Consider the following 105,915-nt stretch of genomic DNA (forward strand, 5'->3'; position numbering starts at 1 on the left):
GCGGCCCGGGTCGGGGTAGACCGACTCGTCGTGGTTGGCGCCGGGGATCGCCACGATCACACCCTCGCCCTGGTGGATGTGCGCCCCGCCCAGCTCGACGTCGGCCACCGCGGCCCGCACCTGGTTGTCCTGCGAGATGGACCAGTAGCGCAGCAGTTCCTCGACCGCCGGTCTGAACAGGGCCGGGTCGGCGTGGAGTTCGGCCCGCAGGGCCGGATCGCGCAGCACGCTGAGGACGCTCAGGCTGATCTGGTGGGCCGAGGTCTCGTGCCCGGCGACCAGGAAGAACCGGGCCATGGCGACGAGCTCCTGGTGGCTCAGCTCGCCGGTCGCCACATAGCGGGTGACCAGCCGGCTGATCAGGTCGTCCTGCGGGTCGGCGGTGCGCTGCACGGCCAGCTCGTCCAGGAACCGGGTCATCTCCAGGAACGCGCCGTACGTCTCCTCGGGCGTCGCGTCCTGGGAGAGGATGACCCGGCTCTGCTCGGTGAACGTCGCCTCGTCCTCCTCCGGGACGCCGAGCATGCGGGCGATCACCAGCGACGGCAGCCGGACGGCGAAGTTCTCCACCAGGTCGACCGGGTTCGGGCCCTGCTCCAGCTCGTCCAGCAGCCGCCCGACGAGGAGTTCGACCTCGGGGCGCAGGGCGCGGGTGCGGCGGGCGGTGAACTCGGTCATCGCCATCCGGCGCAGCCGGCCGTGCTCGGGGTCGTCCATGCGGTTGAACGACATCACGCCGGGCTCCGGCGGCAGCTGGATCCGGATCGGGAAGCCCGGCTGCTGGTCGTCGGCGCTGAAGCGGTTGTCGTTGAGCACCTGGCGGACGTCCGCGTGCCGGGTGACCAGCCAGGCTTCGCCGCCGCGTATGCGCACGCGCACCGGTGGCTCCTTGCGCAGGCCCTCGTATGCGTCCGGTGGCCCGTACGGGCAGGAACGCGCCATCGGCCACTCGGGAAGCTGCTGCTCGCATTCGGACATGGGAATTCCCTCCGTTGGCTGGTTTCCAGGGGGTGTCCAGCGTTGGAGACATCCTGATGAGCAGTCCTGACAGGAATCTGATGGATTACTGACGCGTTTTCAGCCAGTAAATGACTGGTTTCCGATTGGCAAAAAGGGAAGGTTGCATTCTGAACAACCGTAGGTGAGAGCCTTCCCGGAACACGGAAAACGGGGGCCGGCGAGAACTCGCCGACCCCCGTCGGAGGACTGTTTTCCGCCGTCGGTCAGGCGGCCTCGGGCGCGCTTGCGGCATCCGCCTGCCGGGCCCGCGGCAGCAGCTGCACCAGAGCCGCCACCAGGACGCAGAACCCGGCCTGCACCAGCAGGCTGGTACCGAAGGCGTGGGCGTAGGAGTGGGCGTCGATCCGGTGCCCGGCCACGCCGAAGAAGACCACGCCGATCACCGCGATGCCGATGGCGTTGCCCATCTCCTGGGCGGTGGAGAAGACACCGGACGCGGCGGCCGCGTGGTGCGGGGCCACGCCCTCCAGGACCAGCGAGGTGAGCGGGGCGACGACGAAGCCCATGCCGAACCCGCCGAGCACCATGGCAGGGATGCACCAGGCCACGGAACCGCTGCTGTCCAGGTGCCACACGGTCTCGGCCAGCGCCAGGTCACCCGCCGCCAGGAGCAGGGCGCCCAGGGCCAGCACCTGCTTGCCCAGCTTGGCCGCGGCTTTCGGCGCCTGCACCGAGCCGACGAAGAAGCCGAGGCCGAGCGGGATGAACAGCAGCCCGGACCGCAGCGCGGACTGGCCGCGGCCCTCCTGCAGATACAGCGCGAGGACCAGGAAGAACGAGGCCATCGCGGCGAAGAACACCAGCAGGGAGACCACACCCACACCGAACGCACGGTCCTCGAAGAGGGTCGGGTCGACCAGCGGCGACCTGCCGCGGGCCGCCTTGCGGCGCTGGGTGTACCAGAAGACGGCCAGCAGCGGTACGGCGGCCACCAGGCACTCCCAGGTCCAGGTGGGCCAGCCCTGCTCGCGGCCCTCGACCAGCGGCAGCACGACGGCGGTGAGCCCGGCGGTCACCAGGACCACACCGGTCAGGTCGAGGCCCGTGTGGCCCTCGGCGCGGGACTCCGGCACCAGCTTCGGGGTCAGCAGCAGCACGACGGCGCCGATCGGCACGTTGATCAGGAAGATGGTCCGCCAGTCCCAGCCGAACACGTCCGCCTTGATCAGCAGGCCGCCGATCAGCTGTCCGAAGACGGCCGAGGCGCCGAGCGTCAGGCCGTAGGCGTTGAACGCGGCGACCCGGGCCTTGCCCGTGTACGTCGTGGTCAGGATGCCGAGGACCTGCGGGATGACCAGCGCGGCCGCGGCGCCCTGCACCGCGCGCGCCGCGATCAGCTCGCCCATGTTCGGCGCGATGCCGCAGGCCAGTGAGGCCAGCGTGAACAGGGCCAGGCCGATGGAGAAGATCCGCCGGCGGCCGTAGAGGTCGCCGAGCCGGCCGCCGGTGATCAGCATGGCCGACAGACCGATGTTGAACGTGGCGGCGACCAGCTGGATCTCGGCCGCGGTGGCGTGCATCCCCTGTTGCAGCGAGGGGATGGCCACGTTGACGATGAAGAAGTCGAGGTTGGTGATGAACAGGCCGGCCAGCACGACCAGAAGCGCGCCCCATGCGGGTGCTCCGGCGGCCTCCTCGATGTCCGGTGGCGGTGCAGCCGAGGCCGCGCTGCCGGTCAGTTCCGCTTCGGTGGTCATGGACGACCCTCCCTAGGTCGTTTTGTGCTGGTTGAATGCGGGCCACGGGGGTCCGCGACGCACTGCGGGGCGCGGGACAGCACCCGGAACACAGTCATCGGGTCACTGTCCCGCGCCCCGCTGACGCGGCGCTGACGCGGCCTTCGGGCTCAGGTCCCGCTCTGGTCCGCGGCCCTGGCCACGGTCCGCTGCAGCCGGTGCGCGAAGTGCGCGGTGACGGCCTGGGCGTGCGTGTCGATGTAGAAGTGACCACCCTCGTACTCGTTGTGGCCGAGGTAGCCGGGGGTGCGCCCGGCCCAGTGGGTCATGGCGTCCGGGGCCTCCTGCAGCGGATCGCTGCGACCGCCGTAGGAGGCGAGCGGGCAGGTGACGCCGGCGCCGTCGTCCTCGTAGTCGCCGGCGACCCTGAGGTCGGCGCGCAGTGCGGGCACGACGAGCGCGAGCATCTCGGGGTTGTCGTAGATCTCGGCCGGGAACGAGCCCAACTTCTTGATCCACTCGACCAGTTCGGGCTCCGGCATCCTGCTCTGCTCCTCCGTCGGCTGGAAGAAGCCCACCGGCGACCAGCCGGACATGCCGACCATCACCGGAGCCGGCCCGCCCTCCGCCTCCATCTTGATGGCGAGACGGAACGCCAGCTGTGCGCCGAGGCAGTGGCCGAAGAAGGCGAACGGCCGGTCGTCCAGGTCGCCCAGGACGGCCTCGTGCAGGGCGTCGAGCAGCGGCCAGAAGTTCTCGTAGGTCTGCTCCTCCCGGCGGTTGTGGCGGCCGGGCAGGGTCACCGCCTGGGCCGCGATGTCCGGGGGCAGCAGGCTCTCCCAGTCGCGGTAGATGATGGCGCCGCTGCCCGCGTGGGGCAGCAGGAACAGCCGGATGGAGGCGTCGGGCGAGGGGTCCACGGGGTGGAACCAGTGCCCCTCGGTGGACATCTGGCTGCCGACGGTGCCGATGGCGGTGGTCACGACTGCGTACTCCCAACGGTGGTGGACGGGCCGAGGGCGCGTACCGCGGGCAGCAGCACCTCGGCGATCTCCTTCAACTGCGGCTCGGGGTCCAGGGATCCGATCCGTACGACCAGGTGCCGGGCGCCGGCGCGGACGTAGTCGCCGAGCCACTCGGCGCACTTCTCGGCGCTGCCCCAGGCGTAGGCCTGGATGCTCCGCATCTGCTCCAGGGAGCGGCCGTAGTAGTGGCTGATGTAGTGCTCCAGTTCGGCCTTGGCCGCGCTCTCACTGGCGTTGACCGTGACGGTGGCATACAGCGCGGGGACGACCGCGTCGGCTCCCCGCCCGGCCTCCTCGGCCAGTTCGGCGATACGACGGCGGGCGCGTGCGTAGGCGTCGACGTCCGGGAGGAAGGGCAGCCAGCCGTCGTAGCGCGTGGCCACGCGGGCCAGGACCTTGGGGGTGTCGCTGCCGGCCAGCCAGAGCGGCGGGCCGCCGGGGATCGCGGGCGAGGGGAGCCGGTCCAGGTTCTCCGCCTGCCAGAACTTGCCCTGGAAGTCGCCGGGTTCGCCCTCCTCGCCCGACCGCCACGCCGTCCGCCACAGGGCGGTGATCTCGTCCAGGCGGCCGACGCGGCCCTGGAAGGACGCGCCGACGGAGGCGAACTCCTCCTCGGTCTCGGGCATCGGGAAGCCCGAACCGAGGCCGAGGATCAGCCGGTCGGCGGCGACATGGCTGAGGCTCGCGATCATGTTGGCGCCGATGAGGGGGTGGCGCAGGGCCGGGGTGAGGGCCGCGGTGCCGACCGCGATGCGCGTTGTCGCTGCCGCTGCGGCCGAGAGTACGACGAGGGGGTCCAGGCGGGGGCGCGCGGTGAGGGAGTCGCCGGCCCACAGGGAGTCGAAGCCGGCCGCTTCCGCGGTTTTGGCGAAGTCGAGCAAGGGTGCTGCAGCGTAGGTGCCGTTGATGGCTTGCTCTCGCGTGGGGAGGAGGATGCCGATCTGGAGAGGGGGCCGGCCGTCGTCTGCGGGCTGCGGGCCGGTGGGGGCTGGTCGCGCAGTTCCCCGCGCCCCTTGGGAGTTGCTCTCCCCGGAGTTGGAAGGCATGCGTCGTTTTCCTTTCTCGGCTGTCGGTGTCGTCAGACGACCGTTGCCTTCAGTGCGTCCCTGGTCGGCGCCGCCAGTTGCTCCCTCACCGCGCGGCGCAGGATCTTGCCCGACGGGTTGCGCGGGAGGGACTCGGCGAAGTGGTACGTGCCCGGGATCTTGTAGTCGGCGATGCGGCCCCGCAGCGACAGCAGGAGTTCCCGGGGTGTGGCGGTCGCGCCGGGCCGGAGGACCACCACCGCGTGCACGCTCTCGCCCCAGCGGTCGTCGGGGAGGCCGACGACGGCCGTGTCGGCGACGGCCGGGTGCGCGGCGAGCGCCTTCTCGACCTCGGCCGGGTAGATGTTCTGCCCGGCGACGATGATCGTGTCGTTGATGCGGTCGCACAGGTGGACATAGCCGTCCTCGTCGAGGTAGCCGGCGTCGCCCATGTGCAGCCACTCCCCCACCAGGGTGCGGGCGGTGGCCTCGGGCAGGTTCCAGTAGCCGAGCATCCGGGAGGGTGCGCGGACGCAGATCTGGCCGATGGCGCCGGCGGGCAGGGTCTCGCCGTCGGGGCCGATCACCTTGACCTCGTTGCCGGGGCAGGGCCTGCCGACCGAGGTGAGGACCGTGCTGCCGGGGTGGTGCGCCTCGGGCGGGAGACAGACCGCGACGCTGCCGGTCTCGGTGCTGGCGTAGATCTGCGCGAACTCGCAGCGGTAGGTCTCCAGGCACTGCTTGAGCAGCGTCTCGGACATGGGGGCGGCGCCGTAGGCGATCTTGCGCAGGGAGGCGAACGCCTCGGGGCCCGCGCCGCGTTCGGCCGCCATCGCCTGGAGCATGGCCGGGGCCGCGAAGGTGGTGGTGACCCCGTGGCTGCGGATGAGGCGTACCGCCTGCTGCGGGTCGAACTGCGGCATGATCACGTTGGTGCCGCCGGCGTTGAACGTGTGCAGGAACCAGCCGATGCCGGCCACGCCGAAGCCCGGCAGGGAGATCAGGGCGACGTCCTCGGGCAGCCAGTCGATCCAGTCGACGCCCCGCTCGCGGCTCGCGTGCGGCAGCGTGAAGAAGCTGCGGTGGGCGAGGACCGCGCCCTTGGGCAGGCCGGTGGTGCCGCTGGTGTAGATCTGGATGACCGCGTCGTCCGGGCCGGTGCCGGGCGCGAGGTCGGTGTCGGGCTGATCGGCGGCCCAGGCGAGCAGGCCCGCGCCGCGGGCGGGTTCGCCGTCGGCGTCGGTGCCGTCGACCCGGATCACCCTGCGCAGCCCGCGCAGTTGGTGGCGGACGGTGGCGACGGTGTCCCAGAACTCGTCGTCGACGAAGATCAGGGCGGCGCCGGAGTCACGCAGGATGTGGTCGACCTCGTGCGGGGTGAGCCGCCAGTTGACCGGCACCAGGACCGCGCCGGCCTTGGCACAGGCGATCATCACCAGGTAGTAGTTGGCCGACTCGCGGCCCAGGTAGGCGACCCGGTCACCGCGCCTGACCCCGCTGGTGTGCAGGGCGTGCGCGGCACGGTTGCTGTCGCGGTGGAGCTTCTCGTAGGTGGTGACGCGGCCCTCGCAGATGATCGCCGGGTGGTCCGGGCGGCTTCCGGCGTGGGCCCGGGAGGAGTGGTGGAGCGTCCAGCGCTCCCTCGGTATGTCAGTCATGGTGGGTTCCCGTCCCTGGGGGGCGTCCCCTGTCGAGGACGCCCCCCAGCTCTGTCACGCTGCCGGTACCGGACCGAGCTGACCGTCGACGAACTGGGCCAGCGCACGGACCGTGGGGTGGTCCTGGGTGAGGGAGGCCGGCAGGGGCAGTCGGAACGTCTGCTCCAGTGCGGCCTTGACCTGCTGGGCCATCAGGGAGTCCAGGCCCAGCGACACGAACTCGGTGGACACGTCCAGCTCGTCGCCCTCCTCGAGGTGCAGGACGGCGCCGACCTTCTCTCGGACCACGCCGGTGACGGCGGCCAGGCGTTCGGCTCCGGGGAGCGCGGCCAGTGCCGTGAGGTCGAGGCCGGTGCCGTCGTCCTCGGGGGCCTGCCGGGCGAGCCGGTCGTAGAACAGGTCGCCCGTGACGCTGCCCGCCACATAGCGGTCCCAGTCGAACTCGCCGACGATCCGCTGAGTGCGCGGCCGTCCCCACAGCCGGGCCAGGGTGTCCAGGGCCCGGGTCGGGGAGAAGAAGCGGACGCCGCTGCGCTCGATCTCCTGGCTGAGGTGCTCCTCCAGGCGGGCCGACATGCCGACCCGGGCCCAGGCGCCCCAGTTGACCGAGAGCCCGGGCACCCCGCGGCGGCTGCGCCACTCGGCGAGTGCGTCGAGCCCGGCGCTGGCGGCGGCGTAGTGGCCCTGGGTCGCGCCGCCGAGGACGGAGGCGATGGAGGAGTAGGTGACGAAGAACTCCAGCTCGGGGAAGGACTCCTCGGCCGCCTCGTGCAGCAGCCAGCCGCCGTACGCCTTCGCCGCGAGCTGGGCGTCGATCGACTCCCAGGTCAGCTCGGAGATCAGCTTCTTGTCGTAGGAGCCGGCCGCGTGCACGATCCCGCCGAGCGGGTACGGGCCCGCCGCGAGGTGCCGCACCAGGCGCTGGACGTCCTCCGAGCGGGAGATGTCGGCGCGTACGACGTCGATCTCGGCGTCGGCGGCCAGGTCCGCGAGGACCGGTGAGGCCTCCTCGGTGGCCCGGCCGCTGCGGCTGACCAGGGTCAGGTGCCCGGCACCGAGCGCGACCAGCTTGCGCGCGGTGACCAGGCCGAGGCCGCCGAGACCACCGGTGACCAGGTAGGTGCGGTCGGCGCGGAGCCCGGCCGGGCCCTCGTCGACGGGGTCGCTCTGCTCCTCGCCCGGGTCCTCGGGGAGCGTGACCCAGGTGCGTCCGGCGGGGTCGGACAGGGCGGTGCGCAGGGCCTCGCCGGTCTCGTCCAGCCGGAAGCGGGGCGCGGTGTCGTCGGAGCCGGTGGCGTGGACGACGGCCACCGCGGGCACGGTGAGCGTGGAGCGGAAGGTGCCGTCGTGCCGGACGAGGACCTCGTCGCCGGCCGCGAAGCCGGTGCCGTCGGCGGCGGCGAGGACCGTGCCACGGGCCAACTGGCCGAGCAGCGGCGGCGGTTCCTCCACGCCGGCCTCCTCCTCGGCGCGTTCGGCGCGTCCGGTGTCCAGGGCGGTGCGGGCGTCCTCGGCGGTCAGGCCGACGGCGTGCACGCGGACCTGGACCTCCTCGGCCCCGGGCGCCCGCTCGGTGACCGAGGCCGGCGCCAGGTCGGACAGGTCGCCGGAGTCGGGGGCGCGCAGTTCGAAGCCTCCGGTCCAGGTGAGGGTCGAGTCACCGGCGAGCAGCCGGCGCACATAGCGGCGGCCGGGACGGTGGGCGACCTGGTACTCGCCGGGCGGCTCGCTGCGCCACTCGTCCGCGAGCGGGGTGAGGCCGCTGCCCGGGGCGAGGTCCACCAGGGTCGTCCGGTACTGCGGGTACTCGGTCAGCAGCACCCGCCCGAAGCCCCACAGGGTGGCGGCGCCGAGGTGCCCGCCGTCGCCGGCCGGGTCACCGGGCAGCCACTGGGCGCCCTCGGTGACCAGCCACAGCCGGGGCGGCCGCGTGGCACCGGAGGCGTCCAACGCGCCGATGAGCGTCAGGAGTTCGCGGTAGTTGTCCTCGCACTCCACGCGCAGCCGGCCGTCGGACATCGGCGCCGGGCGCTGCCGCCAGATCCGGCAGACGTCGGTGACGGTGGGGTCCTCCAGGGCGGCCTTGAGGTCGGTGAGGTCGGGCAGCCAGGTGACCTTCAGACCGGGCTCGGCGGCGAGTTCGGCCGCCCGGACCGAGGACGGGTCGAGCAGGACGACGTGCCGGGCGGGTGCGTGCTCCTTGGCCGGCAGCGCCCGGCGCACCCAGTCGGGGCGGTGCAGGAACTGACGGCGGCCACCGCGGCCCTCGGGCCGGGCCATGCGGACACCGAGCAGTTCGGCGACCGGATCACCGTTCTCCAGCAGCAGCACGTCGGCCAGGCGCCGGTCCTGCTCGCCGCGGACCCGGGCGAGGACGCGCAGGTTCTCGCCGCGCGGCTTGCGGAAGTGCCGCACGGAGGCGATCTCGCGCGGTACGAACACCGGGCCCTCGGGGTCGAGTACGACCAGGGCCTGCACCGCGGCCTCCAGCAGTTCTGCCGGGACGTGCTCGACGGCGCTGGCGTCGCGGCCGGTCAGCTCGCCGGTGACCAGGCCGTCGCCGTGCCGGGCGGCGCGCAGCAGCAGCCGCATCCGGGGTCCCTGCGGGCGGCCGACGGAGGCGAGGTCGGTGTAGATGTCCTCGTCGTCGATCTGCTGTCCGGCCGGGGCCAGCGTGGCGTCCAGCTCGGCCAGCTCCGAGACGGGGACCAGGGGTTCGCGTTCGGCGGCGACCACGGCGGTGGCGTGCAGGTTCTCCTCGCCGCCGACGACCGTGAACACCTCGACCTCGGCGCCGCCGCCCGGGCGCGGCCGCCAGCGGGTGGTCAGCGCGGTCACCGTCTCGGCGGGCAGCTCCAGCGGGGCGAGCAGCCTGAGGTCCCGGACGGCGGAGCGGGCGTGGCCCTGGACCGCGTCCTGCACGGCGAGCAGCAGGTCGACGTAGGCGCCGGCGGGCAGGACGGTACGGCCGCCGTCGGCGAGGTCGGCGAGCGCGCCGAGTTCCTCGGTGGTGAACTCCGCGTTGAACTCCCGGACTCCGCTGGCGAACCGCTCCTCGACGCCGAGCAGCAGGTGCCGGGCGGTGCCGTTCGCGGCCGCCCTGCGGGGTGTGGCGGTGGGCAGCCAGTAGCGCTTGCGCTGGAAGGCGTACGTCGGCAGGTCCACGCGGGCGGGCACGGGGTGACCGGCGTGGTAGTCGGTCCAGGAGACCCCGAGGCCTGCCGCGTAGTAGTCGGCGAGTGCGGTGAGGGTGGTCGAGGTGGTGGTGTCGCGGCGGCGCAGGCTGGCCAGCCACAGGTGGTCCTCGACAGTGACCCCGCGCCGGGCGAGCGCGGTGAGCCCGGCCTGCGGGCCGACCTCGATCAGGGCGTGCCGGCCGCGCTTGGCGACGGCCCGGATGCCGTCGAGGAAGCGGACCGGTTCGCCGATGTGCCGCACCCAGTAGTCGGGGTCGCCGATCTCGCGGAGCCGGGCGAGGCGTCCGGTGACGTTCGAGATGATGCTGATCTTCGGCTCGTGGAAGGTGATGCCGTCGAGGGCCGCGCGGAAGTCGTCGTAGACCTCGGCCATCAGCGGGGAGTGGAAGGCGTGCGAGACCTTGAGGCGGTCGACGCGGACGCCCCTGTCCTCCAGGATTCCCACCACCTCGTCCAGCGCGGCGGTGGCCCCGGAGATCACCGTCTGGTCGGGGGCGTTGACCCCGGCCAGTGCCAGGTCGGCGCGACCCTCCAGCAGGGGGGCGACCTCCTCGACGGGGGCGGCGACGGCGGCCATGCCGCCCTCGGTGCGCACGGCCTGCATCAGCCGGGCCCGGGCGGCGACCAGGGTGACCGCGTCCGCCAGGCTGAACAGGCCGGCCACGGCGGCGGCGACGACCTCGCCGATGCTGTGCCCGATGAGCACGTTCGGGCGCACGCCCCAGGCCATCCACTGCTGGGCGAGGGCGTACTCCAGGGTGAACAGGGCGGGCTGGGTGTACTCGGTGCGGTCGATCGCCTCGGGATCGGGTGCGGTGCCGAGCAGCAGCTCGCGCACCGAGCGGCCGAGGTGTTCGGCGAACAGCCGGTCGCACGCGTCGACCTGGGCGCGGAAGACGGGCAGGGCCGCGTAGAGGGCGGCGCCCATGCCGGCGTACTGGGAGCCCTGGCCGGTGAACATGAACGCGGTCTTGCGGATGCCGGAGGGCCCCTCGTGCTCGGCCTCGGCGGCCCGGTCCAGGAGCCGGGCGAGCGCGGCGCTGTCGGCGACGGGCGCGGCGATGCGGAAGGGGTGGTGGGTGCGGGTGGTGTTGGCGCTGTGGCAGAGTGCCGCCAGGGGCTGCTCGTCCACCAACCTGCGGTATTCGGCAGCGAGTTCACGCAGCGCGCCGGCGTTCTTCGCGGACAGGGTGAACACCGGTGCGGCCCCGCCCTCGGAGGGCTGCCGGGCCGGCTCGGGGGCCTGCTCGAGCACGACCGCGCCGATGGTCCCGGCGAAGCCGAAGCTGTTGACGACCGCGCGCCGGACCTCGGCCTCCCAGGGCTCGCAGGCCGTCGGGACCCGGACCGGGTAGAGGTCCCAGGGGATGCGCCCGGAGGGGGTGTTGAGGTTGATGTGCGGGTAGATCGTGCCCGCGCGCAGCTGGAGGACGGTCTTGATGACGCCGACGATGCCGGAGGCGGGCTCCATGTGACCGAAGTTGGTCTTCACCGAACCGACCAGCACCGGCCGGTCCTTGGTGTGGGAGTCGACGAACACGTCGCCGATGGCGCCGAACTCGATGGGGTCGCCGAGCGGGGTGCCGGTGCCGTGCGCCTCGACGTACTGGATGTCCTCGGGTGCGAGGTGGGCGGCGGCCAGCGCGCTGCGGATCACCTTCTCCTGGGCGGGGCCGTTGGGCACGGTGAGACCGGCGCTGTCGCCGTCCTGGCCGACGGCGGTGCCGCGCACCAGGGCGAGGATCCGGTCGCCGTCGCGCTCGGCGTCGGCGAGCCGCTTGATGACGACGATGCCGCAGCCCTCGGCGCGGGCGTAGCCGTCGGCGGCCTCGTCGAAGGTCTTGCACTGCCCGTCCGGGGAGAGCATCTGCGCGTTGGAGAACATCACCGGGATGCGCGGGTGGTGCAGGGCGTTGACGCCGCCGCACAGCGCGATGTCGGCCTCGCCGGCGCGCAGTGCCTGCACCGCGAGGTGCAGCGCGACCAGCGAGGAGGAGCAGGCGGTGTCGACGCTCATGCTCGGGCCGCGCCAGCCGAGGAAGTAGGAGAGGCGGCCGGACAGCGGGAACATGGTGATGCCGGACGCCAGATGGCCGTCCAGCTCCTCGTAGGGCAGCGAGTCCAGTTCGAGTGCGTAGTCGATGGAGCTGGCGCCGATGTACACGCCGCCGTTGCCGCGGCGCAGCGGCGCCGGGTCGATGCCCGCGTGCTCCAGGGCCTGCCAGGCGGTCTCCAGCAGCAGCCGCTGCTGGGGGTCCATGTACCGGGCTTCCTTCGGGGAGATGTTGAAGAAGCCGGCGTCGAACAGGTCGATGCGGTCCAGGAACCCGCCGGCCGAGGCGCGGATCTTGCCCTTGTCGTCCGGGCCCTCGGGCGTGAACGCGTCGACGTCCCAGCGGTCCCGGGGGATCGGGCCGATCCCGCTGCGGCCCTCCCGCAGGAAGGCGTCGAACTCGCCGGGCGAGCCGCTGCCGCCGGGGAACCGCAGACCGATTCCGACGATCGCGACCGGCTCGGGCGCCTGCTCTGATTCCTTACGCGGCATGGAGCTACTCCTCAAGCTTCCTGGATGGCCTGGGTCAGGTGGTCCACGAGATGGGCGATCGTCGGCTCGTTGAAGAGCACGTTGACGTTGATCGACAGGTCCAGGAGCTGCTCCAGGCTCTGCCGTATCTCGGTCAGCCGCAGCGAGGTGAGGCCGAGATCGAAATAGCTGACGTCGAGGGGGAGATCCTCGGAATCGTCCATGAGAAGCACTGCCTTGAATTTCACCAGGACGATTGACTCGATTTCTTCGGCGAGTTCACTGCGCGGCAGGTCCCGCAACCGCTGGATCGTGCTGTCGACAGGTGGCATGCCGTCATGCAAGCAAGGCCGGCTGACACCCCGCTGACAGCCCCGAGAGCGCTCCCGTGGCTTGATCGGCGCGGTCAGTCACGTGTCAGCGCGGGGTCAGATTCCGCTGTCAGGCTCGCATTGCTTCAAGAAATCCACACGCCATATCCGAAAGGCTGAAGATGCTTCGCGAAGCCGCGCAGGAGGAGAGTGCTGAGGCACCTTCCGGATTGAAGAGTTACGACCTCTACATCGCGGGCAAGGACGTCGCCGGGGACGGGTGGGTATACACCGTCAGCGGGCGCTCCCTGCTGGAAGACGTGTTCACCAGCGTGACCCTGAAGCGCTCGCTCGAACAGGACCCCGAATCCGACGCGGCCAAGCACCCCTATGTCGTCGGGCGCTGCGCGATCGCGGACGACTCCGCCATCGATCTGGCCACCCAGGCGGCCGCCGCGGCCGCCCCCGACTGGGCGGCCGTACCGCTGGAGCGGCGGATGCAGCTGGGCACCCGCTTCCGCGAGGAACTGATCAAGCACCAGGACGAGTTCCTGCGCATGCTGGTCGCCGAGTCCCACCCCGTGAAGCTCGCCCGCTGGGAACTGAGCTGCCTGCTGCAGATCTACGCCCCGGGCTCCCTGCGCTGGTACCTGAAGCAGATGCGGGTCGAGAAGGAGTACAACGGCCGCAAGCTGATCCTGCACCGCCAGCCGGACGGCGTGGTCGCCTTCAACCCGCCGCAGAACGCCCCGCTGCCGAGCACCGCCCTGTGCGTGCTGGCCCTCATGGCCGGCAACGCCGTGGTGGTGCGGGCGCCCCGCAGCATCGCGCTGTCCACCATGTGGCTGCTGCGCGACATCGTCGCCCCGCTGCTGGAGGAGATCGACGCACCGGCGGGTGTGCTCAACGCGGTGTGCTCCAACCCGAAGCAGACGATGGACCGCTGGATCGCCGACCCGCTGATCAATGACATCTTCTACATCGGCGGCAGCCAGGAGGGACTGCGCTTCGAGCAGCAGTGCGTGGCGCACGGCAAGAAGCCGATCCTCGAACTCGCCGGCAACGACGGCATCGTGGTGTGGAAGGACGCCGACGTGAAGTGGGCCGCCGAGGCCATCACCGAGTCGTTCTACGGCTCCGGGCAGATCTGCATGGTGCCCAACTACGTGCTGGTCCACCCCGAGATCGCCGAGGCGCTGATCGCGGAGGTCAAGGAGCAGGTCAAGGGCATCAGGCCGGGCCTGCCCGAGGAGGAGGACGTGCTGCTGTCGCCGGTGCGGCGCAGCGAGCGCTTCTTCCGGCTGCTGCGGCAGGCGATGGACAACGGCGCCGAGCTGGTCACCGGCGGCAACCGCACCGAGGTCGACGGCACGGTGTCCGAGACGGGTGTCTTCCTGCAGCCGACGGTGGTGCGGGTGGACGGTCTGGACCGGGCCCGGACCTACGACGTGGTCCGTGAGGAGACGTTCTTCCCGCTGATCCCGATCGTGGTCGCCGAACGCGACAACGACGACGCCCTGCTGGAGGCGTTCCTGCAGTTCGTCAACAGCAACGACTACGGGCTGCGCAACTCCCTGTGGTCGCGCTCGGACCACGTCATCGAGACCTTCGTGCGCCGCGTGGTCAACGGCGGCCTGCTCAAGGTCAACGACTCCCACATCGGCTTCCTGCCGTACCTGCCGAGCCACGGCGGCACCGGCCGCACCGGCGGCGCCTTCGGCGAGGCCAACTACCCGATGCTCAAGACCTCCCACATCCAGGGAGTCAGCATCGCCCGCGACGTGAGCCCGTACGACGCGGTCTTCGGCGCCTGACCACACCCAGTCCTGCGGAGGTTTCCCGTGCGTTCCCTCGATGCTGCCCGGACCGTCTGCGAGCGGTTCCACCCCGGACTGCTCAAGGAGCTGGAGCAGATCCCGTATGCCGAGCGGGAGCGGCCCGGCAGCCCGGTGATCGACCTGTTCCGAATCCACGGCGGGGTGGGTCTGCTGATACCCGAGGCCTACGGCGGCCACGGCGCCGCCCCGCTCGAGGCGCTGCGGGTCCAGCTCGCCCTCGGCGCGCTCTCCCCGTCGCTGGTCGCGGCCGTGTCCATGCACCACTTCACCGCCGCCATGCTGTACTCGCTGGCGGTCAAGTCGGGCCGGCTCACCACCGCGCAGACCGAGCTGCTGCGCCGGATCGTGCCGGACCAGCAGGTGCTGGCCTCCGGCTGGGCCGAGGGCCGCACCGCGCAGAACATCCTGAAGCCAGCCGTGACCGCGCGTCCGGTCGAGGGCGGGTTCCTGCTGTCCGGCTCGAAGAAGCCGTGCAGTCTCTCCCATTCGATGAGCCTGCTCACCGCATCCATCGCCATCCACGGCGAAGAGGGCGGCGAGCCGGAGCTGGCGCTCGCGCTGGTGCCGTCGGACGCGCCCGGCATGTCCGTGCACCCGTTCTGGGGCAATGACCTGCTGGCCGGCGCGGAGAGCGACGAGGTGCGCCTGGAGGACGTGTTCGTCCCGGCCGAGATGGTCGTCCGGGCCGGCGCCGACGACCCCACCCGACTCGACGACCTGCAGTCGGCCGGATTCGTCTGGTTCGAGATGCTGATCTCCGCCGGGTACGCGGGCTCCGCCGCCGCGCTGGTGGAGCAGGTGCTGGAGCGGCAGCGGGGCAGCTCGGAGGAGCGGGCCGCGCTCGCCGTCGACATGGAGGCGGCCCTGGCCCTGCTGGAGGGCGTGGCCCGGGGCACCGGCGCGGAGCCCGGCGACGAGGAGTCGGTGGCCCGCGTGCTGGTCGCCCGGTACGCGGTGCAGAACGCGCTGCCGGACATCGTGGCCCGTGCGCTGGAGCTGCTCGGCGGGCTGGACTTCATCAGCAGCCCCGCCAGTGCGCAGGCCGCTGCCGCTACTCGGGCGCTGGCCTTTCATCCGCCGTCTCGCATCGCCGCCGCGGAGCCGCTGCTCGCCTATTTCGGCGGGGGGCCGCTGGTTCTGGCGTAGAGCTCGGTCGGCAGAGCCGAGTGGGCGACTGCGGGTCTGTCGTGGCTGGTCGCGCAGTTCCCCGCGCCCCTTTGGGGCACTGCACCCCACCGGCGTCATGACACACCCACCCTTTGGAGTGAGCGACACGTGACCGTCATTCAGGAATCGCCCGGAGCGCCGGCGGCATCGGCCGTCGTCGACGAGGCGGAGATTCTCAACCTGTACCGGGCCCACCTCAGCAAGGGCCGGGCCACGCTCGCCGAGTTGTTCGGCAGTCACATGGAGGTGGCGTCGGAGGGCGCCTGGCTCACCACCAGCGACGGTGAGCGCTTCCTGAACGCGGGCGGGTACGGCGTGTTCATCATGGGCGCCCGGCACCCGATCGTCATGGAGGAGGTGGAGCGCCAGCTGCGCACCCACCCCACGGCGACCCGCATCCTGCTGGAGCCGACGGTGGCCCGCGCCGCCGAGGCCCTGGTCTCGGTGCTGCCGCCCGGACTCGACCGCGTGCACTTCGCGCTGTCCGGCGCGGAGGCGGTGGAGACCGGTCTGAAGCTGGCCCGCGCGAACGGCTTCAAGCGCACCATCTCAATGCGCGGCGGCTACCACGGCAAGACGCTGGGCGCCCTGTCGGCGACCGCGAAGGACGTCTACCAGGCGCCGTTCCGCCCGCTCGTGCCCGACTTCCAGCACCTGCCGTTCGGCGACGCCGACGGCCTGGAGGCGGAACTGCGCGCGCACCCGGGCGAGGTCTGCGTGATCCTGGAGCCGGTGCAGGGCGAGGGCGGGGTCATCCTCCCGCCGAAGGGCTACCTCAAGCGGGTCGAGGAGCTGGTCCGCGAGTACGAGGGCTTCCTCATCCTCGACGAGGTGCAGTCCGGCTTCGGACGGCTCGGCGAGTGGTGGGGCGCCGACATCGAGGGCGTCGTCCCGGACGTCCTGCTCACCGGCAAGGCGCTCGGCGGCGGCGTGATGCCGGTGTCGGCGGCCGTCGCCACCCGCAAGGCGTTCCGCCCCTTCGACAAGGACCCCTACGTCCACACGGCCACCTTCTCCGGGCAGCCGGTGCTGATGGCCGCGGTGCAGGGCGCGATCCGGGCCGTCAAGGAGGAGCGCCTGGTCACCCGGGCCATGGACCTCGGTGCCCGGCTGCTGCCGCGGATCGCCGAGGTCGCCCACCGCAACATCCCCGAGCTGGTGGTGGACGTGCGCGGCCGGGGTCTGCTCATCGGCGTGGAGCTCGTGGAGGCCGGTCTGGCCGGCGAGCTGCTGATCGAGCTGTTCAACCACGGCGTGGTCGCCAACCACTCCATGAACGGCAGCTCGGTGGTGCGGTTCACGCCGCCCGCCGTGCTGGGCGACACCGACGTGGACTACCTCGTCAACTCCTTCGACCTGGCCACCCGCGACCTCATCCGGGGCGCGGCCAAGATGCCGGAAGGCGGTAACTGATCGTGCGGCACGTCGAACTCGATGCCCTGATACCCGCGGAGCAGGCCGAAACGGTCCTGCACGCCGTACGGCGCTGGGAGAAGTACCCGGACCTCGCGCCCCACGTCAACGCGACCACGGTGCATGCCTCCTACCCCGACCCGAAGGCCTCCTCCAGCTGGGAGCTGCACTTCCGCAGCGGCCTGCTGCGCTGGACCGAGGACGACACCGTGCTGCCGGAGAGCGGGGAGATCCGCTTCGAGCAGTCCGACGGCGACTTCGACTCCTTCTCGGGTACCTGGTCGATGCAGCAGAACGGCGCCGACGTCGCCGTCCGCTTCGACGCCGACTTCGACTTCGGCATCCCGAGCCTGGAGGGCATCCTCGACCCGATCGCCGAGCGGGTCATCAAGGAGACCGTCGCCTGGGCGCTGACCGGGCTGTACCCGGCCGTGCGGATCCAGGGCGGCATCCAGCTCACCGAGCCCGCCGCGGTCGGCGCCCAGTAGAACGCCGAGGAGCTGACCATGGACCAGGCGAACCCCTTCGAGACACCACGCACGTACTCGCTGCACCGTGCCGAGTACCTGGTGGGCCTCGCCGTCACCACCGGCCTGATCGTCTACCACTTCGGCGACATCCGCTGGCTGCCGGCGCTCGGGCTGTTCCTCTACATCGACCTGATCGGCTACATCCCCGGCGCCATCGCATTCAAGAAGAGCGGCGGCCGGCCGATCCACAAGGCGTACTACGTCCTCTACAACGTCATGCACAGCCTCATCACGCAGGGCGCGGTGGCCGCGCTGTGGTGCTGGCTGGTGAAGCCCGAGTGGGCGCTGCTGGTGCTGCCGTTCCATCTGTTCGGCGACCGCGGTCTGTTCGGCAACTTCATGAAGTCCTTCGCGCTGCCCTTCGAGCCGGTGCGCCAGGAGGGCTATCTGCGACTGCTGGACGACCTGGGCCTGCCCCACCCCAAGCCGGTCGGGCACGCCATGGACCCGGTGCCGGTCGGGCACGTCCCGGCGCGGACGGTCGTACGGGAGACGGAGGCCGTGCGATGACCACCGCGACCGGCCTACGGCGGACGGTGCGGCAGGACCCGGCCGAGCGCCGCCGGGCCCTGTACCACCTGGCGTCCCCGGTGTCGGTGCTGACCACCGGGCCCGAGGACCGGATGCACGGCACCACCGCGAGCACGGTCACCCTGGTCTCGCGCTCCCCCCTGCTGGTCGGTGTGGCACTGCGGGCGGGCTCGTCCTTCGCCCGGCTGGCCGCCGCCGAGGGCCGGTTCGCGATCAACGTGCTCGGCGGCGACCAGGCCGACGTGGCCCGGCGGTTCGCCGACAGCGGCCGGCCGGACGGCGACGAGGCCTTCGCGGGCCTGGCCTGGACGACGGACCGGTACGCGCACGCCCCGCTGATCGCGGGCGCGCTCGCCCACTACGTCTGCCGGTTCCACTCCGCCCACGAGGCGGGCGACAGCGAGCTGCTGCTCGGGTACGTCGTGCGCGCCACCGCCGACAACGGGCGGCTCCCTCTGTTCAGTTACGCCGGCGGGCTGTTCGCCGGCTCCCTGCGTCCGGCTAAGGAGGCCGCCGCATCATGACCGCACCCGTAGCACCCGAGGCCGACTGGGAAAAGGCACCCGGTCTGCTGGACGGAGCGAAGGAACTCACCCTCGGACCCGAGGAGTGCGACCTCGCCTACTGGATCACCTCGGTGGCCCAGGGCACGCTGCGCGACCGCGGGGTGACCGGCCACCACGAGAACGCGATCACCCCTGACTTCCTCAAGGCGCCCGGCCCGTTACGTGAGGCGCTGGTCCTGGAGTTCGGCTTCCGGGCCCTGGCGGAGGAGCTGGCCACCCGGCTGCTCGGTCACTACGTCTCCGTCGCGCCAGGCATCCCGCAGATGGAGTTCTACGCCACCCAGCTGATCGACGAGGCACGGCACGCCCGGGTCTTCCGCCAGCACCTGGTGGAGCTGGGCATCCCGGCGACCACCCTGCTCAAGGACATCGACGAGATGGCCCGGGACTACCGCAAGCGGGTCCTGGACCCGGTGGTGGACTTCACCCTGGACATCGTCCGCGACCAGGCCGACTTCCCCGGCGGGGTCGCCGTGTTCGCCATCATCATCGAGGGCGTCCTGGCCCCGGCGGCCGAGCTGAGCGAGCGCAAGTGGACCCCGCTGTCCCCGGCGACCGGCGAGATCTCGCGCGGCACCGCGATCGACGAGATCCGCCACCTCACCGTGGCCAGCACCATCCTGCGCGACCACGTGATCGAGCACCCGGAGTACAAGCCGCGGCTGCTGGAGATCCTGCGCGCGGGCGTGAAGCTGTGGGACGAGATCCCGGACCGGGAGTTCGTCATCCACCGCGAGGAACTGTTCCAGGAAGGCATGTTCCAGCACGCCGACAAGATCGGGGACTACGAGATCTGGCCGGGCGTCCGGCTGCTCGACACCACCGCCGAACAGCGCTACGACATGGCCGAGCAGTGGACCGACGAGATGGCCGAGGTCCGCATGGACTACATGGGCCTGCCTGTCGGCGTCCTCGCCTCGGAGGCCGGCGCATGAGCACCGGGCGGGCCGCGGTCGTCACCGGAATCGGGGCGTACGTCCCGCCCAACGTGGTGACCAACGACGACCTGGCCGCCCGCCTCGACACCTCCGACGCCTGGATCCGGTCCCGGACCGGGATCGCCGAGCGGAACTTCATCTCCCCCGGCACCTCCACCGGCGATCTGGCGGTGGAGGCCGGTCTGAGGGCGCTGAAGTCCGCGGGCGACGAGGAGGTGGGGGCGGTGGTGCTGGCCACCACCACCCCGGACCAGCCCTGCCCGGCCACCGCACCGCAGGTGGCCGCGCGGCTGGGGCTCGGGCAGGTGCCCGCCTTCGATGTGGCGGCCGTCTGCTCCGGGTTCCTGTACGGCCTGGCCTCGGCGGCGGGGCTCATCACGGCCGGGATCGCGGACCGGGTGCTGCTGATCGCGGCGGACGCCTTCACCACGATCATCAACCCCGAGGACCGCACCACCGCGGTGATCTTCGCGGACGGTGCGGGAGCGGTGGTGCTGCGCGCGGGCTCGGCCGGTGAACCCGGTGCGATCGGCCCGCTGGTGCTCGGCAGCGACGGCGAGCTGAGCCATCTGATCGAGGTCCCGGCGGGCGGTTCCCGGCAGCGGTCCACCGGCCGGCCGGCCGCCCCCGAGGACCACTACTTCCAGATGCTCGGCCGGGACACCTACCGGCACGCGGTGGAGCACATGACCGCCGCGTCCACGGAGGCGGCCGAGCGGACCGGCTGGCGGCTCGACGACGTCGACCGGTTCGTGGCGCACCAGGCCAACGCCCGGATCCTGGAGGCCGTTTCGGACCGGCTCGGCATCCCCGCCGAGCGGCAGCTGAGCAACATCGCGCGGGTCGGCAACACCGGCGCCGCCTCGATTCCGCTGCTGCTCGCCGAGGCCACCGCCGAGGGCCGGCTCGCCGCGGGCCACCGGGTGCTGCTCACCGCGTTCGGCGGGGGTCTGTCCTGGGGTGCCACGACCGTCATCTGGCCGGAGCTGCAAACAATCTGACCGATCGTCAGTCACTCATATCGATTCAGCGGTACGCGGGGCGCGTACACCTTCGAAAGGAACCGACATGCTGGAGCAGCTCAAGGAAATCCTGTCCAACAAGCTCAAGGTGTCGCCCGAGTCAATCACTCCGGAGGCCACCCGGGAGGACATCGAGCTGGACTCGCTGGCCGTGGTGGAGCTGTCGCTGCTGCTGAAGTCCGAGCTCGACCTGGACATCAGCGACGACGACCTCCTGGAGGCCGAGACCGTGGGCGACATGGTCCGGCTCATGGAGGAGCGGAGCGCGAAGGTCTGATGGCCGGGATGGACATCGCCGTCACCGGGCTCGGCCTGGTCACCCCGGGCGGTATCGGGGTCGGGCCGAGCTGGGCGGCGGTCTGCGACGGCAGGCCGGCCGCCGCCCTCGATCCAGTGCTGGCGGACAACCCTGTACAGATCTCCTGCCGGGTGCCGGACTTCGACCCCGAGACACTGCTGAGTGCGCGGCGGGCCCACCGCCTCGACAGGTTCGTCCAGTTCGCGCTGGTCGCCGCGCATGAGGCGGTGGCCGACGCGGGCCTCGACCCGCAGACCTGGGACGGCGCGCGCGTGGGCGTCGTGCTGGGCTGCGCGGACGGCGGTCCGAGCACGGTCGAGGACCAGCACCATGTGCTGCGCGAGCACGGCGCGGCCCGGGTGTCGCCGCTCCTGCTGCCCATGCAGCTGCCGAACATGCTGGCCGGTCAGACGGCCATCGAGTTCGGGGCGACCGGACCCAATCTGGTGGTGGCCACCGCCTGCGCCTCGGGCGCGACCGCCATCGGGACCGCCCGCGACCTGCTGGCGCTCGGCCGGTGCGACATCGTGCTGGCGGGCGGCAGCGAGGCCATGATCACCCCCCTGGTCATGGCCGGGTTCGCGCAGATGGGCGCGCTCTCCAAGCGGCACGACGATCCGGCGGCCGCATCGCGCCCGTTCGACGTGGACCGCGACGGCTTCGTCGCCGGTGAGGGCGCGGGGATCCTCGTGATGGAGCGTGTCGCGGACGCCCACGCCCGCGGTGCGCACATCCACGGACGGATCATCGGGTACGGCGCGACCGCCGACGCGCACCACATGACGTCGCCGCATCCCGACGGTGTGGGGATCGAGGCGGCGGTGCGGGCGGCTCTCGCCGACGCGGGTGCCGATCCGGACGACGTCCAGCACGTCAACGCGCACGGTACGTCGACGCCGCTCAACGATCTGTCCGAGGCCCGGATGATCCAGCGGACCCTGCGCGGGGATCCGTTGGTCACCTCCACGAAGGGAGTCACCGGTCATCTGCTGGGTGCCGCCGGCGCGGTCGAGGCCGCGTTCGCTGTGCTCAGCGTGGAGCACGAGTTGATTCCGCCGACCGCCAACCTGGTCATGCCCGATCCCCGGATCGAGGTCAAGTTGGCCCAGACCGCAACCGAGATGCCGATCGACCTGGCGTTGAGCAATTCGCTGGGGTTCGGTGGGCAGAACATTGCGCTCGCCATCGCACCTGCCTAGTTCGTCGTTCGGCGGGTGCGGGCCGATCGCGGCTGGTCGCGCCCGCGCGGCGGAGCCGCATACCGACACGGCCCCGCGCCCTTTCGGGCGCTTCCACAGCCGCCCGCGGAGAACCACTGCGGGCGGCTGTCCCCTTTTCTCCTTCCGTCCCTCTCCCCTGCTCTGGAGTTCACCATGTCCACCAGCGGTTCCCCACCCCGGTCCGGCCGGCTCAGTACCGGACACATCCTGTTTCTGATCGTCGCCGCCGCGGCCCCGCTCTCCGCCATGGTCGGCACCGTCCCCCTCGCCTTCGCCTTCGGTGACGGGGCCGGTGTACCGGCCGCCTTCCTGTTCGCCGGGGTCACCCTGCTGTGCTTCTCGGTCGGGTACGCGGTCAGCGCGCGCCGTACCGGAGGCTCGGGCGGGTTCTACGCCTCTGTCGCCGACGGGCTCGGCCGGCCACCGGCGGTCGCCGCCGGGTATGTGGCTCTGCTGTCGTACAACTGCGCGACCATCGGGCTGGCGGGTGCGCTCGGGTACTTCACGCACCTGGTGTTCGCCGCCCACGGGATGGCGGTGTCCTGGGAGTGGTGCGCGGCCGTCGGGCTGGTGCTGACGGCCGTGCTCGGCTACCGGGAGATCGCGCTCAGCGCCCGGGTGCTGGCCCTGCTGATGCTCGGCGAGATCGGCGTGCTGGCCGCCCTCGACGTGGCGATCCTGGCCCGGCACGGCCTGCACGCGCTGCCCGCCGCCTCGTTCTCCCCGCACGTGGCGGCCGGGCACGGCGCCGGTGTCTCGCTGATGTTCGCGTTCGTCTCCTTCATCGGCTTCGAGTCGGCCGCCCTGTACGGCAAGGAGGCGAAGGACCCGCGGCGCAGCGTGCCCCGGGCCACCTACGCGGCCGTCGTCCTGATCGCCGGTTTCTACGCCCTCACCAGCTGGCTGGCGGTCGGCGCGGTCGGCAGCGACAAGGTGCGCGAGGTCGCGGGCAAGCAGATGGGCGACCTGTTCTTCGTCCTCGGCGACGACTTCCTCGGCAGGGCGGGCAGCACCGGGCTCCAGATCCTGCTCTGCACCAGCCTGTTCGCGGCGACACTGGCCCTGCACAGCGCCGCCAACCGCTACGCCCAGGTGCTCGCCGAGGACGGTCTGCTGCCGCACGGCCTGGCCGCCGAGCACCCGCGCCACCGCTCCCCGCACCGGGCCAGCCTCGCGCAGAGCGCGCTGACCACGCTGGTCGTGGCCGGCTTCGCCGTCGCCGGTCTCGACCCGTACGCCGACCTGACCACCAGCATGCTCGGCCTCGGCACCCTGGGCATCGTCGCCCTGCAGGCGCTGGCCGCGCTGTCCGTGCTCGGGCTGCGGCTGCGGGGCGGCGGCGGGCACTGGTGGCGGGAGCTGCTCGCCCCGCTGCTGGGCTTCGCCGGCCTCGCGGCCTCGGTGTGGCTGGTGGTCGGCAACTTCGACATGCTCACCGGCTCCCCTTCCAAGGTCATCGCCGCACTGCCCTGGCTGCTGCCGCTGGTCGCCCTGGGCGGCCTGCTGTACGCGGCGCGCCTGCGCTCCGCCCACCCGACCCGCTACCGCCTCCTCGGCACCCGGCACACCGCGACCACCGTTCCGGAGCAGTCCCCCGCCGCCTCCCCCGCCCTGTCAGGAGACCGCCGTGCATGATCCCCACGAACTGATCGAGGCCGGTCCGGACGCCGTACGGCGCCTGGCCCGCCGCCGCCACGCGCTCGACCTGGACGCCCTGAGCACAGCGCTGCACGCCCGCTCGGCCACGCAGGCCGAGGTGACCCGGCTGCGCACCGACCTGAACCGCACCGCCAAGGCCCGCCGCTCCGGCCCGCCCACGGAGGCGGAGAAGGAGGCCGCCCGGGCGCTGCGCGCCGAGGTGCAGCAGGCGGAGGGCGCCGCCCGCACGGCCGCCGGCGAGCTGACCGAGCTGCTGCTGGGCATCCCCAACCTCCCGCTGGACACGGTCCCGGACGGCGACTCGGAGAAGGAGGCCGTGGAGATACGGCGCGGCGGTCCGGCCCCGCGTCCCTCGGCCGGCGCCCGGCACCACGCGGAGATCGGCGAGGCCCTCGGCATCCTCGACTCCCCCGCGGCGGCCAGGCTCTCCGGCGCCCGCTTCAGCGTCTCGCACGGCGCCGGAGCCCGTCTCGAGAGGGCCCTCGGCGACTTCTTCCTCGACCTGCACACCCGCGAGCACGGCTACACCGAGCAGTCGGTGCCGTTCCTGGTCAGCCGCGACACGATGACCGGCACCGGGCAGCTGCCCAAGTTCGAGGAGGACCTGTTCCGCACCCAGGTCGGCGACCGCGAGCTGTTCCTGATCCCGACCGCCGAGGTCCCGCTGACCAACCTCGTGGCCGGACAGCTCCTGGACGCCCGGGCGCTGCCGTACGCGTTCACCGCCCGCACCCCCTGCTTCCGCGCCGAAGCCGGGGCGTACGGCCGTGACACCCGGGGCGTCCTGCGTCTGCACCAGTTCGAGAAGGTGGAGCTGGTGCGCGTCTGTGCCCCGGAGGAGGCCCAGGAGCAGCTGGAGCTGATGGTCTCCCAGGCCGAGGAGTGCCTGCGCCGCCTCGAACTCTCCTTCCGTACGGTTCTGCTGCCCGCGGGCGACATGGGCTTCTCGGCCCGGATGACGTACGACATCGAGGTATGGCTGCCGGGCGGCGGCTCCTACCGGGAGATCTCCTCGGTCTCCGACTGCGGCACCTTCCAGGCCCGCCGCGCCGACATCCGGGTCAAGCGGGCCGACGGCCGCAAGAGCCCGGCGGCCACCCTGAACGGCTCGGCGCTCCCGATCGGCCGCACGGTCGCCGCGCTGCTGGAGCAGGGCGTCCAGGAGGACGGGTCGGTGGTCCTGCCCGAGGCGCTGGTCCCGTACACCGGCTTCCGGCGCATCCTGCCGGGCGGTGAGACCGAGTAACGCGCGCCAAAGGGGCGGGAGTTGAGGTTCGAACCTCAACTCCCGCCCCTTTTTGCGCGGTTCACGCGCCCATCATGTGCACCCCGCCGTCCACGTGGACGACCTCGCCCGTGGTGCGCGGGAAGAAGTCCGACAGCAGGGCCACGACCGCGCGGGCGGCCGGGTCCGGGTCGGTGAGGTCCCAGCCGGCCGGGGCCCGTTCGGTCTCCCAGACGTCGGCCAGCTGCGAGAAGCCGGGGATGGACTTGGCTGCCATGGAGCGCAGCGGGCCGGCCGCGACGAGGTTGCTGCGTACGCCGCGGGGGCCGAGGTCGCGGGCCAGGTACCGGCTGGTGGACTCCAGGGCGGCCTTGGCCACGCCCATCCAGTCGTAGTGCGGCCAGGCGACCGTCGCGTCGAAGGTGAGGCCCACGATCGAGCCGCCGCGCCGTTCCAGCAGCGGCAGGCAGGCCGTGGTGAGGGACTTCAGGGAGTACGCCGACACGTGCACGGCCGTCGACACGTCGTCCCAGGTGCCGTCCAGGAAGGAGAAGGCGCCCTGGGGGCCGTAGGCGATGGAGTGGACGACGCCGTCGAGGGAGTCGACGTGCTCGCCGATGCGGTCGGCGAGGGTGTCCAGGTGCCCCTGGTCGGTGACGTCCAGCTCGATGACCGGGGCGGGCTTGGGCAGGCGGGAGGCGAAGCGCTCGATGAGGGTCAGCCGGCCGAAGCCGGTCAGCAGGACCTCGGCGCCCTCCTCCTGGGCGATCCGGGCCACGTGGAAGGCGATGGACGCGTCCGTGACCACCCCGGTCACCAGGATCCGCTTGCCGGCGAGGATGCCGCTCATGCCACCGACACCCCCTTCGGCAGGGCGCTGACCAGCGGGGAGTCATGGTCCTGGGGGCCGAGGGCGCTGCCGCCGCCGGGCTCGCCGAGGCCCTCGAAGAAGGCGGCGTTGGAGGCCGCGTGGTCGTCGCCCCACTCCGCGGGCAGGTCGTCCTGGAAGTAGATGGCGTCGACCGGGCACACCGGTTCGCAGGCCCCGCAGTCCACGCATTCGTCCGGATGGATGTACAGGGCGCGCTGCCCCTCGTAGATGCAGTCCACGGGGCATTCGTCGATGCAGGAGCGGTCCTTGACGTCGACGCAGGGCAGTCCGATGACGTAGGCCATGCTCAACTCCTTCTGATGGTCGATGAGTTCACCGGACCGGGCGGCCGGTGGTGCGCTCGCCGAGGGTCAGTACGGTGCCGGCGAGCACGGCCATGGCGGCGGCGATGACGCCGAACAGGGCACCCGGGCCGTGCGCCTCCAGGACCGGCAGCAGCGCGAACGGCAGTGCGGCGGCGCTGAGTTTGGACAGCGAGTAGGCGGCTCCGGAGGCGGTGGCCCGGATCGCGGTGGGGTACTGCTCGGACAGGTACACGTGCGAGACGCTGGAGAAGACGTTGCTGCACAGGGTGTAGGCGAAACCGCAGGTGACGATCAGCGCGGCCGAGCCGGCGTAGGCGAAGCCGAGTCCGGCGAGGACCATCGCGCCCGCCGACAGCGCGATCAGGGTGCGCCGCTCGACGCGGTCCACGACGGGCAGGGCGAGCGCGGAGCCCACCGGGTAGCCGAGGAAGGACAGCGCCGTGAAGCCGAGGCCGGCGACGACGCCGTAGCCCTTGGCGGCGACGATCTGCGGGGCGAGCGTGCCGAAGCCGTAGTAGCCGACGACCGACAGCACACAGAACAGCCAGAGGACGAGGGTGCGGCGGAGCATGTCGGGGCGCAGGACGTCGCGCAGCCGGGAGTGGTCCACGGCCTCCTCGGGCTCCGGCCCGGGCGTCTCCAGCGGCAGTCCGCGGCCCGCCGCCTCCGCCTCCATGCGGGCGACCAGCCGCTCGGCCTCAGCGGTCCGGCCGGTCGCGGCCAGCCAGCGCGGGGACTCGATGAGCTGCCGGCGCAGCACCCACACCGCGGCGGAGCCCAGCGCGCCGAGCACGAACAGCCAGCGCCAGCCGGCCACGCCCAGCGGGGTCAGCGGCACCAGCCACAGCGCGGCGAAGCCCACCGCGGGCACTCCGCAGAAGGCGAGGGTGTAGGCCCAGGCGATGAACCGGCCGCGCTTCTTCGCGGGCAGCACGTCGGCCAGGTAGCAGTCGGACAGGGCCTGTTCGGCGCCGATACCGATCCCCGCGAGGAAACGGGTGACGATCAGCCACGTGGCGTTCGGGGAGAAGGCGCCGAGCAGCGAGAACACCGAGTAGATGGCGAGGTTGACGAGGAAGGCGCGGCGCCGGCCGAACCGGTCGGCGATCCTGCCGAGCGTCAGGGAACCGATGAACTGGCCCACGAACACCGAAGCCAGGACGAGTTTGAGCGAGGTGGCGCCGAAGCCGAAGTCGCCCTGCAGCACCTTGCCGATGGTGCCCGACAGGTTGTTCTCGAAGGTGTCGAAGAACAGGCCGACGCCGATGACCGCGGTGAGTCTGCGGTGCAGGGGGGTGATCGGCATACGGTCCAGGCGGACCCCGATCGGGGCGGGAGCGGTGACTCCGCCCGCCGCGGCGGTGGTCTGGGACATGGGGCTGGCTCCTTCGGGGACTCCTTGCGAACGCCCCCGTCGCTCCTGGGAAGGAACCGCCCGGGCCACCGGCGGGCCCGGGCGTGCGGCCCGGGGGCCGGGATGTGGGGGTGTGGGGGAAGTGGCGGTGTGAACAAGCGGGACGGGGGATGTCAGGCCGCTTCTTCCATGGCCCGGCGCCGCAGCTGCTCCTCCACGTCACCGCGCCGCACGGGCGCGCTGACCTCGTGCAGGTAGGCGGCGACCTCACGGTACGAGGCCCAGAACCCGACCTCGTGGTACGGCACCCCGCGCTCGGCGCAGTACTCCATGGTCAGCTCCCGGGCGCGGCCGAGGTTCTTCTGCGGCATGGCCGGGAACAGGTGGTGCTCGACCTGGTAGTTGAGGCCGCCGTAGAGGAAGTCGACCAGCTTGTTGGGACGGATGTTGCGGGAGGTGAGGACCTGGCGCTCCAGCCAGTCCAGGGTCTCCTCCTCGCCGTCGCGGACGTCCATGCCCTTGTGGTTCGGGGCGAAGATCATCCCGAAGTAGACGCCGAGGGCGGCGTGCTGGACCAGGATGAAGGCGACCGCGAGGCCCGGGGACAGGACGGTGAAGACGAGGCCGAGGTAGACGGCGGCGCGCAGCACGATCAGGAAGGTCTCCAGGGCGGGCCGCTTGGTCTTGCCCTGGACGATCGACAGGACCGCGGTCCTCAGCATCTTGAAGCCCTCGAGCACCAGCAGCACGAAGAACAGCACGCTCTGGTAGCGCACGACGAACTTCTGGGTGCCCTTGCGGCTCGGGTACTGCTTGATGTCGAAGATGGCGGTGCGCCGGCCGATGTCGGGATCCATGTCGAGGTGGTTGGGGTTGCTGTGGTGCCGGTTGTGGTGGTTGACCCACCAGCCGTAGCTGACCCCGTTGACCAGGTTGGCGTGGACGTAGCCGACCGCGGAGGCGGCCTTCTTGCTGCGGAACATCGCCTTGTGGCCGGCGTCGTGCCACATGAACGCCGACTGGCCGCCGCACAGGCCCATCCACAGGGCCGTGACCAGCTGCCACCAGGAGTCGCCCAGCTCGAAGAAGGCGGCGAACCCGATCAGCAGCAGGGTGGTGTTGAGGGCCAGCTTGCCCACGTAGTAGCGGGGGTCGAGGTCGAGGAGGCCCTCGGCCTTGACCCGTTTGAGCAGCTCGGCGAAGGTCGCCGAGGCACCGGTGCGCTGCCCTGCACCGGCGCCTCCACCGGCCGCGATTGCCCCGGCTTCTTGTATGTGCGGACGCTGCATGCGTAGCTCTCCTTGGGAGAAGTGCCCGGATCGGGCGGCGGCGCCGCTGCCCCGCGGACCTGCGGGCGCCGCGAGTCGACAAGGCTCCCGCGTGCGGTCACCGTCGCGGGCGGGGGTGCCCGCCCGACGGACCCGGGCGACGGGGGCACAGTGCGGTGCTCCCGGGCCCGGACCGCCGGGCGAACGTGTGTCCAGCGTTCCGTGGAGCGCTGATGTGGCACTGATGTCCCTCTGATCGGACGTGCCGTGCCGGGCTCAGGCAGCCGCCCCGGTGTTCAGCCGCTCGTCCAGGGCGCGGACGACCGCGTCGGCGGCCTCGGCGACCTCCAGGTCGTCGGGCGCCCCGATGACGGCCATCAGCTGCTCGACCATGGCGTGCTGGAGTTCCTCGGTGGACTGGCTCATGTCGTGGTCTCCTTCGGGTGAGGGAAGGTCAGAAGGCGTTGCAGGCACGGAAGATGTGTGCGAAGCCGGGCAGCGAGGCCTGCGGCCCGTCGAAGGCGACGTACTCGGGAATCAGCACGTCGGGGGCCCACTTCTGCTTGTACGACAGCTGCGTCTGCGCCGGGTACAGCGCCGCGCCCTCGGCCCACAGGGCGTGCATCAGCCACTGGAACGCGGGGCTGTGGCCGTCGAGTTCGTGGCTCGCGTCCAGGCCGGTGAACGGCGTGAACCCGAAGTGCAGCCACTCGACGCCCTCGGCCCGGAACACCTCGATGGCGTGCGCGTTGATGGCCTCCATCAGACCCGGGGAGCCCTCGGGGACACGGCGGCTGAGGTCGTGCATCCAGCCGGCCCGGCTGCCGTAGACCGGCGAGTACGAGATGTAGGCGACCGGGGCGCCGTCGATGGTGCCGGTGAACAGCCGCCGGTGCGCCTGGGCCGGGCCGCCGATCTGGCCGACGAGGAACTCCAGTTGCTGGGCGCCGCCCTTGGAGCCGAGCCAGGCCTGGTCGATGGCCGTGATGGCGTCCTGCACGCCGGCCGCGTCGACCTCCTGGATCTGCAGGCCGTTGCGGTGGGCGCGGGAGATCTTGTTGCGCAGCTGCATGAACTTGGTGCCGCGCAGGGTGAACTCGGGGAGGCTCACCGCCCAGGAGGCGCCGACCTGGTTGACGGTGAAGCCGAGCGCGGCGTAGCGCTCGGCGTCGGCGCGCTGGAGCTGGACGCCGACGAGGCTGAGGCCCTCGTCGCGGACGTGCTTGCGGAAGGCCTCCAGGAGGGTGCCGTAGTCCTGCTCGGCGGCGAAGGGGCCGCCGAACTGTACGGCGTGGCGGCCGGTGCGGCGGTAGACGACGACACCGTCCGCGTCCGGGACGGTGAAGACACTGTTTCCGCTGTTGAGCGTCAGGAACGAACTCGGGTTCTCGCTTGCCGTGTGGGCGCGTATCGCCGCGAGAATCTGGGCGTCCGTGCTGGTTTCGGTGGTGGTCGCGGTCATTCCCGTACCCCTTTCGGGAGCGTTTTCCATCGAAGGGAGTACAGCACCGAGAGGATGCCCGGGAAAAGGGCCACAAGGAATTCATTACCGGCGTCAGAAGCGTGTCAGCATTCCGTCAGCGAGTGGTGCCACTGTGGCTCCAGACCGGAATTCCGTAAGCGGTGACCACGAATTCACCAGTCGACGCACGGAACGAACTTTTCCCACCCGGTGCTGCGCCGATGGCGGCTCGGCACCGGTCCCCCAGGACCGCCGGCCGCCCCCCGTCCCGGCGGAGCAACCGCCCCGGCGGGCCGTCCAGGAAGCAGACGCCCGCCGGGGCGCGGCGCGTTCGGTCGCCCTGTCTCTCACCGCAGCACGACCCCGTAAAGAAACACCTTCGCCAGGAATTTTCACCAAGGGGGAAGACATGCTGAGGTTCTCCATTCTCGGGGCACTGCAGATACTCACCGCATTCGGCCCGGCGGACATCTCCGGCGATCTGCAGCGCACCCTCGTGCAGACGCTGCTGGTCAGCGAGGGCCAGCCGGTGTCCGGGGAGAGCCTGGCCGAGGAGATGTGGGGGGACGCCGTCCCCGACAACCAGGCCAACGCCCTGCAGGCCCATGTCAGCCGGTTGCGCCGCAGGCTCCGTGATCTGGAGCCGGACCGGCCGGCCTCCCGGGTGACGATGCACCCGTCCGGCTACCGGCTCGGCATCGGGGAGGGCGAGCTGGACGCGGCCGAGTTCATCAGGGCGGTGCGGCTGGCCGAGTCCGCCGCACCGGACGACGCGGCCCGCACCGCACGGCTGCTGGGTGACGCGCTCGGGATGTGGCGCGGCCCCGTCTTCGGCGGGTTCGCCGGCGGGACGCTGTGCCAGCTGGCCGGTGCGCGGTACGAGGAGTACCGGATGCGGGCCATGGAGCTGCGCTTCGACGCCGAGCTGCGGCTGGGCAGGCATGCCGCCGTGCTCGCGGAGCTGACCGAGGCACACACCAACCACCCCTTGCGGGAACGCTTCTGCGAGCAGCTGATGATCGCCCTCTACGGCTCGGGACGGCAGGCCGACGCCCTGGACGTCTTCCGCCGGATGCGCCGCCACCTCGACGACGAACTCGGCATCCAGCCGTCCCCCGCCCTGCGCCGGGTGGAGAGCGCGATCCTCTCCCACGACCCCGCGCTGACCGGCGATCTGCGGCTGCAGCCGGCTTGAGGACCGGCCGGCTCGAGGGAGGTGCGAGTCGGACCGCGTAAGCAGTCCGTCAGTCACCGGTCAGTCCGCCTTGGCACGCTCGACGGGCAAGTGGAATCAGACCCCCTACCTTCGGAGGCCCCATGACCACGAGCCAGACCCCGGCACACGCGGCGACGCATACGCCGACCCGTGTCGCCGCGGCGCGCCCGTTACGGACGTTCCTCGCGCTGGACGCGGCCGTGACCGCCGCCAACGGCCTGATCTACCTTCTCGCCGCGGGCCCGGTGGGCGATCTGCTCGGTCTCGACGCCGGGTTCCTGCGGGGCATCGGCGTGTTCCTCACGGTGTACGGCGGCCTCGTGGCGTTGCTGGCGAGCCGTCCGGTGCCGAGCACGGCCGCCACCAAGGCGGTCATCGAGGCCAACGCGCTGTGGGCGGTGGCGTCCGTCGCCACCGCGGTGTTCGGCTGGTTCGGCCCGAACACCGTCGGCACGGTGTGGACCGTGCTGCAGGCAGCGGTCGTGGGGGCGTTCGCCGCGCTCCAGTCGAGCGGGCTGCGCCGGCTCGGTAACTGACGTTCCGTCACTTCAGGGAAGCAGGGGGAGACATGAGGTCCCACGTCGAGGAACTGGCCGGCATACGCGAGAGCGTCCTCGCCGGCCCCGGTGAGAAGGCGACCGCCGCCCAGAAGGCCAAGGGCAAGCTCACCGTGCGCGAACGGATCGGCCTGCTCCTCGACGAGGGCTCCTTCCAGGAGGTCGAACCGCTGCGCCGGCACCGGGCGACCGGTTTCGGCCTGGAGGCGAAGAAGCCGTACACCGACGGTGTCGTCACCGGCTGGGGCACGGTCGAGGGCCGTACCGTCTTCGTGTACGCCCATGACTTCCGGATCTTCGGCGGTGCGCTGGGCGAGGCCCATGCCGCCAAGATCCACAAGATCATGGACATGGCCCTCGCGGCGGGCGCGCCCCTGGTCTCCCTGAACGACGGTGCGGGCGCCCGCATCCAGGAGGGCGTCACCGCCCTCGCGGGCTACGGCGGCATCTTCCGGCGCAACACGGCGGCGTCCGGGGTCATCCCGCAGATCAGCGTGATGCTCGGCCCGTGCGCCGGAGGTGCCGCCTACAGCCCCGCGCTCACCGACTTCGTGTTCATGGTCCGCGAGACGTCCCAGATGTTCATCACGGGACCGGACGTGGTCAAGGCGGTCACCGGCGAGGAGATCACCCAGAACGGCCTCGGCGGTGCCGACGTGCACGCCGAGACGAGCGGTGTCTGCCACTTCGCGTACGACGACGAGGAGACCTGCCTGGAGGAGGTCCGCTACCTGCTGTCCCTCCTCCCCCGCAACAACCGCGAGAACCCGCCCGCCGTGCCGTGCGACGACCCGGCCGACCGCCGCTGCGAGACGCTGACCGACCTGGTGCCGGTCGACGGCAACCGGCCGTACGACATGGCCGCGGTCATCGAGGAGATCGTCGACGACGGCGAGTACCTGGAGGTCCACCAGCGCTGGGCGCGGAACATCATCTGCGCGCTGGCCCGGCTGGACGGCCAGGTCGTCGGGATCGTCGCCAACCAGCCGCAGAGCCTGGCCGGCGTCCTGGACATCGAGGCGTCCGAGAAGGCGGCCCGCTTCGTGCAGATGTGCGACGCGTTCAGCATCCCGATCGTCACCCTGCTCGACGTGCCGGGCTTCCTGCCGGGCGTCGGCCAGGAGCACGGCGGCATCATCCGGCACGGAGCGAAGCTGCTGTACGCCTACTGCGACGCGACCGTGCCCCGCATCTCCCTGATCCTGCGCAAGGCCTACGGCGGCGCCTACATCGTCATGGACTCCCAGTCGATCGGCGCCGACCTCACCTACGCCTGGCCCACCAACGAGATCGCCGTGATGGGCGCGGAGGGTGCCGCGAACGTCATCTTCCGCCGCCAGATCGCCGAGGCCGACGACCCCGAGGCCAAGCGTGCCGAGCTGGTCAAGGAGTACAAGGCCGAGCTGATGCACCCGTACTACGCGGCCGAGCGCGGCCTGGTGGACGACGTGATCGACCCGGCCGACACCCGCCGCGTCCTCATCGGCGCGCTGGCGATGCTGCGCACCAAGCACGCCGAGCGCCCCGCCCGCAAGCACGGCAATCCCCCTCAGTGACGGAGGTCCCCATGTCCGTGTCCCTCACAGCCCCCATCCGCGTCGAGAAGGGCGAGGCCACCCAGGAGGAGCTGGCCGCCCTCGCGGTGCTGCTGCTCAGCCGGACCGCCCTGGCCGGCTCCGGCGCCGAGGCCTCCTCCCCGGGCACCACGTCCTGGCGCCCGCACGCCTTCCACGCCCCCCACAGCTGGCAGCGTTCCTGACGACCGCCGCCACGCCGAGCGGCCCGGCACCCGTCAGGCGGGTGTGCCGGGCCGCTCGGCGTGGGCGTCACTCCTGGACGAGGGTGACGTCCTGCTCCTGGACCGCGTGGAAGACCGGCAGCGGCACAATGCCCGAGGGCCGCAGCTCCATGACGGTGGCCTCCACCTCGGCCGCGCCGGGGACGAGCGAGCCGGCCGAGACCTTGCCCGAGTTCTGCCAGGGGTGCTCGGCGCCGTCGCACACGGCGCCACTGCCGCCGATGCCGGGCCGGAGCCGGGAGTCGCCCTGGCTGACCGAGGAACTGACGAAGACCGGGCCGGTGCTGCCGGTGCAGCGATAGGTGCCGGAGAGGGTGACGGTGCCGTCGGCGGCGATCCGGCCGGTGGGGGCGACGGTGACACTCTCGCCCGCGTCGGCGGCGGCCGGGCCGACGGCGCCGCACAGCAGCGCGGCTGCGCCGAGGGCGGCGGCCAGAGCGGGGCGTACGGGCATGGGATACCTCCCGGTTCCGTGGGGTGGGGGCTTCCACTGGTACCGGGCGGCCGCGCCGCCGGGCGTGATCGTCACCCCATCGGTGGCGCGTCATGGAAGCGTCCGGGAGTTGTCCGCATGTTGTCACGCTTCACTGCGGCCGGTTCCGGTGCGTTCACGGCGGGAGCATGGTCTGTGCATGGCGGGTGACGGCCGACCCGGCCCGCCCCCTCACATCCGATGTGGAGGTGCGCCATGTGCTCCTGTGAAATCTCGTGCGCCGCGTCCGGCCCCGGCACCCCGCACACCGTGTCCGCCCACCCGGAACAGGGCTGGGCCCTGCTCTGCGACGGCTCGATCCGCTTCGACGACAGCGGGGAGCTGCTCCCGGACGGCAGCGTGGTCCCGCCCCGCCGGGTCCCCGCCGACCGGCTCGCCGTGGCGGCCTGACCGGCTACGGCAGCACCGCGAACCCGTCCAGCTCCACCAGCGCCTGCTCGTCCCACAGCCGTACGACCTCCACGACCGCCATGGCCGGATAGTCCCGGCCCGCCAACCGGTGCCAGATGCGGCCCAGTTGGCGGGCGTGGGTGCGGTAGGCGGCGACGTCGGTGGCGTAGACGGTGACCCGGGCGAGGTCGGCGGGGGTGCCGCCGGACGCGTCGAGGGCGGTGAGGAGGTTGGTGAGCGCCTTCTCGAACTGCTCGGGGAGCGTGGCTCCGGTGACCTTGCCGTCGCCGTCGAGGGCGGTCTGGCCGGCCAGGAACACCACGCGGGAGCCGGCGGCGACGACGGCGTGCGAGAAGCCCGCGGGCGGGGAAAGCTCGGGCGGGTTGATGCGCTCGATCGTCACGGACGGCCCTCCCGGGTGGCGGTGGTGTACAACTCCTTGGCGATGATGCCCCGTTGGACCTCGCTCGCGCCCTCGTAGATCCGTGGGGCGCGCACCTCGCGGTAGAGGTGTTCGAGCAGATGGCCCCGCTCCAGCGCCCGCGCTCCGTGCAGTTGGACGGCCGCGTCGACGACGTACTGCGCGGTCTCGGTGGCCAGCAGCTTCGCCATCGCGGCCCGCTTGGGCACGTCCGGGGCGGTCTCGTCGTACGCCGTCGCCGCCGCGTACACCATCAGCCGGGCCGCGTCCGTGCGCAGGGCCATCTCGGCGACCTGGTGGGCGACGGACTGAAGGTCCATCAGCTTGCCGCCGAAGGCGTCCCGCCGGGCGGTGTGGGCGAGCGTCGCGTCGAGCGCAGCCTGGGCCATGCCGACGGCGAAGGCGCCGACGCTCGGCCGGAACAGGTTGAGGGTGCCCATCGCGACCCGGAAACCGCGGTCGACCTCCCCGAGCACATCGTCCTCGGTCACCGGGACGGCGTCGAAGTCGAGGCTGCCGATGGGGTGCGGGGAGAGCATCCGAAGGACGGAGCCGGTCAGGCCGGGCCGGTCGGCGGGGACGAGGAAAGCGGTGACGCCACGGGCGCCGGCATCGGGGGTGGTCCGCGCGAAGACCGTGTAGAAGTCGGCCTCGGGGGCGTTGGAGATCCAGCACTTGCGTCCGGTCAGCCGCCAGCGCCCGGCCCCGTCCGGATCCGCCCGCAGCGCCAGCGCCGCCGCGTCCGACCCGGCCCCCGGCTCGCTGAGCGCGAACGCGGCCACCGCGGTGCCCTCGGTCACGCGGGGCAGCCAGCGCTCCCGCTGGGCGGGGGTGCCGTGGGCGTGGACGGGGTGGGCGCCCAGGCCCTGCAGGGCGAGGGCTGTCTCGGCCTCCGTGCAGGCGTAGGCCAGGGACTCGCGCATCAGACAGAGTTCGAGGGCGCCGGAGGCGAAGAGCCGGGCCAGCAGGCCCAGCCGGCCGAGTTCCGCGACCAGTGGCCGGTCGACCCGGCCCGGCTCGGCCTTCTCGGCGAGCGGGCGCAGCCGTTCGGCGGCCAGGGTGCGCAGCTCTGCACACCAGGCGAGCTGTTCCGGTCCGAGCGAGAATGCAGGCATCGCCGGTCCCCTCTCCCGTGCTGTCACCCGACCGTATCGCGCTCCATTGACTGTCGTCACCAACACGATACGCTCCTTGTGCGAGGCCACCACGAGCCCACCAGGCAAGGGGGCGCCATGCATCTCTCGGCCCACGTCGACACCTTCGCCCGCGACCACCTCCCGCCGCCGGACGAGTGGCCCGACCTGTGTTTCGAGCTGCCGGAGCTGAGCTACCCCGAACGGCTGAACTGCGCCGTCGAGCTGCTCGAACACGCCGACCCGGCCCGCCCGGTCTTCCACACCCCGGCCGGCCCCAGCTGGACCTACGGCGACCTGCGCGCCCGGGTCGACCGCATCGCCCACGTCCTCACCGGCGAGCTCGGCGTCGTACCGGGCAACCGGGTCCTGCTGCGCGGCCCCACCACCCCCTGGCTGGCCGCCTGCTGGCTGGCCGTGCTCAAGGCGGGCGCCGTCGCGGTCACCGTCCTGGCCCAGCAGCGCGCGCACGAGCTGGCCACGGTGTGCGAGATCGCCGAGGTCCGGCACGCGCTGTGCGACATCCGGGCCCTGGACGACCTGGCGAAGGCCGAGGTACCGGGCCTGCGCATCACCGCGTACGGCGGTGACGCGGCCGACGACCTGCTGCACCGCCCGGCGCCCGGCACCCCCTACCCGGCGGTCGACACCGCCTCCGACGACGTGGCCCTGATCGCGTTCACCTCAGGCACCACGGGTCGCCCGAAAGGGTGCATGCACTTCCACCGGGATGTGCTGGCCATAGCCGACACCTTCTCCAGACATGTGCTGCGCCCCCACGCGGACGATGTCTTCACCGGCAGTCCCCCGCTCGGCTTCACCTTCGGCCTGGGCGGACTGGTGATCTTCCCGATGCGGGCCGGCGCCAGCTCCCTGCTCCTCGAGCAGGCGGGCCCCCGCCAGCTGCTGCCCGCGATCACCGAGCACCGGGTCTCGGTCCTGTTCACCGCGCCGACCGCCTACCGGGCGATGCTCGACGACCTGGCCGGGTACGACACCTCGTCCCTGCGGCGCTGTGTGTCGGCCGGCGAGAACCTGCCGGCGGCCACCTGGCGCGCCTGGCAGGAGCGCACCGGGCTGCGCATCATCAACGGCATCGGCGCCACCGAGCTGCTGCACATCTTCATCTCCGCGGCCGACGAGCGGATCCGGCCCGGCACGACGGGCGTCCCGGTGCCGGGCTGGCAGGCACGCGTCCAGGACGCCGACGGGAAGCCGGTGCCCGACGGCGAGCCGGGCCTGCTCGCGGTCCGTGGCCCGGTCGGCTGCCGCTACCTCTCCGACCCGCGGCAGCGGGAGTACGTACGCGGCGGCTGGAACGTCACCGGCGACACCTACGTCCGCGGGAGCGACGGCTACTTCAGCTACGTGGCCCGCGCCGACGACATGATCATCTCCGCCGGGTACAACATCGCCGGACCGGAGGTGGAGGACGCACTGCTGCGCCATCCGGACGTGGTCGAGACGGCGGTCGTCGGCCGCCCCGACGAGGCGCGCGGCCAGGTGGTCGTCGCCTTCACGGTGCTGCGGGACGGCGTGCGGCCGGACCCGGAGGCCCTCCGCACCTTCCTCAAGTCCGAACTGGCGCCCTACAAATGCCCGCGCGAGTTCGTCTTCCTCGACGCGCTGCCCCGCACGGCCACCGGCAAGCTGCAGCGGTTCCGGCTACGCACCGAAGGTGACCGGCACTGATGCCGAAGACTTAAAATGATCAACGTGTCCGAGCAGCACGCCCCCAGGTCCCTCATCGTCACGCTCTACGGCGCGTACGGCCGCTTCATGCCAGGCCCCCTGCCCGTCGCCGAGCTGATCCGGCTCCTGGCCGCGGTCGGGGTGGACGCCCCCTCCGTGCGCTCCTCGGTGTCCCGGCTCAAGCGCCGCGGTCTGCTGGTGCCGGCCCGCACGGAGGCCGGCACGGCGGGGTACGAGCTGTCCGCGGAGGCGCGCCAACTGCTGGAGGACGGCGACCGCCGCATCTACGCGACCGCGCCCCCCGAGGACGAGGGCTGGGTCCTGGCGGTCTTCTCCGTCCCCGAGTCGGAGCGGCAGAAGCGGCACGTCCTGCGCTCGCGGCTGGCCGGCCTGGGCTTCGGCACGGCGGCCCCCGGGGTGTGGATCGCCCCCGCCCGCCTGTACGAGGAGACGCGGCACACCCTGCGCCGGCTCCGCCTCGACCCGTACGTCGACTTCTTCCGCGGCGAGCACCTCGGCTTCGCGCCCACCCCCGAGGCCGTCACCCGCTGGTGGGACCTCGCGGCGATCGCCAAGGAACACGAGCGCTTCCTGGACGCCCACGCCCCCGTCCTGCGCGCCTGGGAGCACCGCACGGACACCCCGCCCGAGGCGGCTTACCACGACTACCTCCTGGCCCTCGACTCCTGGCGCCACCTCCCCTACACCGACCCCGGCCTCCCCACCCACCTCCTCCCGACCGACTGGCCGGGCGTCCGCTCCGCGGAGGTGTTCCGGGGGTTGCACGAGCGGCTGCGGGACGCCGGGGCGGAGTTCGTGAGGGCGGGGTGAACGGCCGGCGGTTCGGAGGAAGTGACCGGTGGCTCAGAACCGGCGCAGCCGCATCGCGATGCCGTGCCCGACCGCGAGGTAGATCACCGCGGGCAGACCGTAGTCGAGCAGGACCCGGAGGCTCTCCGTGTCCATGGTGAAGATGTCCTGCGACCACCAGGCCAGCGAGTCGGCCACGTCCTCGACGAACCCCACGAAGACGTTCGCGTGATTGGCCTCCAGCAGGTACAGCAGGATCCACAGTCCCAGGAACGCCGCAGCGACGTCGGCGATCGTGTGGATGACCAGCGCGGTGCGCCGGGTGCCCGAACCGTCCGGGCGGCGCTGCCGGGCGGGCGCGGCGGGCTGCATCGCGGGTCCCGGGTACGGCGGGCCCTGGTCCGGAGAGGGGCCGTAGCCGTATCCGGGTGGCTCGGGCAACGGCCTGGTGTCAGTCATCTCAGTCTCGATCCCTGTGATTCTTCCGAATGACTCGAAAGAACCTAGGCAGCCGTCGATAACAGGCCGGTTCAGGAACCGTGCGAATCGCGTGGAAGGCGTGTGACCGTACTGAGCGACAGGCGCGGCTTGGGGGCGTCCGTGCGGCCGGTCTGGGGACGGCGGCTGCCCGCCCGGTAGGGCGCGGGCCAGGCGACGCCGGGACCCTCGTAGCCCTGCTCGGCGGCCGCGTGCAGGGTCCAGTGCGGGTCGTACAGGTGCGGCCGGGCCAGCGCGCACAGGTCCGTACGCCCGGCCAGGATCAGGGAGTTCACGTCGTCCCAGGAGGAGATCGCGCCGACCGCGATCACCGGGACACCGGCCTCGTGCCGGATGCGGTCGGCGAACGGCGTCTGGTACGACCGCCCGTACTCCGGGCGCTCCTCGGCCACCACCTGCCCCGTCGACACGTCGATCGCGTCGGCGCCGCGCGCGGCGAAGGCCCGGGCGATCTCGACCGCGTCCTCGTCGGTGGTACCGCCGTCGGCCCAGTCCGTGGCCGAGATGCGGACGGTCAGAGGCTTCTCTTCCGGCCACACCGCGCGTACGGCGTCGAACACCTCCAGCGGGAACCTCAGGCGCTTCTCCAGCGAGCCGCCGTAGCCGTCGGTGCGCCGGTTGGTGAGCGGGGAGAGGAAGCCGGAGAGCAGGTAGCCGTGCGCGCAGTGCAGTTCGAGCAGGTCGAAGCCGGCGCGGGCGGCCCGCCAGGCGGATGCGGCGAACTGCTCGCGGATGTCGGTGAGCTGCGCCCGGGAGAGCTCGCGCGGGGTCTGGCTGCCCGGCTTGTACGGCAGCGGGGAGGCGGCCGTCAGCGGCCAGTTTCCGTCGGGCAGCGGCTCGTCCATGCCCTCCCACATCAGCTTCGTCGAGCCCTTGCGGCCGGAGTGCCCGAGCTGCACCCCGATCGCCGTTCCCGGTGCCTGGGCGTGCACGAAGTCGGTGATCCGCTTCCAGGCCTCCGCCTGGCGGCCGGTGTAGAGGCCGGTGCAGCCCGGGGTGATCCGGCCCTCCTCGCTGACGCACACCATCTCGGTCATCACCAGACCGGCCCCGCCGAGGGCACGGGCGCCGAGGTGGACCAGGTGGAAGTCGCCGGGGACGCCGTCGACCGCGGAGTACATGTCCATCGGGGACACGACGACCCGGTTGCGCAGGGTCAGACCGCGCAGCCGGAACGGGGTGAACATCGGGGGTGTGCCGGACGGGCACCCGAACTCGCGCTCGACGGACTCGGTGAAGCGGGCGTCGCGCAGCCGCAGGTTGTCGTGGGTGACGCGGCGGCTGCGGGTGAGGAGGTTGAAGGCGAACTGGCGGGGCGGCTGGTCGAGATGGCGCCGCACGTCCTCGAACCACTCCAGGCTCGCCCGGGCGGCGCGCTGGGTGGAGGCGACGACGGGCTTGCGCTCCTCCTCGTAGGCCGCGAGCGCCCGTGGCACGTCGGGCTGTTCCTCCAGGCAGGCCGCGAGGGCCAGCGCGTCCTCCACCGCGAGCTTGGTGCCGGAGCCGATGGAGAAGTGGGCGGTGTGGGCCGCGTCCCCGAGGAGGACGACGTTGCCGTGCGACCAGCGGTCGTTGACCACCGTGCGGAAGGTGGTCCAGGCGGAGTTGTTGGAGCGCAGCGGCCTGCCGCCGAGCGCGTCGGCGAAGATCTTGGCGCAGCGCTCGACGGACTCCTGCGGGGTGGCCTCGTCGAATCCCCCCGCCCGCCAGACCTCCTCGCGCATCTCGACGATCACGGTGGAGGCGCCGGCCGCGTAGGGGTAGCCGTGCAGCTGCATCACGCCGTGCTCGGTCTCGGCGATCTCGAAGCGGAAGGCGTCGAAGGGGAAGTCCGCGGCGAGCCAGATGTAACGGCAGTGGTGTTCGGTCACCCGGGGGCGGAACGCATGGGCGTAGGTCTGGCGGGTGGTGCTGTTGACTCCGTCGGCTGCGACGAGGAGGTCGTGGGTCGCCGAGAGCTGGTCGGGGCCGGGGGCCTCGGTGCGGAAGCGGATGTCCACGCCGAGGGTGCGGCAGCGGTCGTGCAGGATTTCGAGGAGGCGTTTCCTGCCCAGTGCCGCGAAGCCGTGTCCTCCGGAGGTCTGGCGGGTGCCTCGGTGGACGATGTCGATGTCGTCCCAGCGGGTGAAGCTGCTCTGCAGGGCCGTGTAGACCACCGGGTCGGCGTGTTCGATGCCGCCCAGGGTTTCGTCGGAGAGGACCACGCCGAAGCCGAAGGTCTCGTCGGGGGCGTTGCGTTCCCAGACGGTGATTTCCCTCGCCGGGTCCAGCCGTTTCAGCAGCGCAGCTGCGTACAAGCCACCGGGGCCGCCGCCGATGATCGCCACGCGCAGAGGGTGGCTGGTCGTCGTCGGCGAGTGCAGGTCGTGTGTGGTTGCTCGCGCAGTTCCCCGCTCCCCTTCGTTCCTGGCGTCGGCTTCCATGGCTACCGTCCCTGCCACTTCGGCGGGCGCTTTTCCGTGAACGACGCGTGGAATTCCGCGTAGTCCTCGCCGGTCATCAGGAGGGCCTGGGTCGAGGCGTCCAGTTCGATCGATGCCGCCAGCGGCATGTCCAGCTCGGCGGTGAGCAGGGCCTTCGTCTGGGCGTGGGCCAGGGCGGGGCCGTCGGCGAGGCGGCGGGCCAGCGTGTGGGCCGCCTCGTCCGTGGCGCCCTCCTCGGTCAGTTCGCTGATCAGGCCGATCCGCTCCGCCTCGGGGGCGCGTACGGGCTCGCCCAGCATCAGCAGGCGGGTCGCGTGGCCGAGGCCGACGACGCGGGGCAGCAGGTAGGCCGCGCCCATGTCGCCGCCGGAGAGGCCGACGCGGGTGAAGAGGAAGGCGAAGCGGGCCGAGGGGTCCGCGATGCGGAAGTCGGCGGCGAGGGCCAGGACCGCGCCCGCGCCGGCGGCCACGCCGTGCACGGCGGCGATCACCGGGAACGGGCATTCGCGGATCGCCCGGACCACCTGCCCGGTCATCCGGTTGAAGTCGAGCAGCTGGGCGGTGTCCATGGAGAGGGTGGCGCCGATGATCTCGTCGACGTCGCCGCCGGAGCAGAAGCCACGCCCCTCGCCGGCCAGGACGAGGGCACGGACCGACCGCTCCCGGCTCAGCTCGGCGAGCAGATCACGCAGGTCGGCGTAGGCGCCGAAGGTGAGGGCGTTGAGCTTGTCGGGGCGGGCGAGGGTGACGGTGGCGACCCCGTCGGTCAGCTGGAGCCGCAGATGCTCCCAGTCCGAGGTGCGGGCGGCGGAGCCGGTGAAAGGACTCATGACGTGCGGCCTCCTAGGGGGGCGGTGCCTCACGCGGCGCTACCCGACGAAGTTAACACGTCTTTGTGACTGTCGTCACGAGGGCGCGACAGCGTGACCCTGGGACGGCCCGGTCCCGTCACGCGCGTCACCGATCGTCCACAGCGTCGTAACAGTGGGCACAGCCGGGCGAGGCAGGGCGTTCAGCGGGGTAAGCCGCCCGGTACCGGGGCCGATGGTCCCGAGCGGTGCCCGACGACGGTCTCTGTGGCCGGGCCCGTACCATTCCTACGGTTGAAAGCAGGACAGCCTGCTCCATGAACGGACTCGCCTTGTACGAACGCCCCACCGAACCGGCTTCCTGGCGCATCGCGCTGCCGCACACCGCAGCCGCGGTGCCCGTGGCGCGTGCCCTGGTCCGTACGGCCCTCACCGAGGTGGAGCACGCGGCCGATCCCGACACCGCCGAGCTGCTCACGGCCGAACTGGTCGCCAACGCGGTGGAGCACACCGACGGGCGCGGCCCGATAGAGCTGGTCGTCGAGCTGCTGCCGAGCGGCTGTCAGGTCGAGGTGCACGACCCCGACCCGGCGCCGCCCGGGCATCTCACGCGTCCGGTGATCGAGGAGCCCGACCCCTGGCAGGAGGGAGGGCGCGGTCTGCTGCTGATCCGCGCCCTCAGTTCGTCCTGCGGTCACCGCCCGACCCCGTCGGGCAAGGCGGTGTGGTTCAGACTGCCTGTAGTTCCGGGTCAGCGGCGTCCGGCGTGACCTCGTCGGCCGGCCGGGCCAGCGTGGAGTGCCGGCGCCCGTAGGCGACGTAGACGAGCAGCCCGACCGCGAGGAACACCGCGAACTGGATCCAGGTCTGCCAGCCGGTCTCGTACATCAGGTACAGGCAGAAGCCGACGCCGAGCAGCGGGCCGACGGGGTAGAGCGGCACCCGGAAGCTGCGGGCGAGGCCCGGCTCGCGGCGGCGCAGGGCGATCACGGCGATGTTGACGACGGCCATGATGGCGAGCGTGCCGATGGTGCACAGGTTCATCACGGCGTCGAGCGAGGCGAAGGCCGCCGGGACCGCGAAGACGATCGCGACGATCAGGGTGCCGGCCACCGGGGTGGAGGTGCGCGGCGACACCTTCTCGAAGACCCGCGGGATCAGGCCGTCCCGGGACATCGACATCAGGATGCGGGTCTGGCCGTACATCACGGCGAGGACGACGGAGGCGATGGCGACGACCGCGCCGAAGGCGACGACACCGCCGCCGACGGTGGAGCCGGTGACCTGGTTGACGACGTAGGACAGCGCGGCGGGGCGGCCGGCGACCTGGTCGCCGCCGATGGCGCCGATCGCGGCGAGTGCGACCGCGCAGTAGAGCAGGGTGACCAGGCCCATGCAGACCAGGATCGCGATCGGGATGTCCCGGCGGGGGTTCTTCGCCTCCTCGCCGGCCGTGGTGATCGCGTCGAAGCCGATGTAGGAGAAGAAGGCGGCGGTGGTGCCCGCGCCGATGCCGCCGAGGCCGGCCGGGGAGAACGGGGTGAGGTTGCCGTCCTTGAAGGCGCTGTAGCCGATGGCGCAGAAGGCCAGGAGGATGACGAGCTTCACGGCTGCCATGGCGGCGGTGGCCCGGGCGCTCTCGCGCACCCCGCGGACCAGGAGCATCGAAGCCATGGCTATGACGATCACGGCGGGGAGGTTCACGATGCCGCCGTCGCCCGGACCGGCCGACAGGGCGGCGGGCAGCTGCCAGCCGGTGAGGCTGTGCAGCAGTTCGTTGACGTACTGGCTCCAGCCGACGGCGACCGCCGAGATGGAGATGCCGTACTCCAGCAGCAGGCACCAGCCGACCAGGAAGGCGGTGGACTCGCCGAGGCCCGCGTACGCGAAGGAGTACGAGGAGCCGGAGACCGGGATGGCGCCGCCCAGCTCGGCGAAGGAGAGCGCCGTGAAGATGCAGGTGACCGCGGCGAGGACGAAGGAGACGACCACGGCGGGGCCGGCCTGGGCGACGGAGTCGGAGAGACCGACGAAGATGCCGGTGCCGACGATGGCGCCGACGCCGAAGCAGATGAGCTGGAAGAGGCCCATCGTGCGCTGGAGGCCGTGGCCTTCACGGTCGGCGCCGGATTCGGCTATGAGCGCGCCGGGGGACTTGATGCGGGGAGCGGGCATGCGGGTGGAGCTCGTTTCTGGTGGTGCGGGCGCGATCACAGGTCGACCGCTGCGGCGGCCGCGGCAGGGGTGGTGCCGGGCCGCCGGTCAGGATAAGGCCTGGTGAGGTGGGTCAGGCAAGGCTGTGTGACGCGCCGGCCAGGGTGGCCACGAGGACCGCCTTGATCGTGTGCATCCGGTTCTCCGCCTCGTCGAAGACGACGGAGTGCTCGGACTCGAACACCTCGTCGGTGACCTCCAGCTCGGTCAGTCCGTGCCGTTCGTGGATCTCACGGCCGACTGCCGTGCCGAGGTCGTGGAAGGCCGGCAGGCAGTGCAGGAACTTCACCTGGTCGTTGCCGGTGGCGCGGAGCACGTCCATGGTCACGGCGTACGGGCCGAGCAACGCGATGCGCTCGTCCCAGACCTCCTTGGGCTCGCCCATGGACACCCAGACGTCGGTGGCGATGAAGTCGGTGCCGCGCACGCCGTCCTTCACGTCGTCGGTGAGGGTGATCCGGGCGCCGGAGGCGGCGGCGAGCTGCCGGGCCACCTGGACGATCGTCTCGTCCGGCCACAGCAGCTTGGGCGCGACGATGCGGACGTCCATGCCGAGCAGGGCGCCGGTGACCAGGTAGGAGTTGCCCATGTTGTACCGTGCGTCGCCGAGGTAGGCGAAGGCGATCTCGGCCAGCGGCTTGTCGCTGTGCTCGGTCATCGTGAGCACGTCGGCGAGCATCTGGGTGGGGTGCCACTCGTCGGTGAGGCCGTTGTAGACGGGGACCTCGGCGTAGGTGGCCAGCTCCTCGAGCACGCCCTGTCCGTGTCCGCGGTACTCGATGGCGTCGAACATCCGGCCGAGGACGCGGGCGGTGTCCTTCACGGACTCCTTGTGCCCGATCTGCGAGCCGGACGGGTCGAGGTAGGTGGTGTGGGCGCCCTGGTCCGCGGCGGCGACCTCGAACGCGCAGCGGGTGCGCGTCGAGGTCTTCTCGAAGATCAGTGCGATGTTCCTGCCGCGCAGATACTGCGTCTCGGCCCCCGCCTTCTTGGCGGCCTTCAGCTCGGCGGCCAGCTCGACCAGACCACGGAACTCCTCCTCGGTGAAGTCCAGTTCCTTGAGGAAGTGGCGGCCGGCGAGGGCGGTCGGGACTGTCGCCATGGGGGCGCTCCAGGGATACGGGTGCACGGACTTTTGGAATTCTATACGACCGTCAGCATTTATATACAGCCCACTTCGTCACACCGGCCCGGTCACACCGCCTCGCGCTCGACGGGACAGCTCATACAGCGCGGGCCGCCCCTGCCCCGCCCCAGCTCGCTGCCCGGGATCTCGATCACCTCGATGCCCTGCTTGCGCAGATGGGTGTTCGTGGTGACGTTGCGCTCGTAGGCGACGACGACACCGGGCTCGACGGCGAGCACGTTGCAGCCGTCGTCCCACTGCTCGCGCTCGGCCGCGTGGACGTCCTGGGTGGCGGTCAGGACGCGGATCTCGCTGAGCCCGAGGGCGGCGGCGATCGCGCGGTGCATGTGCTCCGGCGGATGGTCGGTGACCTTGAGCTCCTTGTCGGCGGCGCCCGGCTCGATGGTGTAGGAGCGGAGCATGCCGAGGCCCGCGTACTGGGTGAAGACATCGCCGTCGACCATGGTCATCACGGTGTCGAGGTGCATCAGGGCGCGCTTCTTGGGCATGTCGAGCGCGACGATCGTCCGCGCGGACCCCGCGGCGAACAGCTTGTGCGCGAGCATCTCGACGGCCTGCGGGGTGGTGCGCTCGCTCATGCCGATGAGGACCGCGCCGTTGCCGATGACCAGGACGTCACCGCCCTCGATGGTGGACGGGTAGTCGGCCTGCCCCTCGGACCAGATGTGGAACAGCTCGTCCCGGAAGAGCGGGTGGTGCCGGTAGATCGCCTCGAAGTGCACGGTCTCGCGCTGCCGCGCCGGCCAGCGCATGGCGTTGATGGAGACGCCGTCGTAGATCCAGGCGGAGGTGTCACGGGTGAAGAGGTGGTTGGGCAGGGGTCTGAGCAGGAAGTCGTCGAGGTCCATGACATGGAACCGCACGGAGGTCGGCTCCTCGTGCGCCGCCAGGAACTCCCGCTTGGTCATCCCGCCGACGAGGGCCTCGGTCAGCTCGCGCGCGGGCAGGGTCTCGAAGGCCGCCCGGAGGTGGTCGGTGGCCAGCGGGCCGTACTCCTTCTCGTCGAAGACCCGGTCGAGGACGAGCGTCCGCGCGGCCGGCACCTCCAGGACCTCAGCGAGCAGGTCACCGAAGAGATGGACGGCGACCCCGCGGTCGCGCAGGACGTCGGCGAACCCGTCGTGCTCGGCGCGCGCCCGGCGCACCCACAGCACGTCGTCGAACAGCAGGGCGTCCTTGTTGCTGGGGGTGAGCCTTTTGAGCTCCAGGTCGGGCCGGTGCAGGATCACGCGGCGAAGTCGCCCGGCCTCGGAGTCGACGTGGTATGCCATGCCACCATCCTGGCCATTGCTGCCCGTCTTCACGCGCTTCTTGGCTGTTTCCGCCTCTTCCTGTTTTCGTCCCCTTGACGAGAATCGGAGGGGATGATTATCGTCGCCATGACGAAAAACGAGGGGGACTCATGGCCGACATCACCCGGCGCCTGGGCTGGCGCCATCTGCGCGGCGCGCCCACGGCGCACATCCGGCACCACCGCTCCGGCACGCTGGTGCACGACGGCCCCGGGCTCAGCTTCTGGTTCCGTCCGCTGACCGCAGCGCTGTCCGAGGTGCCGGTGGACGACCGGGAACTGACGATGACCTTCCACGCCCGCACCTCCGACTTCCAGGACGTCGCGGTGCAGGCGACGGTCACCTACCGGATCGCCGACCCGGCCGTCGCCGCCGCCCGCCTGGACTTCTCGATCGACCCCGACACCGGCGCCTTCCGCGGCACCCCGCTGGAACAGCTGGGCACCCTGCTCACCGAGACGGCCCAGCAGCACGCACTGGACGTCCTCGCCCGCACGCCGCTCTCGGCGGCGCTGGTCGACGGTGTCGCGGCGGTGCGCGAGCGGGTCGCAGCGGGCCTCGGCGCCGAACCGCGGCTGCCCGCCACCGGCATCGAGGTCGTGGCCGTACGCGTGATGGCACTGCGGCCGGAACCGGAGGTGGAGCGGGCGCTGCGCACCCCGGCCCGGGAACAGATCCAGCAGGAGGCCGACCGCGCGACCTACGAGCGGCGGGCCGTCGCGGTCGAGCGGGAGCGGACCATCGCCGAGAACGAACTGGCCAGCCGGATCGAACTCGCCCGCCGCGAGGAGCAGTTGGTCGAGCAGCGGGGCACCAACGCGCGCCGCGAGGCCGAGGAGCAGGCGGCCGCGGACGCGGTGCGCGCCCAGGCGGAGGCGGCGCGGTCGGTGAAGCTGGCGGAGGCGGAGGCCGCGCGGTCGGTCAAGCTCGCCGAGGCCGAGGCGGCCCGGACGCTGAAGCTCACCGAGGCGGAGGCGGCGCGGACCCTGCAGCTCGCCGAGGCCGAGGCCGCGCGGGCCGAGCGGGCCGCCCGCGCGGAGGCCGAGGGCGCGCGCGAGGTCGGCGAGGCCCGGGCGCAGGCCCAGGCGGCCTGGCTGCGGGTGCACGCGGAGGCCGGCGTCGACGGGACGGCGACCCTGCAGGCGCTCACCGCGACCCGGCTGGCCGAGAACCTGCCGCGGATCGACAGCGTGACGGTCTCCCCGGACGTGCTGACCGGACTGCTCGCGAAGCTGGGCGGCGGCCCGTCCGAGGCGGCGCGGTGAGCCTCGCGCCGCGCGCCGTGCTGGTCCATCGCACCACGGAGTACGAGGAGTTGGTGGCCCGGCACGGCACGCACGGCCAGGCCGCCTTCTTCCTCGCCTCCCGGGGCCGGGACATCGAGGAGGTCGCCGAACGCCACCGCCGGGCCCGCGGCGCCCTGGCCGAGGTGACCTCGGCCGTGCCGCTGACCTGGCGCCAGGCACAGGTGGAGCGGACCGACCTGGACCGGTTCCTGTTCGCGCCGGAGGACGTGGTCGTGGTGGTCGGCCAGGACGGGCTGGTGGCCAATGCCGCCAAGTACCTGACGGGCCAGCCGGTGATCGGCATCGACACCGACCCGGGCCGCAACCCCGGGGTGCTGGTACGGCACCGCCCGCAGGACGCGGCGAAGCTCCTGCCGGCGGCGGCGACGGCCACGGTGGACGAACTCACCATGGTCGAGGCCGTCGCCGACGACACCCAGCGGCTGGTGGCGCTCAACGAGATCTACCTCGGCACACCGGGCCACCAGACCGCCCGTTACCGCCTGGGCCTCGACGACGACGGGGGTGCCGTCGAGGCCCAGGCCTCCTCCGGGGTGCTGGTCGGGACCGGCACCGGCGCCACCGGCTGGCTGCGTTCGGTGTGGCAGGAGCGGACCAGCCGGCTCCCGCTGCCCTCCCCCACCGAGGACCGGCTGGTGTGGTTCGTCCGGGAGGCCTGGCCCTCGCCCGCCACCGGTACGACCCTGGTGGCGGGCGAACTCGCGGCCTCGGCGTCCCTGACACTCACCGTGGAGTCCGACCGGCTCATCGCCTTCGGCGACGGCATCGAGTCCGACGCGCTCCAGCTCACCTGGGGGCAGACGGTCCGGGTCGGGGTGTGCGGGCAGCGGCTGCGGCTGGCGGGCTAGTTCACGGACCGGCGGACCGGTTCACAGCCGGGGGTCGACCGGCTCCGACTCCAGGGCCAGCACCCCGAACACCGCCTCGTGCACCCGCCACAGCGGCTCCCCGTCCGCGAGCCGGTCCAGAGCCTCCAGGCCGAGGGCGTACTCACGGATCGCCAGCGACCGCTTGTGGTTCAGGAACCGCTGCCGCAGCTTGGCGAGGTTGTCCGGCCGGGTGTACTCGGGGCCGTAGATGATCCGCAGGTACTCACGGCCCCGGCACTTGATGCCGGGCTGGACCAGCCGGCCCTCCGGGCTGCGGACCACCGCCCCGACCGGCTTGACGACCATGCCCTCGCCGCCCCGGCCGGTCATCTCCAGCCACCAGTCGACGCCGGCGCGCACCGACTCGGGGTCGCCCGTGTCGACGTACAGCCGCCGCGTGGTCTGCAGCAGTCCGGTGCCGTCGTGCTCCACCAGCCGGTCGATCAGGGCCAGCTGCTCGTCGTGCGGCAGCGCGGCCAGGCTGCGGCCGCGGACGGCCAGGATCTGGAAGGGGGCGAGGTGGACCCCGTCCAGGCCGTCGGTCGTCCAGCAGTAACGGCGGTAGGCGTCGGTGAACGCGGCCGCGTCCGCGGCGCGGTCACGCTGCCGGTCCAGCAGTCCGCCGACATCGGTGCCACGGCCCGCGGCGGCCTCCAGTGCGGCGAGCGCACCCGGGAACACCGCTCCGGAGGCGGCGCCCACGGCCGCGTACTGACTGCGCAGCAGACCCGAGGCCTTCAGCGACCACGGCATCAGCTCGGCGTCCAGCAGCAGCCAGTCCGTGTCGAGTTCCTCCCACAGGCCCGCGTCCGCGACGGCCGAGCGCAGCCGGCCGAGGATCTCCTCGGTCACCTGCTCGTCGGCGAAGAACGGCCGCCCGGTTCGCGTGTACAGGGACCCCGTGGGCCCTCCCCCACTCTCGGCTTCGCTCGAGCGGGAGGTACCCCCAACCCCGAACCGCTCGCGTGCCGCGTCCGCGTCCCGGCACACCAGGGCCACCGCCCGCGAGCCCATGTGCTTCTCCTCGCACACGACCCGCGCGACCCCGTCCGCCGCGTACTGCGCGAAGGCCTCCACCGGGTGCTCCAGAAAGCCTTCCTCGTGCGAGGTCGCCGTCGGAGCCATCGTCGGCGGCAGGTACGGCAGCAGGCGCGGGTCGACCGCGAATCGGCTCATGACCTCCAGGGCCGCGGCCGCGTTCTCCTCGCGGATCGCGACCCGGCCCGCGTACCGGGTCTCCACGGCCCTGCGGCCGTGCACGTCCGCCAGGTCCAGCGGCCGCCCCTCGCGCCCGCCCGGCGCCTCGGCGCGCAGCGGCCTCGTCGGCTCGTACCAGACCCGCTCCGCCGGTACGTCCACCAGCTCGCGCTCCGGCCAGCGCAGCGCGGTCAGCTTGCCGCCGAAGACGGCGCCGGTGTCCAGGCAGATGGTGTTGTTCAGCCAGGTGGCCTCCGGTACCGGTGTGTGCCCGTAGACCACGGCCGCGCGGCCCCGGTAGTCCTCCGCCCACGGGTAGCGCACGGGCAGCCCGAACTCGTCGGTCTCGCCGGTGGTGTCGCCGTACAGGGCGTGCGAGCGCACCCGGCCGGAGGTGCGGCCGTGATACTTCTCGGGCAGGCCCGCGTGGCAGACGACCAGCTTGCCGCCGTCGAGCACGTAGTGGCTGACCAGTCCCTCGAGGAAGCGGCGGACCTCAGCCTTGAACTCCTCGCTCTCGCCCTCCATCTGCGCGATGGTCTCGGCGAGCCCGTGGGTGTGCTGGACCTTGCGGCCCTTGAGGTAACGGCCGTACTTGTTCTCGTGGTTGCCGGGCACGCACAGCGCGTTCCCGGACCCGACCATCGACATCACCCGGCGCAGCACGCCGGGGCTGTCCGGGCCGCGGTCGACCAGGTCGCCGACGAAGACGGCGGTACGGCCGTCCGGGTGCACTCCGTCGGCATAGCCCAACCGGGCCAGCAGGGACTCCAGTTCGGAAGCACAACCGTGGATGTCGCCGATGATGTCGAAGGGGCCGGTGAGGTGGGTCAGGTCGTTGAAGCGCTTCTCCGTGACGAGGGTGGCGCCGTCGATCTCCTCGACCCCGCGCAGAACGTGCACCTTGCGGAAGCCCTCGCGTTCCAGGTGCCTGAGGGAGCGGCGGAGTTCGCGGATGTGCCGCTGGATGACCCGGCGGGGCATGTCGGCGCGGTCGGTGCGGGCCGCGTTGCGCTCCGCGCACACCTCCTCGGGCACGTCCAGCACGATGGCGATGGGCAGCACGTCGTACTTCTTGGCCAGTTCGACGAGCTGGCGCCTGCTGTCCTGCTGCACGCTGGTGGCGTCGACGACGGTACGGCGGCCTGCCGCCAGCCGCTTGCCGGCGATGTAGTGCAGGACGTCGAAGGCGTCCCCGCTCGCGCTCTGGTCGTTCTCGTCGTCGGCGACGAGACCACGGCAGAAGTCGGAGGAGATCACCTCGGTCGGCTTGAAGTGCCGGCGGGCGAAGGTGGACTTGCCCGAGCCGGAGGCGCCGACGAGGACGACGAGGGAGAGGTCGGTGACGGGGAGGGCCCGTCCCTTCTTCTGCGTCTCGGTCATGCTGCCTTCGCCTCCTTCGGAGTGTCGTTGTGGATCTCGTCGCGGTGGAACACGGCCATCTGGGTGGGCGGCCCCACCTCGGGGTCGTCCGGCCCGACGGGCTCGAACCGGACCTCGTAGCCGTGGCGTTCGGCCACGGCCTCCGCCCAGGTGCGGAACTCCTCGCGGGTCCACTCGAAGCGGTGGTCGCCATGCCGGACGTGTCCGGCGGGCAGGGTCTCCCAACGGACGTTGTACTCGACGTTCGGGGTGGTCACGAGGACCGTGCGCGGGCGCGCGTGTCCGAACACGGTGTACTCCAGGGCGGGCAGCCGGGGCAGGTCGAGGTGCTCGATCACCTCGCTGAGCACGGCGGCGTCGTAACCCTTGAGCCGGTTGTCGGTGTAGGCGAGAGAGCCCTGGAAGAGCTTGACGCGGGCCGCCTGGCGCTCCCCCAGCCGGTCGAGCTTCAGCCGCCGCGAGGCGATGGTGAGGGCCCGCACGGACACGTCGACGCCGACGACCTCGCTGAACCGCACGTCCTTGAGCAGGTCCTGCACCAACTGGCCCTGCCCGCAGCCCAGGTCGAGGACCCGGGCAGCGCCGGACGCGTGCAGGGCGGCGAGGATCGCCGCCCGCCGCTGTACGGCGAGCGGCGTCGGCTTCTCCTCGGCCTCCGCCTCCTGCGCCACGGCATTGTCGATCGACTCGACCTCGCTGTCGTCGGCCTCGGCCAGGCGCACCAGCTCCAGCCGCTCCATCGCCTGCCGGGTCAGCGACCAGCGACGGGACAGGTACCGGCTGGTGATCAGCTTCTGCTCCGGGTGCGCGGGCAGCCAGCCCTCGCCGGCCCGCAGCAGCTTGTCGACCTCGTCGGAGGAGACCCAGTAGTGCTTGGCGTCGTCGAGGACGGGCAGCAGCACGTACAGGTGGCGCAGTGCCTCGGCGAGGGTCAGCTTCTCCGATTCCAGGACGAGGCGGACGTAGCGCGAATCGCCCCACTCCGGGAACTCGGTGTCGAGGGCGACGGGCTCGGCCGTCACCGCCCAGCCGAGCGGTTCGAAGAGCCCTCGTACGAGGTCGGGGCCGCCCCGGGCGGGCAGCGCGGGCACCTCGATGCGCAGCGGCAGGGGCTCGGCGGCCCGCTCGGGGCGGGCGTTGCACACACCACGCAGGGCGCTCGAGAACACGCCGCTCAGTGCGACCGCGAGCAGCGAGGAGGCCGCGTAGGGGCGGTCGTTGACGTACTGGGCGAGTGCCGCGTCGGGTGCTCCGCCACGGCCCTTGCCCTTGCCCCGCCGGACCAGCGCGACCGTATCGACCTCGAGCAACAGCGCGGCCGTGCAGCGCTCGGCGTCCGCCTCCGGGTAGAAGACGTGCGCGGTGCCGTAGGAGGTCGAGAACTTCTGCGCCTTGTCGGGGTGCTTGTGCAGCAGGAACCCGAGGTCGGTGGCGGGCTGGGCGGCGGTGCCGCTCGTGGATATCGTCAGGAACACGCGTCCGAGTCTCCCGCGTACGGCCCGCCCAGACCATCGGTTTTAGAACGTCGCCGCCGCCCGCCGGTGCCGCCGGCGGGCGCCGTCCTACGCCTTCTCGATGATCGTCCGGGCGTTGCCGACGGCCCGCTCGTTCGCCGCGCGCATGGCGTCCAGGTCCTGCTTGCGCTCGCCGATGACCTTCTTCTGAGCGCGTGACTCGATGGTGTGAACGGTGTCGATGTAGTCGGTGTCGAGCTTGCACCGGGCGTCCGCGGACGCCGTCTTCTTCTCCTTGCCCGACGGCTTCCCGGTCCGGTACCAGGCGGTGTCGGTCGACGCCTCGTCCGGGTCGGGGTAGCGGAAGCCCTGCTCCTTCATGCAGGCCGACCACGCGCGGTCGGCCTTCTTCCAGGCCGGGTCCTTCCGCGCCTTCTTGTGGGACTCGTACCAGAGTTCGAGGGGCAGCGAGAAGTATCCGGTGAGCTTCAGGCCGCCCACCTTCGTCGTCTTGGGCGCAGGGCCGTAGATCCGCCGCGTCGCCTGCCCCAGACACCCGCCCTCGGGGACGGGGTTCCCGTGGGCACGGCGGCTGTCGCCGGAGTCGAACATCCCGGTGAGGGCGACGTACTGGTCCGCCGGCCACTCCTGGGGCTGGGTGGACTTCTCCGGGTCCTCACTCCGGTTGTGGTAACCGTGCTCGGCGGCCAGGTCGGGGTCGTCGACCCCATAAGGACTGTCGTCACCGGCCGTGCTGCGGCTCGCGAGGTTTCCCTGCCGGACCGGGTAGGTCGACTCGACGGCCTTGGTGTCGAGCACCGCGAAGGCGGAGAAGCCGAGCCGGACCATGCACTTCTTCGCGAGGATCCACTGCGCCCTGCCGATGACCCTGCCCCCGTCCGACGACGGGTCCGGCAGGTAGGCGTGGAGCGGGAACGACTGCATGGTGTTGAGACGGTGGGCGTCGCCGGCGGGGTCGTCCTGGCCGGCGAACTGACAGGCCGACAGGGCCAGCAGGCCGGTGACAGCGAGAGGGAGCACTTTACGCACCCGGTCATCCGATCAGGCCTGGATCATGCGCGCCGTGACGGAGCCCACAGTTCCGGCACAGGGAGTCCACACCGTGACCACATCGCACCTCTTCCTGTGATCTTCGCCATGGCCCATGGAGACCCGGCCTGGTGAAGTGAGTGCTCGTCAACTGACCACTGACAGAACGGGGATGGCAATGACCATCGACTCAGGCGTACCCATGCGCAGACGAGCCGCGATCGCGGCGGCGGCAGCCGTCGTGCTCTCCACGGGGGCTCTCGCGGCCGCTCCCGCCCAGGCCGCTCCGTCGGCTCCGCCGGCGCCCACCGTGTCGGCCGAGGGTGCGTACGCGATGAACGCGGCCACCGGCAAGACGCTGTTCGGGAGCGCGCCGGACGCCGAGCTGCGGACCGGTTCCACGACGAAGATCATGACGGCGCTCGTGGTGCTGTCGCAGCGGCACGTGGACCTCGGCCGCAAGGTGAAGATCAAGAAGGAGTACACGGACTACGTCATCGATCCGAAGACCCAGAACGCGCGGTACTCCAGCGCCAAGCTGATCCTGGGCGACTCCATGAGCGTCGGGGACCTGCTCTACGGGCTCATGCTGCCGTCCGGGTGCGACGCGGCCTACGCGCTCGCCGACACCTACGGTTCGGGGTCGACGACGGCCCAGCGGACCACGTCGTTCATCGCCAAGATGAACGGCAAGGCGCGCGAACTGGGCCTGACGCACACCCACTTCGACTCCTTCGACGGGGTGTCCAACGGCAGGAACCACGCGTCCGCCCGTGACCTGGCCAAGCTGGCCGGGGTCGCGTTGAAGAACAAGACGTTCAAGAAGGTCGTCGGCACCAAGGTGTACGACGACATGAAGTCGTACCGGCCCGGTGGCGGAACGCACGCGATGGCGCCGTGGAAGAACTCGAACACGCTGCTGAACACCTACCGGGGCGCGATCGGCGTGAAGACCGGCTCCGGCCCCGAGGCGAAGTTCTGCCTGGTCTTCGCGGCGACCCGCAACGGCAGGACGGTCGTGGGCACCTTGCTGGCGGACACGTCGCCCGACCAGCGGTTCAAGGACGCGAAGAAGATCCTCGACTACGGCTTCGCGCAGCGCGGCTGAGTGAGGTGAGGGACGGTGGGGGCCGGGCGGGCAGCAGTCCGCCCGGCCCCCGTCGCCGGCGGAGCAGACGCGTGCATGCCCGCCGCCGCGGCGGGTACGAACCCTCCCGTACCAGGGACGTCGCGGAAGCGACTGAAGAGCGAGGAGTGTCGGAAGTGATTCGAAAGCTGCAGGCGGTCGCGCTGGACTGCGACGATCCGGTACGGCTCGCACAGTTCTACGCGGATCTGCTCGGCGGGCGGGTGGTCGCGGATCCGGGGGATTCCGACTGGGTCGAGGTGCACGGGTTCGAGGGGATCCCGCTGGCCTGCCAGCGGGTGGAGGGCTACCGGGCGCCCGAGTGGCCCGGCCAGGAGCGCCCGCAGCAGCTCCACCTGGACTTCGACGTGGACGACCTCGACGGCGAGGAGAAGCGGGCGCTCTCCCTCGGCGCGACCGTGCTGGAGCGTACGGACCAACTCCGCCCGGAGGCCAACTGGCGGATCTACGCGGACCCGGCCGGCCATCCGTTCTGCCTCTGCCTGCACTGAGTCCATCGGCCCGCTGTCCCGGCCCAACCGCCCCTGCCTCCTATTCGATTGCCGTCGGCCGGTCCGGTCGGATAGGAAGCCTGCATGCTGAAGGGGAACAAGGTCGGGCTCAGGGCCCGGCACGAGGACGACATCCCGGTCCTGCGGGCCGAGCTCTACGACGACGTGGTCAACGGCTCGCGGGCCGAGGGCGGGCCGTGGCGGCCGATCACGCCCGGCTCGAAGGATCCGCGGCTCGTGGTGGACGACAAGGAGCAGGGACACGTCCCGTTCTCCGTGGTGGAGCTGGACGGTGGCACGCTGGTCGGCACCGCGACACTGTGGGGCATCGACACCCACAACCGGTGCGCGCACATCGGGCTGGGACTGCTGCCGGCCTGCCGCGGCAAGGGCTACGGCACCGACGTGGTCGCGGTGCTGTGTCACTACGGCTTCGTCGTGCGCGGCCTGCACCGGCTGCAGATCGAGACGCTGTCGGACAACGCCGCGATGCTGCGCTCCGCCGAGCGCAACGGCTTCGTCCGCGAGGGCGTGCTGCGCTCCTCGGCCTGGGTGATGGGCGAGTTCCTGGACCAGGTCCTGCTCGGGCACCTCGCCCAGGACTGGAAGCCGGACTCGAAGGGCTAGGCCGCCGACCGGCGTTCGGCGGCGTACCGGCTCGCCGCGGCCGGCGCGATCGAGGCAGGGGCCGGCACCGCGACCACCGTGTCGGCAACGGCCCCCTCCGGCCTCGGGCCGGGAGGGGCCGTCACGGGGCGGGTTACGACAGCTGCGACTGGACCTGACCGGAGATCAGCTCCAGGTGGTCGAGGTCGGCCAGGTCGAGGATCTGGAGGTAGATCCGCCGGGAGCCGATCCCGGCGTACCGGCCGATCTTGTCGACCACCTCGGCGGGCGAACCGGCCAGACCGTTGGCCTTCAGCTCGTCCACCTCGCGGCCGATCGCGGCGGCCCGCCGGGCGACCTCCTGGTCGTCCCTGCCGACGCACACCACGAGCGCGTTGGAGTACGTCAGGTCGTCCGCCCTGCGGCCCGCCGCCTCCGCGGCGGCGCGCACCCGGCCGAACTGCCGCTCGCTGTCCTCGACGGAGGCGAAGGGGATGTTGAACTCGTCGGCGTACCGGGCCGCGAGGCGCGGGGTCCGGGTCGCGCCGTGCCCGCCGATGAGCACCGGGATCTTCTCCTGGGCCGGCTTGGGCAGCGCGGGCGAGTCGGTGAGGTCGTAGTACCTGCCGTGGAAGTCGAAGGCCGCGCCGAGCTTGGTCGCCCACAGCCCGGTGACGATCTCCAGCTGCTCCTCGAGGCGGGCGAACTTGTCCTTCGGGAACGGGATGCCGTACGCCTTGTGCTCCTCCTCGAACCAGCCCGCGCCCAGGCCGAGTTCCACGCGGCCGCCGGACATCTGGTCGACCTGGGCCACCTGGATGGCGAGTACGCCGGGCAGCCGGAAGGTGGCGGCCGTCATCAGGGTGCCGAGGCGGATGCGCCTGGTCTCGCGGGCCAGGCCGGCCAGGGTGATCCAGGCGTCCGTGGGGCCGGGCAGGCCGTCCGCGCTGCCCATCCGCACGTAGTGGTCGCTGCGGAAAAACGCGTCGAATCCGAGGTCTTCGGTGGCCTTCGCCACGGTGAGCAGGGTGTCGTACGTCGCCCCTTGCTGGGGCTCGGTGAAGATTCGAAGGTCCATACATCCATCCTGCACGCCACCTGCCCCGTCAACCTCACCGGTGGCGCCGGGCGCGGCCGTCCCCGGTCGGGTGAAAATCGTCCCATGTGCGCGCCGGGTGAGGCGTGGGCCAGTGACCGGCCCCAGTGGTGATCGTTGGCCCGTCGGAGCCGGACCGTCCGGCACCCGCGCCGGACGGTCGTCGCCGTCGCGTGTCGGGCCGAGGAGGCCGTCATGTCAGAAGAGCCCATTCCCTCCCGGGATGGCTCCGCCGGTCAGTCGAAGGGGTTGCTGGAGCAGATGGAGGAGCTGATGGCGGCGTTGAACGCCGATCTGTCGGCCCTGGACGCGGACCTGCAGCGGGCGCCGGCCGAAGAGAGCGAGCCGGCCTGACGCACCGCGCCGGGGCTGCCGGCCCCGGCCCCCCGCTTCGGCCCGGGACGGCCCGGCCCTCGAACGCCGGACGGGCCGGATCTCCCCGAAGACCGGATCTCCCCGAAGCGACCGCCACGCCTGCCGTTCGCCTCACACGCCGGACGGGCTGTCCTTCGCCTCCTCCGGTAACACCTCCTCCCGCGCCGCCAGTTTGCGCAGCATCTCCAGGACCCGGTCCCGGGACTCGTCCGCGGCGTCGATGGCCTCCATGCACTGCCAGTAGGTCGTCTCGTCGGCCGCTGAACTGGCCATGCCGACCAGGGCGATGCCGACCTCGCCGAGCAGCCCACCGAGGAAGAGAAGGGTCTGCCGGGCGTCGTCCAGCTCGGTGAGCTGGGCGGCGCGCAGGTCGCCCGGGTCGAGTTCGGGAGGGTCGAGGACGCCGCAGCCCCGGCCCGCCAGCTCGGTCAGGCCCAGTGCCTCGCCCCGCAGCTCCGGGGGGCCGGACACCGCGAGGCGACTGCCGATCGCCTGGGCCAGGGCCTGTGCCTGCCACACCTCGGCCATGATCTCGGGTATGTCGGCGCCTCCTGCCAGAGCCCGCCTGCTCGTCACAATGAGCCGCACCGCATCCATGCACTGCCCCCGTCCCACTCGTCGTGCGTCTTCGCACGTCCGCCTGCACTCCCTTATCCATTACCCAGCGTGAAACCCACTAGGGCGAAAAGCCAGAGGTAGCCCGAATTCTGCGGACAACAATTCGGATTCGGCAGGAGGTTCGACTGCGCAGAGTGATAACGGAGCGTTGCCGTCCGGAAGTTGGGGCCGTGCGCTGCGTCAGCGGGTGTCGTCCGTACCGGGGGCCGGAAAGCGCTGTTCGTTGCGGTCGATCTTGGCCGACAGGGCGGACAACGGGTCGATGCCGAGCACCTCGCAGAGCTGGAGGAGATAGGCGAGCACGTCGGCGACCTCGTCCGTGACCCGGTGCGCGGTGCCGGGGTCGGCCATCACACGGGCCGACTCCTCCGGGGTCAACCACTGGAAGATCTCGACCAGTTCGGACGCCTCCACGCTGAGGGCGGCCACGAGGTTCTTGGGCGTGTGGTAGGGCTGCCAGTTGCGCGCGGCGGCGAACTCGGCGAGCCTGCGCTGGAGTCCGGCCAGGTCAGGATGTTCCGTCACGGGTTCAGGTGTACCACCGTGACGCCCTCGGTCCCGGCCGCCCACGAGGCGTCGCTCACCGCGCCGACGCAGCGGATGTGGCCGCGCTCGCCCATCCGGGCCGCCGTCCCCAGCAGTGCGCGGCGCTGGCCGGGGTCGAGGCCGCGGTCGAAGCAGTCGGCGAGCACGGTGAGGGTCCGCAGGGCGTCGGGCACCTCTCCGGGCGTGTCCATGTCCAGCACGCCGGGTCCGGTCAGCAGCACCAGCGCCAGCGCGACATAGCGCAGTTCGCCCTCGCCGAGCCGGGCCAGGTCGGTGCGGAAGCCGTCGCCGCGGTCGAGCAGTGCCCGGACCGTGCCGTCGGCGAGCGGCTCGGCGACCAGGTCGGTCACCGGCCCCGCGCAGCCCGCGCGCACCGCCTCGACCAGCGCGGCGTGCCGGCGGCCGCACTCGAACCGGGTGCGCCACAGAACGTCGGCGAGGTTGTCGCAGCCGCGCATGAGCCGTCCCGTGCCGGTCGGCACGGGGGTGCGCATGTACTCGGGGCGCGGGTCGCAGACGAAGACGGAGCGCAGGGCGACGACCATCTGCTCGGCGGCGGCCAGCACCCGCCGCTGCCCGTCCGTCTTGCCGGCCACCCGCAGCGGCAGCAGGGCGGTACCGAGGCGGTCGTCGGGCAGCGGGGCACGGGTCACCGGGGCGGAGCCGGCGGTGTGCCAGGCGGCCTGCACGGTCCGGCGGCCGGGGTCGCGCAGGGCGGTCTCCAGCAGGACCACTCCCCGCGCCGTCAGCCGCTCGCCCACGATCCGCAGCTCCGGCTCGGCCTGTACGGCGACGTCGAGCCGGACCGGGCCCTCGGCACCGTCGGCCGTGCACCCGATCCGGAACCCCCGCCGCCCCTCGGCATCGGGCCGCGCCCGCTCCGGCACACAGGCGACCGGATCGGGGAACACCTCGGCGAGCCGGGCCCCTCCGCCGAGCCGCGCCAGCGCCTCGTACGCCCCGAACGCGGTCGACTTCCCCGCACCGCTGCGCCCGGCGAACAAGGTGACGGCACCCAGCGGAAACGCGGCCCGCCGGTGCCCGGCGAAGGCGGACAGCCGCAACTCGGTGATCCGGGCGCGTACGTCGACGGCAGCGGGTCCGGTGGAAACCGGGTCCGCCGGGACGGACTCCGGACTGCGGGCCGACTGCGCCGGCACGACAGGCTCGGTGGACACCGAGGGGTCGGGGGCCACGGAGGACCCGGACGACGCGGAGGACTCGGCGGACGCCGAAGGCACGGCCATATCCGGACGGTAGGCCTCCACTGCCACGGCGAACCGTTTTACCGGCGCCACCTTCCTACGATCGGGGGACCGCCGACGTGAAACCGGCCGGCCGAAGCCGCCACCCGAAGCCGCCGGCCGATGACCCCGCGCCTCAGCCGCCCGACATCCCCGCCCCCTCCATCAGCCCGCTGACCTCCGTACCGGGCGGGGTGAGGAGAAACACATTGCGGTCGACCCGGTGCATGCCGCTGCCGAGGCCGAAGACGACGCCGGTGCTGAAGTCGAGGACACGCTTGGCGACCTCACCCTCCGCGTTGGAGAGGTCGAGCAGCACCGGCACCCCGGCCATCAGTGTCTCGGCGACCTCGCGGGCGTCCGCGAAGACGTTGACCCGCAGGACGACGAAACGGCGTCGCGTCTCGGTCTCCGCGTCCGGCAGCGAGCGGTGGTTCACCGCCGACGGCCAGGCGTCCCGGCCACGCAGCGGCACGACCTGGGCGAGCCCTTCCCACTGTTCATCGGTGACGTCGTAACGGCTCACCGGCTCCCCCCGACCTGACTCGCATTCCATGCCTGCACCAGCCAATTCTTACGCCAAGTCACCCGTTCGGCCCAACAACGACACGAAGCGCGACAGGTCTGTTCGCCTCTTCTCCCGCCCGGCACGAGGCACATGTACGAAAACGCCCCTTTCTTACCGCCCTCACACCGGACTCTTCACCTGCGACGACGCCTCGCTCACCGGCTGCCACTAGCGTCCGGTGCCGTGCACTTGGCAGAAACACAGCAGGTGACACCCGGCCGGCGGACACAGTCGGCGGTGTCCGCCGCTCCGGGGGGTCGCCCGGAAGACCTCGGCAGCCCCGCGCAGTGGCACCGCGTCCTGACGCTGCTCGCCGACGCGAGCCTCTTCATCGGCACCCGCTCGGTCTGGAACCAGGCGGCCAGCCACCGGCTGGTCCTCGCGGCGGTGATCTCCGTCTGCTACGCCTCGATCCTGATCAGCGGCGTTCTCACGCTGACGGTCCGGCGGGCGCGCTCACTGGCCCGGCTGGACCTGGTGGTGCTGCTGACCGCGATCACGCTCACCCTGTGCACCTGGGCGCTGAACCACGCCGGCGGCGACGAGGCGGTCCTCACCTCGCAGGCCGCGCGGGAGATGATGGCCGGACACCCGATCTACGGGCAGCCGTGGCCCTGGCTGTTCCACACCAAGGGCGTCGCGCTGACGGCGACGATAGACGGCGGTTACGACTTCACCTACGGCTATCCCCCGCTCACCCCGCTGCTGACCGCGCCCCTGCTGTGGCTGGGCCACGGCGGCGCTCCGGCGACGATGATGGCGACGCTCGCGCTGATCGCGGCCGCGGTGGTGCTGTGGCGGATGCTGCCGATGCCGTGGCGCTCGACGGCGACGATGCTCTGCCTGGGCTTCAGTTTCCTGCCGACGTACGCCCGCCAGGGCTACCCGGCGATCGTCGCCCTGGCCCTGCTGGTGCCGGTGGTGGTGCGCTGGCCGCGGATCGGCGCCGGCGGAAGGCTCGGCGCGGCGGGTGTCGCGCGGGCCGTCTGCCTCGGGGCCGCGTGCGCGGCACAGCAACTGCCCTGGTTCGTGACACCGTTCCTGCTGGCCGGCATCTACGCCGTACGCCGGGGCGAACTGGGCGGGCGCGCGGCCCGGCTGGTCGTGCTGCGGATCCTGGGGGTCGCCGCGGCGACCTGGCTGCTGATCAACATGTACTTCGTCGTGCACGAGCCGGGCCCCTGGCTCGGCGGGATCGCCCTGCCGCTGACGCAGGGTGCGGTGCTGCACGGTCAGGGCCTGGTGGACATCTCGCTGTACTTCACGCACGGCAGCGACCGGCTCGACTGGTACGGCCACGCGAGCGTGCTGCTGGCCGCCGCCCTGCTGGCGCTCTTCGTGCTGTTCGTGCGGCGGCTGGGCCCGGCGGCGACCGTGCTGCCCTGGTGCGCCTTCTACCTGGCGACGCGCTCCCAGGACGGCTACTACCTGATGATGACCCCGCTGTGGCTCGCGGCGGCGATCACCGTGCCGCTGTCGGACTTCACCCGGGCCTGGCAGCCGCGACCCCGCCGGCTGACGGGTCCGCGCCGCCGCCCCGCGCTGGTGGGCGCGGTGGTCCTGCTGGTGCTGCCCGCGCTGGTGAGCGCGACCCTGGCGGTGACGGGCCGGCCGCCGCTGCGGATGGCCGTCATGGCGGCGCGGCAGGCTCCGGGGCGGTCGCTGGCCGCGCTGACCCTGCGGGTGACCAACACCGGGAGCGGTCCGCTCACCCCGCACTACATGCTGACGACCGGCCAGGGCATGAACAGGTACTGGTCCCTGGTGCGCGGCCCGGCCACGATCCCGGCGCACACCACGGCGACCGTCGAACTGCGGGCACCCTCCGGCCGGTTCCCGCTGCCGGACAGGAAGAGCGCCCACATCCGGCTGCGTGCCTTCACGGGGAACCCGCAGACGCTCTCCACCAGGGACCTGCGGCCGGCCGACCTGGGTGTCAGGCCGCCGCGCGGCTGAACCTGAGAGCGGCCGTCACCGTGGTCAGGCCGCGCATCATGCCGAGCTGGTTCCAGGTCACTCCGAACTGCTCGCGGTCCACGGTGAACTCGGTCTCCAGGGTGAGCGCCTCGGCCGTCGCCGAGGTCAGGCGTGCGGTGAGGTTCAGCGGCCTGCTGACGCCCCGCACGGTCAGCTGACCGGTCACCCGGACGCTGTCGCCGTCGAGGCGGTCGGCGTCGCGGACGGCGAGGGTGATCTCCGGGTGATTGCCGGCGTCCAGCAGGTCGGCCGAGCGCAGGTGCTCGTCCCGCTTGGCGTTCTTGGTGTCGAGGGAGGCCACGTCCAGCGTCACGGTGCCGGTCGCCGAGCCGTCCGGGCGGACCTCGCCCCGGCCGGTGACGGCGCCGAAGGTGCCCTTGACGTTGACCAGGCCCCAGAAGGTCTTGTGCCGCAGGCCCACGGTGGACGCGGTCGGGTCGAGCTGCCAGATGCCTGTTTCCACGGCGACGGTCATGGCCGTCCTCCACTTTCCTTGACGTATGGTCGTTCAAATTTGGATGACCTCACGCTAGCCCAATATCCAAATTTGGACAACAGGTAGACTCGAAGGCATGGCCGTCCCCGACGAACACCCCGCCGACCAGCCCCCTTGTTTCTCAGCCACGGGTGGCGGACTGCTCCCCGGCGAGCTGCGCGCCTGGATGCTCCTGCTGGCCGCGACGGGAGCGGTGGAGCAGCGGCTGCGGTCGGTCGTGAAGAAGACCCTCGACGTCTCGCACGACGAGTTCCTCATCCTGTGCCTGCTGGCCGAGCAGCCGCGGGGCGGCCTGCGCATGACCCGGATCGCCGAACTCCTCGGCCGCCCCAAGACCCGGCTCACCTACCAGATCGCCTGCCTCCAGCGGACCGGCCTGGTCACCCGCGAGTCCGTGTGCGGCGACAAGCGCGGCATCGAGGTCGCCCTCACCGACAAGGCCCGGCGCCTGCTCCGGGAGGCGTCCGGCACCCTCGCCGAGACGGTTCGCGAGGCGCTCTCCCAGTTCGTCGGCCCGGAGCAGCGCGAGGCCGTGTGCGCACTGGTGCCCGACCTCGCCGAAGAGCCGGACCAACCATAGGAAAAGGGGCCTCCACCCGCCCGAGGGGCGCAGGTCACAGCCGTAACGAGGGAAAGGTCACAGGCCAACGCTCTGCAGTCACTTGAGCGCCCTGACCTAACATCCGAGCATGACGGTCCTGCCTGACGACGGGCTCTCACTGGCCGCCGAGTTCCCTGACGCGACACACGAGCAGTGGCAACGCCTGGTCGAGGGTGTACTGCGCAAGTCGGGCAAGGAAGTCTCGGGCGAGGCAGCTGAGGACGCTCTGTCCACCATGCTCGAGGACGGGCTGCGCACCCGGCCGCTGTACACACCGCGCGACGGCGCGCCCGACCCCGGTCTGCCCGGCTTCGCGCCGTTCGTGCGCGGCAGCCGCCCCGAGGGCAACACCGCGGGCGGCTGGGACGTACGGCAGCGGCACGCGACGCTCGCCGACGGCGCGGTCCTGGCAGACCTGGAGAACGGCGTCACCTCCCTCTGGCTGGTGGTGGGACAGGGCGGCATGCCCGTGTCCGCGCTCGCTCGCGCCCTCGACGGGGTCTACCTCGACCTGGCCCCGGTGGTCCTCGACGCCGGCCCCGACGTGGCGGCCGCGGCGGCCGAACTGCTGCGGCTGTACGAGGAGCGGGGTGTCGACCCGAAGGCCGTGCGCGGCAACCTCGGCGGCGACCCGCTCGGACACGAGGCCCGCACCGGTGAGGCCCAGGACTTCGCCCCGCTGGCCGCGCTGGCCCGGCGGACCGCCGAGCAGTACCCGGGCCTGCGCACGCTGACCGTGGACGCGCTGCCGTACCACGAGGCGGGCGGCTCGGCCGCGCAGGAGCTGGGCGCCTCCCTGGCCACCGGCGTGGCCTACCTGCGGGAGCTGACCGCGGCCGGCCTCACGGTCGAAGCGGCCTGCGCGCAGCTGGAGTTCCGGTACGCGGCCACCGCCGACCAGTTCCTGACCATCGCCAAGCTGCGCGCGGCGCGCCGGCTGTGGGCGCGGGTCGCCGAGGTGTCCGGGGCGCCCGGCGCGGGTGCGCAGGTGCAGCACGCGGTGACCTCGCCGGTGATGATGAGCCGCCGCGACCCGTGGGTGAACATGCTCCGCACGACGGTCGCGACGCTGGCCGCCGGGGTGGGCGGCGCCGACTCCGTCACCGTGCTGCCCTTCGACCACGCGGTCGGCCTGCCGGACGCCTTCGCCCGCCGGATCGCGCGCAACACCTCCACGATCCTGGTCGAGGAGTCCCACCTGGCCCGGGTCATCGACCCGGCGGGCGGCTCCTGGTACGTCGAGCAGCTCACCGACGAACTCGCCCACGCCGCCTGGGAGTTCTTCCGGTCGATCGAGCGGGACGGCGGCCAGGCGGCCGTACTGCGCTCGGGCCGGATCCGCACGGACCTGGCGACGACCTGGGCGGAGCGGTCCAAGAAGCTCGCCAAGCGGCGCGAACCCATCACCGGCGTCAGCGAGTTCCCGCTCCTGTCCGAGAAGCCGCTGGAGCGCGAACCCGCGCCCGAGCCGCCGTCCGGCGGGCTGCCCCGGGTGCGCCGGGACGAGGCGTACGAGGCCCTGCGCGCCCGCTCCGACGCCCACCTCGCGGCGACCGGCGCCCGCCCCCGGATCTACCTGGCCGCTCTCGGCACGGCCGCCGAGTACACCGCGCGTTCGACCTTCGTCGCCAACCTCTTCCAGGCCGGCGGCATCGAGCCGGTGACCGAGGGCGGCTTCGAGGACAGCGGCGCCACCGAGGCCGTGCTGTGCTCCAGCGACGCCCAGTACGCCGAACAGGCCGAGCGGACGGCCGGGTCGCTGAAGGCGGCCGGGGCCCGGCACGTGGTCCTCGCGGGCCGGGGCGACTACGCCGGCATCGACTCGTACGTCTTCGCGGGCTGCGACGCAGTGGACGTGCTGTCCGCGACCCTCGACCGCATGGGAGTGTCCTGATGGGAATCCCCGACTTCTCCGGCATCGAGCTGGGGACCCCCGTCGCCGAGGGCGGTGACGCGGAATGGCGTACGGCCGTCAAGCACGTCACCGGCGGCGAGGCACCGGTGTGGGAGACCCCGGAGGGCATCGGGGTCAAGCCGCTGTACACCGGCCGTGACCTGGAGGGCCTGGACTTCCTCGGCACCTACCCGGGCATGACACCGTACCTGCGCGGCCCCTACCCGACGATGTACGTCAACCAGCCCTGGACCATCCGCCAGTACGCGGGCTTCTCCACCGCCGAGGAGTCCAACGCGTTCTACCGGCGCAACCTGGCGGCCGGCCAGAAGGGCCTGTCGGTCGCCTTCGACCTGCCCACGCACCGGGGTTACGACAGCGACCACCCGCGCGTGACCGGCGACGTCGGCATGGCGGGCGTGGCCATCGACTCGATCTACGACATGCGGCAGCTGTTCGACGGGATTCCGCTGGACAGGATGACCGTGTCGATGACGATGAACGGTGCCGTGCTGCCGGTGCTGGCGCTGTACATCGTGGCGGCGGAGGAGCAGGGCGTACCGCCCGAGAAGCTGGCCGGAACCATTCAGAACGACATTCTGAAGGAGTTCATGGTCCGCAACACCTACATCTATCCGCCGAAGCCGTCGATGCGGATCATCTCCGACATCTTCGCGTACACCTCGCAGCGGATGCCCCGCTACAACTCCATCTCCATCTCCGGCTACCACATCCAGGAGGCGGGTGCGACGGCCGACCTGGAGCTGGCGTACACGCTCGCGGACGGCGTGGAGTACATCCGGGCGGGCCGCGAGGCGGGCCTGGACGTGGACGCGTTCGCGCCCCGGCTCTCCTTCTTCTGGGCGATCGGCATGAACTTCTTCATGGAGATCGCCAAGTTGCGGGCGGCCCGGCTGCTGTGGGCCAAGCTGGTCTCCCAGTTCGACCCGAAGAACACCAAGTCCCTTTCCCTGCGGACCCATTCGCAGACCTCCGGCTGGTCGCTGACCGCACAGGACGTGTTCAACAACGTCACGCGTACGGCCGTGGAGGCGATGGCGGCGACCCAGGGCCACACCCAGTCGCTGCACACCAACGCCCTGGACGAGGCGCTCGCCCTGCCGACCGACTTCTCGGCGCGCATCGCCCGCAACACGCAGCTGCTCATCCAGCAGGAGTCCGGCACCACCCGGGTCATCGACCCGTGGGGCGGCAGCGCGTACGTCGAGAAGCTGACGTACGACCTCGCCCGCAAGGCCTGGGCACACATCCAGGAGGTCGAGCAGGCGGGCGGCATGGCGCAGGCCATCGACGCCGGCATTCCCAAGCTGCGCGTGGAGGAGGCGGCGGCGCGTACCCAGGCCCGTATCGACTCCGGCCGTCAGCCGGTGATCGGCGTCAACAAGTACCGGGTGGCGAACGACGAGGCGATCGAGGTCCTCAAGGTCGACAACTCCTCGGTGCGCGCCCAGCAGGTCGAAAAGCTGCGCCGGCTGCGTGAGGAGCGGGACGAGACCGCCTGCCGGGACGCGCTGGACGCGCTCACCCGGGCCGCCGACGGCGAGGGCAACCTGCTGGAGCTGGCCGTGCACGCGGCCCGCGCCAAGGCGACCGTCGGTGAGATCTCCGACGCCCTGGAGAAGGTGTACGGCCGCCACGCGAGCCAGATCCGTACCATCTCCGGCGTGTACCGCAACGAAGCAGGGGAGTCCCCGTCCGTGGACCGCACCCGCGCCCTGGTGGACGCCTTCGAGGAGGCAGAGGGGCGCCGGCCGCGCATCCTGGTCGCCAAGATGGGCCAGGACGGCCACGACCGCGGCCAGAAGGTGATCGCGACCGGCTTCGCCGACCTCGGCTTCGACGTCGACGTCGGCCCGCTGTTCCAGACGCCGGAGGAGGTCGCCCGCCAGGCGGTCGAGGCGGACGTCCACGTGGTCGGCGTGTCCTCGCTGGCCGCCGGTCACCTCACCCTCGTACCGGCACTGCGCGAGAAGCTCGCCGAGGAGGGCCGCGAGGACATCATGGTCGTGGTCGGCGGGGTGATCCCGCCGCAGGACGTGCCGACCCTGCTGGAGATGGGCGCCGTGGCCGTGTTCGGCCCCGGGACGGTGATCCCGGACGCGGCGTACGACCTGGTGCAGCGGCTGTCGGCCGACCTCGGCCACGACCTCTGATCCGCATGGCAGCGATCGATCTCGACACGTATGCGAAGGGTGTGCTCGACGGGAAGCGGGCGATCGTGGCCCGCGCGATCACCCTCGTCGAGTCCACCCGCCCCCAGCACCGGGCGCTGGCGCAGGAGTTGCTCACCGAGCTGCTCCCGCACAGCGGCCGGGCGCGGCGGATCGGCATCAGCGGGGTGCCGGGGGTGGGCAAGTCGACGTTCATCGACGCGTTCGGCACGCTGCTGACCTCGCAGGGCCACCGGGTGGCGGTACTCGCCGTGGACCCGTCCTCCACCCGGACCGGCGGCTCGATCCTCGGCGACAAGACCCGCATGGAACGCCTGGCGGTGGACCCGGACGCCTTCGTACGCCCCTCCCCCAGCGCGGGCACGCTGGGCGGGGTCGCGAAGGCGACGCGCGAGTCGATGGTGGTCATGGAGGCGGCGGGCTACGACGTGATCCTCGTCGAGACCGTCGGCGTCGGCCAGTCCGAGACCGCGGTCGCCGACATGGTCGACTCCTTCCTGCTGCTCACGCTGGCCCGCACCGGAGACCAGCTCCAGGGCATCAAGAAGGGCGTCCTCGAGCTGGCCGACGTCATCGCCGTCAACAAGGCGGACGGCCCGCACGAGCGTGACGCGCGCGCGGCGGCAAGGGAGTTGGCGGGCGCGCTCAGGCTGATGCACGGCAAGGAAGCGTTCTGGACGCCGCCGGTGCTCAGCTGCAGCGCCCGTGAGTCCGCCGGCCTGGACGTGGTGTGGGAGCGGCTGGAACAGCACCGCACGCTTCTCGACTCCACCGGCCGGCTCACCGCCAAGCGACGCGACCAGCAGGTCGACTGGAGCTGGTCGATGGTCCGCGACGAACTCCTGGGCCGCCTGCACGCGCACCCCGCGGTACGCGCGGCCGCCCCCGCCCTCGAACAGCAGGTCAGGGACGGCACATTGACGGCGACCCTGGCGGCGGAACGCATTCTGGCCGCGTTCGGGGAAGGGCCGGATTCCGCGGCCGACGCGTGAGCCCACCCTGCGACCCGGCCACCGGATCGCAGGGTCCGGCCCCCGCATGAATGGTCACCGAAGCGGACCGCGCGGCGTGATCCGGAAGTCGAAGGCGTGTGTCCCGGGGTCGAGGGCCGTCGCGCCGCCGTCGACGGTGAGCACGGCGCCGTTGACGTACGACGCGGACGGGGACAGCAACCAGCCGATGGCCTCCGCGATCTCCCGCGGCTCACCGGGCCGCCCCATGGGCAGCAGCCTGGTCGCCTCCTCGTAGGCGGCCTCCAGGCCTCCGTCGCCCAGGTCCGCCTCCTCTGCGAAGCGCGCCATGCGCCGGTCGGCCATCTCGGTCCGTACCCAGCCGGGGCACACGACGTTGGCACGCACGCCCTGTCGCCCGTAGTCGACGGCGACGGAACGGCAGAGCTGGAGCAGGGCCGCCTTGGAGGTGGCGTACGGGGCGTTGCCCGTGCCGTTGCGCAGTGCGGAGACCGAGGCGACGCCGACCACGGCTCCCTTGCTCTCCAGCAGGTGCGGGATCGCGGCACGCAGAAGGAGCAGCGGACCGGTGACGTTGGTGCGCATCACCTCGTCCCAGTCCGCGAGGGACAGGTCCCCCACGGCTCCGCCGCGCCCGATGCCCGCGTTGAGCACCAGCCCGTCGAGCCGTCCGTACGCGGCCAGGGCCGCCCGGACGAGGCTCTCGGCCGCTTCGGGGTCCCCGGCGTCACAGGGGTGTGCGAGGGCCCCGGTCTCCCGCTCGACGCGCTCCAGGGGTTCGGTCCGCCGGCCGGAGACGACCACCTGATGACCCTGCTCGCACAGCAGCCGGGCGGTGGCCTCCCCGATGCCCGTACCTCCACCGGTCACGATGACAACACGCTTGTCCGACACCGCAGTTCAGCCCCCTTCTTCGAGATCGTCAACGGTGTTGAGCCTAGGGCCGGTGCGGCGGATCGTGCGGGCGTCGGGCAGGTACGGCTAGACGACCAACAGCACGTCCCGGCACGAGTACTCGGCGGCCTTCGAGTAGACCTCCAGGGTCCACCGGCCCGGTTCGGCACGCAGTTCGGCGCGGAAGTCCCCGTCTCCGCACGGCTGCATCGCCTCGTCCGCCACGGACCTGCCGTCCGCGCCGAGACGGCGGACCCGCAGCCCCATCGCGGTGTCGGCGTTCGCCGCCCACACCTCGAAGGGCTCTCCGGCCCGGGCGAAGTCGGGAAACTCGACGCCGACGGGCTCCCCGGTGCTCAGCACCCCGGCCGGTTCGAGGCCGTCGCAGACGCGCCTGAGCTGCTTGAGGGCGTGTTCGGAGTTGATGAGGTCGGCGTGCCTGCTGTCGAGCCACACCGCCTGACCGGTGTCGGACCACTCGGGCGGGATCTGGGCGATGTGCGCCACCGTGCCGTCGCCGAAGAGCGGCAGACCCCGGTCTTCCGGATCACCGGAGTCCGAGAAGTCCTGATGGAACGTCGGCCTTCCGTCCGAAGAGAGGGAGAGCGCCTGGTCGGTCCGGTGCTTGTCGCCCCCGAGCGGGACCAGCGTGTAGCGCCTCGGGCCATGGACGGCGTCGTTCTCCTCGATGGCGTCCTGCACCTCCTGGAAGAAGGCGAAGGAGTCGTCGATCGCCCGCGTCTCCACGCCCTCGACCGGTTGCCCCCGCAGCCGGGACCTGCCCTCCTGACGGTCGACCACCACCCGGTAGGTGGGGACGAGCTGGCCGAGCGAGGGGTAGGTCGAGCAGACCTCGTGGATCCACTCGCGGAACGGGCTCGGCACCCATCGCACCCGGCCGGTCAGGAACCGCAGCGCCTTGACGCTCCCCGAGAAGGGCGTGCCCAGCGTGGCGACCGACCGGGTCTGCTCCCATCCCCCGAGCACCTCGGTGTAGTACCGCACCACCAGACCGCCCATGGAACGGCACAGGAAGATCACCTTCGCGTCCTTGGCCTGCGGAAACCGCTCGGGGTCGGCAGTCTCCTGCCACCGGGTCAGCCGTTCCTGGACGAAACGCCCGAGCTTCTCGGCCGAATTGCGGTTGCTCAGACGCCAGTCGTAGGCGAATTCCACGAACCTCTCCTGCTCGATACCGAGCAGCTCACGGAGGTCCGGGTACTCCATGTTGGAGATCAGTCCGGGCAGAAGACGCGGGCCGCGGATCACACCGCCCAGTTCCAGGGCGTGCGGCGGCTCCGGGTCCTCGTCCCCGATGCCCTTGGGGAGTCTGAGCACGTCTCTCGTTCGTCCGGGCCGGAAGAGCCCGCTCATGGCCTCCGGGGTCAGGTCCCAGATGTCGGCTCCGTTCCGGGTCAGGGCCGTGCCCATGATGCCGGGGACGAGAACCACCAGATCGTCCTTCAAAGAACGCGCTCCTTGTCTCTTCGTGGGGATCCGACCGGCCAGGGCACGAACACCTGATCGCAGCGGACACTGTTCTGCGCGATGCCCTGGATCATGAGGGTGATGCCACGGCCGTCGAAGGCCGAGTCCACGCCCGTCACGTCGTACCCGCGCGATTCCATGGGGTCCAGCGCCTGCTCCCGCCTGACGTCCCAGAGCCGGAGGCGGCCGGACTTCCGGCTCCAGCCCACGAGCAGGGGCCGCTGCGCCGGACCCGCCAGAGCGACACCGTCGAGTACTCCCCCGTCCTGCCGCGGCAGGACGGTCGGCACGGCGTAACCTCCGTCGCACTCGACGAACTTCACCGTCTCCCCGGTGGTGAAAGCGATCAGCGGCACCGGCGTGTTCGTGCGCTTCAACAGGCCCGCGGCCACAGCCTTCGCCCGGATGACGCCGACCGGCTGCGGCTTCGCGCCGGGCTCCGTGAGGTCCCAGACCCGGACCACGTTGCCGCCCCAGGCCGACAGCCACGAAGGGCCCGAGGCAGCCCCCACCACGTCGAGCCGCTGCACGGCGCCGGCGGCTCCCATCCAGAACGTCTGCCCTTCGCTCCAGGTGCCGGAGTCCCGCAGCTCGCGTTCCCAGGTGACCACGCTCTGCTGCCCTGACGGCCACAGCAGCCGCAGCCGGCCCCTTCCGGTGGCCTGGAGAACCAGGGAAGGCACCGGCCGGTCCTCCGGCCCCGGCAGGGCGAAGCTCTCGGTCCCGAGCACTCTCAGCCCTGGCCCGAGTGTCCAGAGCAGCACCTGCCTGCGTCCGACCGCGGCGGTCAGCCAGCGGTCACCGACCCTCGTCGCGGCGAGCGCCTCCACCCTCGCGGGATGTGCGAGCCGGAGCGACTCACCTGCCTGCCCGTCGAAGGAGTGCGGGCTGACCAGTACGTCCGAGCCCTGGGCGCGGCTCATCAGCACGGTTCCGTCGGGTCCTGGATCCGTCACCCGCAGCCGTGTCCTGCCGACCGCTCTCCCGCCGGTGTGGCGGGCGTCCGCCACTGCACCGTCCGCCGGTGGTTCATGCGGCTCCCAGACTCGGATGCGCGTCTCGTCCGCCACCGCCAGACGTCCTGTTCCCGAGGGGTCGAAGACCAGGGACTGGTGATCGTGATCGCACGGCAGCGAGACCTGTTCCGCGCCCTCCTCGTCCCAGACACGGACCGCGGCGCCCTCCCCCACCGCTGTCAGCAGTCCACGCGGCCCCCGTCCGACGGTCACGGCCCGGCCGGCGCTCGCGGGTGCGGGGCCGAACAGCGGGCGTGCCTCTCCCTGGAAGAGGTCGTCCATCCGCCAGGTGTGGAGCGTATGGCCGTCCAGCGCCCCGATCACCGCCCCGGATCCGGCTCCGTCCGGCAGGGCCAGTGCCGACACCGCGACGACCTGCTCGATGCCGTCCCCCAGTGACCGGACCTGCCTGAGCGGCTCCTTCATCGTCTTCCGGCCGGGCACCTCCCACACCTTCACACCCGCGGGCCCACCGGTGATCAGCGCGGCTCTCTCGCCCGCCACCAGGAGACAGGCGCAGAGGGCCGGCGTGCGGACGGTGTGCGTGCGGAGTTCGTCCCGGGAGTACTCGCCGGTGCTGTCCCACCGCCACAACCACACGCGGTCACCGTCGACCGTGGCGAGGAGGACCTCCCTGCCCCACCGCACCGAGTCGACCGTGCCCGGAGTACCGCCCCAGTACAGCTCCTCCACCGGGTATCTGCCGTTGCCGTGCCACATCCGCACGCACCGGCGGTCCACGGTGGCGACCACCCGGTTGTCGCCGCGGCCCGACGCCGTCACGCCCCGTTGCCGCGGCGGGGCGCCCCAGGTGGCCGGCCCGGTGTCCCTGCCCCGGATCTCGTGTCCCTCCGCGGTCCAGGACTTGACCTCACCGGCGCCCGACGCGTGGATGATCCCGTCGGCGTGCGACTCCCAGTGCACGGCGAGCGCCCCGCCGGGCGGGGCGGGCCAGCTCCTGTGCAGCGGAAGCCGTACGGCGCTGCTCCACACGTCGTCCCAGAACACCGACGACGGCTTCGGCACGGCGGTGAGGAACTCCCGCGAGAACATGGCCAGCGCGGTGGCCCGGAGCATCGCCCATCTGCCCTCCTCCGCCTCGTGCCGGCGGAAGTGGCCGGCGACGCCCAGGTAGAGCGCGCTGTGCGGAGTGGTCGTGAGCCGGGCGGCGACCAGGGGCTCGAGGACGTCGGGCGAGGCGGCCACCAGGAAGTGGCAGTCGCCCACCAGTTCCTCCAGGAGGTCGTCCCCGCCCAGGGCGGCGTGCGCGGTGAGGTGGCGCTTCACGTACTGCTCCGCGGTCCGCCAGTCCTCACCGCGGCGCGGGGTCAGAGCCCGGTGGACCGCTCGGTGCTGTTCCCGCTGCCGCAGCTCGTCGCCGAGCAGATGGGCGCCGAAGCTGGGGTGGTGGAGGCGGTAGACCTCCTCGCCCGCCTCGACATCCTTGGCGATCGTCACTCCGGTGGCCCGGCGGATCACGTCGCGCAGGTCCGGCTCCCCGTACTCCCTGCTCTCCGGCGCGCGCACCGCGTTGGTCACGGCCAGCCACACCCTGGGCTGGGGCAGTCCGACTCCCTGGGCCAGCGCCAGGGCGGTCATGAAGTCCCGGACCCGGGCGGTGTCCTGCGGGTCGAGGCGTAACAGCTCCTCGGCCAGGAGGGCGTCCAGGACGGACGTCCCCTGCCGCAACTCCCTGCGCACCTGCTCCGCGTCGGACGGCACCGGCCGCTCGGCCACGTGCCGTGCCCACAGGGTGGCCACGAGGAAGAGGCCGTTGCTGCCGGCCGCGATCTGCCGGGCGACGGCGCCGCGTTGCTGCTCGGCGTGCGGCAGCGCGTAGGGGGAGTCCCCCTCGGCGAGCAACCGTTCGACGTGCCGGGCGATGTCCTGCTCGGTCTCGACCTTGCGGTCCAGCTCCAGCATGGTGGTGCTGTGCAGCACGTCCAGCAGGGTCTCGGCGCGCAGCTCGCCCGGAAGACGGCGGCGGGCGTTCGGCCGGGTGGCGACCACCACGCGTACGCCCGGCAGGGCCGCCAGCGGGTTGAGCAGCCCCCGGGCGAGGTCGAAGGAGTGCCCCGCGGCCGCCTCGTCGAGTCCGTCGAACATCAGGGTGAGACTGCCCTTGCGCTCTGCCAGCGCCTCGACCTGCCGGACCAGGCTGTGCGGTGATCCCTGCCTGACCTGTGTCGTGTCCAGTCCGAGCGGGGTGAGGCCTCGGGCCAGTTCCTCGCAGAGCGTCGACAGTGTCCGGCCGCGGCAGTGGAGCGCGGCGTTGACCGAGCGGAGTTCGGGCAGCACCCCGGGGCGCCGGTCCTGGGGCAGGGAGGCCACGAAGTGCTCGACGGTCAGGTGCGCCACGTACGCGAGGAGCGTCGACTTGCCCGCGCCGGACGCTCCCGTCACCGTGAGCATCCCGGTTTCCTGGGTGCGCAGCCAGTCGACGAGGTCGGCGAGCACCCGGTGCCGGGAGGCGAAGTCCCGCAGGTGCCAGCTCTCTCCCGAGCCGGAGAAGACCGGCAGTTCCTCGCCGGCGAGTTCCTGGCCGATCCAGGAGCGGTCGTCCTCCGGGCGCAGCGCGGACCGTGCCCGCGGGGACCAGTGCGGGTTGGGCAGGAACCAGGCGCGCAGTGTCTGCGGCTCCTGCCAGAAGGGGACCTGTCCCCCGGCCCGGCTCCGGACCGCGCTCATCAGCTGCTGGAACGGGACGTACTCGTTCTCGCGCTGGAAGATCCGGGCGCTGCCGTCGATGAGCTGTTCCGGAGTCGACAGGACCTCCTCCAGGCAGTCGACCCAGTGTCCCTCCAGCGCCTCCTGCCGTGATCCGGCGGTCGCGACGACGGCGAATCCGACCTCGGCGTCGTCGACACCGGCGTTCAGCCGCGCGTCCTTGACGTGGTGGCTGACCTCGCGCACCGCCTCGCCCGAGAAGCAGGCGTCCAGGACGAGCAGGGTGTCCGTGGGGTCCTCGGCGAGCCACGAGACGAGTTCCTCGGCCGAGACCCCCCGGCCGGGTTCGAACTCGCCGCCCTGGTAGCTGTCTTCGCAGGCGAGGTAGAAGGCGCCCGACACGACTTCGCCGTGCCCGGTCCAGTAGAGGATCTTCCTCGCCACCGCCTGCTGTCTCAGCCGCAGCACCAGATCGCGGATCTGTTCACGCCCCGCGGACGGTCCGGGCCCGCCGCCCCTGCCCGCACTCGCTACTCCCAGTGACGGCGCCTCAAAACCGAGTCGTGCGGCCTGTTCCACGAAGCGAGAGGCCGTCTTCCGCAACTGTGTACGGTCCCTGACCCGTCGTGCGTCACCCCGGTATCTGTCGACGACGACGGTGGCGACCACACCGTCGCGTTTCTTCCCCCGGTCCAACCGAACTCCCCCTCCAAAGAGTTCAGCCACCCGTCCATGCCACGCGGCAGGGCCGTCTGTGGAAACCTGACGTCTCACACCTGACAAGGTGCGCCGCTCACGCTACTCGACACGGGGAGAGAACTCGTGGAATCGCGCGACCGCATGGTCATCGGGAACTTCGTCACGGACTGTCACATCTTCGAGGGAGACGGCACACGCCCGATCCCGAAGGAGAATGTCCAGATCATCTACGAACCGGGGCTCCGCCGCGTGGAACTCCCCGTCGAGGTCCAGCGGTGGCGGGAGGACATCGAGGCGGAGATGCAGCGCCGGCAGGCGGCGGGTGAGCCGTACGCCTGGAACAACCCCCGTTTCGCCGTCGAGAGCATCATCACCTCGCGGAGCGACGAGACCGAAGAACCCTTGGTGCGGATGAGTCTGTGCGACGCCGACTACTACGACTTCATCGCCACGTCCGTGAACCTCGACGAGCCGCTGCGCGAGCGGGAGTCCGCCACCCTGCGCTCCCAGTACCTGGAGAACGCCGACCCGGTGACGGCGCCCGCGTTCCTCTCCTGCAGCTTCGGCGTCAACGTGGCGGTGGAGACGGGACCCGACCGGAAGATGGTCTTCGCGCGGCGCAGCGTCAAGGTGGAGGGCCACAACAAGGTGCGCTGGAACTCCTCGGTCAACGAGGGGCTCGCCGCCATCCACGACGTCCCCGAGGACGGCTCCCCCATCAGCCTGCACGCGGTGGCGCGCCGCGCGCTGCGGGAGGAACTCGCCGTCCAGGACGAGGACGAGGTCGAGCTGGAACTGCTCGCCTTCGCGCTCGACGTGCGCAACCACCAGTGGGCGGCCTTCTACCGGGCCGTGCTCCCCGGCCTGACGGCCGACACCCTCGTGGCCCGCCGCAGCCGCGGCATCGAGGACAAGTGGGAGCACGACCGGTTCGACTTCGTCCCGGCCGACCCCGACAGCGTGCTCGACTTCATCCTGCGGAAGGAGCCCGGGGAGTGGACCCCGTGCGGGCCCGCTCTCTTCTACCTGGCCCTCGTCCGCGCGGCCGTCGTCGCCCGCGGCGGCAACCGGTCGGGCCGGCTGGACGTCGAGGCCGCCGAGCGGCGGGCGGTGGAACGGCTCGCCACGTCCGCCGCCCGTAAGTAGCCCCGGCGCGCCGGGGGCGGCTCGTCAGAAGACGTTCCGCTCCCGGTGCTGCCGGCGCAGTTCCAGGAACTTCGTGCGTACCTCGTCGGCCGGCATGCCGCCGCCCGCCTGGATCCGCAGGTCCGCCAGGGCGTCGCGGGACTCCATGAACCCGCGCCACTTCTGCTGGGGCTTCAGCCAGGTGTCCACGGCCGTCATCACCGCGACGACCAGTGCCAGCACCGGCACCCAGGTGATCAGCCAACTCCCGTGGCCGCCGCCGAGGTTCTGGTCGGCCGCCACGATGGCGCTGGCGATGATGAGCAGGATGCGGCTGAGGTAGTAGGTGACCCCGTAGTTGAAGGTGGCGATCCGCCACCTGCGCATCTCCCTGTCCAACTCCTTGACGAGGGGCTCGGGCAAGGGCTCGGGCAGGGGCTCGGCTGCTGCCCGCTGCTCGGTTTCCGTCACGGTTTCGACGTCGTCCTCGGCCATGCGTCCCCCTGCCTCCCTGTCAGCGCGTGAACATCGCCCATTCTCACCGACGGTGCGACGGCTGGGGCGGGGTGATGTCGAGGAGGGCTGTGTAGCGGGCGAGTTGGACGGAGGCGTTGAGCATCGCCACGCCCCGGACGGTGAGGCGTTGCCGCCAGTCGTCGAGGGCGGCGGACAGTGCCTGGGTGCCGCCGGCGGTGCGGATCTGCTGGACCACGGTGGCGATCTGGTCCAGTTGGTAGCCGCCGCGCCTCAGGAGATGGGCCAGTTCCGCGTCACGGACCTCGGGGGCGCCGTACGTGCGGTGGCCGGTGACCGGTGCGCGGTCGGGGGCGAGGATGCCCGCCGCTTCCCAGTTGCGGAGGGTCGCCGCGGTGACGCCCAGGCGGTGGGCCAGTTCGCCGATGCTGAAGGTCTCGCTGCTCACCGGTGTGTGCGCGGCGATGTCGGGGCCGGTGGTCAGATGGGCGACGGCCTGCCCGACCGCGTCCAGTGTTCCCCGGTCGCGCAGCAGTTGGGCATGGCTGCGGTCGACGGCCGTGAGCGCGGCGTCGAGTCCGCCCGTGTTGAGCGCCCGCATGATCTGCCCGCTCACGGCGTATCCGTGCGCCGGGACGAGCGCCAGATAGGCGCGCAGGGCGGCCGCGTGCGTTTCGGTGTAGACCCGGTAGCCGGACGGGGTGCGGTCGGCGAGCGGGATGCACCCGTCCCGCTCGTAGTTGCGGACCGCCTGGGTCGAGATGCCGTGCTCACGGGCCAGATCGGTCGGACGCAGGTAATCCATGGATTGAGACTTTAGCGCACCATTCCTGCGGCTTTTCTTTCAAAGTTTCAACGGGGATTGCAGGTATACGCTTGAGCTTCATGAACCGGGAAGTTCAAAAATCGCCACTGCTCGGAAAGGAAATCCGGTAAATGCCGGCAGCGATCGAAGTGGCTGGACTGTGCAAGAGCTTCGGCTCGGTCATGGCACTCGACCACCTTGAACTCACCGTGCCGGAGGGCACCGTACACGGTCTGCTCGGCCCCAACGGCGCGGGCAAGACGACCACCGTCCGCCTCCTGAGCACCCTGATCGGCCCGGACGACGGGACGGCCGAGGTGTTCGGCATTGATGTGCGCAGCGACCCTCGAAGGGTGCGGGCCATCATCGGACTCACCGGGCAGTACGCCGCGGTGGACCAGTTGCTGACCGGGCGCGAGAACCTGCACATGATCGGCCGGCTGTTCCGGCTGTCCAAGTCCGACAGCAGGGCACGGGCGAGCGAGCTGCTGGAGCGGTTCGACCTGGGCCGGGCGGCCGACCGGCAGACGAAGACGTACTCGGGCGGGATGCGCCGCCGGCTCGATCTCGCCGCGAGCCTCATGGCCCGCCCCAGGCTCATCTTCCTCGACGAGCCGACCACCGGCCTCGACCCGCGCAGCCGCATGGCGGTGTGGCAGATGGTGCGCGAACTGGTCGCGGAGGGCACCACCGTGCTGCTCACGACGCAGTACCTGGAGGAGGCCGACCAGCTCGCCGACTCGCTGTCGGTGATCGACCAGGGGAAGGTCATCGCCGGCGGCACGCCGGACGAGCTGAAGGCGCAGGTGGGCCAGGACTGGGTCGGCATCACCCTCATCGACGGCGCAGCCCTCGACGAGACCACGAGACTCCTGCGGGAGCGGCTGGGCATCGAGCCGACCGCCGACCCGGAGACGCTGGTGGTCCACGCGCCGCTGGCCGACGGCGGCACGCTGCCCGATCTCCTGCATCTGCTCAGGGACTCCGGCGTCGCGATCGGCAACGTGGCGCTGCGCCGCCCCACGCTCGACGACGTGTTCCTCGCCGTGACCGGTCATTCCGCCGAGCACAGGACCGACCGGCAGAGCAGCGGGAAGGACAAGGAGCGGTCATGACGTCCACGGCCCTGACCTTGCAGAGCGACAAGGCCGGCGCGAAGCCGCGCAGCGCAGTCTCCTGGTGGTTGTCCGACGTGTGGGAGATGACGCTGCGGAACATCCGGCACACCTTGCGCAGCCCCGAGCTGGTGAGCTTCTCCCTCCTCCAACCAGTCATGTTCATCCTGCTGTTCACGTATGTGTTCGGTGGCGCGATCAACATCGGGGGCGGACGGTACGCCCAGTTCCTGCTCCCCGGCATCTTCGTCCAGATGGCGCTCTACGGCTCGGCCGCCGGCACCACCATCGGCATCGCCACGGAAATGCGCGAGGGTCTGATGGACCGCTTCCGTTCGATGCCGATGAGCCGCTCGGCCGTGCTCGTCGGCCGTACGGTGTCGGAGATCTTCCGCAACGCCGTCACCGTGGCCGTGACGGTGCTCATCGGCCTGCTCGTCGGATTCCGCTTCCTGGGCGGGTTCCTTCCGGCGGTGGGCGGCATGCTGCTGTTGCTGCTGTTCGGCTACGCGGTGTCCTGGTTCGGCGCCTTCATCGGTCTGTCGGTGCCCAATGCGGAGGCCGCCCAGGCGGCCGGTGCCGTGTGGATCTTCCCGTTCACCCTGATCTCCTCGGCGTTCGTGCCGACCAGCACGATGCCGGGATGGCTCCAGGCCTACGCCGCCCACAGCCCCATGACCGCGGCCGTCAACGCGCTGCGCGCGCTGTTCAGCGGCGGCCCGGCGGGCAGCTACGTCCTGCAGACGATCGCGTGGTCGATCGGCCTGATCCTGGTCTTCGCCCCGCTCTCGGTGCGCAAGTACGCATCGAGCTCCCGCTGATCCCCCTCCGACCCGCCCCCCTGGTTGATCAACGGTTTGAGACTTCCCGACGCAATCGAGCCCGCTTGGGGGGCCTGATTTTCGGGAAGTCTCAACCGGTCTTGCAATGGTTCAATTGAGACACATGAGAAAGAACCTGCACGACCTCACCGTGGCCTCATGTGACCTGCTGGCGTTCGGTGAGCCGACCCACCAGGAGCCCGCCTTCGGGTGGGTCCGCAACGAGCTGTTCGTCCAGCTGGCCGGGCGCGGCTTCCGGTCGATCGCCCTCGAGACCGACCGCGTGGCCGCGCTCGCCGTGAACGACTTCGTCCAGGGGGGAGCCGGAACCCTCGACGCGGTCATGCGCGAGGGCTTCTCCCACGGCTTCGGGAACCAGGGGCCCAACCGGCAGCTGATCGCCTGGATGCGCACCTACAACGAGAACCGGCCGCCGGAGGAGCGCCTGGCGTTCCACGGTTTCGACACCCCGACGGAGAACCACAGCGCCCCCAGCCCGCGGCGCTATCTCGAGCACACCCGGGACTACCTGCAACTCGGTGTCGACCTCACGGACCTCCTCGGCGACGACGAGGGCTGGAGCCGCACGGAGGCGGTGATGGACCCGGCCATGTCGCTCGGCGCCACGGCCGAGGCCGAGCAGGCGCGCTCGATCGCCGAGGCGATGCTCACCCTGCTGCACGCGCGCGAGCCGGAGCCGGCCGCGGCGGACGCGCACGCCGAGTGGTTCAGGGCCAGGACGCATCTGACCGCAGGCCTCGGCCTGCTGCGGTACCACAAGCAGTGTGCGCAGAGCCTCGAACACGCGGCGCGGATCTCCCGCCTGCTCGCTACCCGGGACTCGCTCATCGCCCAGAGCCTCCTCGACGTCCGCAGCGCCGAGGCACTGCGGGGCCCGACCCTGGCCTTCGGCCACAACCTGCACTTCCAGCGCGATCCGAGCAGCTGGTGCCAGGCGGACCTGGACCTCAACTGGCACGGTGCCGGCACCGTCCTCGGGCCGCTGATGGGCGAGCAGTACGGCTTCGTCGCCGGCAGCCTGGGCCGCAGCGAGGCTCTCGGGCTCCTGGATCCCGAGCCCGACACCTACGAGGGTCTGCTGCAGAACGGCACCACGGCCTGGCATCTGGCAACGGACGTCACGGACGCCGCCGCCCGCACGCGGACCGACATCGCCCCGCAGCAGGGCTACCGCCCGCTCGACCGGACGATCCTCGAGGGAGCCGACGCGGTCCTGCACATCAGCGACGGTACGGCCGCCGCGGAGCAGTCGCAGGACGCAACTCTGCCCGTGCTGGCGCTCAGTTCGTGATCGGTGACGGCACCGCGCCGACGGATCCGTCGGGGCGCCTGCCCGCACCTGGGTGATGTTCTCCGGCTCGACACCGCGTGGCCCGACTGCCGCACGCGGTGTCGTGGCGGGCACGCCCTCAGGCGGCCGCGTGCTCCAGCACATAGCCGCGTCCCCACGCGGTCCTGATGACCAGATCGATCGGGGACAGGCGGCGGCGGAGCCGCATGATGTGCAGGTCGAGCGAGTTTCTCGTGGGCATCGGCACCCGGTCGGCGAGCCGCTGCGTGAGTTCGTGCCGGTACACGACCTCTCCGAAGTGCTCGATCAGCAGCTCCATCAATTCGGTCTGTGCATTCGAAATGGTGATCGAATGCGGTCCGAAACACAGCGTTCCGGCCGAATCCAGGGTCGGAACCTGGCGGCTGTCGAGCCGGTTCTGTAACGCCTTGACGCGGGCATCTAAATCCTCTCGGGATATGGGCGCCCGCACCCAGTCCTCGAACGGGTCGTTGCACACGGGAGGGCGTGCACCCCCCTCCACGACGAGAAGACGGGGCACCCCCTCCCTCCTACATCGATTCCGCAGGTCCGTTTGTGCCGGCCATCGGACGAACATCACGTCGCTGTTTGTGCCAGCCACAGCACAAGCCTCCCCGTTGACGCTCATGGATTGGTCAGGTCCATGCCTCTATGCCATGTTAGGTTGTTCGGCCTGCAACCGGCAGACGGTACCGATCCGTTCCGGCCCGCCCAGAGCGTGCGCCTTTCACCACGGCGCGCGAACTACCGGTCCATCGCCTCCCGGAGACTGCGGGGCCGCATGTCGGTCCAGCTCTCCTCCACGTAGGCGACGCTCTGCGCCCGTCCCGCCGGACCGAAGACGACACGCCAGCCGGCCGGAACCTCGGAAAAGGCGGGCCACAGCGAGTGCTGGTCCTCGTCGTTGACCAGCACATAGAACTGGCCATTCTCGTCGTCGAACGGGTTGATACTCACCCTAATCCTCCAGATATCGATCCAACGGTCAAGGGTTTGGCCCAGATCATCGCGCTGCGCGCAGAATCTGGTTGATGACACGACAGATTTCAGCCGCGTTACGCGGCCAGTACATTTCGTTGTGGGCGCAGGGGATGTCAAAGCGCTGGATTCGGCCGTCTACGAACTCCTGCCACAGCACCTCGAGTTCCTCCTCCAGCTGCCGCTTGTCATGGGTCTCCGGGTCGAGGAGGGCGTTGAAGAAGACCACGTCGCCGTGGTACCGCGGCGACGTGAACCGGCGCATCTGCTCCATCTCGCCGACGAAGATGGAGGAGGCCGTGGCGACCAGGGTCGGGTATTCCTCCATTCCGGCCAGATGGCCCATGTAATTGGCCAGGAATCGGCGCACCATGGCCTCGTCGAGGGCTTCGAGATCGGCGAAGTGGCTGGAGGGCGCGGCGTCCAGCAGGGCCAGGAGCGCCACCTCGTGTCCGCGGCGCTGCAGTTCCGCCGCCATGGCATGGGCCAGGGTGCCGCCGAAGGACCAGCCCAGCAGGTGGTAGGGGCCGCTCGGTTGGACCTCCAGCACCTGCCCGACGTAGTCGTGGACCATCTCCTCGATGGAGCTCGCCGGCGGCGTGGTTCCGTCGAAGCCGCGCGCCTGGATGCCGTAGAGCGGCCAGGCCCGGTCGATGTGCCGGGCGAAGCCCAGGTAGGGCCAGCTGAGCCCGCCGCCCGGGTGCAGCCACCACAGCGGGGGCTTCTCCCCCTCGGTGCGGATGGGCAGCAGCACGGCGAACGGGTCCTCGAAGCCGACCTCCGTGTCCGCGGACAGCTGCGCCGCCAGTTCGGCCACCGTGGGGTACTGGAACACCGTCCGGATCGGCACGTCCACGCCCAGTTTCTCGTGGATCTGCCAGACCAGGCGGGTCAGCCGCAGGGAATGGCCGCCGCAGGCGAAGAAGTCGTCGTCGATCCCGATCCGGTCGAGGCCGAGCACCTCGGCGAAGAGTCCGGCGAGTTCCTCCTCGCGCGGTGTGCGCGGGGCGCGGTAGTCGCCGGCGGTCGGGTCGGGCTCGGGCAGCGCTGCCCGGTCCACCTTCCCGTTCTCGGTGAGCGGCAGCCGGTCGAGGACGATGATCTCGCCGGGCATCATGAACTCCGGCAGCCGGCCCGCGAGTTCCTCCCGCAGCCGCGAAGGCAGCCGGGACACGCGGCGGGACACCGCGGGCACGTTCACCAGCCGCGACGAGGGGGCGTCGGCGGGCCGGTACACGCCGTCGCAGCACCGGGCGTCGACATCGGGCAGGACCACCGCCTCGAAGCAGTCCGCCGCCTGGGCCGACCAGGTGCAGTACACCGCGAGCCCGCGTGCCGCGCCCCATGCCTCCAGCTCGGCGGGGTCGAGTGTGCCTCCGGTCTCCGCCGGGGCGCCCCACTCGGCGACCTCGCCCGCCAGCCTGGCGTTGGGGATGCGAGTCAGGCGCAGTTGGCCGCCGTGCCGGGCCAGCGCGGTCTCCACGTCGGCCGGTTCACGCACGTCCGCTCCCCAGACCGCCGTGGGCAGGTCCGCCAGGTGCAGCGAGCGGGTGGGTTCCTTGTGCAGCACGACCTCGTAGCGGTGGCGGGTCAGTTCGTTGTGGTGGCTGCCCTGCTTGAGGCGGATGTCGGCGGCGACGGCCTCCGGACGTGCCGCGGCCCAGCGGGTGAAGTAGCCCGGGTCGACGACCAGTTCCTTCTCGCCCAGAACCGCGCGTTCGACGGCGGCCTGCACCGCGGCCGGGCCGTCGTCCGGCTGCCGGGAGCGGTGCACCGCGGCGCTGAACATCCGCAGGGTGCGGTAGTTGCGGACGTCCCCGATCACGATGCGCCCGCCGGGCGCGAGGCGGTCCATCGCGAGGTCGAGCACCCGGGTGAGGTAGTCGGCGTCCGGGAAGTACTGCACGACCGAGTTCAGGATCACGGTGTCGAAGAACCCGGTCGGCAGCCCCTCCGGGTCGTCCGCCGCCTGGCAGCGCAGCGACACCTTGTCCGACAGCCGCCGGTCGGCCCCGGTCTGGGCCCGCAGCCGCTCGATGACGGGTGCCGAGAAGTCGGTGCCCCAGTACTCCTCGGCCTCCGGTGCCAGCGGTCCCAGCAGCAGGCCCGAGCCGACGCCGATCTCCAGCACCCGGCGCGGCCGCAGGGCCCGCACCCGCCCGAGCACAGCCTCGCGCCAGGCCCGCATCTCGGGCAGCGGGATGGCCCGACCGGTGTAGGAGCTGTTCCACCCGGTGAAGTCCTCGCCGACCCCGCCCGGCTCCACCGCTGTCCCGCCGTACATCTCGTCGTAGATCTCACGCCACTCGCCGACCTGCTCGACCGCGTCGCGGCCGGTGGAGGCGGACGCGTCGGGCACCACGTAGGCGACCATGCTGCGTTCACCGAGGCGGTCCTGGCGTACGGCGACCACCGCGTGCGCCACCCCGTCGCGTTCACGCAGCACCGCTTCGAGTTCGCCCGGCTCCACGCGGAAGCCGCGGAGCTTGATCTGGTCGTCGGCCCGGCTCACGTACTGAAGGCTCCCGGCCGTGTTCCAGCGCACCAGGTCGCCGGTGCGGTACATGCGCGCCCCGGGCGGCCCGAACGGGTCGGCGACGAACCGCCCGCCGGTCAGGCCGGGCCGGGCCGCGTACCCCAGGGCCACTCCGTCGCCCCCGATGTACAGCTCACCCACCACTCCGGGCGGTACCGGCCGCAGCCGGTCGTCCAGGACCAGCAGCCGGCTGCCGTCCACGGGTTCGCCGATGGGCAGCGGGTCGGTGCACCGGTCCGCCGAGGACACCCGGTACCGGGCGGCGAACGTGGTGGTCTCCGTCGGGCCGTACCCGTTCACCACGGTGATGCCGGGACAGGCGTCGAGGACGCGGCGGACGGCGGTGGGCGAGAGCACGTCACCGCCCGCCCACACCTCGGCGACGTTCGTGAAGCACTCCGGGTGCTGCTCGGCCATCACGGCGAACAGCCCGGCGGTCAGCCACAGTCCGGTCACCGCCCGCTCGGCGACGACACGGGCCAGCTCCGCGGTGTCCGGCCGTCCGGCGCGGGCCACCACGGCGGTGCCGCCGCCGAGCAGCGGCACCCACAGCTCGTACGTCGACGCGTCGAACGTGTGCGGTGAGTGGACCAGGACCCGGCGGTGGGCGCCGGTGGCCCAGCAGCTGTCGAGCGCGAGGTCGACCACGTTCCGGTGGGTCACCTCCACGCCCTTGGGGCGGCCGGTGGAGCCGGAGGTGTACATCACGTACGCGACGCTGCGCTCCCCCACGCCGTCGGCGTCGAGCGGCGAGTCCGGGCACCCGTCGAGGTCCACGTCGGCGAGCCCCTCGTCCACGGTGACGGCCGGGGCGAGGTCGGCGAGCATGAACTCGATGCGCTCGGGCGGATGGGTGGGGTCGACCGGTACGTAGGCGGCGCCGGTCTTCAGCACGCCGAGGATCGCCGCCACGAGCAGGGGCGAGCGTTCGAGCACGAGGGCCACCCGGGTGTGCGGGCGGGCGCCGCGTACCCGGAGGTGGTGGGCGATGCGGTTGGACCAGCGGTCCAGTTCGGCGTAGGTCCAGCTGTGCGTGCCGTCCGCGGAGACCACGGCGATCGCGTCCGGGGTCGCGGCGGCCGTGGCGGAGAAGCGCTCGTGGACGGTGCCGGCCTCGAACCCGGCGTCCCGGCCGCGACCGCCCCACCGGTCCAGCGTCGCGCGCTCGCCGTCCGCCAGGATGTCCACGGCCCCGACGGACGTCTCCGGTGCGGCGACCACCTGGCCGAGGAAGTGCAGCCAGCGGTCGAGCAGGGTGGTGATCGTGCCGGCGTCGAACAGCTCGGTGGCGTACTCGGCGAAGCCCTCGATCCGGGCCGGCCCGTCGTCGTCCCGTTCGGTGAGGCTGATGAACAGGTCGAAGCGCGAGGTGCCCATGCTGAACGGTTCCTCGGACACCGCCAGGCCCGGCAGGGCGAACTCGGGCCGCGCGTTGTTCTGCAGTGCCAGGCACACCTGGAAGAGCGGGTGGTGTGCCGGCGAGCGCACCGGGTTCAGCACCTCGACCAGGTGCTCGAACGGAATGTCCTGGTGGTCGTAGGCGGCCAGGCTCGACTCCCTTACCCGCCGGACGAGTTCGGCGAAGCCGGGGTCTCCTGAGGTGTCCGCCCGGAGCACCCAGGTGTTGACGAAGAAGCCGACCAGCCCGCCCAGCGCCTCGTCGGTACGGCCCGCGATCGGCGAACCGATCGGCACGTCCGTACCCACGCCCAGCCTGGTGAACAACGCTGCCAGCCCCGCCTGCAGCACCATCGACACGGTGGCTCCGGTCTCCCGGGCCAACCGGCGTACGCCTTCGGTCAGTTGCTCGTCCAGTGCGAGCGGAACCAGGTCGCCGGCGTACGACGCCACTGCGGGCCGTGACCGGTCGGTGGGCAGGTCGACGGTCTCGGGCAGGCCGGCCAGATGAGTGGTCCAGTAGTCCAGCTGCCGCCGGTACAGGCTGCCCGGGGAGTCGGTGTTCCCCAGCAGTTCCCGCTGCCACAGGGTGTAGTCCGCGTACTGCACCGGAAGCGGCCCCCACTCCGGCGTCCGGCCCTCGCGGCGTGCCTCGTACGCCGCGGTCAGGTCCTGCGCGAGCGGGAGAGCCGACCAGCCGTCCGCCACGATGTGGTGCGCGCCGATCAGGAACACCGACTCCAGCTCGCTGATCCGGAACAGCCAGGACCGGAAGGGGATCTCGCCGGCCAGGTCGAACGGCAGCCGCGCCGCCTCCCGCAGCACGTCGGTGAGTTCGGCCTCGGTGACCTCGTGCTCCTCCCAGGGAACCTGGATCGCGGTCGGCTCCAGGATCTGCTGGTACGGCTGCCCGTCCGCCTCGCCAAAGACGGTGCGCAGGGACTCGTGCCGCACCACGACGTCGTGCACGGCCCGGCGGAGCGCGGCCGTGTCGAGGTCACCGCGCATCCGCAGTGCCAGGGAGACGTTGTACGTCGCCGAAGGCCCCTCGAACCGGTGGATGAACCACAGCCGCTGCTGCGCGAAGGAGACCGGCAGCCGCTCCGGCCTGTCCTGGGGCAGCAGGGGCGGGCGGACGTTGCTCAGGGACGTCAGGTGTTCCGCCAGCTCGGCGACCGTGGGCGCCTGGAAGACCAGCCGGATCGGGATCTCCACACCGTGCACGGCGCGGATGCGGCTGACCAGTCGGGTGGCCAGCAGTGAATGGCCGCCCACGGAGAAGAAGTTGTCGTCGACGCCGACCCGGTCGAGTCCGAGCACCGCGGCGAAGAGCGCGCACAGCGACTCCTCCTCCGGTGTGGACGGGGGCCGGCCGCTGCTGCCGGCCGAGTAGTCGGGCACGGGCAGGGCGCGTCGGTCCGGCTTGCCGTTGTCCGTCAGCGGCACGCTGCCGATCGGCACGATCGCCGCCGGCACCATGTACTCGGGCAGGGTCTCCCGCAGGTACGCGCGCAGCGTGGGCAGCAGCGCGGTGATGGCGCCGGCGGCCACCGGGTCGTTGACCAGGGTGCGTTCGCCGGCCGTCGGCAGGTACGTGCCGGTGAGGATCCGGCCGGCCACCGGGTCGTCCCGGAAGACGAGCACGTCCATCCGGTCGACGGCGTCCGCGGACCACGTCACCACCGCGTCCCATCCGTGCACCGCGGCCCACGCGGGAACGTCGCCCGGGTCGAGCGCGGGCACCGCCGACGCGACGGAGTCCTCCTGGCCCAGCTCGCGCGCGGCCGCGACCTCGTCGGACAGGCGCGCGTTCGGGACGCCGGTGATGCGCAGGACCGGCGCCTCGTGATCGCTGACGTCGCGGACAAGGCGGCCCAGGTCGCCGTCCCACGCGACGGTGGGAACGGTGTCCAGGGGCAGCGGATCGGCAGTACCCGGCTTGTGCAGCACCACCTCGTAGCGGTGCCGGGTCAGCTCGTTGTGCGCGCTGCCGTCCTTGACGCGGACGTCGACAGCGACGCCCCCCGCACGGTCGGCCCAGCGCAGGAACCAGTCGGGGTCGACCACGAGTTCCTTCTCCAGGAGCACGGCCTGCTCCACCGCGCTGCGCAGCACGGCCGGTGCCGCATCCGGATGCTTCACCCGCTGTACACCCGTCTGCAGCACCGGCAGCGAGCGCGCTCGCCGGATGTCACCGAGGACGATCCGGCCACCCGGCGCCAGCAGGTCCCACGCCCCGTCAAGAACCTGCTGCAGGTACTCGACGTTGGGGAAGTACTGCACGACCGAGTTGAGCACCACCGTGTCGAACCGGCCGCGCGCAAGCCCCGACAGGTCGTTTGCGGCCTGGCACCGCAGCCGGACCCGGTCCGCCAGACCGGCCCGCGTCACCTGCTCCCGCAACCGCCCGATCACCCGCGAGGAGAAATCGGTCGCCCAGTACTCCTCCACCCGGCCCGCGATCCGCGCGAGCAGAAGACCCGAACCGACACCGAGTTCAAGGACACGCTGCGGCGACCAGCACAGAACCCGGTCCACCGCCGCGTCCCGCCACGCACGCATTTCCTCCGACGGGATCGGCTCACCGGAATAGGAACTGTTCCAGCCGACGAAGTCCTCACCGAACCCACCCTCGCCGCCGCCGTCACCGACGCCGTCGTCGGAATACGCCTGGTCGTAGACCTCCTGCCACTCCCCGACCTGCTCGTCCGCCCCGCGTCCGCTGTCCACGGCCTCGGGGTCGGCGACGACATAGGCGACCAGACGCAGATCACCCGGCTGGTCCTCGCGGGCGGTGACAATGGCCTGACGCACGGCCGGATGACGGGCCAGGGTGTGCTCGATCTCGCCCGGCTCGATACGGAACCCACGCAGCTTGACCTGATTGTCCGCACGGCCCAGAAAGCAGATGTTGCCGTCCGGGAAGAAACAGGCCCGGTCACCCGTCCGGTAGAGCCGGTCCCCGTCCCGCCCGCCGAACGGATCACGGACGAAACGCTCCGCGGTCAGATCCGGACGACTGGCATAGCCGACACACAGACAGTCCCCACCGATGTAGAGATCCCCCTCGACACCGACCGGGCACGGCTCCATGTCCTCGTCGAGAATGTAGTACCGCGCGTTGTCGATGGGCCGGCCGTACGGAATGCTCCGCCAGTCCGGATCGATCTCCCGCACCCGGAAATAGTTCGACCACACCGTCGCCTCGGTGGCCCCGCCCAGACTGATGATCTCCGCGTTCCGGAACACCCCCCGGACCTCGTCCGGCAGCGACAACGGCGTGTAGTCACCGGAGAGGAAGACGACGCGAAGGTCGTCGGTTCCCTGGTGTCCGGTGTTGCCGGAGAGCACGGAGGCGACCTGGTTGAGGGTGGTGGGCACCGAGTCCCAGAAGGTGATCGGTTCGGTGAGCAGCAGGTCGAGCAGGAGCTGGGGGTCGCGTTGCTGGGTGGCGTCCGCGATGTAGAGGCCGCCGCCGCAGCCGAGAAGACCGAAGATGTCGAAGACGGAGAGGTCGAAGCCGAGCGAGGTGACGCACAGGGCCACGTCGTCGGGACCGAAGTCGAAGGTGCGATAACACCAGTTGAGGAGGTTGTGGACGGGGCGATGGGTGACCTCGACGCCCTTGGGCTTTCCGGTGCTGCCGGAGGTGAAGATGATGTAGGCGGTGTTGTCCGGCCCGGCGACCGGTTGCGGATCGGGCAGCGCCGCCTGTGCCGCTCGGGTCTGGTCCACCTCGATGACCGCGACTCCGTCCGGGACCGTCCAGCGTTCGGTGTCCGCGGTGGACAGCACCATGGTCGCTTCGGCGTCGGTGAGCATGTCGGCGACGCGGTCGGCCGGCAGCGACGGTTCCAGGGGCAGATAGGCGCCGCCCGCCTTGAGCACGCCGAACACGGCGGCGATCATGGCCGGGCCGCGGCGGATGCCGACCCCGACGACGGTCTGCGGGCCGACGCCGCGCTCCTTGAGGTCCCAGGCGATACGGTTCGCCTGCTGGTTCAGCTCGCCGTAGGTCATGGTTCCGCCGGCCCAGCGCAGTGCGATGGCGTCGGGCCGTAGCCGGGCCTGCTCCTCGAAGAGCAGGTGCACCGGGCCCGGGCAGGGGAAGTCGCGTGCCGTGTCGTTCCACTCGACGAGAATCCTGTGGCGTTCCTCGGCGTCGAGCGGGCGGCCCGCGGCCTCGCGCGGTGCGGCCGCGACGGCGTGCTCCCGCTGCGTGTCGCCCGGTATGCCGAGCGCGCCGACGGTGGTCTGCGGGTCGGCCACGACCTGCTCCACCACCCGGACGAACGCCGCCGCGAAGCCCTCGACCGTCGAGCGGTCGAAGAGGTCGGTGGCGTACTCGATCTCCCCCGTCACCGACCCGTCGGACTCGTCCGGCGCGAGGTTGAAGAACAGGTCGAACTTCGCCGATCCCGTCGGTACGGGCTCCATGGACACCGTCACACCGGGCAGGTCCAGCTCCGGCCGCGCGTTGTTCTGCCAGGCGAGCACGACCTGGAACAGCGGGTGATGAGCGGTCGACCGCTCCGGCCGCAGCAGCTCCACGAGCCGCTCGAACGGCACGTCCTGGTTGTCGTACGCCGCGAGCGCCTTCTGCCGTACCTGTTCCAGGACCCGGTCGAACGACCGGTCCGCGCTGACCTGGACCCGCAGCGCCCAGGTGTTGACGAAGAATCCGATCAGATCGCTCAGCGCCTCGTCGGTGCGGCCCGCGATCGGGGCACCGACGGTGACGTCCTCGTCGCCGCCCAGCCGGTGCAGCAGCATCACCAGCGCGGCCTGGAACACCATCGACACCGTCACGCCACGTGCCCGCGCCAGCTCCTCGACGCGCGCCCGCACCTCGCCCGGGAGTCCGAGTTCCACGGATCCGCCGCGGAAGCTCGCCACCTCGGGGCGGGGTCGGTCCAGCGGCAGTGCCAGCGGTCGTGAGATCCCGGCCAACTCCTCGCGCCAGTGGGCCGCCTGGACCGAAAGGACGCTCTGCGGATCGGACTCGTCGCCGAGCAGTTCCTGCTGCCACAGCGCGTAGTCGGAGTACTGCACGGGCAGTTCGGACCATTCCGGGGCGCTCCCTGCCACGCGGGCCCGGTACGCCACCGAGATGTCCCGCGCCAGCGGCGCCAGCGATCCGCCGTCACCGGCGATGTGATGGATCACCAGGACCAGCACGAATTCCTGTTCACCGCACTGGACGACCGATCCCCGCAGCGGTACGTCGACCGCCAGGTCGAACCAGCTGCCGGACACCGACGACACCACGCCCGGCAGCCGGTCGGGGGCGACCCGGCCCCAGTCCTGCCAGGGAAGCTCGATCTCGGCCGGGTCGAGGACCCGCTGGAACGGCTGGCCGTCCACGTCGTCGAACACCGTCCGCAGGACCTCGTGGCGGACCAGCACGTCCTGGAACGCGGCGCGTAATGCGGCCGTGTCGAGGCTTCCGTGGAACCGCAGGAGCAGCGGGATGTTGTACGTCGAGGAAGGACCCTCGAAGCGGTTGATGAACCACATCCGCCGCTGCGCGTAAGAGAGGGGAATCATGGTGCTTCTACCTTTCGCTCATCCTGCGCAGCGGCTTTCGGGAAGAGGCCGACATCTCGTTCCAGCGGTCGGTCAGCTCGGCAACGGTGGGGGCGGTGAACAGGATCCGGATCGGGACCTCCACGCCCAGCTCGGCGCGCACCCGCGCCACCAGGCGGGTGGCCAGCAGCGAATGGCCGCCCAGGGCGAAGAAGTCGTCGTCGATGCCGACGCGCTCCACTCCCAGCACCTCGGCGAACAGCCCGCACAGCACCGCCTCCCGCGGGGTGCGCGGAGCCTGGTACGCCTCCCCCTCGAACTCGGGCCGCGGCAGCGCCAGGCGATCCACCTTTCCGTTCGGTGTCAGCGGCAGCTTGGCCAGCACCACGAACGCCGCCGGGACCATGTACTGCGGCAGCCGCTCCCCCACCAGCGTCCGCAACTGCTCCGCGGGCGGCACGGCGCCGCCCGGCTCGGGCACCAGGTACGCCACCAGCTGCCGGTCGTCCGGGTTGTCCTCGCGGGCGATGACGATCGCCTGGCGGACGGCCGGATGACCGGTCAGGGTGCGCTCGATCTCGGCGGGTTCGATGCGGAACCCGCGCAGCTTGATCTGGTGGTCGGAGCGCCCGAGGTACTCGACCTCGCCCGTGCCGGTCCAGCGGGCCAGATCCCCGCTGCGGTACATCCGCGTGCCCGGCGGACCGAACGGATCGGCCACGAACCGTTCGGCGGTCATGCCCGGTTGGCCGTGATAGCCACGGGCCAGGCCGTGCCCGGCGATCCACAGATCACCGGTCACGCCGGGAGGCACGGGGCGGAGCGTGCGGTCGAGGATGAGGATCCGCGCGTTGGCGACGGGGCCGCCGACGGAGGGCGGCATGCCGGCGGTGCCTGGTGCGAGGCGGGCGGCCGTGGAGTAGATGGTGGCTTCGGTGGGGCCGTAGAGGTTGGTGACCTCGGCGGCGTGCTCGCACAGGGTGTGGGCCAGGGCTGTGGGCAGGGCCTCGCCGCTGGTGATCACGCGGAGCCCGGTCAGGCAGTCCGGGGCGTGAGTGACCAGCACCTGCCAGAGGGCGGGAGTGGCCTGCATGAGGGTGATGCCCGCCCGCTGGACGAGGTCGAGCAGCGCCGAGGGCTGGGTGATGGTGTCCTTGCCGGCCAGCACCACCCGGGCACCGGTCAGCAGGGGCAGGAACAGTTCCAGCGCGGCGATGTCGAACGCGACCGTGGCGACGGCCAGCAGCCGGTCGTCCGGCGACAGCGAGAAACGGTCCCGCATGCCGGTGAGCAGGTTGCTCAGGGTGCCGTGCTCGATGACCACGCCCTTGGGCTTGCCGGTGGAGCCGGAGGTGTAGATGGCGTAGGCGGTGTGGTGGCGGCCGGCCTGGGTCCGCGGGGCGTGGGCGGGCTGGGCGGACAGGTCCGCCGCGGCCAGCCGCCTCGGGTCCAGCACCAGTACGGGCGCGCTGTCCTCGACCACGGACCGCACCCGCGCGGCCGGATACTCCGGGTCCACCGGCACATACGCGCCGCCGGCCTTCCACACCGCGAGCAGCGCCGCGACCAGGTCGAGCGAGCGGGGCAGCAGCACCACAACCCGCGACTGTGGCCCCACCCCCTGCTCGATCAGCCAGTGCGCCAGCCGGTTGGCGCGCTCGTCCAGCTCCCGGTAGGTCAGCCGGTGACCGTCGTGCTCGACGGCCACCGCGTCCGGTGTCGTGGCCGCCTGCTCGGCGATCAGCTCGGGGACGGTCCGCTCGGGCAGCGTGGCCGCGGTGTCGTTCCAGCCGTGCAGCACCTGCTCGCGCTCCGCTTCGAAGAGCACGTCGATCGCGCCGACGGTGGTCTCCGGTTCGGCGGCGAACTGCCGCAGCACCCGCACCAGCCGGCCGGCGATCACCTCCACCTCGGCGTGTGTGAAGGCGTCGCGCCGGTACTGGAAGGAGAGGCGCAGCAGCGGGTCGGCCGCCGCGATGACGGTCAGCGGGTAGTGCGGTGGGGCGTACGGGCGGATGCCGGTCACCGCGAGGTCCGCCGATGCGCCCGCCGCGAAGAGGCCGACGCGGTCGACGGGGAACGACTCGAAGACCACGAGTGTGTCGAACAGCGCGCTCAGCCCGGTCGACCGCTGGATGTCGGCGAGCCCGAGGTGATGGTGCTCCAGCAGCCGCGCCTGGGCGTCCTGCAGCCGGCCCAGCAGCTGCGGGAGGCGGTCGGCCGGCGTGCAGCGCACCCGCACCGGCACCGTGTTGATGAACAGGCCGACCATCGTGTCCACGCCGGGCAGTTCGGACGGCCGGCCGGCGACGGTGGTGCCGAACAGCACGTCCTCGCGGCCGGTCAGCTCGGCGAGTACGACGGCCCACGCGCCCTGCACCAGGGTGTTGGGGGTGACGCCCCACTCGGCGGCTCGGCGTGCCAGCCTGGTGGCGTCCTCGCCGCTCAGTGCCGCGTCGAGCTGCCCGCTGCTGCCGCCGGCCGGGCGTGCCGTGGGTGCCAGGAGGGTCGGTTCCGCCACGCCGGCCAGCTCCGTGGCCCAGGCCTGGGCCGAGCGTGCCGCGTCCTGCCGTGACAGCCACCGCAGGAAGTCCCGGTAGCCGTGGGGGTGCGGCGGGCGGGTGTCGCGGCCGCCCGTCGCGTACAGATCCATCAGTTCGCGCTCGATCAGCGGTACCGACCAGCCGTCGAGCAGGACGTGGTGGGCGGTGAGCGCCAGTTCGGCCCGTTCCGGTCCCAGGGTGACGAGGGTGAGCCGGAGCAGCGGCGGGCTGTCGGGGCGGAAGCGGGTGTCCCGCTCCTCGGCGAGGATCTCCTCGAGCCGTGCCTCGGCCTCGGGGTCGCCGGTGAGGTCCACCTGCCGCCAGGGCAGGGGGACGTCGTCCACCACGATCTGCACGGACTCGCCGGTCGCGCTGGACAGGAAGGCGGTCCTCAGATTCGGGTGCCGCTCCAGCAGGGCCTGGCCCGCGGCCCGTAGGCGCGCCGGGTCGACCGGGCCGCTGAGCCGGAACACGAACTGGGTCTGGTAGGCCTCGGAGGCCGTGTCCGCGAGCATCGTGTGGAACAGCAGGCCGTCCTGCAGCGGTGTGAGCGGCCACACGTCGCTCACCCGGCCGAACCGCCGCTGCCAGGCGTCCAGTTCGGCCTGGCCGACGGGCACCGGTGCCACATCGGACGGAGTGAGGCCGCCTCCACCGATCGTGACGAGGGTGTGCAGGCCGCGCAGGGCGGCGCACCAGGTGCCGGCGAGGTCGCGGACCTCGTCGGCGGACAGCACGCCGGTGGCGAAGGTGAACAGGGCGGTGAGCCGGGCGCCGTCCCCGGTGTCGGTCACCAGGGAGTCGAGTTCGAGTGCGCTGAGCGCCGGCATGCCGGGGTCGGGTGCCGCGACGAGTTCGGCGCATTCCGGCGCGGGCGTCCATCCGGGGCCGCGCGCCGGTTCCGGGCCGTCGAAGGAGTCGAAGGAGAAGTGGCCCAGGAAGTTGAAGCCGATCTCGTCCGCCGGGTACGGGCGCAGCACCGCCGCGGTCTCGTCGTTGAGGTAGCGCAGCAGGGTGTAGCCGATGCCCTGGTCGGGCAGCGCGCGCCGCTGCTCCTTCACCCGCTTGAGGGCGTCACCGGCGGCCGCTCCCCCGGCGATCGCCTCGTCGACATCGATGCCGGAGAGGTCGAACCGGGCCGGGTGGACGGTGGTGAACCAGCCGGCCGTGCGGGACAGGTCCGCGCCCGGGGCCAGCTCCTCGTGCCGGCCGTGGCCTTCCAGGCGTACGACCGTGGCGTCGTCGCTCACTCCGCGCCGGTGCCGGGCCAGCGCCAGGACGAGGGCGGTGAGCAGGACGTCGTCGACGCCGCTGCGATACGCCGCGGGCACCGATGTCAGCACGGCCTCCGTGAGGGCGGCGGGGAGCTGGACGCGCACGGTTTCCGTGGCCGCGGTGACGTCGGTCTCCGGGTCGAACGGCCGGGATCCGACCGCGGCCGCAGGGGCGGCGAGCAGGTCGCGCCACAGTGACACCTCCGCCGCCCGCCCGGGCCGGGTCGCCTCGTCGGTCAGCGCGCGCAGCCACCGGCGCATCGACGTCCCCACCGGCGGCAGCGCGGGCGCCTCGCCGGTGCGGGCCTGCCGCCAGGCCTCGGCCAGGTCGGGGAGCAGCACCCGCCAGGACATGCCGTCGACGACCAGGTGGTGCGCCGCGACGAGCAGCCGTCCGGGGCCGCCGGTGTCCGGTTCGAACCACACCAGCCGGAGCATCGTGCCGTCCGAGGCCCTGATGTCGCGTGTCGCGGCGGCGGCCTCGGTGCGCAGCAGTTCCTGCCACGCCTCCCCCGTCCAGTCGCCCGGGCACGCGACCCGCCTGATGAGCCGGGCCGCGTCGACCGATCCGGGCGGGTGCACCAGCAGACCGTCGTCGACCAGCCGGGAGCGCAGTACGTCGTGCCGGTCGAGGACGGCGCGCACCGTGGCGGTGAGGTTGTCGCGGTCCGTCTCGGCCGGTACCTCCAGCACCAGCCACTGGGCGAGCCGGTCGAGGCCGGGGCCGCGCTCGGCGACGAGCCGTGCCATCGGTGGCAGCGGCAGCAGGCCGACGCCACCGCCGTCGAGTTCGGCGAGTGCCGCCGGGGCGGTGTCCCGGGTGGCGGCCGCGGCCAGCGCGGCGACGGTACGGCACTCGAACACTGTGCGCGGGCTGAGCGCGAGGCCGGCCGCCCGGGCGCGGGCGACCACCTGGATGGCCCGGATGCTGTCGCCGCCGAGCGTGAAGAAGTCGTCGTCCACCCCGATCCGGCTCAGCCCGAGCACCTCGCCGAACGCCGTCGCCAGGACGTGCTCCTCGCCGGTGCGGGCCGGCCGGTGAGCCCGGCCGGTGAACTCCGGCTCGGGCAGTGACGCCCGGTCCAGCTTGCCGTTCGCGGTCAGCGGCAGCCGGTCCAGCGGCACGAACGCGGCGGGTACCAGGTGGGCGGGCAGCCGGGCCGCGACGAAGCCCCGCAGCTCGGCGATGTCCAGCCCGGCGTGGAGGTCCCAGTCCGCGCCGGATCCGCGGGTGCCGCCGGAGGTCGTCGGCACGATGTAGGCGACGAGCTGGGCGGCCCCGTCGGCGCCGCGCCCGCGCCGGGCGAGGACGGTGGCCTGCGCCACCCCGGGGTGCGCGGCCAGCGTCGCCTCGATCTCCGCCGGCTCGACCCGGAAGCCACGGATCTTCACCTGGTGATCGGCGCGTCCGGCGAACTCCAGCTCGCCGTTCTCGTTCCAGCGCGCCAGGTCGCCGGTCCGGTACATGCGCTGCCCGGGCGGGCCGAACGGGCAGGCGACGAAGCGTTCCGCGGTGAGGGCCGAGCGGCCGTGGTAGCCCCTGGCGAGGCCTGCGCCCGCGATGTACAGGTCGCCGTACACCCCGGGCGGGACCAGTCCGAGCCGGCTGTCGAGCACGTACAGCGCGGTGTTCCAGATCGGTGTGCCGATCGGTACGGTGCCCGCCCCGGGCCGGTACTGCCACTCGGTGACGTCCACGGCCGCCTCCGTCGGCCCGTACAGGTTGTGCAGGGGCACGCCCAGCAACTCGTGGAAGCAGGAGGCGAGTTCGGCGGGCAGTGCCTCGCCGCTGCAGATGACGCGGCGCAGGCCGGTGCAGGCGCCCGCCTCCTCCTCGTTGACGAACTCGGCGAGCATCGACGGAACGAAGTGCAGCGTCGTGACCCCGGCGCGCCGGATCAGCCCGGCGAGATAGGCCGGATCGCGGTGCCCGTCGGGGCGTGCCACGACGAGGCCGGCGCCGGTGATCAGCGGCCAGAAGAACTCCCAGACCGACACGTCGAAGGAGGCGGAGGTCTTCTGCAGCACCCGGTCGGAGCCGTCCAGCCGGAAGCGGTCCTGCATCCACAGCAGTCGGTTGACGATCGCCGCATGGGTGACGACGGTGCCCTTGGGCCGGCCGGTCGATCCCGATGTGTAGATCATGTACGCCGGGTGTTCGACGGAGTGCGGCACGAGCGCGGTGGGTCCGTCGGTGAGCTGGGCCTCGTCGACCGTGATCAGGGGGATGTCCGTCGGGGGCAGCCGGTCCGCCGTGCCCTTGACCGACAGGAGCAGCGTCGGTCCGGCGTCGGCGAGCATGAACTCCACCCGTGCGGCCGGGTAGTCGGGGTCGACCGGGACGTAGGCGGCGCCCGCCTTCAGTACGGCGACGAGTGCGACGACCAGCTCGAGCGAACGGGGAATCGCGACGGCGACGAACCGTTCCGGCCCCGCGCCGCCCTCGACGAGCATGCGGGCCAGCCGGCCGGACCGGTCGGCCAGTTCCCGGTAGGTCAGGGAGGTGTCCTCGAAGGTCACAGCGATCGCGTCGGGTGTGGCGGCGGCCTGCCGCTCCAGCAGTTCCGTCAGCGTCAGGCCGGCCGGGGCGACCTCGAGACCGGCGAACTCGGCGAGAAGCGCGTGGTGTTCGGCGGTGCTGAGCACGCTGACGTCCCCGAGCCGGGCGCGCGGGTCGGCCAGGGCGGCCCGGACGAAGGTCACGAACCTGTCGGCGAGACCGGCGACGTCCTGGTCCCCGTAGTGCGCCTGCGGGGCGTCGAAGCGGACGAACAGGTCGCTGTCGGCCCCGCCGTCGGTGTAGGTCGAGATCATCACCTCGTCGATCACACCGAACGTGCCGCCGGCGAACCGTGCCACGCTGCCCGCGAGGTCGAGCGCCTCGACGAAGGGGATGACGTTGACGAGGGCGCCGAACGGGCTGCGCACCGACCCGGCGTGCCCCGTCGCCCGCTTGATCAGGGACACGTCGTGGCCCGCATGCCGCAGCACCCGCCGCCGTTCCTGGGCAAGCGCCTCGGCCAGCTCCACGAGGGTCGCGGCGGGCGGCACCTCGACCCGGACCGGAAGCCGGTTGGAGAGCAGGCCGAGGGAGAGCCGCAGGGCGCCGACGCGGTGGTTGACGGTGAACTCGTGCAGGGGTTCCGGGACGGCGCACATGTGCTGCAGGAACGCGGTGGCCGCCGCCGCGAGCAGGTCCGGCAGGCTCGTCCCGACCGTGTCGGCCGTGCGTCGCCAGGCGGCGAGTTCGGCGGCCGGGATCCGCGCGGTGCGGGTGGTCATGCCCAGCGGCCGGGTGAGGCCGTCCCAGGGCCCGGACGCTCCGTCGTCGCCGGCGGGGCGGACGCCGGCGGGAAGGCGCGCCGCGGCCGGCTCGTCGGCGAGGTAGTCCCGCCAGAACTCCTCGGCCTCGGCGAACCGTTTCGACGCCCGGTACGCGGCGTCCTTCTGCCGGGCGTCTCCCCGCGCGTTCGCGGGAAGCTCCGGTACGGCGGAACCGGAGCGCAGCGCGCGGTAGATCTCCGCGATCCGCCGGGACAGCAGCGTGACGACGCCGAACGCGTCGGTGACGATGTGGTGGAAGACGAGAACCACGAGGTGGTGGGTGGCGCCGAGGCGGATCGAGCCGATCCGGAAGAGGGCGTCCGCACCCAGGTCGAACGGCCGGCTCACCAGCTCGGCGACCACAGCCCGGGCCGCGTCGCCGGGGTCGCCCGCGTCGCTGACGTCGAAGTGGAACGGCTCCGGTCGCTCCGGATCGCGGGCCACCGCGCGCAGACCACCCTCGTCCCGGCGGAAGTTCAGTGTCAGCGCCCCGGCCTCGGACACCGCCGTCCGCAGCGCCTCGGTGATCAGGGGGATGTCCAGGTCACCGTCGACGTCCCACAGCGTCACCACATTGTTCGGCCGGTCGGGGGCAAGCTCCTGTTGGAGCCACATGGCCTCCTGCACCGCCGTGACGCCGGTGTAACCCATCCAGAGTCCCCCCTGTAAATGTGGTATCCAGATCAGCGGCCAGTCGCTGTGCCTGATCGTGGTCGCCGCTCTGAGGTGGATCAACCGACGTGAAAGATGTCGGCCAGAAACCCAGCCAGACCCGGACGTACGGCCCGCGGTCGGCTTGAACGACCTGATCAGGGCGGCATTCGCCGCACCGTGGCATCACCGCTGCCGGGAATGACGGTGGCCGGCCGGCGGCCGTCGGGCGGGGTCCACAGGGCTTTGACAGAAGTCGGCAAGAGATCGAAAGCGGAACCGGGGACGGCGCAATCATGGCCGCATGACTGAACCCGCTTCCCTGCCGGACGGAATCGACGCGCTGACCCATGTCTTCGACGCCGTCTACCGCGGCGAGAGCCCGTTCGGCAAGCGTCCGCCCTGGGACATCGGCGGGCCGCAGCCGGCCTTCGTCGCACTCGAGGAAGCCGGACTCATCAGCGGTGCGGTGCTCGACGCGGGCTGCGGCACCGGCGAGGACATACTCCATCTGGCGGGCAGGGGCTACTCGGTGACGGGGCTCGACCTTTCGTCCGAGGCGGTCGCCATCGCGCGGCGCAAGGCCGGGGAGCGCGGACTCGACGCCACCTTCGCCGTCGCCAACGCCCTCGAACTCGCAGGCTACGAGGGGCGTTTCGACACCGTCGTCGACTGCGGCCTGGCGCACAGCTTCGACGCCGACAGGCTGCGGACCTACGCGGCGGCGCTGTACCGCGTCTGCCGCCCGGGGGCGCTCGTGCATGTGCTGGAGGTCAGCGACCGGGGGGCCGCGCAGATGCAGGCGCGGCTCGCCGAAGTGATCGAGGGGATTCCGGCCTCGGAGCCGCCCGGTCCGAAGCGGACCGCCGACGACCTGCGCCAGGGCTTCGCCGACGGCTGGACCGTCGAGTCCGTCACCGACACGACCATGCACGGGATTCTGCCGCCCACATCAGAGCCCCTCGAACTGCCCGCCTGGCTGGGCCGATTCCGCCGCAACTGACCCGGGATCCATCGACCGGGCAATGTCCGAACCGCGCATCCGGCCCGTGTGAAGGTGATGAATCATGAAGGCACGCGCAGGCAAGCTGCTACGGCTCCTGGCACCCTCACAGCCCAACCGGGCGACCAGACGCAGGAGCCCGCGGACATGCACCCCGCCGAACTCGCCGCAGTGGAGCGGTGTCGCCCGCGGCGCGTTCCGGTTCGCCTTCGTCTACGCGGGGTCCTACTGCCTGACGACACCCCAGATCTTTCTGACGCTGCGGGGCGGCGGACTGGGGCACAAGCAGGAGGCGGCCGAAGCCTGGGCGAAGCTCTGGTCGATGCGTCCGGTGCGGAAGTGGGTAGCCGCCCACGTATTCGACAAGGAATTGGGTGAGCGCTTCGACGGTGGCGACGACCTGAACGCGTGGGTGGGGCAGTTCACCTGGCTGCTGGGCGCCGCCGCGGCGACACCGGTGTGGTCCCTGCTGGACCGGCGCCGGACGAACTACGAGACGCTGGACCCGTGGTTCAAGGTGGTCGTCCGGTTCTGTCTCGCGGGGCAGATGTTCTCCTACGGTGCCGCCAAAGCGATTCCCTTGCAATTTCACCTGCCACTCACCAAACTCGTCGAGCCGTTCGGCAATTTCAGCCCCATGAGCGTGCTGTGGGCTCAGACGGGTTCCTCCAAGCCGTACCAAGTCCTGCTGGGCTGCGCGGAAATCGCCGGCGGACTGCTTCTGGTCCTGCCGCGGACGGCGACGCTGGGTGCGCTGCTGTGCGCGATGGAACTGACCCAGGTGTTCATTCTGAACATGACCTTCGACGTCCCGGTGAAGATCCATTCGTTCCATCTGCTCCTGCTGAGCCTGGTGCTGCTCGCACCGGAATCGGCGCGCCTGGCCGAAGCCCTCCTGTCGGACCGTGCGGTCCGCCCGTCGTCCGCGCAGGAGCTGTTCCGCTCGCCCGGCGCGAACCGGATCGCCGCGGCCGCGCAGGTCGCGGCCGGTCTGTGGCTGCTGCGCGCACAGCTGCGCAATGACTGGTCGGTCTGGAAGACGTACGGCGGCGGACGGGAAAAGCCCGAACTGTACGGCATCTGGGACGTGGCGGAATTCACGGTCGACGGGGAGCGACAGCCCCCGCTGACGACCGACGTACAACGATGGCGTCGCGTCGTTTTCGACTCCGCCGACGCCGTCACCATCCAGCGCATGGACGATTCTCTCGACGGCGGCTATGTCGCGGCGGTCGACCTCGACAGTCATTCGATGAGCCTGCTCAAGATGGCCGATCCGAAGTGGAACGCGACTTTCGCGCTCCAGCGTCCCGACGACGACGAACTGACCCTGGAAGGCGAAGTCGACGGCTACCGGCTGCGGGTGCGACTCCACCGGCTGAATCTCGCCGAATTCCCTCTGGTCGACCGTGGTTTCCACTGGGTGCAGGACAACTCGTACATGGCGTAACGGTGGCGTGGTAGCTTCGGGCCGCAGTAGCGGTATCCGATGACCTCAGTTGACACATTTCAAACAACAACGGCATTCCGGCGTTCGTGCCGACGCGCAACGTGTCCGGCGGACGAGGTCACCATCAGCTCGATTCGGGCCCTACGACGACGGCGTGCCGTGGCCGACACCTGGGAGGGACGCCATGACCGCCGGCACGAGGACGGACTTAGAGTCGTCTGCGCTGCACGCCGCCGACAGCCACGATCTGATCCGCGTGCACGGTGCGCGTGAGAACAACCTCAAGAACGTCGACGTGGAGATCCCCAAGCGCCGGCTGACCGTGTTCACCGGTGTCTCCGGCTCGGGCAAGAGCTCGCTGGTGTTCGACACGATCGCCGCGGAGTCGCAGCGGCTGATCAACGAGACCTACAGCGCCTTCATCCAGGGCTTCATGCCCACACTGGCCCGCCCCGAGGTGGACGTCCTCGACGGGCTGACGACCGCGATCATCGTCGACCAGCAGCCGATGGGCACCAGCCCGCGCTCCACGGTCGGCACCGCCACCGACGCGGGCGCGTTGCTGCGCATCCTGTTCAGCCGGCTCGCCAAGCCGTACATCGGCTCGCAGAAGGCGTTCGCCTTCAACGTCGCCACCGCCGACGCGTCGGGCACGCTGGTGGTGAACGGCAAGAAGATCGAGAAGGGCTTCAGCGTCGTCGGCGGCATGTGTCTGCGCTGCGAGGGCATGGGCTCGGTCACCGACATCGATGCGGCCCAGCTCTACGACGACTCCAAGTCGCTGGCCGACGGCGCGATCACCGTCCCCGGCTGGAAGCCCGACGGCTGGGTGGTGCAGTCGTTCACCGAGTCGGGCTTCCTCGACCCGCACAAGCCGATCCGCGACTACACCGACCAGGAGCGGGACGACTTCCTGCACCGGGACCCGGTCAAGGTCAAGGTCAAGGGGATCAACACCACCTACGAGGGCCTGCTCGCGCGGGTCCGGAAATCGTTCCTGACCAAGGACAAGGAAGCGCTGCAGCCGCACATCCGCGCCTTCGTGGAGCGGGCGGTGGCGTTCTCGGTCTGTCCGGAGTGCGACGGCACCCGGCTCAGCGCGCTGACCCGGTCCGCGAAGATCGACGGCGTCAGCATCGCCGACGCCTGCGCGATGCAGATCAGCGATCTGGCCGCATGGATCCGCGCCATCGACGACCCGTCGGTCGCGACGCTGCTGAAGGTTCTCGACGAGACCCTCAGCTCGTTCGTCTCGATCGGGCTTGGCTACCTCTCGCTCGACCGGGCGTCGGGCACGCTCTCGGGCGGTGAGGCCCAGCGCGTCAAGATGGTCCGCCACCTCGGCTCCGCGCTCACCGACGTCACCTACGTCTTCGACGAGCCCACGGTCGGTCTGCACCCGCACGACATCCAGCGCATGAACGACCTGCTGCTGCGGCTGCGCGACAAGGGCAACACCGTGCTCGTCGTGGAGCACAAGCCGGAGACGATCCTGATCGCCGACCACGTGGTCGACATCGGTCCGAAGGCCGGTACGGGCGGCGGCCAGGTGGTCTTCGAGGGCACCGTCGAGGCGCTGCGGACCAGCGGCACCGTCACCGGACGGCACCTGGACGACCGGGCCTCGGTGAAGCCCTCGGTGCGCAGCGCGTCCGGCGTGCTGGAGGTGCGCGGCGCGGCGGCCCACAACCTGCAGGACGTCGACGTGGACATCCCGCTCGGCGTGCTCACCGTGCTCACCGGCGTCGCGGGCTCCGGCAAGAGTTCCCTGATCCGCGGCTCGGTGGCCGGGCGGGACGGCGTGGTGACGGTGGACCAGTCGCCCATCAAGGGTTCCCGGCGCAGCAACCCGGCGACCTTCACCGGAATGCTCGAACCGATCCGCAAGGCGTTCGCCAAGGCCAACGGCGTCAAGCCGGCGCTGTTCAGCCCCAACTCCGAGGGCGCCTGCCCCAACTGCAAGGGCGCCGGCGTCATCTACACCGACCTGGCGATCATGGCCGGTGTCGCCACGACCTGCGAGGAGTGCGAGGGGAAGCGGTTCCAGGAGTCGGTGCTCAGGTACCGCCTCGGCGGCCGGGACATCAGCGAGTTGTTCGCGATGCCGGTGGTCGAGGCCGTGGAGTTCTTCCGCACCGGTGAGGCGCGTACGCCGGCCGCGCACTCCGTGCTCACCCGGCTCGACGATGTCGGGCTGGGCTACCTCAGCCTCGGCCAGCCGCTCACCACCCTGTCCGGCGGCGAGCGGCAGCGTCTCAAGCTGGCCACCAACATGGCCGGTACGGGAGACATCTACATCCTCGACGAGCCGACCAGCGGCCTGCACCTCGCCGACGTCGAGCAACTCCTCGCCCTGCTCGACCGGTTGGTCGACTCCGGCAAGTCGGTGATCGTCGTCGAGCACCACCAGGCGGTCATGGCGCACGCCGACTGGATCATCGATCTCGGCCCCGGTGCCGGTCACGACGGCGGCCGGATCGTCTTCGAGGGCACCCCCGCCGACCTGGTGGCCGCCCGCTCGACCCTCACCGGCGAGCACCTGGCGCAGTACGTCGGCGGCTGAGCAGCCCCTCGCCTTGTACGGCCCCGTCCCGGCAGGACCGGGACGGGGCCCGGCCAAGTTCCCGACGGAAGGTACCGACCCATGTCCTCGAACAGCGAAACCGAAACGGTCGTCGTAGGGGCCGGCCCCGCCGGGCTCACGGCAGCGCTCGCCCTGGCCAGGTACCGTACGCGAGTGGTCCTCGTGGACAGCCCGCGCGCACCACGGAACAGCGCGTCGGGAGGCGTCCACGGGCATGTCGGTCTGGACGGCGCCGCTCCCGCCGAGATCCGCTCGCGCGCCTGGAAGGAACTCTCCCGGTACGCGACCGTGGAGCTTCGGGAAGCCGACGTCGAGGGCGTGCGCACCAAGGACGGCGGCCGCTTCCATGTCGCTCTCGGCAACGGCGACACCGTCGAGGCTCCGACCGTCCTGCTCGCCACCGGTGTCGTCGACATCCATCCGGAACAGGTGGCCGGGTTCTCGGACTGCTGGGGCCGGAGCGTGATCCACTGCCCGTTCTGCCTCGGCGAGGAGAACGCCGGCCGGCGCTGGGGCGTCGTCGTGGACAACGCGGAACTCGCCACGTTCTCCGCGGTGGCGTTCCGTGCGTGGAGCAGCGACACGGTCGCCATCTGCCGTGCGTCGATGCCGGGTCTGGAGGGTGCGCGCACCGCCGCGCGGAGCATGGGCGGTGACGTCGTCACGGGCACGATCAGCCGCCTTCTGCACCGTGAGGGAGCGTTGTACGCGGTCGAGTTCGACGACGGTCGCGTCCTGGAGCGGGAGACACTGGTGTGGACGCCGGCCCAGCGGCAACAGCCCGTCGTCGCCCGGGCGGTCGACGAGCTGAAGCTGACGGTCGACGACGCGGGCTATCTGAGCGTCGACGACACCCAGTGCACCGGCGTCCCGGGCCTGTACGCGGCCGGGGACCTGGCGTCCCGGTGGAAGCAGTCGTTCACCGCGGCGGCCGCGGCGGGTGCCACGGCGGCCGAGGCCGTCCACGCGTCGTTGATCATGAACGCCGTCCGCGGCTGAACCGCACACGGACCACGTCGTGGGGGGGGGGGGGGGGGGGGGGGGGGGGGGGGGGGGGGGGGGGGGGGGGGGGGGGGGGGGGGGGGGGGGGGGGGGGGGGGGGGGGGGGGGGG

The 105,915-nt window shown here is 71.6% G+C and carries 79 protein-coding genes (1 of these 79 only partly in view); 39 read left to right on the top strand and 40 right to left on the bottom strand.

Annotated features, from left to right (window positions below):
* From AC07DS_RS22335 to AC07DS_RS22365, 7 genes are all read right to left on the bottom strand, one after another.
* Positions 1-978, bottom strand: partial view of a cytochrome P450 gene (locus AC07DS_RS22335; RefSeq protein ID WP_479147766.1) — the 5' portion only. The gene continues 216 nt to the left of window position 1, outside the view; 978 of the gene's 1,194 nt are visible here — the first part of the coding sequence; the start codon lies at positions 976-978; its stop codon lies off the left edge, out of view.
* Between the two features lie 245 nt (positions 979-1,223).
* Positions 1,224-2,717, bottom strand: coding sequence for an MFS transporter (locus AC07DS_RS22340; RefSeq protein ID WP_479147768.1), 1,494 nt, complete (start codon positions 2,715-2,717; stop codon positions 1,224-1,226).
* A gap of 149 nt (positions 2,718-2,866) precedes the next feature.
* The gene (locus tag AC07DS_RS22345) at positions 2,867-3,646 is read right to left on the bottom strand and encodes a thioesterase II family protein (protein WP_479147895.1); all 780 of its coding nucleotides are present in this window, start codon (positions 3,644-3,646) and stop codon (positions 2,867-2,869) included.
* Between the two features lie 29 nt (positions 3,647-3,675).
* Entirely contained in the window at positions 3,676-4,656 is a 981-nt protein-coding gene (locus AC07DS_RS22350; RefSeq protein WP_479147897.1) for an LLM class flavin-dependent oxidoreductase, read from the bottom strand.
* 143 nt (positions 4,657-4,799) lie between these two features.
* Positions 4,800-6,404: a fatty acid--CoA ligase gene (locus AC07DS_RS22355; protein ID WP_479147770.1), complete on the bottom strand. Its 1,605-nt coding sequence runs from the start codon at positions 6,402-6,404 to the stop codon at positions 4,800-4,802.
* A gap of 54 nt (positions 6,405-6,458) precedes the next feature.
* Positions 6,459-12,146 (bottom strand): type I polyketide synthase, encoded by a 5,688-nt coding sequence (locus AC07DS_RS22360; protein ID WP_479147772.1) that lies wholly within the window; start codon positions 12,144-12,146, stop codon positions 6,459-6,461.
* Positions 12,147-12,157: 11 nt separating this feature from the next.
* Positions 12,158-12,457 carry an acyl carrier protein gene (locus AC07DS_RS22365; protein ID WP_145884114.1) on the bottom strand — a complete coding sequence of 100 codons (300 nt, stop codon included), beginning with the start codon at positions 12,455-12,457 and terminating at the stop codon, positions 12,158-12,160.
* 161 nt (positions 12,458-12,618) lie between these two features.
* Between AC07DS_RS22365 and AC07DS_RS22370 the strand changes: the two genes are divergently transcribed.
* The 12 genes from AC07DS_RS22370 (at position 12,619) to serS (ending at position 24,864) form a co-directional block, all read left to right on the top strand.
* The gene (locus AC07DS_RS22370) at positions 12,619-14,250 is read left to right on the top strand and encodes an aldehyde dehydrogenase family protein (RefSeq protein WP_145884113.1); all 1,632 of its coding nucleotides are present in this window, start codon (positions 12,619-12,621) and stop codon (positions 14,248-14,250) included.
* A 27-nt stretch (positions 14,251-14,277) separates the two neighbouring features.
* Positions 14,278-15,420 carry an acyl-CoA dehydrogenase gene (locus AC07DS_RS22375; protein ID WP_479147774.1) on the top strand — a complete coding sequence of 381 codons (1,143 nt, stop codon included), beginning with the start codon at positions 14,278-14,280 and terminating at the stop codon, positions 15,418-15,420.
* A gap of 129 nt (positions 15,421-15,549) precedes the next feature.
* Positions 15,550-16,854: an aspartate aminotransferase family protein gene (locus AC07DS_RS22380; protein WP_479147776.1), complete on the top strand. Its 1,305-nt coding sequence runs from the start codon at positions 15,550-15,552 to the stop codon at positions 16,852-16,854.
* A 2-nt stretch (positions 16,855-16,856) separates the two neighbouring features.
* The gene (locus AC07DS_RS22385; RefSeq protein ID WP_479147778.1) at positions 16,857-17,342 is read left to right on the top strand and encodes a type II toxin-antitoxin system RatA family toxin; all 486 of its coding nucleotides are present in this window, start codon (positions 16,857-16,859) and stop codon (positions 17,340-17,342) included.
* Positions 17,343-17,360: 18 nt separating this feature from the next.
* Positions 17,361-17,894, top strand: a complete 534-nt coding sequence (locus AC07DS_RS22390; RefSeq protein ID WP_145884109.1) for a hypothetical protein — start codon at positions 17,361-17,363, stop codon at positions 17,892-17,894.
* The gene (locus tag AC07DS_RS22395) at positions 17,891-18,439 is read left to right on the top strand and encodes a flavin reductase family protein (RefSeq protein WP_479147780.1); all 549 of its coding nucleotides are present in this window, start codon (positions 17,891-17,893) and stop codon (positions 18,437-18,439) included. Before AC07DS_RS22390 ends, AC07DS_RS22395 begins: the two co-directional genes overlap by 4 nt.
* Positions 18,436-19,416, top strand: a complete 981-nt coding sequence (locus AC07DS_RS22400; RefSeq protein ID WP_145884107.1) for a ferritin family protein — start codon at positions 18,436-18,438, stop codon at positions 19,414-19,416. The genes AC07DS_RS22395 and AC07DS_RS22400 overlap by 4 nt, the downstream gene beginning before the upstream one ends.
* Positions 19,413-20,420 (top strand): beta-ketoacyl-ACP synthase III, encoded by a 1,008-nt coding sequence (locus AC07DS_RS22405; protein ID WP_479147782.1) that lies wholly within the window; start codon positions 19,413-19,415, stop codon positions 20,418-20,420. The genes AC07DS_RS22400 and AC07DS_RS22405 overlap by 4 nt, the downstream gene beginning before the upstream one ends.
* 67 nt (positions 20,421-20,487) lie before the next feature.
* Positions 20,488-20,718 carry a phosphopantetheine-binding protein gene (locus AC07DS_RS22410; protein WP_020942802.1) on the top strand — a complete coding sequence of 77 codons (231 nt, stop codon included), beginning with the start codon at positions 20,488-20,490 and terminating at the stop codon, positions 20,716-20,718.
* Positions 20,718-21,938, top strand: a complete 1,221-nt coding sequence (locus AC07DS_RS22415) for a beta-ketoacyl-[acyl-carrier-protein] synthase family protein (protein WP_479147783.1) — start codon at positions 20,718-20,720, stop codon at positions 21,936-21,938. Before AC07DS_RS22410 ends, AC07DS_RS22415 begins: the two co-directional genes overlap by 1 nt.
* Before the next feature lie 174 nt (positions 21,939-22,112).
* Positions 22,113-23,594, top strand: coding sequence for an APC family permease (locus tag AC07DS_RS22420; RefSeq protein WP_479147785.1), 1,482 nt, complete (start codon positions 22,113-22,115; stop codon positions 23,592-23,594).
* Positions 23,587-24,864: a serine--tRNA ligase gene (gene serS, locus AC07DS_RS22425; RefSeq protein ID WP_479147787.1), complete on the top strand. Its 1,278-nt coding sequence runs from the start codon at positions 23,587-23,589 to the stop codon at positions 24,862-24,864. Before AC07DS_RS22420 ends, serS begins: the two co-directional genes overlap by 8 nt.
* A 61-nt stretch (positions 24,865-24,925) precedes the next feature.
* Here serS and fabI read toward each other — a convergent pair whose 3' ends face one another.
* From fabI to AC07DS_RS22455, 6 genes are all read right to left on the bottom strand, one after another.
* On the bottom strand, positions 24,926-25,693 hold the full coding sequence (gene fabI / locus AC07DS_RS22430) for an enoyl-ACP reductase FabI (protein ID WP_479147789.1): 768 nt from the start codon (positions 25,691-25,693) through the stop codon (positions 24,926-24,928).
* Positions 25,690-26,019, bottom strand: a complete 330-nt coding sequence (fdxA, locus tag AC07DS_RS22435; protein WP_145884101.1) for a ferredoxin — start codon at positions 26,017-26,019, stop codon at positions 25,690-25,692. Before fdxA ends, fabI begins: the two co-directional genes overlap by 4 nt.
* Positions 26,020-26,047: 28 nt before the next feature.
* Complete coding sequence (locus AC07DS_RS22440; protein ID WP_479147790.1) at positions 26,048-27,415, bottom strand: MFS transporter; 1,368 nt, start codon at positions 27,413-27,415, stop codon at positions 26,048-26,050.
* Between the two features lie 152 nt (positions 27,416-27,567).
* The gene (locus AC07DS_RS22445; RefSeq protein ID WP_479147792.1) at positions 27,568-28,683 is read right to left on the bottom strand and encodes a fatty acid desaturase family protein; all 1,116 of its coding nucleotides are present in this window, start codon (positions 28,681-28,683) and stop codon (positions 27,568-27,570) included.
* A gap of 255 nt (positions 28,684-28,938) precedes the next feature.
* Positions 28,939-29,088 carry a hypothetical protein gene (locus tag AC07DS_RS22450; protein WP_479147794.1) on the bottom strand — a complete coding sequence of 50 codons (150 nt, stop codon included), beginning with the start codon at positions 29,086-29,088 and terminating at the stop codon, positions 28,939-28,941.
* Positions 29,089-29,116: 28 nt separating this feature from the next.
* Positions 29,117-30,124: a DUF2156 domain-containing protein gene (locus tag AC07DS_RS22455; RefSeq protein WP_479147796.1), complete on the bottom strand. Its 1,008-nt coding sequence runs from the start codon at positions 30,122-30,124 to the stop codon at positions 29,117-29,119.
* Between the two features lie 409 nt (positions 30,125-30,533).
* Between AC07DS_RS22455 and AC07DS_RS22460 the strand changes: the two genes are divergently transcribed.
* The 4 genes from AC07DS_RS22460 to AC07DS_RS22475 all read left to right on the top strand — a co-directional run bounded on the left by AC07DS_RS22460 (position 30,534) and on the right by AC07DS_RS22475 (position 33,656).
* Positions 30,534-31,319, top strand: a complete 786-nt coding sequence (locus AC07DS_RS22460; RefSeq protein ID WP_399726187.1) for an AfsR/SARP family transcriptional regulator — start codon at positions 30,534-30,536, stop codon at positions 31,317-31,319.
* 122 nt (positions 31,320-31,441) lie between these two features.
* Positions 31,442-31,876 (top strand): hypothetical protein, encoded by a 435-nt coding sequence (locus tag AC07DS_RS22465; protein WP_145884096.1) that lies wholly within the window; start codon positions 31,442-31,444, stop codon positions 31,874-31,876.
* A gap of 32 nt (positions 31,877-31,908) precedes the next feature.
* Positions 31,909-33,453, top strand: coding sequence for an acyl-CoA carboxylase subunit beta (locus AC07DS_RS22470; protein WP_145884095.1), 1,545 nt, complete (start codon positions 31,909-31,911; stop codon positions 33,451-33,453).
* Positions 33,454-33,464: 11 nt separating this feature from the next.
* The gene (locus AC07DS_RS22475) at positions 33,465-33,656 is read left to right on the top strand and encodes an acyl-CoA carboxylase epsilon subunit (RefSeq protein ID WP_479147799.1); all 192 of its coding nucleotides are present in this window, start codon (positions 33,465-33,467) and stop codon (positions 33,654-33,656) included.
* Between the two features lie 67 nt (positions 33,657-33,723).
* On the opposite strand, the gene AC07DS_RS22480 is transcribed toward AC07DS_RS22475, so the two are convergent.
* On the bottom strand, positions 33,724-34,149 hold the full coding sequence (locus AC07DS_RS22480) for a DUF6299 family protein (RefSeq protein ID WP_479147801.1): 426 nt from the start codon (positions 34,147-34,149) through the stop codon (positions 33,724-33,726).
* A 234-nt stretch (positions 34,150-34,383) separates the two neighbouring features.
* Between AC07DS_RS22480 and AC07DS_RS22485 the strand changes: the two genes are divergently transcribed.
* On the top strand, positions 34,384-34,578 hold the full coding sequence (locus AC07DS_RS22485) for a DUF5999 family protein (RefSeq protein ID WP_145884092.1): 195 nt from the start codon (positions 34,384-34,386) through the stop codon (positions 34,576-34,578).
* Between the two features lie 4 nt (positions 34,579-34,582).
* Here the strand turns inward: AC07DS_RS22485 and AC07DS_RS22490 are convergent, their stop codons facing one another.
* Complete coding sequence (locus AC07DS_RS22490; protein WP_479147803.1) at positions 34,583-34,981, bottom strand: RidA family protein; 399 nt, start codon at positions 34,979-34,981, stop codon at positions 34,583-34,585.
* Entirely contained in the window at positions 34,978-36,114 is a 1,137-nt protein-coding gene (locus tag AC07DS_RS22495) for an acyl-CoA dehydrogenase family protein (RefSeq protein ID WP_479147805.1), read from the bottom strand. The genes AC07DS_RS22490 and AC07DS_RS22495 overlap by 4 nt, the downstream gene beginning before the upstream one ends.
* Positions 36,115-36,231: 117 nt before the next feature.
* Here AC07DS_RS22495 and AC07DS_RS22500 point away from each other — a divergent pair, with 117 nt between their 5' ends.
* Both AC07DS_RS22500 and AC07DS_RS22505 read left to right on the top strand, forming a co-directional pair.
* Entirely contained in the window at positions 36,232-37,824 is a 1,593-nt protein-coding gene (locus AC07DS_RS22500; RefSeq protein ID WP_479147807.1) for an AMP-binding protein, read from the top strand.
* Positions 37,825-37,839: 15 nt separating this feature from the next.
* On the top strand, positions 37,840-38,655 hold the full coding sequence (locus AC07DS_RS22505) for a PaaX family transcriptional regulator (protein ID WP_479147809.1): 816 nt from the start codon (positions 37,840-37,842) through the stop codon (positions 38,653-38,655).
* A 33-nt stretch (positions 38,656-38,688) separates the two neighbouring features.
* Here AC07DS_RS22505 and AC07DS_RS22510 read toward each other — a convergent pair whose 3' ends face one another.
* The 3 genes from AC07DS_RS22510 to AC07DS_RS22520 all read right to left on the bottom strand — a co-directional run bounded on the left by AC07DS_RS22510 (position 38,689) and on the right by AC07DS_RS22520 (position 42,385).
* Positions 38,689-39,006 carry a hypothetical protein gene (locus AC07DS_RS22510; RefSeq protein WP_479147899.1) on the bottom strand — a complete coding sequence of 106 codons (318 nt, stop codon included), beginning with the start codon at positions 39,004-39,006 and terminating at the stop codon, positions 38,689-38,691.
* A gap of 158 nt (positions 39,007-39,164) precedes the next feature.
* The gene (locus AC07DS_RS22515) at positions 39,165-41,465 is read right to left on the bottom strand and encodes a bifunctional salicylyl-CoA 5-hydroxylase/oxidoreductase (RefSeq protein ID WP_479147900.1); all 2,301 of its coding nucleotides are present in this window, start codon (positions 41,463-41,465) and stop codon (positions 39,165-39,167) included.
* A 92-nt stretch (positions 41,466-41,557) separates the two neighbouring features.
* Entirely contained in the window at positions 41,558-42,385 is an 828-nt protein-coding gene (locus AC07DS_RS22520) for an enoyl-CoA hydratase family protein (protein WP_479147811.1), read from the bottom strand.
* A 296-nt stretch (positions 42,386-42,681) separates the two neighbouring features.
* On the opposite strand from AC07DS_RS22520, the gene AC07DS_RS22525 reads away from it, so the two are divergent.
* Positions 42,682-43,134 carry an ATP-binding protein gene (locus tag AC07DS_RS22525; RefSeq protein ID WP_479147813.1) on the top strand — a complete coding sequence of 151 codons (453 nt, stop codon included), beginning with the start codon at positions 42,682-42,684 and terminating at the stop codon, positions 43,132-43,134.
* Here AC07DS_RS22525 and AC07DS_RS22530 read toward each other — a convergent pair.
* The 3 genes from AC07DS_RS22530 to AC07DS_RS22540 form a co-directional block, all read right to left on the bottom strand.
* Positions 43,094-44,539, bottom strand: coding sequence for an amino acid permease (locus tag AC07DS_RS22530; protein ID WP_479147815.1), 1,446 nt, complete (start codon positions 44,537-44,539; stop codon positions 43,094-43,096). The genes AC07DS_RS22525 and AC07DS_RS22530 overlap by 41 nt on opposite strands.
* 112 nt (positions 44,540-44,651) lie before the next feature.
* Positions 44,652-45,680: an ornithine carbamoyltransferase gene (argF, locus tag AC07DS_RS22535; protein WP_479147817.1), complete on the bottom strand. Its 1,029-nt coding sequence runs from the start codon at positions 45,678-45,680 to the stop codon at positions 44,652-44,654.
* Between the two features lie 92 nt (positions 45,681-45,772).
* Positions 45,773-46,996, bottom strand: a complete 1,224-nt coding sequence (locus tag AC07DS_RS22540) for an arginine deiminase (protein ID WP_479147819.1) — start codon at positions 46,994-46,996, stop codon at positions 45,773-45,775.
* A 131-nt stretch (positions 46,997-47,127) separates the two neighbouring features.
* Between AC07DS_RS22540 and AC07DS_RS22545 the strand changes: the two genes are divergently transcribed.
* Together AC07DS_RS22545 and AC07DS_RS22550 are read left to right on the top strand one after the other, a co-directional pair.
* Positions 47,128-48,282, top strand: coding sequence for an SPFH domain-containing protein (locus AC07DS_RS22545; RefSeq protein WP_479147820.1), 1,155 nt, complete (start codon positions 47,128-47,130; stop codon positions 48,280-48,282).
* Complete coding sequence (locus AC07DS_RS22550) at positions 48,279-49,172, top strand: NAD(+)/NADH kinase (RefSeq protein WP_479147822.1); 894 nt, start codon at positions 48,279-48,281, stop codon at positions 49,170-49,172. Before AC07DS_RS22545 ends, AC07DS_RS22550 begins: the two co-directional genes overlap by 4 nt.
* Positions 49,173-49,193: 21 nt before the next feature.
* Here the strand turns inward: AC07DS_RS22550 and AC07DS_RS22555 are convergent, their stop codons facing one another.
* From AC07DS_RS22555 to AC07DS_RS22565, 3 genes are all read right to left on the bottom strand, one after another.
* Positions 49,194-51,773: a polynucleotide kinase-phosphatase gene (locus AC07DS_RS22555; RefSeq protein ID WP_479147824.1), complete on the bottom strand. Its 2,580-nt coding sequence runs from the start codon at positions 51,771-51,773 to the stop codon at positions 49,194-49,196.
* Positions 51,770-53,248 (bottom strand): 3' terminal RNA ribose 2'-O-methyltransferase Hen1, encoded by a 1,479-nt coding sequence (locus AC07DS_RS22560; protein ID WP_479147825.1) that lies wholly within the window; start codon positions 53,246-53,248, stop codon positions 51,770-51,772. The genes AC07DS_RS22555 and AC07DS_RS22560 overlap by 4 nt, the downstream gene beginning before the upstream one ends.
* Positions 53,249-53,335: 87 nt before the next feature.
* Entirely contained in the window at positions 53,336-54,268 is a 933-nt protein-coding gene (locus AC07DS_RS22565) for a hypothetical protein (RefSeq protein WP_479147827.1), read from the bottom strand.
* A gap of 187 nt (positions 54,269-54,455) precedes the next feature.
* Between AC07DS_RS22565 and AC07DS_RS22570 the strand changes: the two genes are divergently transcribed.
* The 3 genes from AC07DS_RS22570 (at position 54,456) to AC07DS_RS22580 (ending at position 56,542) form a co-directional block, all read left to right on the top strand.
* Positions 54,456-55,385 (top strand): D-alanyl-D-alanine carboxypeptidase family protein, encoded by a 930-nt coding sequence (locus tag AC07DS_RS22570; protein ID WP_479147829.1) that lies wholly within the window; start codon positions 54,456-54,458, stop codon positions 55,383-55,385.
* Positions 55,386-55,540: 155 nt separating this feature from the next.
* The gene (locus tag AC07DS_RS22575; protein WP_479147831.1) at positions 55,541-55,915 is read left to right on the top strand and encodes a VOC family protein; all 375 of its coding nucleotides are present in this window, start codon (positions 55,541-55,543) and stop codon (positions 55,913-55,915) included.
* Positions 55,916-55,999: 84 nt separating this feature from the next.
* The gene (locus AC07DS_RS22580) at positions 56,000-56,542 is read left to right on the top strand and encodes a GNAT family N-acetyltransferase (RefSeq protein ID WP_479147832.1); all 543 of its coding nucleotides are present in this window, start codon (positions 56,000-56,002) and stop codon (positions 56,540-56,542) included.
* Positions 56,543-56,675: 133 nt separating this feature from the next.
* On the opposite strand, the gene AC07DS_RS22585 is transcribed toward AC07DS_RS22580, so the two are convergent.
* On the bottom strand, positions 56,676-57,599 hold the full coding sequence (locus AC07DS_RS22585; protein WP_479147834.1) for an LLM class F420-dependent oxidoreductase: 924 nt from the start codon (positions 57,597-57,599) through the stop codon (positions 56,676-56,678).
* Between the two features lie 213 nt (positions 57,600-57,812).
* Between AC07DS_RS22585 and AC07DS_RS22590 the strand changes: the two genes are divergently transcribed.
* Positions 57,813-57,971 (top strand): hypothetical protein, encoded by a 159-nt coding sequence (locus tag AC07DS_RS22590; RefSeq protein ID WP_479147836.1) that lies wholly within the window; start codon positions 57,813-57,815, stop codon positions 57,969-57,971.
* Positions 57,972-58,103: 132 nt separating this feature from the next.
* On the opposite strand, the gene AC07DS_RS22595 is transcribed toward AC07DS_RS22590, so the two are convergent.
* The 4 genes from AC07DS_RS22595 to AC07DS_RS22610 all read right to left on the bottom strand — a co-directional run bounded on the left by AC07DS_RS22595 (position 58,104) and on the right by AC07DS_RS22610 (position 60,956).
* Positions 58,104-58,589, bottom strand: coding sequence for a DUF6099 family protein (locus AC07DS_RS22595; RefSeq protein WP_386575791.1), 486 nt, complete (start codon positions 58,587-58,589; stop codon positions 58,104-58,106).
* A gap of 201 nt (positions 58,590-58,790) precedes the next feature.
* Entirely contained in the window at positions 58,791-59,135 is a 345-nt protein-coding gene (locus tag AC07DS_RS22600) for a nucleotide pyrophosphohydrolase (protein WP_479147838.1), read from the bottom strand.
* The gene (locus AC07DS_RS22605) at positions 59,132-60,403 is read right to left on the bottom strand and encodes an AAA family ATPase (protein ID WP_479147840.1); all 1,272 of its coding nucleotides are present in this window, start codon (positions 60,401-60,403) and stop codon (positions 59,132-59,134) included. The genes AC07DS_RS22600 and AC07DS_RS22605 overlap by 4 nt, the downstream gene beginning before the upstream one ends.
* Before the next feature lie 133 nt (positions 60,404-60,536).
* Positions 60,537-60,956 carry a cell division protein SepF gene (locus AC07DS_RS22610; RefSeq protein WP_145884070.1) on the bottom strand — a complete coding sequence of 140 codons (420 nt, stop codon included), beginning with the start codon at positions 60,954-60,956 and terminating at the stop codon, positions 60,537-60,539.
* Between the two features lie 195 nt (positions 60,957-61,151).
* On the opposite strand from AC07DS_RS22610, the gene AC07DS_RS22615 reads away from it, so the two are divergent.
* A complete protein-coding gene (locus tag AC07DS_RS22615) occupies positions 61,152-62,924 on the top strand; it encodes a hypothetical protein (protein WP_479147842.1) in 1,773 nt (590 codons plus the stop codon).
* Here the strand turns inward: AC07DS_RS22615 and AC07DS_RS22620 are convergent.
* Positions 62,905-63,420 (bottom strand): YceI family protein, encoded by a 516-nt coding sequence (locus AC07DS_RS22620; RefSeq protein ID WP_479147843.1) that lies wholly within the window; start codon positions 63,418-63,420, stop codon positions 62,905-62,907. The genes AC07DS_RS22615 and AC07DS_RS22620 overlap by 20 nt on opposite strands.
* 97 nt (positions 63,421-63,517) lie before the next feature.
* Between AC07DS_RS22620 and AC07DS_RS22625 the strand changes: the two genes are divergently transcribed.
* The 4 genes from AC07DS_RS22625 to meaB all read left to right on the top strand — a co-directional run bounded on the left by AC07DS_RS22625 (position 63,518) and on the right by meaB (position 69,120).
* Positions 63,518-64,021: a MarR family winged helix-turn-helix transcriptional regulator gene (locus AC07DS_RS22625; RefSeq protein ID WP_479147845.1), complete on the top strand. Its 504-nt coding sequence runs from the start codon at positions 63,518-63,520 to the stop codon at positions 64,019-64,021.
* A 109-nt stretch (positions 64,022-64,130) separates the two neighbouring features.
* Positions 64,131-65,936: a methylmalonyl-CoA mutase family protein gene (locus AC07DS_RS22630; RefSeq protein ID WP_479147847.1), complete on the top strand. Its 1,806-nt coding sequence runs from the start codon at positions 64,131-64,133 to the stop codon at positions 65,934-65,936.
* The gene (gene scpA / locus AC07DS_RS22635; protein WP_479147849.1) at positions 65,936-68,110 is read left to right on the top strand and encodes a methylmalonyl-CoA mutase; all 2,175 of its coding nucleotides are present in this window, start codon (positions 65,936-65,938) and stop codon (positions 68,108-68,110) included. The genes AC07DS_RS22630 and scpA overlap by 1 nt, the downstream gene beginning before the upstream one ends.
* A 5-nt stretch (positions 68,111-68,115) precedes the next feature.
* Entirely contained in the window at positions 68,116-69,120 is a 1,005-nt protein-coding gene (gene meaB / locus AC07DS_RS22640; protein WP_479147851.1) for a methylmalonyl Co-A mutase-associated GTPase MeaB, read from the top strand.
* A 54-nt stretch (positions 69,121-69,174) separates the two neighbouring features.
* On the opposite strand, the gene AC07DS_RS22645 is transcribed toward meaB, so the two are convergent.
* The 3 genes from AC07DS_RS22645 to AC07DS_RS22655 form a co-directional block, all read right to left on the bottom strand.
* Complete coding sequence (locus AC07DS_RS22645; protein WP_479147853.1) at positions 69,175-69,993, bottom strand: SDR family NAD(P)-dependent oxidoreductase; 819 nt, start codon at positions 69,991-69,993, stop codon at positions 69,175-69,177.
* An 87-nt stretch (positions 69,994-70,080) separates the two neighbouring features.
* A complete protein-coding gene (locus AC07DS_RS22650) occupies positions 70,081-71,460 on the bottom strand; it encodes an esterase/lipase family protein (protein WP_479147855.1) in 1,380 nt (459 codons plus the stop codon).
* Positions 71,457-75,608 carry an AAA family ATPase gene (locus AC07DS_RS22655; RefSeq protein WP_479147857.1) on the bottom strand — a complete coding sequence of 1,384 codons (4,152 nt, stop codon included), beginning with the start codon at positions 75,606-75,608 and terminating at the stop codon, positions 71,457-71,459. The genes AC07DS_RS22650 and AC07DS_RS22655 overlap by 4 nt, the downstream gene beginning before the upstream one ends.
* 378 nt (positions 75,609-75,986) lie before the next feature.
* On the opposite strand from AC07DS_RS22655, the gene AC07DS_RS22660 reads away from it, so the two are divergent.
* Positions 75,987-77,009: a translation initiation factor 2 gene (locus AC07DS_RS22660; RefSeq protein ID WP_479147859.1), complete on the top strand. Its 1,023-nt coding sequence runs from the start codon at positions 75,987-75,989 to the stop codon at positions 77,007-77,009.
* 24 nt (positions 77,010-77,033) lie between these two features.
* On the opposite strand, the gene AC07DS_RS22665 is transcribed toward AC07DS_RS22660, so the two are convergent.
* Both AC07DS_RS22665 and AC07DS_RS22670 read right to left on the bottom strand, forming a co-directional pair.
* Positions 77,034-77,483 (bottom strand): DUF4231 domain-containing protein, encoded by a 450-nt coding sequence (locus tag AC07DS_RS22665; protein WP_479147861.1) that lies wholly within the window; start codon positions 77,481-77,483, stop codon positions 77,034-77,036.
* A gap of 43 nt (positions 77,484-77,526) precedes the next feature.
* Complete coding sequence (locus tag AC07DS_RS22670) at positions 77,527-78,267, bottom strand: TioE family transcriptional regulator (protein ID WP_479147862.1); 741 nt, start codon at positions 78,265-78,267, stop codon at positions 77,527-77,529.
* Between the two features lie 131 nt (positions 78,268-78,398).
* Here AC07DS_RS22670 and AC07DS_RS22675 point away from each other — a divergent pair, with 131 nt between their 5' ends.
* From AC07DS_RS22675 to AC07DS_RS22685, 3 genes are all read left to right on the top strand, one after another.
* The gene (locus AC07DS_RS22675; protein WP_479147864.1) at positions 78,399-79,382 is read left to right on the top strand and encodes an ATP-binding cassette domain-containing protein; all 984 of its coding nucleotides are present in this window, start codon (positions 78,399-78,401) and stop codon (positions 79,380-79,382) included.
* Positions 79,379-80,203 (top strand): ABC transporter permease, encoded by an 825-nt coding sequence (locus AC07DS_RS22680; protein ID WP_479147865.1) that lies wholly within the window; start codon positions 79,379-79,381, stop codon positions 80,201-80,203. The genes AC07DS_RS22675 and AC07DS_RS22680 overlap by 4 nt, the downstream gene beginning before the upstream one ends.
* Before the next feature lie 124 nt (positions 80,204-80,327).
* Positions 80,328-81,515, top strand: coding sequence for an erythromycin esterase family protein (locus AC07DS_RS22685; protein WP_479147867.1), 1,188 nt, complete (start codon positions 80,328-80,330; stop codon positions 81,513-81,515).
* A 118-nt stretch (positions 81,516-81,633) separates the two neighbouring features.
* Here the strand turns inward: AC07DS_RS22685 and AC07DS_RS22690 are convergent, their stop codons facing one another.
* The 4 genes from AC07DS_RS22690 to AC07DS_RS22705 all read right to left on the bottom strand — a co-directional run bounded on the left by AC07DS_RS22690 (position 81,634) and on the right by AC07DS_RS22705 (position 99,766).
* A complete protein-coding gene (locus AC07DS_RS22690; RefSeq protein WP_222440987.1) occupies positions 81,634-82,014 on the bottom strand; it encodes a winged helix-turn-helix domain-containing protein in 381 nt (126 codons plus the stop codon).
* A 266-nt stretch (positions 82,015-82,280) separates the two neighbouring features.
* The gene (locus AC07DS_RS22695) at positions 82,281-82,493 is read right to left on the bottom strand and encodes an MbtH family protein (RefSeq protein ID WP_479147869.1); all 213 of its coding nucleotides are present in this window, start codon (positions 82,491-82,493) and stop codon (positions 82,281-82,283) included.
* A 46-nt stretch (positions 82,494-82,539) separates the two neighbouring features.
* Positions 82,540-91,995 carry an amino acid adenylation domain-containing protein gene (locus AC07DS_RS22700; protein ID WP_479147871.1) on the bottom strand — a complete coding sequence of 3,152 codons (9,456 nt, stop codon included), beginning with the start codon at positions 91,993-91,995 and terminating at the stop codon, positions 82,540-82,542.
* Positions 91,996-92,002: 7 nt separating this feature from the next.
* Positions 92,003-99,766: an amino acid adenylation domain-containing protein gene (locus AC07DS_RS22705; RefSeq protein ID WP_479147873.1), complete on the bottom strand. Its 7,764-nt coding sequence runs from the start codon at positions 99,764-99,766 to the stop codon at positions 92,003-92,005.
* Between the two features lie 304 nt (positions 99,767-100,070).
* Here AC07DS_RS22705 and AC07DS_RS22710 point away from each other — a divergent pair, with 304 nt between their 5' ends.
* From AC07DS_RS22710 to AC07DS_RS22725, 4 genes are all read left to right on the top strand, one after another.
* Positions 100,071-100,769 carry a class I SAM-dependent methyltransferase gene (locus tag AC07DS_RS22710; protein ID WP_479147875.1) on the top strand — a complete coding sequence of 233 codons (699 nt, stop codon included), beginning with the start codon at positions 100,071-100,073 and terminating at the stop codon, positions 100,767-100,769.
* A gap of 64 nt (positions 100,770-100,833) precedes the next feature.
* Positions 100,834-102,219 (top strand): hypothetical protein, encoded by a 1,386-nt coding sequence (locus AC07DS_RS22715; RefSeq protein WP_479147876.1) that lies wholly within the window; start codon positions 100,834-100,836, stop codon positions 102,217-102,219.
* A 184-nt stretch (positions 102,220-102,403) separates the two neighbouring features.
* Positions 102,404-104,782, top strand: coding sequence for an ATP-binding cassette domain-containing protein (locus AC07DS_RS22720; RefSeq protein WP_479147878.1), 2,379 nt, complete (start codon positions 102,404-102,406; stop codon positions 104,780-104,782).
* 81 nt (positions 104,783-104,863) lie between these two features.
* On the top strand, positions 104,864-105,802 hold the full coding sequence (locus tag AC07DS_RS22725; protein WP_479147880.1) for an FAD-dependent oxidoreductase: 939 nt from the start codon (positions 104,864-104,866) through the stop codon (positions 105,800-105,802).
* The last annotated feature ends 113 nt before the right edge of the window (positions 105,803-105,915 follow it).

The sequence above is a fragment of the Streptomyces sp. NPDC044064 genome, assembly GCF_056434245.1.

Coding starts and splice junctions, on each gene's coding strand:
- AC07DS_RS22340 (WP_479147768.1), bottom strand. CDS start 2,717: ATGACCACCGAAGCGGAACTGACCGGCAGCGCGGCCTCGGCTGCACCG.
- AC07DS_RS22345 (WP_479147895.1), bottom strand. CDS start 3,646: ATGTCCACCGAGGGGCACTGGTTCCACCCCGTGGACCCCTCGCCCGAC.
- AC07DS_RS22355 (WP_479147770.1), bottom strand. CDS start 6,404: ATGACTGACATACCGAGGGAGCGCTGGACGCTCCACCACTCCTCCCGG.
- AC07DS_RS22360 (WP_479147772.1), bottom strand. CDS start 12,146: ATGCCGCGTAAGGAATCAGAGCAGGCGCCCGAGCCGGTCGCGATCGTC.
- AC07DS_RS22365 (WP_145884114.1), bottom strand. CDS start 12,457: ATGCCACCTGTCGACAGCACGATCCAGCGGTTGCGGGACCTGCCGCGC.
- AC07DS_RS22370 (WP_145884113.1), top strand. CDS start 12,619: ATGCTTCGCGAAGCCGCGCAGGAGGAGAGTGCTGAGGCACCTTCCGGA.
- AC07DS_RS22390 (WP_145884109.1), top strand. CDS start 17,361: ATGGACCAGGCGAACCCCTTCGAGACACCACGCACGTACTCGCTGCAC.
- AC07DS_RS22395 (WP_479147780.1), top strand. CDS start 17,891: ATGACCACCGCGACCGGCCTACGGCGGACGGTGCGGCAGGACCCGGCC.
- AC07DS_RS22400 (WP_145884107.1), top strand. CDS start 18,436: ATGACCGCACCCGTAGCACCCGAGGCCGACTGGGAAAAGGCACCCGGT.
- AC07DS_RS22405 (WP_479147782.1), top strand. CDS start 19,413: ATGAGCACCGGGCGGGCCGCGGTCGTCACCGGAATCGGGGCGTACGTC.
- AC07DS_RS22410 (WP_020942802.1), top strand. CDS start 20,488: ATGCTGGAGCAGCTCAAGGAAATCCTGTCCAACAAGCTCAAGGTGTCG.
- AC07DS_RS22415 (WP_479147783.1), top strand. CDS start 20,718: ATGGCCGGGATGGACATCGCCGTCACCGGGCTCGGCCTGGTCACCCCG.
- AC07DS_RS22420 (WP_479147785.1), top strand. CDS start 22,113: ATGTCCACCAGCGGTTCCCCACCCCGGTCCGGCCGGCTCAGTACCGGA.
- fabI (WP_479147789.1), bottom strand. CDS start 25,693: ATGAGCGGCATCCTCGCCGGCAAGCGGATCCTGGTGACCGGGGTGGTC.
- fdxA (WP_145884101.1), bottom strand. CDS start 26,019: ATGGCCTACGTCATCGGACTGCCCTGCGTCGACGTCAAGGACCGCTCC.
- AC07DS_RS22440 (WP_479147790.1), bottom strand. CDS start 27,415: ATGTCCCAGACCACCGCCGCGGCGGGCGGAGTCACCGCTCCCGCCCCG.
- AC07DS_RS22445 (WP_479147792.1), bottom strand. CDS start 28,683: ATGCAGCGTCCGCACATACAAGAAGCCGGGGCAATCGCGGCCGGTGGA.
- AC07DS_RS22450 (WP_479147794.1), bottom strand. CDS start 29,088: ATGAGCCAGTCCACCGAGGAACTCCAGCACGCCATGGTCGAGCAGCTG.
- AC07DS_RS22455 (WP_479147796.1), bottom strand. CDS start 30,124: ATGACCGCGACCACCACCGAAACCAGCACGGACGCCCAGATTCTCGCG.
- AC07DS_RS22460 (WP_399726187.1), top strand. CDS start 30,534: ATGCTGAGGTTCTCCATTCTCGGGGCACTGCAGATACTCACCGCATTC.
- AC07DS_RS22465 (WP_145884096.1), top strand. CDS start 31,442: ATGACCACGAGCCAGACCCCGGCACACGCGGCGACGCATACGCCGACC.
- AC07DS_RS22470 (WP_145884095.1), top strand. CDS start 31,909: ATGAGGTCCCACGTCGAGGAACTGGCCGGCATACGCGAGAGCGTCCTC.
- AC07DS_RS22475 (WP_479147799.1), top strand. CDS start 33,465: ATGTCCGTGTCCCTCACAGCCCCCATCCGCGTCGAGAAGGGCGAGGCC.
- AC07DS_RS22480 (WP_479147801.1), bottom strand. CDS start 34,149: ATGCCCGTACGCCCCGCTCTGGCCGCCGCCCTCGGCGCAGCCGCGCTG.
- AC07DS_RS22485 (WP_145884092.1), top strand. CDS start 34,384: ATGTGCTCCTGTGAAATCTCGTGCGCCGCGTCCGGCCCCGGCACCCCG.
- AC07DS_RS22495 (WP_479147805.1), bottom strand. CDS start 36,114: ATGCCTGCATTCTCGCTCGGACCGGAACAGCTCGCCTGGTGTGCAGAG.
- AC07DS_RS22500 (WP_479147807.1), top strand. CDS start 36,232: ATGCATCTCTCGGCCCACGTCGACACCTTCGCCCGCGACCACCTCCCG.
- AC07DS_RS22505 (WP_479147809.1), top strand. CDS start 37,840: ATGATCAACGTGTCCGAGCAGCACGCCCCCAGGTCCCTCATCGTCACG.
- AC07DS_RS22510 (WP_479147899.1), bottom strand. CDS start 39,006: ATGCAGCCCGCCGCGCCCGCCCGGCAGCGCCGCCCGGACGGTTCGGGC.
- AC07DS_RS22520 (WP_479147811.1), bottom strand. CDS start 42,385: ATGAGTCCTTTCACCGGCTCCGCCGCCCGCACCTCGGACTGGGAGCAT.
- AC07DS_RS22525 (WP_479147813.1), top strand. CDS start 42,682: ATGAACGGACTCGCCTTGTACGAACGCCCCACCGAACCGGCTTCCTGG.
- AC07DS_RS22530 (WP_479147815.1), bottom strand. CDS start 44,539: ATGCCCGCTCCCCGCATCAAGTCCCCCGGCGCGCTCATAGCCGAATCC.
- argF (WP_479147817.1), bottom strand. CDS start 45,680: ATGGCGACAGTCCCGACCGCCCTCGCCGGCCGCCACTTCCTCAAGGAA.
- AC07DS_RS22540 (WP_479147819.1), bottom strand. CDS start 46,996: ATGGCATACCACGTCGACTCCGAGGCCGGGCGACTTCGCCGCGTGATC.
- AC07DS_RS22545 (WP_479147820.1), top strand. CDS start 47,128: ATGGCCGACATCACCCGGCGCCTGGGCTGGCGCCATCTGCGCGGCGCG.
- AC07DS_RS22555 (WP_479147824.1), bottom strand. CDS start 51,773: ATGACCGAGACGCAGAAGAAGGGACGGGCCCTCCCCGTCACCGACCTC.
- AC07DS_RS22570 (WP_479147829.1), top strand. CDS start 54,456: ATGACCATCGACTCAGGCGTACCCATGCGCAGACGAGCCGCGATCGCG.
- AC07DS_RS22580 (WP_479147832.1), top strand. CDS start 56,000: ATGCTGAAGGGGAACAAGGTCGGGCTCAGGGCCCGGCACGAGGACGAC.
- AC07DS_RS22585 (WP_479147834.1), bottom strand. CDS start 57,599: ATGGACCTTCGAATCTTCACCGAGCCCCAGCAAGGGGCGACGTACGAC.
- AC07DS_RS22590 (WP_479147836.1), top strand. CDS start 57,813: ATGTCAGAAGAGCCCATTCCCTCCCGGGATGGCTCCGCCGGTCAGTCG.
- AC07DS_RS22595 (WP_386575791.1), bottom strand. CDS start 58,589: ATGGATGCGGTGCGGCTCATTGTGACGAGCAGGCGGGCTCTGGCAGGA.
- AC07DS_RS22605 (WP_479147840.1), bottom strand. CDS start 60,403: ATGGCCGTGCCTTCGGCGTCCGCCGAGTCCTCCGCGTCGTCCGGGTCC.
- AC07DS_RS22610 (WP_145884070.1), bottom strand. CDS start 60,956: ATGGAATGCGAGTCAGGTCGGGGGGAGCCGGTGAGCCGTTACGACGTC.
- AC07DS_RS22620 (WP_479147843.1), bottom strand. CDS start 63,420: ATGACCGTCGCCGTGGAAACAGGCATCTGGCAGCTCGACCCGACCGCG.
- AC07DS_RS22625 (WP_479147845.1), top strand. CDS start 63,518: ATGGCCGTCCCCGACGAACACCCCGCCGACCAGCCCCCTTGTTTCTCA.
- AC07DS_RS22630 (WP_479147847.1), top strand. CDS start 64,131: ATGACGGTCCTGCCTGACGACGGGCTCTCACTGGCCGCCGAGTTCCCT.
- scpA (WP_479147849.1), top strand. CDS start 65,936: ATGGGAATCCCCGACTTCTCCGGCATCGAGCTGGGGACCCCCGTCGCC.
- meaB (WP_479147851.1), top strand. CDS start 68,116: ATGGCAGCGATCGATCTCGACACGTATGCGAAGGGTGTGCTCGACGGG.
- AC07DS_RS22665 (WP_479147861.1), bottom strand. CDS start 77,483: ATGGCCGAGGACGACGTCGAAACCGTGACGGAAACCGAGCAGCGGGCA.
- AC07DS_RS22670 (WP_479147862.1), bottom strand. CDS start 78,267: ATGGATTACCTGCGTCCGACCGATCTGGCCCGTGAGCACGGCATCTCG.
- AC07DS_RS22675 (WP_479147864.1), top strand. CDS start 78,399: ATGCCGGCAGCGATCGAAGTGGCTGGACTGTGCAAGAGCTTCGGCTCG.
- AC07DS_RS22680 (WP_479147865.1), top strand. CDS start 79,379: ATGACGTCCACGGCCCTGACCTTGCAGAGCGACAAGGCCGGCGCGAAG.
- AC07DS_RS22685 (WP_479147867.1), top strand. CDS start 80,328: ATGAGAAAGAACCTGCACGACCTCACCGTGGCCTCATGTGACCTGCTG.
- AC07DS_RS22700 (WP_479147871.1), bottom strand. CDS start 91,995: ATGATTCCCCTCTCTTACGCGCAGCGGCGGATGTGGTTCATCAACCGC.
- AC07DS_RS22705 (WP_479147873.1), bottom strand. CDS start 99,766: ATGGGTTACACCGGCGTCACGGCGGTGCAGGAGGCCATGTGGCTCCAA.
- AC07DS_RS22710 (WP_479147875.1), top strand. CDS start 100,071: ATGACTGAACCCGCTTCCCTGCCGGACGGAATCGACGCGCTGACCCAT.
- AC07DS_RS22715 (WP_479147876.1), top strand. CDS start 100,834: ATGAAGGCACGCGCAGGCAAGCTGCTACGGCTCCTGGCACCCTCACAG.
- AC07DS_RS22720 (WP_479147878.1), top strand. CDS start 102,404: ATGACCGCCGGCACGAGGACGGACTTAGAGTCGTCTGCGCTGCACGCC.
- AC07DS_RS22725 (WP_479147880.1), top strand. CDS start 104,864: ATGTCCTCGAACAGCGAAACCGAAACGGTCGTCGTAGGGGCCGGCCCC.